Annotated in this window: 110 protein-coding genes, 2 tRNA genes and 1 pseudogene (1 of these 113 running past the window's edge); 17 read left to right on the top strand and 96 right to left on the bottom strand. The window is 46.5% G+C overall.

Annotated elements, in window-relative coordinates; all coding sequences use genetic code 11:
• The 15 genes from HZS85_RS08100 to HZS85_RS08030 form a co-directional block, all read right to left on the bottom strand.
• Positions 1 to 250, bottom strand: partial view of a 5-formyltetrahydrofolate cyclo-ligase gene (locus HZS85_RS08100; protein WP_214854892.1) — the start only. 296 nt of this gene lie to the left of the window's left edge; only the first 250 of its 546 coding nucleotides appear in the window; the start codon lies at positions 248 to 250; its stop codon lies beyond the left edge, outside the window.
• A gap of 57 nt (positions 251 to 307) precedes the next feature.
• Complete coding sequence (gene rpmG, locus HZS85_RS08095; protein WP_012369771.1) at positions 308 to 457, bottom strand: 50S ribosomal protein L33; 150 nt, start codon at positions 455 to 457, stop codon at positions 308 to 310.
• 104 nt (positions 458 to 561) lie between these two features.
• Complete coding sequence (locus HZS85_RS08090; protein WP_214854889.1) at positions 562 to 2,745, bottom strand: 1,4-alpha-glucan branching protein domain-containing protein; 2,184 nt, start codon at positions 2,743 to 2,745, stop codon at positions 562 to 564.
• A gap of 32 nt (positions 2,746 to 2,777) precedes the next feature.
• Entirely contained in the window at positions 2,778 to 3,503 is a 726-nt protein-coding gene (locus tag HZS85_RS08085) for a DUF4912 domain-containing protein (RefSeq protein ID WP_214854886.1), read from the bottom strand.
• 107 nt (positions 3,504 to 3,610) lie between these two features.
• On the bottom strand, positions 3,611 to 4,273 hold the full coding sequence (gene phoU / locus HZS85_RS08080) for a phosphate signaling complex protein PhoU (RefSeq protein WP_035409154.1): 663 nt from the start codon (positions 4,271 to 4,273) through the stop codon (positions 3,611 to 3,613).
• A gap of 18 nt (positions 4,274 to 4,291) precedes the next feature.
• A complete protein-coding gene (pstB, locus tag HZS85_RS08075; RefSeq protein ID WP_052019099.1) occupies positions 4,292 to 5,068 on the bottom strand; it encodes a phosphate ABC transporter ATP-binding protein PstB in 777 nt (258 codons plus the stop codon).
• 95 nt (positions 5,069 to 5,163) lie between these two features.
• Complete coding sequence (gene pstA, locus HZS85_RS08070; RefSeq protein WP_214854884.1) at positions 5,164 to 6,072, bottom strand: phosphate ABC transporter permease PstA; 909 nt, start codon at positions 6,070 to 6,072, stop codon at positions 5,164 to 5,166.
• A 1-nt stretch (position 6,073) separates the two neighbouring features.
• Positions 6,074 to 7,015, bottom strand: coding sequence for a phosphate ABC transporter permease subunit PstC (pstC, locus tag HZS85_RS08065; protein WP_214854883.1), 942 nt, complete (start codon positions 7,013 to 7,015; stop codon positions 6,074 to 6,076).
• A 90-nt stretch (positions 7,016 to 7,105) separates the two neighbouring features.
• The gene (locus tag HZS85_RS08060; protein WP_214854882.1) at positions 7,106 to 8,050 is read right to left on the bottom strand and encodes a PstS family phosphate ABC transporter substrate-binding protein; all 945 of its coding nucleotides are present in this window, start codon (positions 8,048 to 8,050) and stop codon (positions 7,106 to 7,108) included.
• Between the two features lie 226 nt (positions 8,051 to 8,276).
• Positions 8,277 to 10,349 carry a peptidoglycan D,D-transpeptidase FtsI family protein gene (locus HZS85_RS08055; RefSeq protein ID WP_214854881.1) on the bottom strand — a complete coding sequence of 691 codons (2,073 nt, stop codon included), beginning with the start codon at positions 10,347 to 10,349 and terminating at the stop codon, positions 8,277 to 8,279.
• A 133-nt stretch (positions 10,350 to 10,482) separates the two neighbouring features.
• On the bottom strand, positions 10,483 to 11,091 hold the full coding sequence (locus tag HZS85_RS08050; RefSeq protein ID WP_214854880.1) for a superoxide dismutase: 609 nt from the start codon (positions 11,089 to 11,091) through the stop codon (positions 10,483 to 10,485).
• A gap of 93 nt (positions 11,092 to 11,184) precedes the next feature.
• Complete coding sequence (locus HZS85_RS08045; RefSeq protein ID WP_214854879.1) at positions 11,185 to 12,645, bottom strand: alpha-amylase; 1,461 nt, start codon at positions 12,643 to 12,645, stop codon at positions 11,185 to 11,187.
• 116 nt (positions 12,646 to 12,761) lie between these two features.
• Positions 12,762 to 12,835: transfer RNA gene (locus tag HZS85_RS08040), tRNA-Ile, on the bottom strand.
• Between the two features lie 11 nt (positions 12,836 to 12,846).
• A tRNA-Met gene (locus HZS85_RS08035) sits at positions 12,847 to 12,920 on the bottom strand.
• 126 nt (positions 12,921 to 13,046) lie between these two features.
• Positions 13,047 to 14,690, bottom strand: a complete 1,644-nt coding sequence (locus HZS85_RS08030; RefSeq protein ID WP_214854878.1) for a Na/Pi cotransporter family protein — start codon at positions 14,688 to 14,690, stop codon at positions 13,047 to 13,049.
• A gap of 207 nt (positions 14,691 to 14,897) precedes the next feature.
• On the opposite strand from HZS85_RS08030, the gene HZS85_RS08025 reads away from it, so the two are divergent.
• The 5 genes from HZS85_RS08025 (at position 14,898) to HZS85_RS08005 (ending at position 18,500) form a co-directional block, all read left to right on the top strand.
• Positions 14,898 to 15,383, top strand: a complete 486-nt coding sequence (locus HZS85_RS08025; RefSeq protein WP_214854876.1) for a hypothetical protein — start codon at positions 14,898 to 14,900, stop codon at positions 15,381 to 15,383.
• A 167-nt stretch (positions 15,384 to 15,550) separates the two neighbouring features.
• Complete coding sequence (ispG, locus tag HZS85_RS08020; RefSeq protein ID WP_035409173.1) at positions 15,551 to 16,660, top strand: flavodoxin-dependent (E)-4-hydroxy-3-methylbut-2-enyl-diphosphate synthase; 1,110 nt, start codon at positions 15,551 to 15,553, stop codon at positions 16,658 to 16,660.
• A gap of 98 nt (positions 16,661 to 16,758) precedes the next feature.
• The gene (locus HZS85_RS08015; RefSeq protein ID WP_251137900.1) at positions 16,759 to 17,328 is read left to right on the top strand and encodes a 5' nucleotidase, NT5C type; all 570 of its coding nucleotides are present in this window, start codon (positions 16,759 to 16,761) and stop codon (positions 17,326 to 17,328) included.
• Between the two features lie 91 nt (positions 17,329 to 17,419).
• Positions 17,420 to 17,890, top strand: coding sequence for a LytS/YhcK type 5TM receptor domain-containing protein (locus tag HZS85_RS08010; protein WP_214854874.1), 471 nt, complete (start codon positions 17,420 to 17,422; stop codon positions 17,888 to 17,890).
• A 178-nt stretch (positions 17,891 to 18,068) separates the two neighbouring features.
• A complete protein-coding gene (locus HZS85_RS08005) occupies positions 18,069 to 18,500 on the top strand; it encodes a GGDEF domain-containing protein (protein WP_214854872.1) in 432 nt (143 codons plus the stop codon).
• Between the two features lie 60 nt (positions 18,501 to 18,560).
• Here HZS85_RS08005 and HZS85_RS08000 read toward each other — a convergent pair whose 3' ends face one another.
• The 5 genes from HZS85_RS08000 to HZS85_RS07980 form a co-directional block, all read right to left on the bottom strand.
• Entirely contained in the window at positions 18,561 to 20,390 is a 1,830-nt protein-coding gene (locus HZS85_RS08000; protein WP_214854870.1) for a bifunctional diguanylate cyclase/phosphodiesterase, read from the bottom strand.
• A 151-nt stretch (positions 20,391 to 20,541) separates the two neighbouring features.
• A complete protein-coding gene (locus HZS85_RS07995; protein WP_251137898.1) occupies positions 20,542 to 21,975 on the bottom strand; it encodes an NAD(P)H-hydrate dehydratase in 1,434 nt (477 codons plus the stop codon).
• 91 nt (positions 21,976 to 22,066) lie between these two features.
• Entirely contained in the window at positions 22,067 to 22,498 is a 432-nt protein-coding gene (locus HZS85_RS07990) for a Fur family transcriptional regulator (RefSeq protein ID WP_214854868.1), read from the bottom strand.
• Positions 22,470 to 23,339: a metal ABC transporter permease gene (locus tag HZS85_RS07985; RefSeq protein ID WP_035409182.1), complete on the bottom strand. Its 870-nt coding sequence runs from the start codon at positions 23,337 to 23,339 to the stop codon at positions 22,470 to 22,472. Before HZS85_RS07985 ends, HZS85_RS07990 begins: the two co-directional genes overlap by 29 nt.
• Positions 23,336 to 24,103 (bottom strand): metal ABC transporter ATP-binding protein, encoded by a 768-nt coding sequence (locus HZS85_RS07980; RefSeq protein WP_035409184.1) that lies wholly within the window; start codon positions 24,101 to 24,103, stop codon positions 23,336 to 23,338. The genes HZS85_RS07985 and HZS85_RS07980 overlap by 4 nt, the downstream gene beginning before the upstream one ends.
• A gap of 215 nt (positions 24,104 to 24,318) precedes the next feature.
• Here HZS85_RS07980 and HZS85_RS07975 point away from each other — a divergent pair, with 215 nt between their 5' ends.
• Genes HZS85_RS07975 through HZS85_RS07965 form a run of 3 tightly spaced genes read left to right on the top strand, consistent with a single transcriptional unit; the run spans position 24,319 to position 28,233 of the window.
• Positions 24,319 to 25,857: a Ppx/GppA family phosphatase gene (locus HZS85_RS07975; RefSeq protein WP_214854865.1), complete on the top strand. Its 1,539-nt coding sequence runs from the start codon at positions 24,319 to 24,321 to the stop codon at positions 25,855 to 25,857.
• Positions 25,854 to 28,007 (top strand): RNA degradosome polyphosphate kinase, encoded by a 2,154-nt coding sequence (locus tag HZS85_RS07970; protein WP_214854862.1) that lies wholly within the window; start codon positions 25,854 to 25,856, stop codon positions 28,005 to 28,007. The genes HZS85_RS07975 and HZS85_RS07970 overlap by 4 nt, the downstream gene beginning before the upstream one ends.
• A 55-nt stretch (positions 28,008 to 28,062) precedes the next feature.
• Entirely contained in the window at positions 28,063 to 28,233 is a 171-nt protein-coding gene (locus tag HZS85_RS07965) for a XapX domain-containing protein (RefSeq protein ID WP_023467523.1), read from the top strand.
• A 120-nt stretch (positions 28,234 to 28,353) separates the two neighbouring features.
• Here HZS85_RS07965 and HZS85_RS07960 read toward each other — a convergent pair whose 3' ends face one another.
• The 5 genes from HZS85_RS07960 to HZS85_RS07940 form a co-directional block, all read right to left on the bottom strand.
• The gene (locus tag HZS85_RS07960) at positions 28,354 to 28,971 is read right to left on the bottom strand and encodes a hypothetical protein (protein ID WP_214854859.1); all 618 of its coding nucleotides are present in this window, start codon (positions 28,969 to 28,971) and stop codon (positions 28,354 to 28,356) included.
• Positions 28,972 to 28,991: 20 nt separating this feature from the next.
• Positions 28,992 to 29,894 (bottom strand): deoxyribonuclease IV, encoded by a 903-nt coding sequence (locus tag HZS85_RS07955; protein WP_214854857.1) that lies wholly within the window; start codon positions 29,892 to 29,894, stop codon positions 28,992 to 28,994.
• Positions 29,895 to 29,992: 98 nt separating this feature from the next.
• The gene (locus tag HZS85_RS07950) at positions 29,993 to 31,345 is read right to left on the bottom strand and encodes a DEAD/DEAH box helicase (protein WP_023467520.1); all 1,353 of its coding nucleotides are present in this window, start codon (positions 31,343 to 31,345) and stop codon (positions 29,993 to 29,995) included.
• Between the two features lie 47 nt (positions 31,346 to 31,392).
• Positions 31,393 to 32,346 (bottom strand): sugar ABC transporter substrate-binding protein, encoded by a 954-nt coding sequence (locus HZS85_RS07945; protein ID WP_214854856.1) that lies wholly within the window; start codon positions 32,344 to 32,346, stop codon positions 31,393 to 31,395.
• The gene (locus HZS85_RS07940; protein WP_214854855.1) at positions 32,343 to 34,106 is read right to left on the bottom strand and encodes a two-component system sensor histidine kinase NtrB; all 1,764 of its coding nucleotides are present in this window, start codon (positions 34,104 to 34,106) and stop codon (positions 32,343 to 32,345) included. Before HZS85_RS07940 ends, HZS85_RS07945 begins: the two co-directional genes overlap by 4 nt.
• A 145-nt stretch (positions 34,107 to 34,251) precedes the next feature.
• On the opposite strand from HZS85_RS07940, the gene HZS85_RS07935 reads away from it, so the two are divergent.
• The gene (locus tag HZS85_RS07935) at positions 34,252 to 35,199 is read left to right on the top strand and encodes a 4-hydroxy-3-methylbut-2-enyl diphosphate reductase (protein WP_214854854.1); all 948 of its coding nucleotides are present in this window, start codon (positions 34,252 to 34,254) and stop codon (positions 35,197 to 35,199) included.
• A 98-nt stretch (positions 35,200 to 35,297) separates the two neighbouring features.
• On the opposite strand, the gene HZS85_RS07930 is transcribed toward HZS85_RS07935, so the two are convergent.
• From HZS85_RS07930 to rpsU, 21 genes are all read right to left on the bottom strand, one after another.
• Entirely contained in the window at positions 35,298 to 36,410 is a 1,113-nt protein-coding gene (locus HZS85_RS07930; RefSeq protein WP_214854853.1) for a Nif3-like dinuclear metal center hexameric protein, read from the bottom strand.
• Positions 36,410 to 37,126 carry a tRNA (adenine(22)-N(1))-methyltransferase gene (locus tag HZS85_RS07925; protein WP_214854851.1) on the bottom strand — a complete coding sequence of 239 codons (717 nt, stop codon included), beginning with the start codon at positions 37,124 to 37,126 and terminating at the stop codon, positions 36,410 to 36,412. The genes HZS85_RS07930 and HZS85_RS07925 overlap by 1 nt, the downstream gene beginning before the upstream one ends.
• Before the next feature lie 120 nt (positions 37,127 to 37,246).
• Positions 37,247 to 37,588 carry a cytochrome c550 gene (gene cccA, locus HZS85_RS07920; RefSeq protein ID WP_056060134.1) on the bottom strand — a complete coding sequence of 114 codons (342 nt, stop codon included), beginning with the start codon at positions 37,586 to 37,588 and terminating at the stop codon, positions 37,247 to 37,249.
• Positions 37,589 to 37,741: 153 nt separating this feature from the next.
• Positions 37,742 to 38,827 carry an RNA polymerase sigma factor RpoD gene (rpoD, locus tag HZS85_RS07915; protein ID WP_023467512.1) on the bottom strand — a complete coding sequence of 362 codons (1,086 nt, stop codon included), beginning with the start codon at positions 38,825 to 38,827 and terminating at the stop codon, positions 37,742 to 37,744.
• A gap of 34 nt (positions 38,828 to 38,861) precedes the next feature.
• Complete coding sequence (gene dnaG / locus HZS85_RS07910) at positions 38,862 to 40,658, bottom strand: DNA primase (protein WP_214854849.1); 1,797 nt, start codon at positions 40,656 to 40,658, stop codon at positions 38,862 to 38,864.
• Between the two features lie 146 nt (positions 40,659 to 40,804).
• A complete protein-coding gene (locus HZS85_RS07905; RefSeq protein WP_035409206.1) occupies positions 40,805 to 41,614 on the bottom strand; it encodes a pyruvate, water dikinase regulatory protein in 810 nt (269 codons plus the stop codon).
• A gap of 12 nt (positions 41,615 to 41,626) precedes the next feature.
• Entirely contained in the window at positions 41,627 to 42,256 is a 630-nt protein-coding gene (ccpN, locus tag HZS85_RS07900; RefSeq protein ID WP_029341036.1) for a transcriptional regulator CcpN, read from the bottom strand.
• Between the two features lie 21 nt (positions 42,257 to 42,277).
• Entirely contained in the window at positions 42,278 to 44,338 is a 2,061-nt protein-coding gene (gene glyS, locus HZS85_RS07895; RefSeq protein WP_214854846.1) for a glycine--tRNA ligase subunit beta, read from the bottom strand.
• Positions 44,331 to 45,221 carry a glycine--tRNA ligase subunit alpha gene (glyQ, locus tag HZS85_RS07890; RefSeq protein WP_029341034.1) on the bottom strand — a complete coding sequence of 297 codons (891 nt, stop codon included), beginning with the start codon at positions 45,219 to 45,221 and terminating at the stop codon, positions 44,331 to 44,333. Before glyQ ends, glyS begins: the two co-directional genes overlap by 8 nt.
• Before the next feature lie 290 nt (positions 45,222 to 45,511).
• Complete coding sequence (gene recO / locus HZS85_RS07885) at positions 45,512 to 46,261, bottom strand: DNA repair protein RecO (protein ID WP_214854844.1); 750 nt, start codon at positions 46,259 to 46,261, stop codon at positions 45,512 to 45,514.
• A gap of 3 nt (positions 46,262 to 46,264) precedes the next feature.
• Positions 46,265 to 47,173, bottom strand: a complete 909-nt coding sequence (gene era, locus HZS85_RS07880; protein WP_214854842.1) for a GTPase Era — start codon at positions 47,171 to 47,173, stop codon at positions 46,265 to 46,267.
• Positions 47,166 to 47,564 (bottom strand): cytidine deaminase, encoded by a 399-nt coding sequence (locus tag HZS85_RS07875; protein ID WP_023467498.1) that lies wholly within the window; start codon positions 47,562 to 47,564, stop codon positions 47,166 to 47,168. Before HZS85_RS07875 ends, era begins: the two co-directional genes overlap by 8 nt.
• 48 nt (positions 47,565 to 47,612) lie before the next feature.
• Positions 47,613 to 47,963: a diacylglycerol kinase family protein gene (locus tag HZS85_RS07870; RefSeq protein WP_035409213.1), complete on the bottom strand. Its 351-nt coding sequence runs from the start codon at positions 47,961 to 47,963 to the stop codon at positions 47,613 to 47,615.
• Positions 47,960 to 48,436 carry an rRNA maturation RNase YbeY gene (gene ybeY / locus HZS85_RS07865; RefSeq protein ID WP_056060122.1) on the bottom strand — a complete coding sequence of 159 codons (477 nt, stop codon included), beginning with the start codon at positions 48,434 to 48,436 and terminating at the stop codon, positions 47,960 to 47,962. Before ybeY ends, HZS85_RS07870 begins: the two co-directional genes overlap by 4 nt.
• Positions 48,433 to 50,490 carry an HD family phosphohydrolase gene (locus tag HZS85_RS07860; RefSeq protein ID WP_214854841.1) on the bottom strand — a complete coding sequence of 686 codons (2,058 nt, stop codon included), beginning with the start codon at positions 50,488 to 50,490 and terminating at the stop codon, positions 48,433 to 48,435. The genes ybeY and HZS85_RS07860 overlap by 4 nt, the downstream gene beginning before the upstream one ends.
• A 36-nt stretch (positions 50,491 to 50,526) precedes the next feature.
• On the bottom strand, positions 50,527 to 51,489 hold the full coding sequence (locus tag HZS85_RS07855) for a PhoH family protein (protein ID WP_023467492.1): 963 nt from the start codon (positions 51,487 to 51,489) through the stop codon (positions 50,527 to 50,529).
• A 171-nt stretch (positions 51,490 to 51,660) separates the two neighbouring features.
• Entirely contained in the window at positions 51,661 to 52,131 is a 471-nt protein-coding gene (locus HZS85_RS07850; RefSeq protein ID WP_214854840.1) for an MSCRAMM family adhesin SdrC, read from the bottom strand.
• 13 nt (positions 52,132 to 52,144) lie between these two features.
• Positions 52,145 to 53,128 (bottom strand): flotillin-like protein FloA, encoded by a 984-nt coding sequence (gene floA, locus HZS85_RS07845; RefSeq protein WP_023467489.1) that lies wholly within the window; start codon positions 53,126 to 53,128, stop codon positions 52,145 to 52,147.
• A complete protein-coding gene (locus HZS85_RS07840; protein WP_214854839.1) occupies positions 53,125 to 53,634 on the bottom strand; it encodes an NfeD family protein in 510 nt (169 codons plus the stop codon). The genes floA and HZS85_RS07840 overlap by 4 nt, the downstream gene beginning before the upstream one ends.
• 181 nt (positions 53,635 to 53,815) lie before the next feature.
• A complete protein-coding gene (locus tag HZS85_RS07835) occupies positions 53,816 to 54,262 on the bottom strand; it encodes a GatB/YqeY domain-containing protein (protein ID WP_214854838.1) in 447 nt (148 codons plus the stop codon).
• A gap of 21 nt (positions 54,263 to 54,283) precedes the next feature.
• On the bottom strand, positions 54,284 to 54,457 hold the full coding sequence (gene rpsU / locus HZS85_RS07830; RefSeq protein ID WP_012369719.1) for a 30S ribosomal protein S21: 174 nt from the start codon (positions 54,455 to 54,457) through the stop codon (positions 54,284 to 54,286).
• 312 nt (positions 54,458 to 54,769) lie between these two features.
• Between rpsU and HZS85_RS07825 the strand changes: the two genes are divergently transcribed.
• Positions 54,770 to 56,023 (top strand): dicarboxylate/amino acid:cation symporter, encoded by a 1,254-nt coding sequence (locus HZS85_RS07825; RefSeq protein ID WP_214854837.1) that lies wholly within the window; start codon positions 54,770 to 54,772, stop codon positions 56,021 to 56,023.
• Between the two features lie 67 nt (positions 56,024 to 56,090).
• On the opposite strand, the gene pulA is transcribed toward HZS85_RS07825, so the two are convergent.
• The 13 genes and pseudogenes from pulA to HZS85_RS07760 all read right to left on the bottom strand — a co-directional run bounded on the left by pulA (position 56,091) and on the right by HZS85_RS07760 (position 73,640).
• Positions 56,091 to 59,003, bottom strand: a complete 2,913-nt coding sequence (gene pulA / locus HZS85_RS07820) for a type I pullulanase (RefSeq protein ID WP_214854833.1) — start codon at positions 59,001 to 59,003, stop codon at positions 56,091 to 56,093.
• 226 nt (positions 59,004 to 59,229) lie between these two features.
• Positions 59,230 to 60,156 carry an LCP family protein gene (locus HZS85_RS07815; RefSeq protein WP_214854831.1) on the bottom strand — a complete coding sequence of 309 codons (927 nt, stop codon included), beginning with the start codon at positions 60,154 to 60,156 and terminating at the stop codon, positions 59,230 to 59,232.
• A gap of 13 nt (positions 60,157 to 60,169) precedes the next feature.
• On the bottom strand, positions 60,170 to 61,345 hold the full coding sequence (locus HZS85_RS07810; protein WP_214854829.1) for a DHHW family protein: 1,176 nt from the start codon (positions 61,343 to 61,345) through the stop codon (positions 60,170 to 60,172).
• A gap of 15 nt (positions 61,346 to 61,360) precedes the next feature.
• Positions 61,361 to 62,749, bottom strand: a complete 1,389-nt coding sequence (locus tag HZS85_RS07805; protein WP_214854826.1) for an MBOAT family O-acyltransferase — start codon at positions 62,747 to 62,749, stop codon at positions 61,361 to 61,363.
• Positions 62,739 to 63,224: a hypothetical protein gene (locus HZS85_RS07800; protein ID WP_050678364.1), complete on the bottom strand. Its 486-nt coding sequence runs from the start codon at positions 63,222 to 63,224 to the stop codon at positions 62,739 to 62,741. The genes HZS85_RS07805 and HZS85_RS07800 overlap by 11 nt, the downstream gene beginning before the upstream one ends.
• Entirely contained in the window at positions 63,221 to 64,321 is a 1,101-nt protein-coding gene (gene wecB, locus HZS85_RS07795; RefSeq protein ID WP_050678363.1) for a non-hydrolyzing UDP-N-acetylglucosamine 2-epimerase, read from the bottom strand. Before wecB ends, HZS85_RS07800 begins: the two co-directional genes overlap by 4 nt.
• Before the next feature lie 112 nt (positions 64,322 to 64,433).
• Positions 64,434 to 65,174 (bottom strand): annotated as a pseudogene (gene tagH, locus HZS85_RS07790) (teichoic acids export ABC transporter ATP-binding subunit TagH); the annotation flags it as partial.
• Between the two features lie 11 nt (positions 65,175 to 65,185).
• Entirely contained in the window at positions 65,186 to 65,986 is an 801-nt protein-coding gene (locus HZS85_RS07785; RefSeq protein WP_214854822.1) for an ABC transporter permease, read from the bottom strand.
• Positions 65,983 to 67,275 (bottom strand): nucleotide sugar dehydrogenase, encoded by a 1,293-nt coding sequence (locus HZS85_RS07780; protein WP_214804385.1) that lies wholly within the window; start codon positions 67,273 to 67,275, stop codon positions 65,983 to 65,985. The genes HZS85_RS07785 and HZS85_RS07780 overlap by 4 nt, the downstream gene beginning before the upstream one ends.
• 278 nt (positions 67,276 to 67,553) lie before the next feature.
• A complete protein-coding gene (locus HZS85_RS07775; RefSeq protein ID WP_214854820.1) occupies positions 67,554 to 68,807 on the bottom strand; it encodes a glycosyltransferase in 1,254 nt (417 codons plus the stop codon).
• On the bottom strand, positions 68,804 to 70,120 hold the full coding sequence (locus tag HZS85_RS07770) for a glycosyltransferase family 4 protein (RefSeq protein WP_251137897.1): 1,317 nt from the start codon (positions 70,118 to 70,120) through the stop codon (positions 68,804 to 68,806). The genes HZS85_RS07775 and HZS85_RS07770 overlap by 4 nt, the downstream gene beginning before the upstream one ends.
• Positions 70,015 to 71,019: a class I SAM-dependent methyltransferase gene (locus HZS85_RS07765; protein WP_251137896.1), complete on the bottom strand. Its 1,005-nt coding sequence runs from the start codon at positions 71,017 to 71,019 to the stop codon at positions 70,015 to 70,017. The genes HZS85_RS07770 and HZS85_RS07765 overlap by 106 nt, the downstream gene beginning before the upstream one ends.
• On the bottom strand, positions 71,016 to 73,640 hold the full coding sequence (locus HZS85_RS07760) for a glycosyltransferase (protein WP_214854818.1): 2,625 nt from the start codon (positions 73,638 to 73,640) through the stop codon (positions 71,016 to 71,018). The genes HZS85_RS07765 and HZS85_RS07760 overlap by 4 nt, the downstream gene beginning before the upstream one ends.
• 287 nt (positions 73,641 to 73,927) lie before the next feature.
• Between HZS85_RS07760 and HZS85_RS07755 the strand changes: the two genes are divergently transcribed.
• Positions 73,928 to 74,092, top strand: a complete 165-nt coding sequence (locus HZS85_RS07755) for a hypothetical protein (protein ID WP_214854816.1) — start codon at positions 73,928 to 73,930, stop codon at positions 74,090 to 74,092.
• Between the two features lie 58 nt (positions 74,093 to 74,150).
• Here the strand turns inward: HZS85_RS07755 and HZS85_RS07750 are convergent, their stop codons facing one another.
• Positions 74,151 to 75,146, bottom strand: coding sequence for an NADP-dependent oxidoreductase (locus HZS85_RS07750; RefSeq protein ID WP_214854814.1), 996 nt, complete (start codon positions 75,144 to 75,146; stop codon positions 74,151 to 74,153).
• A gap of 187 nt (positions 75,147 to 75,333) precedes the next feature.
• Here HZS85_RS07750 and HZS85_RS07745 point away from each other — a divergent pair, with 187 nt between their 5' ends.
• Complete coding sequence (locus HZS85_RS07745; RefSeq protein WP_056060085.1) at positions 75,334 to 76,392, top strand: PTS sugar transporter subunit IIC; 1,059 nt, start codon at positions 75,334 to 75,336, stop codon at positions 76,390 to 76,392.
• Positions 76,393 to 76,478: 86 nt separating this feature from the next.
• On the opposite strand, the gene HZS85_RS07740 is transcribed toward HZS85_RS07745, so the two are convergent.
• From HZS85_RS07740 to HZS85_RS07730, 3 genes are all read right to left on the bottom strand, one after another.
• A complete protein-coding gene (locus tag HZS85_RS07740; RefSeq protein WP_214854812.1) occupies positions 76,479 to 77,111 on the bottom strand; it encodes an HAD family hydrolase in 633 nt (210 codons plus the stop codon).
• A 13-nt stretch (positions 77,112 to 77,124) separates the two neighbouring features.
• Positions 77,125 to 77,688, bottom strand: coding sequence for a DedA family protein (locus tag HZS85_RS07735; RefSeq protein ID WP_214854810.1), 564 nt, complete (start codon positions 77,686 to 77,688; stop codon positions 77,125 to 77,127).
• Between the two features lie 134 nt (positions 77,689 to 77,822).
• Positions 77,823 to 78,257, bottom strand: a complete 435-nt coding sequence (locus HZS85_RS07730; RefSeq protein ID WP_029341012.1) for a YkvA family protein — start codon at positions 78,255 to 78,257, stop codon at positions 77,823 to 77,825.
• 136 nt (positions 78,258 to 78,393) lie between these two features.
• Between HZS85_RS07730 and HZS85_RS07725 the strand changes: the two genes are divergently transcribed.
• Positions 78,394 to 79,143, top strand: a complete 750-nt coding sequence (locus HZS85_RS07725) for an SDR family NAD(P)-dependent oxidoreductase (protein ID WP_035409264.1) — start codon at positions 78,394 to 78,396, stop codon at positions 79,141 to 79,143.
• Positions 79,144 to 79,478: 335 nt separating this feature from the next.
• Positions 79,479 to 80,717 carry a murein hydrolase activator EnvC family protein gene (locus HZS85_RS07720; protein ID WP_214854807.1) on the top strand — a complete coding sequence of 413 codons (1,239 nt, stop codon included), beginning with the start codon at positions 79,479 to 79,481 and terminating at the stop codon, positions 80,715 to 80,717.
• 270 nt (positions 80,718 to 80,987) lie between these two features.
• Here the strand turns inward: HZS85_RS07720 and HZS85_RS07715 are convergent, their stop codons facing one another.
• From HZS85_RS07715 to lepA, 15 genes are all read right to left on the bottom strand, one after another.
• Positions 80,988 to 82,637 carry a methyl-accepting chemotaxis protein gene (locus tag HZS85_RS07715; protein WP_214854804.1) on the bottom strand — a complete coding sequence of 550 codons (1,650 nt, stop codon included), beginning with the start codon at positions 82,635 to 82,637 and terminating at the stop codon, positions 80,988 to 80,990.
• Positions 82,634 to 83,608, bottom strand: coding sequence for a BMP family lipoprotein (locus tag HZS85_RS07710; RefSeq protein WP_056060078.1), 975 nt, complete (start codon positions 83,606 to 83,608; stop codon positions 82,634 to 82,636). Before HZS85_RS07710 ends, HZS85_RS07715 begins: the two co-directional genes overlap by 4 nt.
• A 136-nt stretch (positions 83,609 to 83,744) precedes the next feature.
• A complete protein-coding gene (gene deoC / locus HZS85_RS07705) occupies positions 83,745 to 84,410 on the bottom strand; it encodes a deoxyribose-phosphate aldolase (protein ID WP_023467449.1) in 666 nt (221 codons plus the stop codon).
• 76 nt (positions 84,411 to 84,486) lie between these two features.
• Positions 84,487 to 85,371: an EamA family transporter RarD gene (gene rarD, locus HZS85_RS07700; RefSeq protein ID WP_214854802.1), complete on the bottom strand. Its 885-nt coding sequence runs from the start codon at positions 85,369 to 85,371 to the stop codon at positions 84,487 to 84,489.
• 16 nt (positions 85,372 to 85,387) lie between these two features.
• Complete coding sequence (gene rarD, locus HZS85_RS07695) at positions 85,388 to 86,269, bottom strand: EamA family transporter RarD (RefSeq protein WP_251137895.1); 882 nt, start codon at positions 86,267 to 86,269, stop codon at positions 85,388 to 85,390.
• A gap of 47 nt (positions 86,270 to 86,316) precedes the next feature.
• Entirely contained in the window at positions 86,317 to 87,012 is a 696-nt protein-coding gene (rluF, locus tag HZS85_RS07690) for a 23S rRNA pseudouridine(2604) synthase RluF (RefSeq protein ID WP_029341005.1), read from the bottom strand.
• Positions 87,013 to 87,119: 107 nt separating this feature from the next.
• Positions 87,120 to 88,454: a tRNA (N(6)-L-threonylcarbamoyladenosine(37)-C(2))-methylthiotransferase MtaB gene (gene mtaB, locus HZS85_RS07685; protein WP_214854796.1), complete on the bottom strand. Its 1,335-nt coding sequence runs from the start codon at positions 88,452 to 88,454 to the stop codon at positions 87,120 to 87,122.
• Positions 88,455 to 88,459: 5 nt separating this feature from the next.
• Entirely contained in the window at positions 88,460 to 89,206 is a 747-nt protein-coding gene (locus HZS85_RS07680; protein WP_214854793.1) for a 16S rRNA (uracil(1498)-N(3))-methyltransferase, read from the bottom strand.
• A gap of 4 nt (positions 89,207 to 89,210) precedes the next feature.
• Positions 89,211 to 90,158 (bottom strand): 50S ribosomal protein L11 methyltransferase, encoded by a 948-nt coding sequence (gene prmA / locus HZS85_RS07675; protein ID WP_029341002.1) that lies wholly within the window; start codon positions 90,156 to 90,158, stop codon positions 89,211 to 89,213.
• A 25-nt stretch (positions 90,159 to 90,183) separates the two neighbouring features.
• Positions 90,184 to 91,290, bottom strand: a complete 1,107-nt coding sequence (gene dnaJ, locus HZS85_RS07670) for a molecular chaperone DnaJ (protein ID WP_214854790.1) — start codon at positions 91,288 to 91,290, stop codon at positions 90,184 to 90,186.
• A gap of 132 nt (positions 91,291 to 91,422) precedes the next feature.
• The gene (gene dnaK / locus HZS85_RS07665; RefSeq protein ID WP_035398411.1) at positions 91,423 to 93,249 is read right to left on the bottom strand and encodes a molecular chaperone DnaK; all 1,827 of its coding nucleotides are present in this window, start codon (positions 93,247 to 93,249) and stop codon (positions 91,423 to 91,425) included.
• Positions 93,250 to 93,297: 48 nt separating this feature from the next.
• Complete coding sequence (gene grpE / locus HZS85_RS07660; protein WP_023467440.1) at positions 93,298 to 93,855, bottom strand: nucleotide exchange factor GrpE; 558 nt, start codon at positions 93,853 to 93,855, stop codon at positions 93,298 to 93,300.
• 24 nt (positions 93,856 to 93,879) lie between these two features.
• The gene (gene hrcA, locus HZS85_RS07655) at positions 93,880 to 94,914 is read right to left on the bottom strand and encodes a heat-inducible transcriptional repressor HrcA (RefSeq protein WP_035409289.1); all 1,035 of its coding nucleotides are present in this window, start codon (positions 94,912 to 94,914) and stop codon (positions 93,880 to 93,882) included.
• Between the two features lie 326 nt (positions 94,915 to 95,240).
• Positions 95,241 to 96,386, bottom strand: a complete 1,146-nt coding sequence (gene hemW, locus HZS85_RS07650; protein WP_214854786.1) for a radical SAM family heme chaperone HemW — start codon at positions 96,384 to 96,386, stop codon at positions 95,241 to 95,243.
• A gap of 58 nt (positions 96,387 to 96,444) precedes the next feature.
• Positions 96,445 to 98,268, bottom strand: a complete 1,824-nt coding sequence (lepA, locus tag HZS85_RS07645; RefSeq protein ID WP_214854783.1) for a translation elongation factor 4 — start codon at positions 98,266 to 98,268, stop codon at positions 96,445 to 96,447.
• A gap of 232 nt (positions 98,269 to 98,500) precedes the next feature.
• On the opposite strand from lepA, the gene rpsT reads away from it, so the two are divergent.
• Positions 98,501 to 98,761, top strand: coding sequence for a 30S ribosomal protein S20 (gene rpsT / locus HZS85_RS07640; protein WP_214854781.1), 261 nt, complete (start codon positions 98,501 to 98,503; stop codon positions 98,759 to 98,761).
• A gap of 127 nt (positions 98,762 to 98,888) precedes the next feature.
• On the opposite strand, the gene HZS85_RS07635 is transcribed toward rpsT, so the two are convergent.
• Together HZS85_RS07635 and holA are read right to left on the bottom strand one after the other, a co-directional pair.
• Positions 98,889 to 99,329 (bottom strand): GNAT family N-acetyltransferase, encoded by a 441-nt coding sequence (locus tag HZS85_RS07635; protein ID WP_214854779.1) that lies wholly within the window; start codon positions 99,327 to 99,329, stop codon positions 98,889 to 98,891.
• 16 nt (positions 99,330 to 99,345) lie between these two features.
• The gene (holA, locus tag HZS85_RS07630; protein WP_214854778.1) at positions 99,346 to 100,347 is read right to left on the bottom strand and encodes a DNA polymerase III subunit delta; all 1,002 of its coding nucleotides are present in this window, start codon (positions 100,345 to 100,347) and stop codon (positions 99,346 to 99,348) included.
• A gap of 100 nt (positions 100,348 to 100,447) precedes the next feature.
• Between holA and HZS85_RS07625 the strand changes: the two genes are divergently transcribed.
• Complete coding sequence (locus HZS85_RS07625; protein ID WP_023467431.1) at positions 100,448 to 100,609, top strand: YqzM family protein; 162 nt, start codon at positions 100,448 to 100,450, stop codon at positions 100,607 to 100,609.
• Between the two features lie 36 nt (positions 100,610 to 100,645).
• On the opposite strand, the gene HZS85_RS07620 is transcribed toward HZS85_RS07625, so the two are convergent.
• From HZS85_RS07620 to HZS85_RS07550, 15 genes are all read right to left on the bottom strand, one after another.
• A complete protein-coding gene (locus tag HZS85_RS07620) occupies positions 100,646 to 102,808 on the bottom strand; it encodes a DNA internalization-related competence protein ComEC/Rec2 (RefSeq protein WP_214854777.1) in 2,163 nt (720 codons plus the stop codon).
• A complete protein-coding gene (locus tag HZS85_RS07615; protein ID WP_214854776.1) occupies positions 102,808 to 103,416 on the bottom strand; it encodes a helix-hairpin-helix domain-containing protein in 609 nt (202 codons plus the stop codon). Before HZS85_RS07615 ends, HZS85_RS07620 begins: the two co-directional genes overlap by 1 nt.
• 227 nt (positions 103,417 to 103,643) lie before the next feature.
• Positions 103,644 to 104,372 (bottom strand): class I SAM-dependent DNA methyltransferase, encoded by a 729-nt coding sequence (locus HZS85_RS07610; RefSeq protein ID WP_214854775.1) that lies wholly within the window; start codon positions 104,370 to 104,372, stop codon positions 103,644 to 103,646.
• Complete coding sequence (gene rsfS, locus HZS85_RS07605) at positions 104,372 to 104,719, bottom strand: ribosome silencing factor (protein WP_023467427.1); 348 nt, start codon at positions 104,717 to 104,719, stop codon at positions 104,372 to 104,374. Before rsfS ends, HZS85_RS07610 begins: the two co-directional genes overlap by 1 nt.
• Positions 104,716 to 105,291 carry a bis(5'-nucleosyl)-tetraphosphatase (symmetrical) YqeK gene (gene yqeK, locus HZS85_RS07600; RefSeq protein ID WP_214854773.1) on the bottom strand — a complete coding sequence of 192 codons (576 nt, stop codon included), beginning with the start codon at positions 105,289 to 105,291 and terminating at the stop codon, positions 104,716 to 104,718. Before yqeK ends, rsfS begins: the two co-directional genes overlap by 4 nt.
• Positions 105,281 to 105,850, bottom strand: a complete 570-nt coding sequence (gene nadD, locus HZS85_RS07595; protein ID WP_214854771.1) for a nicotinate-nucleotide adenylyltransferase — start codon at positions 105,848 to 105,850, stop codon at positions 105,281 to 105,283. Before nadD ends, yqeK begins: the two co-directional genes overlap by 11 nt.
• Positions 105,847 to 106,140 (bottom strand): ribosome assembly RNA-binding protein YhbY, encoded by a 294-nt coding sequence (gene yhbY, locus HZS85_RS07590; protein ID WP_023467424.1) that lies wholly within the window; start codon positions 106,138 to 106,140, stop codon positions 105,847 to 105,849. Before yhbY ends, nadD begins: the two co-directional genes overlap by 4 nt.
• A gap of 2 nt (positions 106,141 to 106,142) precedes the next feature.
• Positions 106,143 to 106,931, bottom strand: coding sequence for a shikimate dehydrogenase (aroE, locus tag HZS85_RS07585; protein ID WP_214854769.1), 789 nt, complete (start codon positions 106,929 to 106,931; stop codon positions 106,143 to 106,145).
• Positions 106,931 to 108,040 carry a ribosome biogenesis GTPase YqeH gene (gene yqeH, locus HZS85_RS07580; RefSeq protein ID WP_023467421.1) on the bottom strand — a complete coding sequence of 370 codons (1,110 nt, stop codon included), beginning with the start codon at positions 108,038 to 108,040 and terminating at the stop codon, positions 106,931 to 106,933. Before yqeH ends, aroE begins: the two co-directional genes overlap by 1 nt.
• 143 nt (positions 108,041 to 108,183) lie before the next feature.
• Positions 108,184 to 108,768, bottom strand: coding sequence for a YqeG family HAD IIIA-type phosphatase (locus tag HZS85_RS07575; RefSeq protein WP_023467420.1), 585 nt, complete (start codon positions 108,766 to 108,768; stop codon positions 108,184 to 108,186).
• Between the two features lie 136 nt (positions 108,769 to 108,904).
• Entirely contained in the window at positions 108,905 to 110,245 is a 1,341-nt protein-coding gene (locus HZS85_RS07570; protein WP_214855936.1) for an ArsB/NhaD family transporter, read from the bottom strand.
• Positions 110,246 to 110,304: 59 nt separating this feature from the next.
• On the bottom strand, positions 110,305 to 111,084 hold the full coding sequence (locus HZS85_RS07565) for a phosphatidylserine decarboxylase (protein ID WP_214855933.1): 780 nt from the start codon (positions 111,082 to 111,084) through the stop codon (positions 110,305 to 110,307).
• Positions 111,077 to 111,565: a thioredoxin family protein gene (locus tag HZS85_RS07560; RefSeq protein WP_214854767.1), complete on the bottom strand. Its 489-nt coding sequence runs from the start codon at positions 111,563 to 111,565 to the stop codon at positions 111,077 to 111,079. Before HZS85_RS07560 ends, HZS85_RS07565 begins: the two co-directional genes overlap by 8 nt.
• 13 nt (positions 111,566 to 111,578) lie before the next feature.
• Complete coding sequence (gene iadA, locus HZS85_RS07555) at positions 111,579 to 112,712, bottom strand: beta-aspartyl-peptidase (protein WP_214854765.1); 1,134 nt, start codon at positions 112,710 to 112,712, stop codon at positions 111,579 to 111,581.
• Positions 112,713 to 112,775: 63 nt separating this feature from the next.
• Positions 112,776 to 112,970: a YjzD family protein gene (locus HZS85_RS07550; protein WP_035409317.1), complete on the bottom strand. Its 195-nt coding sequence runs from the start codon at positions 112,968 to 112,970 to the stop codon at positions 112,776 to 112,778.
• Positions 112,971 to 113,168: 198 nt separating this feature from the next.
• On the opposite strand from HZS85_RS07550, the gene HZS85_RS07545 reads away from it, so the two are divergent.
• Entirely contained in the window at positions 113,169 to 113,978 is an 810-nt protein-coding gene (locus HZS85_RS07545; protein ID WP_214854762.1) for a Cof-type HAD-IIB family hydrolase, read from the top strand.
• A gap of 259 nt (positions 113,979 to 114,237) precedes the next feature.
• Here HZS85_RS07545 and HZS85_RS07540 read toward each other — a convergent pair whose 3' ends face one another.
• Positions 114,238 to 115,089, bottom strand: coding sequence for a YitT family protein (locus HZS85_RS07540; RefSeq protein WP_214854759.1), 852 nt, complete (start codon positions 115,087 to 115,089; stop codon positions 114,238 to 114,240).
• Positions 115,090 to 115,343: the final 254 nt, after the last annotated feature.

Genomic DNA, 115,343 nt, shown 5'->3' with positions numbered 1-115,343 from the left:
GTTCATAAAAGACCATCTCGTCTCCCACTACTTTTGGTATCAAGACCGTCTTGCCCTCTTGCCACGCCTGTTCAATCAGCATTCTTGTATCACATTCATTTCGAAAAGCTAATGTGATCGCGACACATGTCGCTTGTTGCCACTCAGGCAACAACAAAACATGTTCGTAAATCAACCGTTCCTTCTCCGTACGATTCTCCAATACATCTAATCTTTCTTTGATCAGACGGCGTACTTCTTGTTTGTTCATGACTGTCTTCCTTTCCACAAAAAAAGCCATCACACGAAGTGACGGCTTCCATCTCAATTATTTCACTTCACGGTGAAGTGTGTGCTTACGGAGACGTGGGTTGTATTTCTTCAACTCAAGACGCTCTGGGTTGTTACGCTTGTTCTTTTTAGTGATATAAGTACGGTCACCAGTTTCAGTGCAAGCTAATGTGATTTTAACGCGCATGGGATTCCCTCCTATCTAGCTCTCGATGTATCAAGTGATTTTGCTTTACATAAGGTTAAGCATACTCAAGTATCGTACCAAGAAAGGAAAGGAATTGCAACTGTTCATCCGTTCTTTTTCGGATTCGTCACGTGTTGATATGGTTTTTCAAGGTTCTCTTCAAAACGCAGTGGCTTCTTTTCGACGTGATACTCTTGTTCCACCCCGTGACGTGACTCTTCTCGTTCTAGATAAACGACCGCTGATTGGCGCAACGCATCTCCTTCAAGTCGTTTTAAGGCAACGACCAGACCACCTGAACGATCAGGAGAACGCTCACTTTCGACATCGTAGACGTTACTTACGAGTGGCAACTCTTTCATCTTCGCGATAGCTTGGGCAGCTGATGCGGTCTCCATGTTGAAGTTGTGGATGACTGCGAAATCAACGATCTTACTCAAGGCTTGCGCTTGGCGTAAGAATGCTAAATTTAGTGCCGCCAGTTGGTTATAGGTCTGAACGAGCGGTAGACCCGTCACTTGCACTCCGTAAACATGAACACCTTCTTCAAATCGATACGCTTCTGGATGTTCCGTGACGACATAGACATTCTCACCAGCAGCAGCAAGTCGTCGAGCGAGCTCCGAAGCCGGCCGGTCTGACGCATCATATTGTCGGACGAACAACAAGATGGCGTCCGTATTCCAAGATTTCTCACGCTTCACTGCCACGTAGTAATCATGTGCTGTCAAGAAGACATCCGGTTCAATATCTGAATCTTGAAGGAAAGGATATTCGCGATATCGATCATCCAACCATTCCACCGTCAGCTCCTCAGCATCCAGGCGACGCTCCGTTTCTTCAAAACGTAGGATGTGCTCCCGGAAACGATTCGCAGCATATTGAGCTGTCGTCTGTCCATCGAGGATGAACGGCCAGTCGCTCGAGACAGCGAGGAGGTATTCTCGAATGAGTTGACGCTTTGCTTTGACAGTCAACGCATCTTGATGACGATTTCGGGCTACGACACCTGCTAGTCTCTTCTCAAGTTGATGGAGATGACGAATCATCCAGTCATTCCGTTCATTGATCCAGACTTCCGCGTAGCCTTTTCGTCCCCACGTTCCCATCGCGACATGTGCCGTGTCGATGTCTTGGAAGTGACGTTCGAGGAAGATCGCCGGTGAAATCGACTCAATTCCTTGATCTTCTAAACGTTCCATCGCTTTACCGAGGAAGTCGGGACCTTCAAACCACCAGTGACCGAACAATTCGGCATCAAATGGTGCTGTGACAAGGAATGGTGGGAAGTTTTGTCCTTGATGCGCATCTAAATGTTCACCGAGTGCTTGTGCGAAGTCTGCTGCGTGCTCACTTGTCCGTTGCCATGCCCAATCACGGACGTAATAGTCTTTTTGATCCGTTTCTCCTGTTACGCGATGTAATTTCAACCCTGTATCATAACGTAGTCCCTCTGGGTGCATGAACTCAGCGATTTGATCCCACTCTCGATCGTACGCAAGGTCACGATAAAACTCGCGGTAATCCGGATGACCCGGGTATCCGATGACAGAGCTCCAGATTTTTCCGGAAATGATTTGATCACGCGGGAAAAGTGCCACACCGTGCGGCGAATAGACGGGTGCTCCGATTCCGTGTTTCGGTGACGGATCCGCGTTTAAGATTGAATGTTCGTCAACGAATGTATAACGAATGCCCTCTTCGTACAAAATACGGTCAAGTCCTGGCGTATACCCACACTCTGGCATCCAAAGACCAGTTGGACGGAATCCGTAATGACGTTCAAAACAGTTCAATCCTGTCTGAATTTCAGAACGTGCCGCTTGTTCGGACAACATGTGCGGACTGAATCCGTGCGTCGCCGTACAGGTAATCAAATCAAGATAACCTTGCTCCTTGTAATGACGGAATGCGCGGTTCAAATCTTTTTCCCAGTGAAGGAACGTATTCAATAAGTCTTGATAACGGTCTTGATAGAAAAGAAGCGCATCTCGTTCCTTTTGAGCAAGCTCTCGTTTTAGTTCCTGGCGAATCAAACGTAACGTATCCTCGATATGCTCGATATACCGCTCTTGAATCAATGGATCGGCAAGCATCTCGATGACGGGTGGCGAAATGCTGACCGTCCAGCCGAGCGGACGTGACAAGCGATCGACCTCCCACAATAATGGGATGTAGGTTTCTGAAATCGCTTCATACATCCACCGTTCTTCTAGACGATGCGCCTCTTCATGACGGATATATGGTAAATGTGCATGTAAGACGAGTGAAAAATATCCTTTTCGCATAGCTTCTCTTCCTTTCCCTCTCTCTAATTCCATTACCGGACGCGATCGAAATAGGAATACGGGCGTAAGACTTCGACCCATTCCGGCTGTTCGACCTCTCCGTATTGCCAATGATGCACGACTTCAGCGAACCGACCATCCGTGACCGGTTCGTCGCGTGGCGTCTCGACTGGTTTTGAACGCAGTACTGGAACAAAGTCCCCGTCGATCGTTTGAATGCCCCATTCAATGATGTATGTAGTATTCGGGGCGACTGGTCGAACGAACCAAGCATTCGTCATTTCCGGTAGCTCGAATTGATACGTCCGATTTGCCTGTCCTTGTTCGTATTCAACAAGCGTGACATCAATGATGCGTAATTCTTTACGAAACGAATCAAACGTCGTGTGATAGTGCGTCTCTAGCAACTGTTTCGACAGTTCAGATAATTCCCAGTAGACGTATAACGCTGTCGGTGACTGAACGATGACATGGAGGATATCATCCTCGTAATGTGTCGCCATTCCAAACGCGTCGCGTTCGAGCGAAGGTACCACTTGCACAGACGGTACGACGTCTAATACCGGTGCAGTCGACTTTTTCGTCTGCTTGACCGTTTTTGATTTTACTTTCGGCGCTGCTACAGAAGGTTGTTCTGTTAACGATTTACGATATTTGGTCCAAGCATATTTGATTTTTCCTTCAGTCGTATCCAATTGAGCTGCGATTTGTTTTGTTGTCAGCCCTTGTTCTTTCATTTTAATGATTTGCTCAAGCATTCCCAATCACCTCTCTGTCATTATTCACTTCTTTCCTATTCTACAAACGTGTTTCGAATCCCTTTACAAAAAAAGTAGGCAGAGGAAATTCCTCCTGCCTACTTAGTTCACCCATTTAAATCATAATGTTTTCCTTTTTCGAGATAGATCAGATGTTCCCCGACGTTCGTCAAGTGGTCACCCATTCGCTCGATATATCGGCAAATGTTCGTGAATTGCATGACTTCATCGACAACGATTGGTTGCAAGGACATATGACGCATATACTGACGGAGCGCCTTGTATGTCGTCTCATCGATGACATTGTCGAGATCAGACAGTGCTTTTGCTTTTTCGACATCTCCGTCACGATACGCGACGATTGCGGTTTCCGTCATATCGAGTAATGTCTCAAACGCTTCCTTCAACAAGGAGATATCGATGACGTATGGAAATGTTTCGACACGAAGGACTGCTTTTGAAATATTTCCTGCATAATCCGCAATCCGCTCGAGATCCGATGAAATCTTCATCGCCGTGATGATCCGTCGTAAATCCGTCGCAACTGGTTGTTGCTTCGCGATTAAGAGAATCGCATCATCGTTGATTTCGAGTTCAAGATCATCGAGTTCATTGTCGTTCGCAATGACACCACGCGCGATATCTTGATCATATTTTTCGAGCGCCTCTGCTGTCGTTGCGATTTGTTGCATCGTTTTTCGTGCTAGTAAAAAGACTTTTTGATCGAGTATTGCAAGGTTTTCTCCAAAAATTGTACGGTTCGCTGCCATTCGTCTCGTCTCCCCTTCTTATCCGAATCGTCCTGAAATGTAATCTTCCGTCCGTTTGTCGGTCGGATTTCCAAAGATCCGGTCTGTTTGATCGAACTCGACGACTTCACCATTTAAGAAGAATGCTGTTTTGTCAGATACACGTGCAGCTTGCTGCATGTTGTGTGTGACGATGATAATTGAGTAGTCCGATTTCAACTCTTGGACGAGTTCTTCTACTTTTAATGTAGAAATCGGGTCAAGCGCCGATGTCGGCTCATCCATCAAAATGACATCCGGCTCGATCGCGAGGCAACGCGCGATACAGAGACGTTGTTGTTGACCACCCGAAAGACCATAGGCATTTTCATTTAATCGATCTTTGACTTCATCCCAAATCGCTGCTCGGCGTAAACTACGTTCCACGATCTCATCAAGAATTTTTTTGTTTTTAACGCCATGGACACGTGGACCATATGCGATGTTATCGTAAATTGATTTTGGGAATGGGTTCGGTTGCTGAAAGACCATTCCGACAGACGTCCGTAATTCTTCAACACCATACTCTTTTTCAAAGATATTACGTCCGTGATATTCAATGACACCATTCGTCCGTACGATCGGAACGAGTTCGACCATCCGGTTCAATGTTTTGATGAATGTCGATTTACCGCATCCTGACGGTCCAATAATTGCCGTAACTTCATTTTTTTTGATATCAAGATTGACATCTTTAAGCGCGTGATCGTCACCGTACCATAAATTTAAATTTTTAACGTTATAGACGCTCTCACGCGCTACTACTGGTTGGTTCATACGCTCTGCCCCTTCTGTGACGACTGATTTCGTATTCAGCTTCGTATCCATCATCTGTCTTCCTCCTTAAAAGAAATCCCTTCTATCTCGTACGATTAATAGCGTTTAGAAAATCGGTTCCGGATCCAAATCGCAAGCGAGTTCATCGTCAAGAGAATGATCATCAAGATGATGATTCCTGCTGCTGCAAGACCTTGGAAGTCCGCTTGTGGACGACTTGTCCAGTTATAGATTTGAATCGGTAATGCCGTGAACTCTGAGAAGATTCCTTCTGGCGCACGGGCGATGAAAATGGCAGCTCCGACCATGATCAACGGTGCTGTCTCTCCGATCGCTCGGGATACAGCTAAGATGATTCCTGTAATGACTCCCGGAAGTGATGCCGGAAGAACGACTTTGAACGTCGTTTGCCATTTCGATGCACCGAGTGCGAGTGATGCATGGCGCATCGCTTGTGGCACGGCGCGAATTGCTTCTTGAGAAGAAACGATGACGACCGGAAGACTCATCAATGCGAGTGTCAAAGCTCCAGCAATCAACGTCGAACCAAAGCCCATATTACGGACGAAGAACGTTAATCCGAGTAATCCGAAGACGATCGACGGAACACCTGCGAGGTTCGAGATATTGACCTCGATGAACGATGTCATCCGACTCTTTTTTGCATATTCTTCCAAATAAATTGCTGCTCCAACACCAATGATGAAAATCATCGGGATGATCAGGAGCATCAAGAAGATCGATCCCATTAACGCTGGATAGATTCCGGCACGTTCCGCACGACGAGATGGTGCGTTTTGTAGAAATTCAAGTGATAACCACGAAGCACCGTCACGGATGACGCCGAATAGGAGGATACCTAAGACGACGAGACCGAAAAACAGACCGACGAGGAAAATGACTTTCGTTACATTATTGACGACGAGGCGTTGGCTAATGGATTTCTTAACTGCGACCGGGTCGATGAATTTTTTTGTGACAGGTTGCTTTTCTGGTAAGGCCATCTTAATACTCCTCTCTGAAGCGGCGTGTGATCCAGTTCGCGAGTAAGTTCATCAATAACGTAAAGACGAACAAGAGCGTACCAACCGCATAGATACTGTAATATTCAACTGTTCCAAATCCAGCATCGCCTAAAGCGACCTGAACGATATACGCAGTCATCGTCTGGACCGGCTCGAGTGGATCAACAGCAGCTGTCGGATTCGAACCACCAGCGATCGTCACGATCATCGTCTCACCAATTGCCCGAGACATGCCGAGTACGATTGAAGCAATGATTCCTGACAAGGCAGCTGGAACAACGACTTTTAATGCGACTTCAAGACGTGTCGAACCAAGAGCAAGCGCACCGTCACGAATTTTTTTCGGGACAGAGCTCATCGCATCCTCAGAAATCGAGGCGATCATTGGAATGATCATGATCCCGACGACAATCCCCGGACTGAGAGCATTGTAGATTTGAATGCCTGGAATTAATTTAACGAGCAGTGGTGTGACGAACGTCAACGCGAAGAATCCGAAAACGATCGTCGGAACACCAGCTAAGACTTCTAAAATCGGTTTTAAGATACGGCGTGCACGGTCTGACGCATACTCACTTAAATAAATCGCAGACGTGAGGCCGATCGGCACGGCAACTAGCATCGCAATCACGGTAATCTCAAGCGTACCGACGACAAGCGGCCAAATCCCATACTCCGGTTGAGAGTTCAGTGGATACCAGCTCGTACTGCCGAAGAATTCCTTAAACGGAACGACTTCAAAGAAGTGTTCGGTTTCAATGACTAACGTGAGAATGATGCCGATGGTCGTAACGACCGAGACAAACGCACACAGGAACAAAACGATCGGCATGATGCGTTCCATGACGTTTTTCACACTGAATTTTTGCTGTCGGTTCTGTTGAATCAGCTCGCGAACCGATTTATTGGGTGTTGAATTCATCCTTCTTCGCTCCCTACTCCTTCTTGACATGAGAACGGGACCCAACCGGTACAGACTTTCCCCGGTTGGGCCATCCTCATGACTCGATGATTATTTCATTGCGTCTTTGATTGCTTTTGCGTTTTCATCGTAACGATCTTGTGGCATTTTGATATAACCGACTTCTTCAGCTAAATCTCCAGCGTTTTCGTTCGCGAATTTCACGAAGTCTGCCACCTGTTTTTTGTCGTTCAATGATTTGTTGTTGACATACGTGTAGATTTCACGCGACAACGGGTAAGATAGATCCTTGATTGTTTCTGGTGTTGGATCGACAGCATCTTTTCCTTCAGCAGAAAGTGGTACTTCTTTTAACTTATCTTTATTTTCAGCGTAGTAGGCATAACCGAAGTAACCGATCGCACCTTTCGTTCCTTCAACCCCTTTGACGAGTACGTTATCGTCCTCAGACAATTGAACGTCTTTACGCATGTCTTTCTTCTCGAGTACTTTTTCAGAGAAGAAGTCGAACGTTCCTGAATCTTTCCCTGGGCTGAAGAATTTCAGCGGTTCAGCCGGGTAAGAAGAATCAACGTCTTTCCAAGTCTTAACGTTCGGGTCGAGCCAGATTTTCTCGAGTTGATCAAGCGAGAGTTCTTTTACCCATGTGTTGTCTTTGCTGACTGCTACAGTCAAACCATCATATGCGAGTGCGAGTTTTGTATATTCGATGTTGTTCTTTTTCGCTTCAGCTGCTTCTTCTTCTTTAATTTCACGCGATGCGTTCGAAAGATCCGTTTCACCAACGACGAATCGTTTGAATCCGCCACCCGTACCAGAAACACCGACTGTGACATCAACATCAGGTTGCTCAGTTGAATATTCTTCACCGACAGCTTCCATGATCGGGAAGACTGTAGAAGAACCGTCGATTGCGATTTTCCCTTTTAAATCAGATGAACTAGCAGAACCGCCTTTATCGTTACCACATGCTGCCCCCACTACTGCGATTGATGCTACCGTTGTGATGAGTGCTGTTTTTTTCATCCAAGACATGATTAATTTTCCTCCTCGAAAGTATGTCGCTGACGATGCTACGACTTTTTATCCGTTTTCCTTACAAGACTTATACTACGGATGAACTATTAAAACGAAATGAATCCAACGTAAAAGAATTGTAAAGGCGTGTTTTTTAGTGTTTACAATTCGAAATCCATTAGAAAAAAAGGTCAATACAAACAAAAAAAGCGAGAGTGATTGCTCACTCCCGCTTAGTTTCTAGTTAATTTGGCTTAGTCTGCCACGGTACGTCCTTGACGTTGAAGTACGCTTTGATAAGGTCATGACCGATTTTCGAGTTGACAGTCTCTTGTTCCATATAAGGAAGGAACACGGCCCACGCCATCTCTGGATTGTCGTACGGTGCCCAACCGACAAGATTCGAGTTCAATGAACGAACCGGTTGCCCACTACCGTCACGTAAGGCGATTCCGTCATCACCATAGACGCTGACCTGTGCAGTACCTGTTTTTGCTGCAGCATCGATTCCAGTTTGCGCGATGACTTTAGCTGTACCTCGCTCACCTTTTACAACACGGTGCAACCCTTCCCGGACATGATCAATATTATCTTGACTGACTTCAATCCGGTTCAGGTAATTCGTTTTAAAGCTGTAATCGACTTTTTTCGTACCCTTTTCAATCGAGTTTGACGCCAATACTTCTTTTAAGAAATGAGGCTGAACACGATAACCGCCGTTCGCAAGTGTTGAAATGTACTGCGCGACTTGAAGCGGCGTGAAAGCATCGTACTGTCCAATGACTCGGTCCATCAGCAATGTGACACGGTCTGGTGTTCCTTGAACACCTTTTGCTTCGTACGGCAAATCAACACCCGTCGTCACCCCAAGACCGAACTGGCTATAGTAATTCTGCATGATGGCTGCTGCTGCATCCACGCTCGCACCAGCAATCCCATTACTCGGATATTTCGCCATCCGCATCGCAATGTTGAACATATAGACGTTTGACGATCGCTCAAGCGCCGTTAAATCCGTAATCGGTCCCATGTTAACATATGATGCTTTTTTTGTACCCCCGATAGTGATCGGCGCATCATTGATGACTTCGTTTTGACGAATGACACCTTCCTGTAGTCCCATCGCAACTGTCGCACCCTTGATCGTTGAACCGATTTGAAGAGACGTCAAGACATTATTAATCGCTACATCCGTGAACTTCCCAGTAGAAGGATCAAGCTTTTGACCTGACATCGCTAAAATCTCACCAGTTTGTGGATTCATGACGACGGCATATCCTTCTTTTAAATAACGACTACCCATGCCACGACCCATTTTGATCGCTTGTTGCATGATTTGATCTACTTTTTTATTGTATTCCGCATCAACGGTTAGAACGAGGTCCTTCCCGGACTCTCCTTCTTCACGTTTTGGATCACCGACTGGTTCTCCATTAAACGTTTCGTACACATCGTATGCCGGTTTCCCGCGCAGAAGATCTTCGTACTGTTGCTCAAGGAACGAAGTCCCGACACGATCATTCAAACTATATCCTTTTGCCTTAAACTCCGCTTGTTGTTCTGCCGGAATCTTCGAGTACTTTCCGAAGATGTTTCGAAGTGTTCCTTCATACGGATAAGAGCGTTCGTAAAACGGTTCAACCGATACACCTTTCAAATCTTCTAAATTTTCATCGATGATTGCCATCTCTTTTGCAGACGCACCGAGCTTGACGAGTTGTGGATCAAGTGCGTAACCGACTTCCATGTTATGTTTGATCGCAATGACTTCCATTGTCTTGTCATCATAATCAATATCTTTTTTCGTGATCGCATCTAGACGGATTTGATCTTGTTCCGCAATCGAAAGCTTACTTTGTGCTTCCGTTGAAGGATACTTCTTTTTCACTGCTGCTTGGTAACGACGATCCGACTCTTCCGTGTTCGTCGCGACCCAAAAATCCTTGATATCACGTTCCGTGACTTTCCAGTCTTTTTTAGGCAGATCAATGATTGCTGCAAGACGCTGCGCGATTTCAATACGTTCATCTACTTTCGTCGATTGTGCGCGACGATATACAATGGAGTATTTAGAAATTGTGTCGACAAGCAGACGACCATCCCGGTCATAAATCTTACCACGTGGTACTTCATATTTTGATGCAGTCATCTCCGTTTTTTGGACTTCCCGCGAAATTTTTTCACCATTGACGATTTGAACGACTCCTAGACGGAAAATCAAAATCGCGAACAATAAAAAAACGACGAAGAACATTAAATTCAGACGAAGCGGCAGATGATTACGCCGTCTTCCTCGTACGGTGATTCGTTTAGCCATGGCGTACTCCCCTATCGTTCAAAAGTCATCTTGTTTCATTATATAGAAGGAAACTTTCCATAACAACCTATCCCATGATTTTCCGCATTAAAAAAAGCGTATCGTTCACAATTGAACGATACGCTTCTTTCCATTACTTCGCGTCAGCGTAAAGCTTCGCTACGTGGTCCCAATCAACGACGTTGAAGAATGCATTGATGTAATCCGGACGACGGTTTTGATAGTTGAGATAATATGCATGTTCCCAAACATCAAGACCGAGGATTGGCGTTTTGCCTTCCATGACTGGTGTATCTTGGTTTGGAGTCGAAACGACTGCCAATTTTCCACCGTCAACGATCAACCAAGCCCAACCAGAACCAAAACGAGTTGTTGCTGCTTTTGCAAACTCATCTTTGAATGCATCAAATGATCCGAATGCTTCGTCGATTGCTGTTGCAAGTTCCCCTGTTGGAGCAGCGCCATCGTTTTTCTTCAGCAATTTCCAGAAGAATGAGTGGTTCCAGTGACCGCCACCGTTGTTACGGACTGCAGTTTGAATGTTTGCTGGGAGAGCATCCAAGTTTTGAAGAAGTTCTTCAAGTGACTTTCCTTCATGTTCTGTACCCTCAAGCGCCGTATTCACGTTCGTGACATACGTGTTGTGGTGTTTCGTGTGGTGAATCTCCATCGTACGAGCATCGATATGTGGCTCAAGCGCATCATAAGCGTAGCCGAGTTCTGGTAATTCAAATTTTGACATGTTCATGTCCCCCTTTGTGCTATTTTCGAAAACTTCAATACCCTTTAAGACTAGCAAAAGTATCTGTGTTGACGCAAGTCAAGACCCTCGGATTCACTCGACTTCTTGCGGAGCAAAAACAGAGACGCCTCCGCCCGGAACCGGGAAGACACCAAATCCTTCTTCGTCGATCACGACTGGATGATCTTGATGGTTCGTATAGTCGAACCATTCTTGACCCGCACGCTCTTCACCGACGAACATGCGTTTCTCGCACATGTCGGCATTCGAAAGCAACACGGCACAACCTGAGTTCTCGATTTCATCGACACCAAGACGGACCCAGCCTACACAGTGCGGATCATCGAAATAATCCTGTTGTTCTCCGTATGCTTTATGATAGCGCGTATAGAGCAGGGCATTGATCATCTCTTTTTTCCCTTCGACAGGGGTCGGTCCTTGGACGCCATAGTAATCCCCATAAAAGACACATGGATATCCGTCCTTACGTAACAAGATCGCTGCATAGGCATGTTGCTTGAACCAGTCATCCACCCAAGATTCTAGCGACTCGCCAGGCTGTGAATCGTGATTGTCGACGAACGTCACGGCATTCGTCGGATGCGACTCGACGAGCGTATCCGCAAACAATGTCGTTAAATCAAATTTTTCCCCCTGCTTGGAAGCTTCATGGAACTTATAATGAAGCGGAACATCAAACAAATCGATCGTGTAGTCGACACTGTCCAGGAAATGACGGCAATCGTCGAGATCTGACTTCCAAAACTCCCCGACCATGTAAAAATCGCCTTCGCTGCTTTCCATCATCGATTTCGCGAATTCACGGACAAATTCATAGTTGATATGCTTGATCGCATCAAGACGGAAGCCTTGGCAATCGATCGTGTCCTTGAACCAGTGTCCCCAACGGATCATCTCTTCCCGTACCGTCGGATGATTGTAGTCGATGTTTGCAAACATGAGATAGTCATAATTGCCGAACTCATCATCTACTTGGTTGTTCCAATCTTTATTGTTTCCGGAAATCTTAAAGATCCCTGTTTTTTCTTCGCGTGCGTCAAAATCCGTTCCATTGAAGAATTCGTGCGTCCAGACGAAATCCGAATACTTTCCATTACGACCTGGGAAAGTAAACTTCGTCCACGCATCGATTTCAAACTCTTCTGAAATTTCTTTTGATCGATCTTCTGGATTGACTTCCACTACTTTAATCGTCTCGAGTTCGTCTGCTGCAGCTTTATGGTTCATGACAACATCCGCATAAACAGCGATATCGTTCTCATGGGCAACTTCGATTGCTTCGACTAGCTCATCTTTTGTGCCATATTTCGTCCGGACCGTTCCTTTTTGATCGAACTCGCCTAAGTCATAGACATCATAGATGCCGTATCCTGTATCTTCATCCGACTGACCTTTCGATGCTGGAGGAATCCACACGGACGTGATGCCGGCAGCACGCAATTCAGGCGCTCGTTCTTTCAAACGTTGCCAGTGCTTTCCATCATTCTCTACATGCCACTCGAAAAACTGCATCATCGTATGGTTACGTTCCATCTCTCTTCGCTCTCCCTTAGTTACTATAGTATGAATATTATTACAATACCTTTACTATTCCCCGAGCGAACAAAAATAAACGCTTCCCGTTTTTCAACGAGAAGCGCTCTACTGAATGGACCCTGCAGGGCTCGAACCTGCGACCGGACGGTTATGAGCCGTCAGCTCTAACCAGCTGAGCTAAGGGTCCTTAAGTAATAGTAGCGGCGGAGGGAGTCGAACCCACGACCTCACGGGTATGAACCGTACGCTCTAGCCAGCTGAGCTACACCGCCATGATGTATGTTTCTTACTCTTATTAGATTACGAGATGTGACGAAACTTGTCAATATGCTATTTCAAAAAAATAAACAGCTGATTTCATTTTTTTCGAAATCAGCTGTTTTAAAATACGTCTACGCTTAGTTCATTAATGCTGTCCGCTGTTCAAGGACGAGATCCGTGATGTTCACAGCGTGATCGCCGATTCGTTCAAGGTTTGAAAGTAAGTCGACGAAGATCATTCCCGCTTGTCCTGTACATTCACCAGCATTCACGCGAAGTACATGATGTTTACGGAATGAACGTTCGAGTGCATCAAGTTTCCCTTCAAGTTCAAGAACTTTTCGTGCCCGCGTGACATCGTCTTCTTCAACGGCGCGAATCGCACAAGCGACGATTTCTTGTGTCAGGACATACATCTCATCGAGCTCTCGCTTCGCAGATGTGGTGAACTGAATCCGGTTGACGATCTGGAAGTCGATTAATTCAACGATATTCTCGACATGATCACCAATCCGCTCAAAGTCATTGACGGCGTGCATCAATAACGAATGATCGTTTGATTCACGTTCTGATAGATCATGTGCCGCCACTTTTACGAGATAACTCGTCACTTCTGTATTCAGGTAGTTGATCGCATATTCAATCTGCTCGGATTCCGAAACATCTTTTTTATCATGCGATTGCGTGTAACGGTGTGCTTTTGCAAGTGCGTCTTTTGAGAACTCACCCATACGCAAAACTTCAAGTTTCGCTTGGTTTAAGGCAAGCGCAGAAGATTGATTTAAGATGTTTTGATCGAGATGACGCGGTTTTGAATCGATCGTCGTATCCGTACCTGGTACGATTTTTTGAACGAGCCATGCGATTTGTGCGATGAACCAACATTGAATCAATGTGTTGACGACATTGAACGTTCCGTGTGCAAAAGCAATTTGCATTTTCGGTTCTAAACCAAGCGCGTCTGTAATCCATGCGATGAAGCTTGAGAACACTGGTAATGCGATCAAGAACAAAATTGTTCCGATGATATTGAAGATGACGTGTGCGGCGGCTGTCCGTTTGGCTGCGATCGACGCACCAAGTGCTGCAAGTACTGCCGTAATCGTTGTTCCAATGTTGTCACCGAACAAGACCGGTAGTGCCGCTTTGATATCGATCATGCCACCAGCATACAACTCCTGTAAGATACCAATCGTCGCAGATGACGACTGAACAAGAACTGTAAAGATAGTTCCGACGAATACACCAAGCAATGGGTTATCCGACATCGAGACAGTCAACTCTCGGAACCAGGCACTTGATTCGAGCGGAGCCATCCCGTCCCCCATCAATGTGAGACCGTAAAACAATGCACCGAAACCAAAGAAAATCTGTCCGATATACTGAACACGTTCTTTATTGAAGAAGAAGATCAAGAAAGCACCAATGGCGATTGCCGGAAGTGCCGCTTCTTTAACGTTGAAGCCGATGATAAAGGCTGTGATCGTCGTACCGATGTTCGCTCCCATGACGACACCAATTGCTTGTCGTAAATTCATCAGACCTGCACTCACGAGTCCGACGACGATGACAGTCGTACCGGATGACGATTGAATCAATATCGTGACGACGATACCTGCTAAGATACCTAATAGTGGATTCGTCGTATACTTATCGAGGATATAACGTAATCGGTCTCCCGCTGTTTTTTGGAGACCATCTCCCATATACTTAATACCGAAAAGGAAAATCCCAAGTCCACCGATGAAGGTAAAAATCATTTCCTGCAAATCATAGTTCATCTTGCCAGCTCCTTTATTTGATGTGGATTGATGTGTTTGTAAAGTTTATTTTTTCGACTCCCCTATTATGTAAAGGTCTAATGAACTTGTAAACAGTTTTCCCGACATCCAATTGTTAAGGTTTTATTAATCTGTACCACTACAATAACCCCTTTATTTATGAACAAATATTCAATCCAAAAAACCTGTTATAAAACAACGGAAAGAGTGATATTTTTGTCTTTTTTACGTCAACTCATTAATTACTTACAAACTTCATTAATTCCAAACCGCTCGTTTTTACGACTTCGTCTATCAGATGTTTCTTTGTATTTCTGTGGATTGGCTTGGATTTCACTATGGACGACGATCATCGATTCCTTCTTTTTACAAAAAAATATTCCAACCGTGATTTGGTCCGTTCTCCACTTCATCTTCATCGCTATTGCGGTCTTACTGTATTTGCTCTTAATGGCATATCTGACGAAAGGATTCGTTCGTCTGTTACTCCCCCGCCCATGGGCATATCGTCAGACGTTCCCTTACACGGTTGCAACGAATCTATGGACCTTCCCCCTTGGCATGCTTCTTTACCAATTGGGGCATCATCAAATGGGAGTCGCTTTACTCATCCTCGGGCACTTCATTTACACGTTGGTGCCATTATGGATCGCCCGTTCCCCGAAACCCCGCGCGTCACGTAAATCTCGATGAGTATCAAAATCAGGCGTCCGACGGATTGACGGACGCCTTACTTTCATTAAACAATTGTAAATGTTCGATTTTCGTTCTTGTTTCTCGATTTTTAGGGAATAGTTCGATATGATAGAAAAGGTAAACATAAACAATATGGCGGTATGCCACAAAAGGAGATTTTCGATATGCCGAAAATGGTCCATCGCTCTAAGACTCGTCCTGTTCGTGTAGGGGACCTTGTCATTGGTGGAAATAATGAAGTCATCATCCAAAGTATGACGACAACTAAAACACACGACGTCGAAGCGACAGTCGCTGAAATCCTACGTCTTGAAGAAGCTGGTTGCCAAATCGTCCGCGTCGCTTGTCCAGAAGAACGTGATGCGCTCGCACTTGCAGAAATCAAAAGCCGAATCAACATTCCGCTTGTCGTAGACATCCACTTCAACTATAAACTCGCGCTCATGGCAATCGAAGCTGGCGTCGATAAAATCCGGATTAACCCAGGTAATATCGGTCGCCGCGAAAAAGTCGAAGCCGTCGTGACGGCAGCAAAAGCGAAAAACATCCCAATCCGGATTGGGGTAAACGCTGGTTCACTCGAAAAGCACATTCTCGAAAAATACGGTTATCCGACAGCACGTGGTATGGTCGAAAGTGCCTTGCACCACATCAAGATCCTTGAAGATCTCGACTTCCATGACATCATCGTTTCATTGAAAGCATCAGACGTTCAGTTGGCGCTTGAAGCATATCAACTTGCTTCTGAATCGTTTGACTATCCACTTCACGTCGGGATTACGGAATCGGGTCCACTTCGTTCTGGTTCATTAAAATCAGCAGCAGGACTTGGAGCGATCCTCTCACGCGGAATCGGAAACACGGTTCGTGTATCTCTTTCAGCAGACCCTGTCGAAGAAGTAAAAGTCGCAAAAGAAGTCTTGAAATCATTTGGTCTCGCAGCCAACGCGGCGACATTGATCTCATGTCCAACATGTGGTCGGATCGAAATCGATTTGATGTCGATCGCTGCAGAAATCGAAGACTACATCGAAAATATCCAAGCGAACATCAAAGTTGCTGTTCTTGGTTGTGCAGTCAACGGTCCTGGTGAAGCACGTGAAGCCGATATCGGTATCGCCGGCGCTCGCAACGAAGGATTGTTGTTCCGTCACGGAGAAATCATTCGTAAAGTACCAGAAGCAACAATGGTCGAAGAATTGAAAAAAGAGATCGATGCCATCGTCCTCGAAAAACAGGCTGAAAAAGAAGCCGAAAAAGCAAATCACGTATAAGATAGGGCTCCTCTTTGATGAGGAGTCTTTTTTCGTATCTCGATTTCGACTATGTTATACTAAGTGAAGAAAAATTCTTAGAACGTGGGTGACTGTAAATGAAAATTGGAATCGACATCGATGGAACGATCACACATCCATCCTCTTGCTTCACTTACATGAATAAACATCTCGGAACGTCGATTGACTTCAATCAGGCGTCTGAATATGAATTGCATACGTATACGGATATGAATCAAATCGAATTTTGGGACTACATGGTGAACTCCGGTCACGAGACAGGAATTTATCGTGAGTCCATCCCTCAAGAACATGTTCGCCACCACTTATGGAATTTGCGGAAGCAATATGATCTCCATTACGTGACAGCACGATCGGAACTCGTTCGTCCTGTAACTGAAGAGTGGATCAAACAACATGAACTTCCTCTTGATTCCTTAATCATGACGGGATCACACGACAAAGTACAAGTCGTCCGTGATTTATCACTCGATTTGTTTATGGAAGATCGATTAGAGAATGCTGTGCAGATCGCAGAAGATACATTCATCCCTGTGATTTTGTTCGACGCACCTTATAACCGTAAAGCCGTACCGAATAATGTTATTCGTGTCGCTTCATGGAATGAGGCCGTTCAAGAGATTCAAAAATTTGCACCGATTCGTTAAAACAGCCGATTAGGCTGTTTTTTTCATGTTATTGAACTCTGAGATATCTTACAATGCTTTTCGTTTTAAATTTTAAACTAGGAAGTGCTTCATGATGCTTGCTACAGTGAATATCTTTTTTATTAATATTTGTATTATTTTTCTCGTTTCTACGTTCGCCTTTTATCTGCTTCGTGATCGTTTACCGATTCAACCCGACTCGATGATATCTACTCGGCTGTATTTTGGTTTTGCTAATGGGATCACCGGTATTCTTCTTATGCATCATGCGATCGATTTAAACGGCGCACTGATTGATTTGCGTTTGTTACCTCTCGCTTTATCCGCTTTATTCGGTGATAACATCAGTATCACAGTGACGGGATTAATGCTTCTGATTTATCGTTTTTTAATCGATAATGGCGTTTCTATAAATGCCCTACTTAGTTCTGTCATGACGCTACTCGGTTTTTTGATGCTGTCATTTATTTGTCGTCGGTTCATTACACGGCAAGGATATTTTTTTTACCGCCATCGTGACAGTCGGCTCTCTACTTGTTCTTTGGCGACTGATTACGAGTAATTCCCCTGTAGATGCCTGGAGGACGATTTATATTCCTTATTTCGTCTTAACGATTGGCGGAGCCTTTTTGTTTTATCGTTTGTCACTACTCCTGCAACAACATTTTGTTCTTTACTCTTATCAATCCTATCTCGCTTCGACCGATCAATTAACAAGGCTTGCGAATTGACATGTCATTTTGGAAAAGGTCACGACGCTTGAAAAAAACAGAGCTTCTTGGGGCGTCATCTTGTTTGACTTAGATCACTTCAAGAGTGTGAATGACACGCATGGTCACGCCGGCGGCGACGCCGTCTTGCGCCATTTTTCGATTGTATTGAATGAACATTGTCCCGCACCTATCACGGTTGGTCGATATGGCGGTGAAGAGTTCATCGTCATCATTCCAGATTGTGACCTTTACGAACCTATTCATTTAGCAGAAACAATCGTGGCAGCCGTTCAACAAACGCCATTTGTCATGCAGGATCATGCTGTATCGATCACGGTATCTGCTGGAATTGCTTACGCTCATCATCATCCCGCTGAAACGGTCTTCAAGCAAGCAGATATTGCTTTGTATGAAGCAAAAACACAAGGTCGAAATCAATATCGACTGTACCAATCATAAATACTGTATGAAAAAGCCACTTCTCTCCGAAAGGTTCGGACTGAAGTGGCTTTTTAGGGATTAATGAATCGTTCCTTCATTCGTTTTTTGTAGTAGACAGATGATTTCTTCGAGTGGTACCGGTTTAGCGAAGAAGTAGCCTTGGAACAAATGAATCCCGATTTCTTTGGCAATGCGTACTTCTTCTCCCGTCTCTACCCCCTCGACGATACATTCGACATGCATCGACTGACTCAATTGAAAAATCGACTCAAGAATTGATTGTCGTTTCTCTGATGCTCCGATTTGTTCAATGAATTGCTTTGGAATCTTTAATTGACGTAACGGTAATAAACGTTCGAGGACGTGATACGAGGCATGACCAGTCCCGAAATCATCAAGAGAAACTGGAAAATCGAGTGTTTTGATGCGTTTGAGCGCTCGATGAATCGATTGACTCTCAAAATCAAGCGACTGACTTTCCGTGATCTCGATCTTAATCTGTTGCGGCTTTAGTGCATACTTGAGTAGCGTTCGTTCAATGAATGGCATGAATGACTCACTCGTCAATTGTCGTGGCGATACATTAACCGATAAGGTAAATTCATCCGGAACGAGACCGATCAATGCTTTACGCGTCTTACACCCTTCCTCAAAAATCCATTCTCCTAGACGAATCATCAAGTCACTTTTTTCAGCAATCGGGATGAAGACGGATGGTCGATCAGCTCCTTGCAACGAGGTCTTCCAGCGAACCAATGCTTCAAGACCAATGAATTGCTCTGATCGAACATCGTACTGCAATTGATAGACGAGGTGAAAGTCCGTTTCAATATTAGCCTGTGCTAATGATTGTGCTGCTTTGACTCGCAATTCTTGATCCTTTCGCCAGGCTTGGTCAATGCACATCACACGTTCATTTTGTTGAGCGGCTTCCTGTAGCGCAGTCAATAACTGCTGTACTCGACGCTTCCGATTGTCCGTCGCCCCTTCTCCATTATCGATGACGATGGATATGTTGACGTAGACATGATGCCCTTCGATTTCGTAAGGTATGGAAATTTCTTGACTTAATTTTTCCATCACTTCCTTACATGCCACCTTGTCCGGCTTTTCCATGACGATCAATAACGTTCCTGCTTCGATTCGAGCAAACGCTTGATATGGAGGTAGTTTTCGCTTGAGCCGTTCGATACATGCCCGTAACACTTGTGACTGAATGTCTTCTCCAAAATACCGTGCCAACTCATAATAATTTTCTAAATGAATCCCGACAAAAATGAGCTGTTTTTCAGGTCTTGGGAAATCGACTTCGTTCAATCCTTGACGATTCAAAATACCTGTTTCTTCGTCACAGCGTGCCGTATCGTGTAGTTGTATCGCCAAATCATTCAAACGATTTAAATTACGGATATGCAAGTGATTGATGACAAGGGCGATGGAAACACCAATTATAATCATGCCAATTCGTCCATAATGATCAGTCGGATCAATTTTCACCGTCACGGTATCGGCATTCCACATGACGTAAAAACTAGTTGCGATGGCAATGATGATGGCGTACCACATCATGATTCGTTGATACGAAATCAAAGCGATCATTAAAAACAAAAAACTGCTAACCCAAACGGTGACCGCCGCATAAGGTAAAAAACCAATCGAAGTGATTGGAACAACGAGCAACATCAAGGACAATAAGTGGGTTTGCAACACCACGTCCATCTTACGACGACTGATATAAAAAATAAAAATCCCCATGAGGACTAAAAATGAAATAATGACAGAACGACTTAAATATGCATTCTTTATCGTCTCTTCCGTCGTCGTATAAATGATTAAAGCGCCAACAAGCATCATGAAAAGGGCAAAATTTCCGATCCACCATTGTTGTTTCCGAACAATGTCCTCCATGTATTTCCCTCCTTTCCATTAGTTTTTTCGTATATAGGTTTCGACATCGCTTGATGATACTCCTAACGTATTGAACGTGTCAATTCTTTCCTAAAAAGAAAAGTCTTCCCTCATACGTGTCGCGGAAGACTTTTCTCTAACAATTATTGTCCTATAACCCAAATTGTCCTAACTCTTCGATGACATCCGTTGCTAACAAACTACTTGGATGTAATCGTCGTTCAACTTGTTTTGAAGCACGCGCATACCACTCTGCTCCTAGCGCTAGCGTTCTTTCGACATCTCCTGATGGATGTTGCGCAAGGAGACTCGTTAAAATTCCAAACAAGGTATCCCCGCTCCCTCCCTTTGCGAGACCACTCGATGCACCAGAGATGACAAACCCACCTCCATCTGGTTTAGCGATTAAAATGACATGGGATTTCAAAACGACAGTTACTTGATGCAAGACGGCATACTCAGTTGCTTGACCGAATAGATCATCTTGAATACTTGCAACAGTCTGATTCGTCATCCGAGCGAATTCGCCAATATGCGGTGTGACGATGATCGGCGCGGTTCGTTCTGGGTAACTTTCTTTTATTAGTGCTCCGGCATCTAACACTACCGGTAGATCACTTTCAAGTAGATGATCCACCCATGTTTCGGCTACTTCTTGCGATAAACCAGGACCGATTCCAACTGCTGATATGGAAGATAGCACGTTCTGAATCGCCGGTAACGTCTGGTCCATGACCATCGCTTCCGGTGCTTGAACGATGATCCCCTGTTTCGCAAGTGACGTCGTCGCGACTTGTAGTTTACCGACTCCCGTTCTTAAGGCTGCCCGCGTCGCGAGTTGGATGGATCCCGGCATCGTGTCACTTCCTCCAATCAATAATGCCGTTCCGTATGTCCCCTTGTGACCGTATGGTCCCCGCTTAAACAAGGAAGCCAGATCCTTCGGTGAGACGCGCCATTCACCAAAAGCCGGTAATCCGATATCTAGCGTTTCTGATTCTCCATAAAACGGTGCCGTCCGTATCAAAAAGGTAGATCGTTTCATCGCATGCAATTGAAATGTCGCATCTGCTCGAATCGCTATCTCTTTGAATCCTATAGTATGGTCCGTCGGCACACCGCTCGGAACATCTATTGCATAGATGCGTGCTCCTTGCTGCTTTTGTTCCGATACGAATGCACACTGCGCCTCGAATTCCGGATTAATCCGACCTGGATCAAATCCAGTACCGTATAAGGCATCCAAAATGACATCATATCGACCACATGGTTTTTCGGCTACAAGTCCGAACGCTTCTGCATAATGAGTATGAATCGCCGCACTATCCGAACGACTCTTTCCAAACGGAGTGAATAGCGTGACATCGAATCCGTCACGTATCAGTTCGCGACCAATGACATAACCATCCCCACCATTATTACCGGTTCCACACAAAATCAGTATTCGTTCTGCCTTCGAATGGCGCGTTTTAATCTGTGTTGCGATCTGACTTCCGGCTCGCTCCATTAACACCTCGAGCGGTAGCCCAGATGTCCGTGCCCACTCATCAATTTGTCGTGCTTCCTGTGTATCATAAATCATCATCTCATCACCTCTGTTCGACTATTCCCGTTTTAATCAGGACTAGTCGTATAAAAACAAAAAAGAAACGTCCCGAATGGACGTTCCCTTCTATTTAAGACGTCAAGCGTTGACAATTCGCACAACGTCCATAGATTTCGAATTTATGATCTTCGACTTCAAAACCAGTCTCTTGAGCGGGTGAAATCCACTCCATCGGGCAGACATTCAACGTCTCCGTCTTGCCACAGATTCGGCATATCAAATGATGATGGTGATGACCGGAAGCACAGGCAGCCCGATATTTCATCTCACCGTCTAATTCCGTCACTTCTAATAAGTCGATTTCCGAAAAATCATTCAAGTTTCGATAAATCGTATCATAACTTAACGAAGGATGAGACATCCGGAGAGCTTCTGCCACTTCCCGCGCACTGACATACCGATTCACTTCAAACAGATACGATAGCAAATCCAGACGTTTCGGCGTCATTTTAAACCCAGAAGCCTTCATTCGTTCACGCGCTTGTTCGATGTTCGTCTTCATGTGTTTTACCTCCTATCCAAAAACGTTCTAACAGCATGACGATGATCAGTTCGAGCACGGCAAGTAGGACAATCATTCCGCCGGGTGCTAAATCAAACTGATAAGCCAGGATGAGTCCAAGTACTGTTGCAATCTCACCGAAGATGATAGCTAAAAAAATCGTCGTCTTAAAACTTTTAGCAATTCGAAGTGCTGCCGCAACCGGCAACGTGATTAAGCTTGAGACAAGTAAAATTCCGACGATTCGCATACTAATCGCGATCACAAGCGCAACGACAATCATAAAGAGAATGTGAACTAAACGAAGTCGAATTCCCGAGACACGTGCCTGTTCCTCGTCAAATGAGAGGAACAACAATTCCTTATAAAAGGCAAAGACGAAGATGACGACCACGACCGTCACGATAAGAATCGTGTACACATCCGTTAAGGCAACAGCCGAAACCGTTCCAAATAAGAAGGAGACGAGATCCATTGAAAAGCCGTTCGCAAGACTAATGAATGTCGCACCGAGCCCCATCCCTGTTGCCATGATGATCGGAATCGCGAGTTCTTGAAAATGCTTATATTTAGCGCGCAACCAATCAATCGTCAATGCCGCGATGACCGACGTCACGATTCCTAAGTACAGTGGATTTAAGTCCGCTAATTGCGCGACCATACCAGAAATCAAGAGACTGAGTGCAATCCCAGCTAACGTGACGTGCGAAAGTGCATCTGCGATCAGGCTCATCCGCCGGACGACGACGAACGAGCCAATCAATGGGGCCGTGAATCCAATTAAAATGGCAGCTACTAAAGCATACTGTAAAAATTTCAACGTCATGAATGCTTCGATCATTGGACACTCTTCCCTTCGTGAACGAGGACACGTCCCGGAACTGGATAGAGGGAGCGGATCGTCTGTTCATCTAGTTCCCAATACTCTTTAATGCCACAGTTACAACCTAAGCGTCCATCGACCAAATGAATGACATCCGTGACGAGTTTGCTGACGAAATGGATATCATGTGTCACAAGGACGAACGTTCGCCGTTTATCTCGACGCAGTTCTTCAAGAATTTCATAAAATTCTTTCACGTATCGCTGATCGACACCAACAGTTGGTTCATCTAAAATCATTAAGTCTGGATCGTTGACGAGCGCACGCGCGATGAAGACGCGTTGTTGTTGACCGCCGGACAAGTCGCCGACTTTTGAATCACGGCGTTCCCACATCCCGACTGTTTCAAGGGCAGTCCGTACTTTGTCTCGATCATCGCGTGACAAACGACGAAAAAGTCCTTTTTTAGCATACAACCCCATCTCGACGACTTCTGCGACAGTTACCGGGAAACCCGAGTTAAACGAAGCTGCTTTTTGCGAGACATAGCTGATTCGCCACCATTCATTGAATTGCGATTGGGGTTGTCCGAATAAGCGAATCGTTCCTTTCGGTTGCAATAAACCTAAGATACATTTGATCAGCGTCGATTTCCCAGATCCATTTTCCCCGACGATTGCTAAGAATTGTCCTTGTTGAACCTGAAACGAAACTTGATTCAATACCCGGCGATCCGGATAATCATAGCTGACTTGATCAATCTCGATGATTGGTGTTTCCATTTATTTTCACTCCTTCCGTTTTCATAAAACGGAATAATTACGTCTTAACCAACTGTCTTATTATAGCGTTCGCTAATTATTGGTGCAACTCTAGCAACTTCCTATCCTCCTTTGAAAAAAATCAAGGTACAATAAAGACAGAAACTAGCTGTTTCCGGCTTGTTCAGGAAGGGAAATCTTTTAATGCACGCATCGCAGAGAGGAGTCGAGGTCACTTGAAACAAGAACTTGCAGTCATCGATATCGGTTCCAACTCAATTCGTTATGTCATCTTCCATCCGATCGCTTCTGGTCGTTACATCGAGAAGATTAACATTAAAGTCGTCGCGCGTTTATCTGCTCATATCAATAAAGACGGAGCACTTGACGACGCAGGCATCTCGTTACTCGAAGAAACGTTACATCGATTTTACGAAGTCGGTGTCACCCATGAGGTCGAGGAGACGATTTGTGTCGCGACCGCTGCTATTCGTAATGCGACGAATCGAGAAGCAATTGTTAAATCCGTTACTGAAAACACACCTTTTTCCATTCAGGTTCTAACAGACGAACAAGAAGCATACTATGGTTATTTTGCTATCATCAATTCGACCTTTCTGACAGATGGGTTTTCTGTCGACATCGGCGGTGGTTCCATGGAAGTCACCTTGATCGAAAATCGCGAGATGGTAGCGTATCATAGCTTTCCATTTGGCGCCGTCACATTGACACGGCAATTCGTTTCCGACGAGACACTTAGTGCAAGTGATAAGAAGAAGTTGATGAAATTCTTACGGGAACAATTCGAATCGATACCATGGCTAAGTGATAAAAAGCTTCCTTTAATCGGTGTCGGTGGTTCTGCCCGAAACTTCGTTCGTATCCATCAATCCAATCAGGATTATCCGCTTCGGAGCGTTCATCAATATCAAATCAAGGCGAAGGAACTCGCGAAGATGGTCGATGATCTGGAAGGGAAATCAGCGAAACAGCTATCGAAAATCGAAGGGTTATCAAAGGATCGAATCGATATTTTCCTGCCGGCATTGATTGCGATCCAAGGGTTAGCTCAACACATCGAAGCGGAAGAATTCATCATGAGCAATCTCGGTCTTCGTGAAGGTCTTGTTTACGAGTTCGACGTGCAGGACGAAGCATACCGCCGGATTGAAAACGTACGTGAGCAGAGCCTCTATCAGCTTGAAAGTGATTATAAGGTCAATCGTGATCGTGCGTCGTATATCGGAACACTTGCTAAATCGATGTACCGTCAACTCGTCACGTTAGACCTGGTATCAGAACGAGCGTCCGATTTACGCCTCCTCGATTCCGCAAGTCGTTTGTTTTATTGCGGTCAATACATTAATCCGGATACGCGATCAGACCAGACGTTTTATTTGTTGACGAACACCGAAATGAATGGCATGACGCACAAGGATCGCGTTGCGCTCTCACTTGTCAGCTCCTATTCTTCAGCGAAACGGATGCAACAACTCGCAAAGCCATTCAAAGAATGGTTCACGGAAGAATCACTGGACCGTTTCGACTTACTCGGTTCTTTACTCAAGTTAAGCCATGCCCTCGACGTGACGGAACGAAAAGCTGTCGATCATTTGGAACTGTTCCTTAAAAAGGACCAACTCCAATTCGTCCTCGATACAGGCGATCATGATTATGGATTTGAAGTCGAAAAAGCCGAAAAACAAAAGAAACACCTGGAACGAATCATTGATTGTACGATTACCTTCGAAACGAAAGGAGATCTTCCTTCATGAAGCTCGACATACCGGAACATTTCAATAATCGTGAGCTCAGCTGGCTCCAGTTCAACGAACGTGTACTGGGTGAAGCTTTTGACACACGCAATCCATTAATGGAACGTTTTAAGTTTCTCGGTATCTTTAGTTCAAATTTAGACGAGTTCTATATGGTAAGGGTCGGTGGCTTAAAGGATGAAGTGCTCGCCGGGTTCAATAAACCGGAAAATAAACAACAGATGACACCTAAACAACAGTTACGTGCGATCGCGTTGAAAACAAAAGAGTTAGTCGATCGGCAATACGAAGCATTTCAAGCAATCAATCAGACGTTATCAGATGAAGGCATTACATTCTTAAAATACGACGCCCTGACTTCAGAACAAACGACCTATGTAAAATCCTTTTTCCGTGAACAAGTCTTTCCGGTACTCACGCCTGTTGCTGTCGATGCCTATCGTCCGTTCCCGATGTTGTCTTCAAAATCGCTTAACATCGCAACGGTTCTTGAAGCAGAAGACGGGACGAAACGAAATTTGGCACTCGTACAAGTACCTGCTGTTTTACCGCGATTCGTCGATTTACCGGTAGAAGATGACGAGACGACGGCTGTCATTTTACTCGAAGACGTCATCATCGCCTTCATTGACAGTTTATTTAAAGGCTATCGCGTGTTGTCTGCCATGCCATTTCGGATCACCCGGAATGCCGACCTTCCGTTTCATGAAGAAGGCACACACGATTTATTGAAGTTAATTGAAAAGGAATTAAAAAAACGGCGTTGGGGGGTAGCAATTCGACTTGAAGTCCAAAAAGCTGCCATCAATACTGAACTAGTCAACATGCTACGCGATGTACTTGATTTGCAGGAACGCGATATCTTTGCTGTGAATGGTCCGATTGATTTGACGTTCTCCTTCGCCTTCTACAGTCAAATCGGTGTTGAATATGATCATTTGATCTATCAGACGATCATGCCGGTCGATCCACCCGCACTCGATAGTTCAAAAAATCTGTTCAAGCAATTACTGGAACGCGACTATCTCTTGCATCATCCGTATCATACGTTTGATCCTATCGTCCGATTCATCGTCCAAGCGGCTAATGATCCGAACGTCCTTGCCATCAAACAAACCCTTTACCGCGTATCTGGTGACTCACCAATCATTAAAGCCTTAAAAACAGCAGCCGAGAACGGGAAACAGGTCACCGTCCTCGTCGAACTCAAAGCTCGATTCGACGAGGCGAAGAACATCGAGTGGGCAAAGCAGCTGGAAAAAGCCGGCGCTCATGTCATCTACGGATATAGTGATTTAAAGACACACTCGAAGATCACGCTCGTCGTCCGACTCCACGAAGGAAAGATTCAGCGTTTCGTCCATCTTGGCACCGGCAACTATAATGATTCGACGGCGAAACTATACACGGACGTCGGATTATTGACGGCTCGAGAAGAAATCGCCGAAGATGCTACGAACTTCTTCAACTGGTTATCCGGTTATGGAGAACAACCGGAATGGAATGTCATTCAAACTTCACCGAACGCGATGCTTGAGAAGTTCCTGTCATTGATTGACGAAGAAATTCATCATCATAAAAAACACGGAAACGGCCGAATCGTCGCCAAGATGAATAGTTTAACGGAGAAAGACATCATTTTACGGCTCTACAAGGCATCGCGCGCCGGTGTACAAGTCGAACTTATCGTTCGTGGTGTCTGTTGTCTGCGTCCTGGCATTCCAGATGTTTCGGAGAACATTCGCGTCATTTCGATCGTCGATCGTTACTTGGAGCATTCACGCATCTTCTACTTCCATCACAACGGGCAGGATTTGATGTATGGATCAAGCGCGGACTGGATGACACGCAACATGCGAAAACGGATTGAAATCTTGTTCCCGATTATGGACGAAGAACATAAAGAGTATTTAAAGGATTGTCTTGCCCTCGCTCTTGCTGATAATGTGAAGTCACGCGAGCAGGCAGCAGACGGATCCTATCATTATGTCAAAGACGGAAAACAGAGTTGTGAATCACAATTGCTGATTCAAGACTATACGAGCGGCAAACTAAAACAAAAACCTAGTTTTACAGCTCCATTGACACAAAAGTGGATCACTATCGAAAAGAAGGAGGACAAAGTCATTCTTGATCAAAATGCCACATGACGTTTAAGATATACTTTACTTTAAATACTGATTTACAGCAGAAAGGACGAAATGTATGCTTCAGCAAATCTTGTTATCCCTTCTAGCCGGCGTCATCTGCGGAGTCGTGTTCACCGCACTGAAACTGCCGATTCCTGCCCCCCCCGTTTTTCCAGCAGTCGTCGGAATCTTTGGTGTCTTCCTTGGGATGAAAATCTATCTATTTTTAGTAGAACGCTTTTTCTAATCTAAATGAAAACAGTTCTCTTTACTGCCAGCGCAGATAGAGAACTGTTTTTTTTGATTCTTTTAAGGTTTTAATGATTGGATGATCAGTCGTGCGAGCTCTGCTTGAATAGAAAAAGCTTTACTCACTCTCTTCCGTCGCCGCCGCCGTATCCATAGCATGCAACATCCGTTGATGTAACCACCGGTGACATGTCGGACACACCGTCTGGTATCCTTCTGATGTCAAATGCCATTCGAGTAACGACTGCCTAGATTCCTCACAATGAACACATTGACGCGCAATTTGTTCTAGATGATTTCGCTCCTTGAAGCGCTCGATTCGACGTTGTTTAGATTGTTCGAGTGTCTGCACATCGGTTTCGAAATACCCATACTGCCATGAATCAAGTAGACGTGTGCGAAACGCGCCTTCGACTGGTCCGGTTTTAATCCCGAGTTGATCGAGCGGTCGTCCAAGTAACGGATGACGTAAATCCACACTGATGAGATCAAGACATACATAAGATCCTTCTAAATCGTCAGCAGCGGTCAACCAAAACGGATCTTCTGGACGTGTCGTATACTCCGTGAACAAGGCTTCTGCATACGCCATGATTCCATCAGTCGTCGCAAGAAACACTTCTTCTCCCTCCGCCAGTTCTGCCGGCAAATAAAACGGTTCTTTTGTTTCGTAATAGTGGACAACAGCTTGTCGTATCGCAAAACAAGTCTCATCAACGACGAGTATATGACACATCACAGACACCCCTTTATGAGTTATTCGACCGGTGCTCCTAGAATCGGTAGACGCCATTCCGCATCAAACGCACCTGAACGTAACATCTCGATTTCTTGTTTATACGGTGCCACTTTTTTCTTCGGATCAAGCCCGATGTATGGCGTCTCTAAGATTTTTGGTAAATGAGCCAGTGCAGGATGATGCACCACACGATGTAACGCATCAAATCCAATCTCACCAAAACCAATATTTTCATGACGGTCCTTCCGCGCACCGCGGATATTTTTCGAGTCATTCACATGGATGACACCAAGACGATCCAGTCCGACGATTCGGTCGAATTGTTCGAGAACACCATCTAGGTCGTGCACGATATCGTATCCCGCATCATGCACGTGACATGTATCAAGACAGACGGACAGACGATCATGATGTGTGACGCCTTCGATGATCTGAGCAAGTTCCTCAAAGGTTTTTCCGATTTCTGATCCTTTTCCAGCCATCGTCTCAAGTGCGATCTTGACCTGTTCGTCACCTGTCAGCACTTCATTGAGTCCCTCGACGATCCGTTTGATTCCGACTTCTTCCCCAGCACCGACATGCGCACCAGGATGTAATACGATGTGTCGTGCTTTCTCTAGAGCTTCTGCTCGTTTGATCTCGGCTCCTAAAAACGAAACCGCGAGTTCGAATGTCTCGGGTTTCGTCGTATTCCCCAAGTTGATGATATACGGCGCGTGCACGACGATTTCCTCTATTCCATTAGCACTCATATGTTGTAATGCTTCTGGAATCCGTAACTCTTCCATCGGCTTACGGCGTGTGTTTTGAGGTGCCCCTGTATAAACCATCATTGTCGTTGCACCATAAGATGCCGCTTCTTCACTTGCACCTAACAGCATTTTTTTCCCCGAAACGGAGACGTGTGAACCTATTTTCATGTTCTTTTCCACCTTTCTCTTTTTACAGTGTACCAAATCTTGAAAACGACAAGACACCCGAAAAATGTTTTTTCATTTTACGGGTGTCTTCGATGGTGTTATTTGGATTTGCGTGCGTTTTCTTTACGTTGCGCGCGACCGACACCACGTTGTTCTTTGATGCGTTCACGTTTTGCTGTTTCTTTCAGCTTATATTGATGCTTCTTCTTATAACCTGGTTTAACGCGTTTTTTCGCTTTTGCTGCTTCACCCGAAAGGCGGCTATGCGCTGTCTTCGAGACAGCAGTTTTCATATGTGGCTTCGCACGACGACGTTCTTTGACCTCAACGATTTGAGTGCCTTTGACATCGACGTTCGTGAATTGAATGCCACGATCCTCTAAGCGATTGATCATACCATTTTCGTGGTCTTCAAACAGTGTGTAGGCCAATCCATCTTGATCGACTCGACCTGTCCGACCGACACGGTGGACGTAGAAGTCTAAATCTTTTGGGATACCATGGTTGATGACGTGTGAGACGCCTGAAATATCAATTCCGCGTGCAGCAAGATCCGTCACGATAACATATTGATACTTCGCATCGTTGATTTCCTTGATCGCTTGTTTCCGGCGACGAGCCGGGAGATCACCGTGAAGGGAACCAACATTCAATCCTGCTTCTAGGAACAAAGCTTCGACTTCGATTGCTTCTGCTTTTGTGTTCGTAAAGATTAGACAGATATACGGATTCAGTGCTTTCGCGACTTTCAACGTCAATTGTGAGCGCTCACGATGCTTGACCGGAATCGTATGGTGAACGATTTTCTTCGCTGTCTGTTGTTTCGGATCCACATGGGCGTAACGTGGGTTGTTCATGTATTTTTTCAAGAACGGTTGTAATTTCTCAGGAATCGTTGCTGAGAAGACCATCATCTGCAGCTGTTCAGGAAGAGCTTGAGCGATCCGGTCAACTTCTGGCAAGAACCCCATATCGAGCATTTGATCCGCTTCATCGATGACGTAGTGCTTCACGAAATGCGGTTTTAAAGCCTGTTCTTTGAATAGGTCTAAAATACGTCCCGGTGTTCCGATGACGATTTGTGGTGAGACTTTCACACGACCGATTTGACGTTCGCGATCCATTCCACCTGTGATAAGACTCGTTTTGATGAAGTCTGGTTCCTTCACGAGTAATGATTTCAGTTCTTCATGAATTTGCCATGCAAGTTCACGCGTCGGAGCAACGATGATCGCCTGTAATTCTTGGAGCTTCGGATCGACGTTTTGAACGATTGGAAGAAGGAACGATAACGTTTTTCCTGTTCCTGTTTGTGATTGACCGATGATATCGCGCCCCTTTACTGCAGCTGGGATGATCCGCGACTGAATGTCGGTCGGTTTTGTGATGCGGGCGTCATCGAGTGCTTCGATGACGAACGGGTGTAATTGATAATGGCTGAATCCATTCATGAATTGACACCGTCCTTTCCTTATTTGCTGAGGCATCTGCCTCTCGATTAGTTCAACATGGTTATGGGTCTACTACCGTCATACAGATAGGAGTACGTATAAAAACGATTTGGAATCTTTTTGTTTTTCGTATGAAGCTTCAATGCACTGAAGGCGACTTTCATCATCTCATCAGCACTCTGGACGACCGTCGCATCCATCGATTTCATGTCAACAGCTTCTAATATAGCACGATTCCCGTCTATGCCGACAATTATTTTTCCTTTGATGCCTGCTTTTTTCAATGCTTCGAGGACACCGAGCGCGATATCGTCATTATGACAATAGACGGCATCAAACGGAATTCCTGACTCAATCACCTGCGTCATAACCTTTTCTGAAGTGATGGGGTCGTAATCCCCATTCACGGATTCGACAATCTGAAGTTCCGGCTCACGCTCAAGACCGGTCAAAAATCCTCGGTGTCGTTCATTGGTTGTATTGACGTTTGCTGTCCCTGCGACTTCAATGATATTGGCGGTAGCTCGTCCCGTCTGCTTGATACGTTCGTGTTTAATGAATGATGCAAGCTGCTCCCCGATCAATTGATTATTTGAAGTGATTGAACTGACCACTGCATCGGAGCGGATCAATCGATCGATGGCAAAAACCGGAATCCCGGCACGAGCCGCTTCTTCTAATGCATTAGCGATATAGACGTCATCTAGTGTCGTCACGAAGATCGCATCGACTTTCATCCGAATGAACTCTTGAATCTGCTCCCGTTCATTGATGCGTGAGTTATGGGAAGTCGTGACGACCGCTTCGTATTTATTCAGTTTGGCTTGTGTCTTGAACGCATCTACGAGCCGTTGTGCGAACTCATGCTTATCATTCACGATCGTAAATCCAACGAGATGACGTTGTGGACTAGGATCTGGATTGACGAACAAGTTGGAAATGAACAGAACGGATGAAATCCAGACAATCAGGACGAATAACCAGGCCTTATTGAATTTCATTCCATTTGCTCCTTTCGTGGCAAGTGAACTTGAATCGTCGTACCGACGCCCGGCTTACTATCAAAGATCATTTTCCCTTTATGATCACGGACGATTTGTTTCGACATGAAGATCCCAAGTCCATTTCCGTCGACTTTCGATGTTTTGAACGCTTGACCGACATGTTCGATTTGATCTCCGTCCATACCGATTCCGTTATCCTGAACAATGAAGACGACCTCTTCTGGATAGACATGGACATGCAGATGACATATGCCGTCCGGTCCTTTAAACGCAACAGCTTGTAGGGCATTTCGGACACAGTTTGCTAAAATCTGCAAGATCCCCTCTTCTGACGCATAAATCTTCGGCATAAAGGATGGTGTATAAATCTTGCAGTCCGCCTCGTAATGATGCGCTTCAGCTTCGAGGATATATGTCAATTTCTTCATTAAATCATTCATATCAATCGTCGTTTTTCGAAGCGCATTGTTCTCACCTTTTGACAGATCGAGCATCGTTTGAATCATACCATTCGCCCGATCGAGTTCTGATAAAGCAAGAACGAGCATTTCTGCATTACGATCTTTTTCCGTCGCTAACAACTGTAAGGTCATCTTAACAGGCGTCAATGGATTACGGATTTCGTGTGCGATTCCTGCTGCTAATTGACCGAGTGATGCTAATTTTTCTTGATGTAACATCGTTTGTTGCTGACTCAATTGCTCAAGACGCGCATTTTCCATCCGTTGTGCATACTCGTTATAGGCGGCAACGAGTGTCTTGACCTCATTAGATCCCGCTCGCTCAAGAACGATCGGTTTGGGCGAGGTGCTTTTCTCGATCTTATTTACAAGTTCAAGCATCGGCGCGGTCAACTGCTTCGACATCAAATAGCCGACAATTAGACTGAGGACAAGCGTTAAAGCCGCGATGATCAAATATTGTTGTCGTGTCGTATAGACCGGTTCATAAAAAACATTTCGCGGCGTTCGAACGAGTATTTTCCAATCCGTCACTTTTAAATCTTTCGCAAAGTAATACATATCTTGATTCGTACTAAAAATCTCGGAAGGTTCTAGCGATTTAAAAGCACGGTCAACCACACTTCTCGATAATACGCGCTCTTCATCTGTCACGAGATTACTGGATGTGGCTAACAATTGTTTTTTACTATTGAAAAGGTAAGCAATGGTCTGATCGTCGAACGATTCAAGTGAATTTCGAAAAACAATCGAATTCATGATGCTTAATCCACCACCAAAGACTCCGACACGCTCATTGCCGTCTCGAATCGGGATGAACATGTACGTGACAGCATCTGACTCCATTGTATATAGCTTGCTCATATGAAAATCCGTACTCGTCAACGTTTGCACAAAATCATCGTCTTTTAGGATGGTACTATTCTCCACTCGACGATCATCGCTTGAGAACCAGGTGATTTGTTTCGTCTTTCGGTCAAAATAAAAGAGACTTTTAAACCCTGTATCAATGTCTAACAATTTAGACTCCTCAATTTTCCGACTCAACTTTTTAGGGTTTTTGACATTCAACTGCAAGCTCATGATTTCTTCATGCAGATTCCCGACATTGTCGCGAATCGCATTTCCTGAGACCTCGACACTCTTCTCGCTCTGTTTCTCTGTTTGTTGCTCAACGCGGGAAATCGTGACCCGGTCCGCAGTGAAGGCAAGCGCTGAAATGACAAGACAAATCAGGATGAATAAGACAGCGGTGATTTGAAAAAAATACGACCGCATCATTTTCTTAGACTCCATCCCTTCGCCTCCCTTTTGAATAATTGACAACTTCATTAGTATAGCATGTTCTGTGGATGAAACAGACTCCTCTATTTTCATTCAGCTTCAATCAATGGTACACTCTAACTAATCATTCTTTTTCACAAAGGGAGAATCCATAACTATGCTAGTAAAAAAAATCAGCCCCCGCGGCTATTGTTACGGTGTCGTCGATGCAATGAAACTTGCACAACAAGCGGCATTGAATAAAGATTTGCCACGCCCGATCCATATTTTAGGGATGATCGTCCACAATGCTCACGTTACACGTGAGTTCGAAAACATGGGCGTCATCACTGTTGATGGTCCTGATCGCCTCGAAGCCTTAGAGACGATTCAAAAGGGAACGGTCATCTTTACAGCACACGGTATTTCACCTGCTGTTTATGCTCGTGCTGCAGAGAAGAACTTACACGTCGTCGATGCGACGTGTCCTGACGTGACGCGTACGCACGATTTGATTCGTCAAGTCGTCGCGGATGATTATGAAGTCATCTACGTCGGCAAACATGGTCATCCGGAGCCTGAAGGTGCCGTCGGCGTAGCGCCGGAACATGTTCACCTCATCGAAAAAGTCGAAGATATCGATGAACTTCCTCCTCAGCTTGCTCATAAAAAAATCATCGTCACGAACCAGACAACGATGAGTCAATGGGATGTCCAAGCTTTGATGGAACACGTTCGGAAAAAATATCCGCATGTGGAAGTACACAATGAAATCTGTAACGCAACACAAGTCCGACAAGAAGCGGTAGCAGATCAAGCAGGAGACTGTGATCTCGTCATCGTCGTCGGTGACCCACGTTCGAACAACTCGAACCGTTTGGCACAGGTATCCTTTGATATCGCAGGAACTCCTGCACATCGAATCGGCGATTTAACGGAGCTTGATTTATCATGGCTTGAAGGTGTACAGCAAGTCGGCGTCACATCAGGTGCATCGACGCCAACACCGATCACGAAAAAAGTCATCGACTTCTTACAACAATATGATCCTACTGATATTAGTACGCATGACAAGACACCATTCCTTGAACTAAGACGGATTTTGCCTAAAGTCAAAGTACTTTAATCCTAACAATCGATACAGCAAAACCGAGTCGCGATTATCATTCGCGACTCGGTTTTTTACTGCTCAAAAGATACCCTTAGCGTACTCGATTCGTTGCCTCACAAAAACTGAAACGGATTCGTATTCGCTGTTGAAATCAGCAGTTCGACGTCGATTTTTTTCTGTTCGAATCGACGCTTCAATTCGTTGACGACGCCTTCCTTCATGACCGACTCTACATGATGTCCGGGATCAACGACCGCTAGTCCAAGTGCCATCGCATCATGGGCGACATGAAAATAGAGATCACCCGTGACAAGTACATCGGCTCCGGCAAAAGCTGCTGTCGAGACATATTTATTCCCATCGCCACCGAGAACAGCGACTTTATTGATCTCCCGTGATTCGTCTCCAACGAAACGCAAGTTTTGAACACCAAACACCGTCCGAACATGCTCTGCAAATGCTCGCAACGTCATGGGTTTCGGCAATCGACCTATCCGTCCGAGACCAAGTGGCGCTGCCGGACGTTCCTGCTTTATGAGATCATAGGCTACCTCTTCGTAAGGATGTGCCTGCTTCATCGCTCGAATGACTTGTTTCTGATCCAATTCCGTCACGATCGTCTCAATTCGGACTTCAGAAACCCGCTCGAGTTGATTCGCTTCACCGATATATGGCGTAGCCTCAGGCGACGGTCGGAATTGCCCAGTTCCATTGACATGAAACTGGCAGTCACTATAATCCCCTTCTTGCCCGGCTCCTGCTTTTGCAAGTGCTGTCGAGACACGCTCTGCAGCTTCTGTTGGTACAAAAACGCTCAACTTGTAGCGCGTATTTTCAAATGTGGGGGCGAGAACTTCACATGACTCAAGACCGATTGCCTCTGCCATCCAATCATTGACCCCTCCTGGTGTCACATCAAGGTTCGTATGCGCAGCGTACACCGCAATATCGTGCTTGATACATTTTGTGACGATGCGTCCTGTTGCGGAACGATCCGTCACATTCGCTAACTTGCTAAAAATCGGTGGATGATGCGCGATGATGAGATCAACCTTTTTTTCAATCGCTTCATCAACGACAGACTCCAAGACATCAAGTGTCACGAGCACACGTTTTACGTCCTTGTTCAACGTTCCAATATGCAAACCGATCGGATCACCCTCGAGCGCGAATTTTTTCGGAGCGAATGCTTCAAACTGCTCAATGACATAATTCCCATTCGCCATCAGCTTGTCACCTCTTCCATCTTTTGAATCAATCGTTCGATCGCTATGATTTTTTCAGATAAGATTTCCGTAGTTTGTCCTTGTTTCATCTGCTTCAAAATATACTGACGTTTTTGTTTTTCCATTTGCCACTTTGCAATGAATTCTGGCGCTCGCTCTCGCATCAACTGAGGACCAAAGAAGAGTTCCCATTGTCGTGTTGTTTCGTCCTCTGAGTACAGTGTTTCATCTCCACGTTCTGCAACAAGAATTTCATAGATCTTCCCGTTCTCCTCGACGATGGCTTCTGACAATAAGGCATACGAATGTGCGAGTAACCAGTTTCGGACATCGACTGCATCGACATTCGGTTGTAGAATCAAACGCTCTTCTCCCGACAATCGATCTTTCCCTTCTTCAAGGATTGAGGCAATCAATGTTCCACCCATTCCCGCGATCGTGATTGCTGTCGCTTCTCCCGGTTTCAATACCGATAGACCACTCCCGAGACGGACATCAATTTGGGACTCGAGTCCTACAAGTGCCACTTGTCCTTTTGCGGCTTCCATCGGTCCTTCATTCACTTCCCCCGCGATGGCGCGTTCGATTTTATTTTGTTGGATACAAAAACACGGTACGAATGCATGATCCGAACCAATATCTGCAAGGATGGCTCCTTGTGGAATATACGACACGACTTTTTGGAGTCGTTGATCCAATACGACGTTCATTTGCATCTTCTTCATCCTTCCTATTTTCCGAAAAACTCTCTTTTAAAATAGCGGATTTACAGTAAAAAAGAAACCATCCGCCCATAAAAAAACATCCATCTCGTAACGAGATAGATGCTCTTGTTCTTATTTCTTAGCAGCTAACCATTTAGCTAGAACAGCTGCTTCTTCGTCATTCGCAAGACCGCCAGGCATTTGCCCTTTACCGTTCATTGCGATGTCCTTGATTTCATCTTCTTTCAGCTTCGCGCCGATCTTTGTTAAGTTCGGACCAACGCCGCCTTCTAAGTTTCCACCGTGACATCCTGTACATCCTTTAGATGCAAACAAGTCTTCTGGCTTCATTTCTGCAGTTGACGGCCCTTTGCGAGCTTCCTTCACCTGATCGACCCCAAAGTAAGACAATGAAATCATAGCGATGATGGCGATGACTGCGATCGCCGCGAACGGTACTAATGGATTACGCATTTGGATTCCCCCCATATTCTATACCCAACCAAGTTGGTGACTGAATGGTATTCCCCGTTACTATTCTACTGTAAAAAAAACAGGGAAGGAAGAAAAAAACGAAACTTTTTTCTTCCTTCCCACTAAAATTTCATATATTCTTCACACTTTGAATTAATCGAGGAAATCTTTCAAGCGTTTTGAACGACTCGGATGACGTAACTTCCGAAGTGCTTTTGCTTCGATTTGACGAATCCGCTCACGTGTAACGCCAAATACCTTTCCGACTTCTTCAAGTGTCCGTGTCCGACCATCGTCAAGACCAAAACGAAGACGAAGGACGTTTTCTTCACGATCCGTGAGTGTATCTAACACATCTTCGAGTTGCTCTTTTAAGAGTTCATATGCAGCAGCATCCTGTGGTGCTGTCGCATCTTGATCCTCGATGAAATCACCGAGGTGTGAATCGTCTTCTTCCCCGATCGGTGTCTCAAGAGAAACCGGCTCTTGCGCAATTTTCAGGATTTCACGGACTTTTTCCGGCGTGATTTCCATCTCTTTCGAAATTTCTTCCGGTGATGGTTCACGTCCAAGATCTTGCAAGAGTTGACGCTGGACACGAATCAATTTATTGATCGTTTCAACCATGTGAACCGGAATTCGGATCGTCCGCGCTTGGTCAGCAATCGCACGTGTGATCGCCTGACGAATCCACCACGTTGCATACGTCGAGAATTTATATCCCTTCGTATAGTCGAATTTCTCGACCGCCTTGATCAGACCCATGTTACCTTCTTGAATCAAATCAAGGAACAACATACCGCGTCCGACATACCGTTTAGCGATCGAAACGACGAGACGTAAATTTGCTTCCGCTAATCGTTTTTTCGCTTCTTCATCGTTTTGTTCGATTCGTTTCGCGAGTTCGACTTCGTCTTCTGCATTCAACAGATCAACGCGACCGATTTCTTTTAGATACATCCGGACAGGGTCATTGATCTTAACGCCGGGTGGAACAGACAAATCGTTCAAATCTGCCTCTTCTTTTTCGTCCCCTGTACCGTCATTGTTAACCTTGATACCTTCTGTTTCAAGCAATTGAAGGAATTCCTCGAATTGCTGAGCATCCATTGATTCGAAGGAACTCAGTTTGTCTTCGATTTTCTGGTGCGACAATTCACCATTCTTATGTCCGAGCGCGATGAGTTCCTCTTTCGCGAGACGGAGTAATTCAGCTTCTGATCTTGCTTTTTCTGCCATCGAACCATACACTCCTTCCACATCATGCAGCAGGTCATCGATCTTTTAAACGACGCTTTCGTTCAATGATCGCCTGCATCAGTTCCGCTTGGGCACGGATATCTGTTTGTTGATTCAATCGTGATTTTTCTTCTTCGAGCAATCGACGTTGCTGTTCGTTCTGGACGGCACGAATGTAATGACTGAGTAAGTCAGGATCATATTCAGGCATCAGCATGAACTCTAGATCCACTACGATTCGTTGCAGGGAAGCATCATGGAGCATCGTCAAAAAACGATCTGGACTTCCTTGCGTACCTGTCCCATAAAATTCATATAACTTGCCGGCAATCAATTGATGTGCCGGATCATTGAATTGGACACCCAGCTGCTCACGCACTTCTAGACATACTTCTTCGGAACGGATCATGTAGGCAAGCAAGAAGCGTTCAGCCTTTTTCCAGTTCGCGAACGTTCGATCAGGAGGTGCTGTCGGTACAGCAGTCGGGCGATCGGAAACGATTTGTTCTCTTTTCGGTTGTTGGACGGTTGGACGCACTTGTGAGATCAAAGAATCTTTCGAGAGTTTAAATTCCTCAGAAAGTTTTCCTAAATAGATGTCCCGTAACAACGGATTGGATGTTCGACCAATCTCTTCAAGCATAGTTTCAATATATCGAACGCGTTCTCCTTCTAATCGCAAGTTTTTTCCTTGTCGAAAATAAAAAGATTTAAATTCAAGACTTGAAACCCGTTTTTGTTCGATCCAGTGTAAAAACGTCTCTTCTCCCTGATTCCCAATAAAGGAGTCAGGGTCTTCGCCATCCGGTAAGCGGATGACGGAACAGTCGACGGCAACGGCTTCAAGCAACTGTAAGGCTTTTAGCGTCGCAGCGCGTCCTGCTTTGTCTCCGTCATAACAAACAATGACTTCATCGACGATGCGTGCCAGGTTTTGGGCATGAACAGACGTTAACGCTGTTCCTAAAGAAGCTACCGTATAAGGTATACCCGCTTGAGCAACACGCACAACATCAAGATTTCCCTCAACAAGGACGACTTGTTTGATTTTACGCATCGCCCCTCGTGCTTGAGCAAATCCAAATAACAGTTCACTTTTATTGAACAAAGGGGTTTCCGCTGTATTAACATACTTTGGGTCACGACCGTCAATCGAACGGCCACTAAATCCGACGATCGTGCCATCACGATCGGAAATAGGGAACACGACCCGACCGTTGAATCGATCTCGATAATCACCATCACGTCCGATTGAAATCAATCCCGCTTCGACCATCTCATCTAAATCAAACCCACGTCGTGCCAAGGAATCCACTGTAAAACGATCTTGATCCGGTGCATACCCGAGTCGAAACTCACGCATCGCCCCCTCGCGTATACCGCGATTTTCTAAATAGATTCTTCCGGCGTCGCCTGCTTCCGTTTGAATCAGCACCTCGTGATAGAGCTCGGTGACGATTCGATGCGCTTCGCGCATGCGGAACTTCTTTTCCTGTTCAGGCGTCGATTCCGACTGCTCGAATCGGTCCGGTTCTAGCTCTGGAAGTGTGACGTCGCTTCGGTCGGCTAATTTCGAAACGGCTTCCTTGAAACTCATTCCTTCTGTTTCCATGACGAAAGTAATTGCATTTCCTCCTGCACCACATCCAAAACAGTAGTACATTCCTTTATCAGGAGAAACAGAAAAGGAAGGTGATTTCTCAGAATGAAACGGGCAAAGCCCTGAATATCGATTCCCTTGTTTTTTTAATTCTACACGTTCTGAAATCAATTCGACGATGTCCGTTGCTTGGCGGACCTGATCGACGATTTCATCAGGAATTCGCTTCATTCCGTCCTCTCCCCTTTCCTCGAGAACTTATCCTTACATGACCATACCCGCAATGAAACGGAACGATGACTCGTTCCGTTTCATTAGAAAAAGGGCATTATCTCATTTATCAGCTAAACAAGTATACTATGTTCCTGACTGCTTGACTAGTCATGCGCTTTCCCGGAAATTCCGGTCAAAATCAAATTCGCCGTCTCTTCGACTGCTTTATTCGTCACATCAATAATTTGGCATCCGATTCGTTCATATAAATTCCGTGCGTATTCAAGTTCCCGATTGATTCGGTCCATCTGCGCATAGGCTGCTTCAGGTTTGAGTCCTAATGAACGCAATCGTTCCATTCGGATATCGATCAACTTTTCCGGTGAGATGAGTAGTCCAAAACATTTTTCTTTTGGAATATCGAATAGCTCTGCCGGTGGAATCGATTCGGGTACGAGTGGTACATTTGCTACTTTATATCGCTTTAAGGCTAAATACTGCGAGAGCGGCGTTTTAGATGTACGCGACACACCAATCAAGACGATATCAGCGCGTTTAATTCCTTTTGGATCACGTCCATCGTCATACTTAACAGCAAATTCGACCGCTTCGATTTTCCGGAAGTACTCCTCATCTAAGCGATAGATTAATCCAGGTTCTTCCTTCGGTTGCATCTGCAAACGATCTTCCATCGTGTCAAGCAATGGACCAAGTAGATCAATCGCCTTTACACCGTGGGCACGCGCTGTGTCTGCAAGCAGACGACGATGCGTCGCATGAACGATCGTAAAAGCGATCGTCGCTTGTTCTTCTTTCGCATGAAGAACCAAGTCATAAATGACTTGATCATCATCGACGAACGGAATGCGGACCGTTTCGATGGCTTGTTCCGGGAACTGAATAGCAGCTGCGCGGACGACGAGTTCACACGTCTCTCCGACAGAATCACTCACGACATAAATCCGTTGACGCATCAGGAGCCCCCCTTAAATTTCTTCATCACGTGCTAAAGCGACCAACACTTTCGTCATGTTCGTTTTCGTCATTCGACCGACGACTTTCAAGACCCCGTTCTCTTCTTCGACGACTGGCATCGAATCAATCTGTTTTTCGATCAGTTTCATGCCGGCACCAATTAACGTTTCCGATTTTTCACAGACTGTCAAATTTGGCATTCGTGTCATGATTATGTTGACCGGTAACGAGTCTAATTCTTGATTACCGATTGCCGCACGTAGAAAATCCTTACGTGATAGCACACCGACCAACGCATGGTCCTTGCTGACGACAAACAGCGAACCGACATCTTCTAGGAATAAGTGAACGATCGCATCGTATACGGTCATCCCTTCATGAATGACCTTTGCTGATGACATGAATTCGCCGACGGTCAAGGTGTCCAGTTTCTCATGAAGCATGGAAGCATTTTTCTTTCCGACATACATATAGCCGACACGTGGGCGCGCTTCTAGCATGCCGGTCATCGTTAAAATCGACAAATCGGGTCGTAATGTCGCCCGTGTCAGGGAGAGCGCTGCAGCAATCTGCTCTCCCGTGATTGGACCATTCTCTTTGACGATTTGGAGTATCTTTTTTTGCCGTTCATTTAACTTCATCGGCTCATCCGTCCTTTTTCTTTACGCTAAAGTGAGTGCATTGAACCGAGCGACTGATTCGATAGCTTCTGCAAATCGTTTCATTTCGCTAAGACGGTTCGTACGGACCGTTTCGTCATCCGTCATGATCATCGTACCGTCAAAGTAGGCTGTGATCGACGGAACGGTTGCCTCAAGTGCCTCAAGTGCACGTGCATAATCAAGTGACGCGATAGCTTGATCGACCTCTGGTAAGGCTTTCTCAATCGCCTCATGCAATTCGCGTTCCGCATCATTTTCAAAGAGCGCTGGATTAACAGTTGTGACACTTTCTGCTTTTTTCGAGATGTTCAAGACACGGCTTAATTGTTCGACCGTTTTCTTGAACGATTCTTTTTTCGTCGCCTCTTCGAGCATGGCAGCACGCTTTTCATTCGCTTCGACTGTCAACATATGGTCAAGAGCGGCTTCGACGACATCATGACGGAAGTCCATTTCCGATAGACGGTACTTCAAACGTTGCGCAAAGAAATCTTGTAATGCGGCTTGTACTTCTTCGGCATCCTTCGTATAAAGACCTGCTGCCACCTGTTCTGAAACGACGAAGGCAATCAATTCAGTCAATGTCAGATTCAACTTTCGATCTGATAAAATCTGAACAATCCCTTGTGCTTGACGACGCAATGCATACGGATCCGCTGATCCACTCGGAATCATACCGACACCAAAGAATCCAGCGACGCTGTCCATCTTATCAAGGATCGCGTAGAGTGTCCCTGTCGGTGTCTCCGGACTTGCATCACCCGCGAAGCGTGGCATGTAATGTTCGCGAATCGCAGCAGCGACTTCCGGATCCTCGTTTTTCATGTTCGCATAACGTTCACCCATCAGACCTTGTAATTCCGTGAATTCATAGACCATTTGACTGACGAGGTCGAATTTATAGATCTGTCCTGCACGTTCGACACGTGTTTTGTCTGCACCGACACGATCTGCAAGTGCGAGTGCCATCTGACGGACGCGACGGACTTTTTCGCCTGTCGTTCCTAATTTTTCATGGAAGACGATTTTATCAAGACGTTTCGCCTGTTCATCGATATCTGCTTTTTTATCTTCTTCATAGAAGAACTGCGCATCTGCTAAACGGGCACGGATGACTTTTTCGTTTCCGCGTGCGACGTTTTCAAGATGTGTTGCGTTTCCGTTTCGTACCGTCACGAAATAATGGAGCAACGCCCCGTCACGTTTGACCGGGAAGTAACGTTGGTGTTCCTTCATCGTCGTGATCAAGACTTCTTCCGGTAACTCAAGATACGCTTCATCAAATGCACCGAACAAGGCTGTTGGATACTCGACGAGGTTCGTGACTTCTTCAAGTAAAGACGCATCGATCGGCACTTCGAATTGTTCGCGTGCCGCAAGCGCCGCGATTTGTTCTTCGATCAATTGACGACGTGCTTCGTAACTGACGATGACATTTTCTCCTGCGAGCGCTTCGACATAGGCATTCGGACGTAGGATCGTGATGTCCTGCCCGAGGAAACGATGTCCACGCGATGTCCGACCTGTTTCGACGGATGCGACTTCAAACGGGATGACTTGATCGTCAAGCAGGGCAATCAACCAACGAATTGGACGCATATAACGTAACGATTGTGTGCTCCAACGCATGTTTTTCGGGAATGTCATCGCTTCGACGACTTGTTTTAGTCCAGGAAGTAAATCAGCTGTCGCTTGTCCGACTTCCTTACGTGTCGCATAAAGGTATTCGACTCCTTTTTCTTCTCCAAGGAAGAGATCGTCCGTCGTTAACCCTTTACCACGCGCGAATCCTTCGGCTGCTTTCGTCCAGTTACCGTCTTCATCCATTGCGATTCGTTTTGCGGGTCCTTTTAATGTCTCTTCGAGGTCGCTTTGACGTGCTGCGAGACCCTTGACATATACTGCGAGACGGCGTGGTGTCGAGAAGGATTCGACGCTTGTGAACTCAATCCGTGCTTCTTCAAGGAAACGCGTCACGCGTTCCTTGAGTTGTGTTTCGGATTGAAGGACGAATCGAGCCGGCATTTCTTCTAAACCGATTTCAAGTAATAATTCATGCATGTGACTCACCTGCTTTCGACTTGATCAATGGGAAGCCAAGACGTTCCCGTTCTTCGATGAAACTTTGCGCACAACGACGCGACATGTTCCGTACACGATGGATGAACCCTGTGCGTTCCGTGACGGAAATCGCGCCCTTCGCGTCGAGAAGGTTAAAGGTATGCGAACATTTCAAGATGTAATCATACGCTGGGAAAACGAGGTTCTCATCCAAGGCACGATTCGCTTCTTTTTCATATTGATCGAATAACGTAAAGAGTAAAGCGACATCTGATGTTTCAAATGTATACTTCGAATGTTCGAATTCCGGTTGATAGAAGATATCACCGTATTTGAAACCATCTGTCCAAACGAGATCAAAGACGCTCTCGACATCTTGGATGTAAGAAGCGAGACGCTCGATTCCGTAAGTAATCTCTACTGCAATCGGATTACACTCGATTCCACCGACTTGTTGGAAGTACGTGAATTGTGTAATTTCCATTCCATTTAGCCATACTTCCCAGCCGAGACCAGCAGCACCGAACGTTGGGTTCTCCCAGTTATCCTCTACGAAACGGATGTCATGTTCGAGTGGATTGATCCCGAGCAACTCGAGACTTTGTAAGTACAGTTCCTGAATGTTGTCAGGTGATGGTTTCATGATGACTTGGAATTGATGGTGTTGATACAGACGGTTCGGGTTTTCTCCATAACGACCGTCAGCCGGACGGCGTGATGGTTCTGTATAACAAACGTTCCACGGTTCCGGTCCGAGACTCCGTAAAAACGTCATCGGATTCATCGTACCGGCTCCTTTTTCTACGTCGTATGCTTGCATCGTCAAGCAGCCTTGTTCTGCCCAAAATTTTTGTAATGTCAAGATCATGTCTTGTACTGTCATCTTCACGACTTTCACCTCCGAAATGATTAAGGAACGCAAAAAACGCCCCTATGTACAACAATCGTTGCACATAGGGACGAGACGAGCCCGCGGTTCCACCCTACTTGCATGCATCGCATGCCACTCTTTTTGACAAAAAAACACTCCGAAACGCCGTTCGCGCCCCTCTCACTCCCAGCTCACACCACCCTGGAATCGCTTGATTGAGAAAAAAGACGGTACTCCTTTTCGTCATCGTGTTCATTTAGTTACTTCTTCCGCATTCATTCTACCGAACCCGCTTGTTGCTGTCAATCATTGCCGAAATCAATCAACTGGTCGAGGACACGTTTTGAACGCAGACGTAATCCGCTGTAGCGTTCCATATAAGCATCCATGATTTGACGCAATAGACGCTTCGTTTCTGGCTTTACCGTCACGGTACCAATCCGTGAGAAATCATATACGGAAAACACATAGAGCATCTTCGCAACTGCCTCTGACATATAGACAGCATGTTCATCCTCATGGCGATGCCGGCGACAGAGTAGACCGCCATGATGTAACGAAAAAGCGAATGGTGCTTCAGCACTCCCGCAAATCGTACAGCCATTCAAATGTGGAGCAATGCCTAGATGACGCAACAGACGCAATTCGATGATGAAAGAGACGACGTCAGGATCTAGTCCTTCATCCATCGCCTCTAGTCCTTCGACGAATAAATCGTAAAGCGCCGGTTGCGGCACCCGTTCATCAAGCGCTTTATCCGCAAGCTCCAATAGATACATCGCATAAGCCATCAACACGACATCTTGCCGAATATGCGCATGACTTGTAATGACGTCTGCTGATTTTAACTGACCGAGACCCCGTGAACGTGGATAGATATAGACAGCTCGGACGAAAGGCTGACTAGCCGCGTTAAAACGGCTACCCGGCTTCTTCGCTCCTCGCGCCATGACGGCGAGCTTGCCGTATTCACGTGTCAGTAGCGTGACAATCTTATTCGATTCACCATATACGACCGTTCGTAATACAAGCCCTTCCGCCTTATCGATCATCGCTTAATACTCATCATCGCGGAAGCCGAGTTCACGCAATTGACCGGCCTTGTTGCGCCAATCCTTTTGGACTTTGACCCACAAGTTCAGGTAAACTTTCGTCCCGAGTAACATCTCAATGTCCGTTCGTGCTTCAGAGCCGATTTCTTTTAGAAGTGCTCCGCGTTTACCGATGATGATTCCTTTTTGGGAATCGCGCTCGATCAAGATCGTCGCATGGACATCCACCATGTTTCCATTCTCACGTGTCTTGATTTGATCAATCGCGACGGCAATCGAGTGTGGTACTTCATCGCGTGTCTTTTGCAAGACTTTTTCACGAATCATCTCTGAGATGATGAAGCGCTCTGGGTGGTCAGTGACTTGATCCGCTGGATAATACATCGGTCCTTCTGGTAGAATTTTTGCGATTTCTTCAAGTAACGGTCCGACATTATTCCCTTGTAGCGCCGAAATCGGAACGACTGCCGCGAACTCGAGTTCATTTTTGTACGACTCGATGATCGGTGGAATATCATTCGGATGAATCAAATCGACTTTATTCATGACGAGAATGATTGGTGTATCGAGTTCCTTCAATTTTTCAATAATGAAGTCGTCACCTTTTCCTTTTTGTTCCGTCACGTTGACCATGAACAAGATCGCATCGACTTCACGCAATGCGTTCGTCGCGACCTTCATCATGAAATCGCCGAGTTTATGTTTTGGTTTATGGATCCCAGGTGTATCGATGAAAATCGTCTGAACATCTTCTGTCGTATAGACACCTTGAATCTTATTACGCGTCGTTTGTGGTTTATCAGACATGATGGCAATTTTTTGTCCGATGACACGGTTGAGGAATGTCGATTTTCCGACGTTCGGGCGTCCGATGATCGAGACAAAGCCCGATTTGAATCCTTCTTTAAACATGTAAATCTCCTTTCGTGAATGCTCCCGGTAAGAGGGCGCCCACTGTTGTTTCTGTGACATCCCCTTTAAGGTTCGTCAAATAGATTGGCATATCCGCATCACACATCTCTGATAACACTTGGCGGCATTGTCCGCATGGTGCGACCGGTCCTTCTGTGTCCGCAACGACAGCCATCGCTGCATACTCGCGCGCATCTTGTGCCCACGCAGAGAAGATAGCTGTCCGTTCTGCACAGTTACAAAGACCATACGCTGCGTTTTCAATATTGCAGCCATGGAAGACTTGTCCGTCTTTCGTTAAGAGAGCAGCACCGACTTGGAACTTTGAATATGGAACATACGCTTTTTCGCGTGCACGTTTAGCTTGTTCGAGTAATTGTTCTGTTTTCATGTGAGTATCCCCTTTTTAGGAACGGTATTGGCCAAAAAGGCCGGATTCTTATTGTACCAAATATGGGATGAAGATGCATAGCGCAATCGCAACAGATGTAAGCGCCAACACTAAAACAGCACCACTCGCGATATCTTTAACTGCTTTTGCCAGTGGATGCCACTCCTGCGTCACGAGATCCACGACGCGCTCAAACGCTGTATTGAACATCTCGGCACTTATGACGATCCCGACCGTCAGAAAAAGAATCGCTCGCTCGACAGATGTCAACGGTAATAAAAAGGCGACAAGTAATACGATGCCGCCAATGATGACATGAACTTTCATATGCCGTTCTTCTCGAATCGATTGGCGCAACCCATGCATCGCATGTCGAAATGGTTGCCACCAGCTTTTCACAACGTGCCCCGGAATAACTCGAAGTGATGCAGGATTTCCTCCTGTCGCTTCGTCATGATTTCCTCATCTGCCTTTTCAATGTGATCATATCCGAGTAAGTGGAGGAAACCATGGACGGCGAGAAAACCGAGTTCACGCTCGAAATGATTGCCATATTCAGCCGCCTGTTCGCGACATCGTTCCACGGAAATGATCAAATCACCGAGGACGACTGGTTCATCTTCCAATAATCCAAAATCGATTTCATCTTCTCCGAGTTCTTCCATCGCGAAGGAAATGACGTCTGTCGCCTGATCTTTCCCACGCCATTCACGATTGATCTCTTGAATCTCATCGTTTGAGACGAAAGTCACGGACAACTCACTGTTCGGATCGACTTCTTCTTGTTCCGCCGTGTAAATCAAAATCGATTCGACAAGCTGTCGTTGTTCTTCCGTTAGACGATTATTTTCGTCTGTCATATAAATGTTCATTTCGTTGCCTCTTTCTTTAATTCTGGATACTCGATTCGTTCATGGAACAAACCGGATAAGGTATGACACGCACTTTCACCGACGCGATAAATCTCACGTGTCGTGATGTCACATTCCGCAAATTGGTCGTCCATCATCTTTTCACGAATGATTTTCGCGACTAGGTCCCGAATTCCTTCTTCCGAAGGAGCTTTCATTGAACGAACAGCCGCTTCAATCGAGTCGACGATCATGATGACTGCCGCTTCACGCGTTTGTGGTTTAGGTCCTGTATAACGGAACGTATCCTCATCGACTTCACCTTGTTCTGCTGCCTTGACATAAAAATATCGGAGCAACGATGTTCCATGATGCTGGCGACAAATATCGATGATCGCTGCCGGGAGTTTTGCTTTTTCGAGCAATTCAACACCATCCTCTGTATGTGCCAAGATGACACGTGCCGACTCTTCCGGCGTCAATCGATCATGCGGATTGCGTCCATGCTGGTTTTCAATGAAATAAAGTGGTCGTCGTGTTTTTCCTAAATCGTGATAGTAGGCACCGACTCGCGCAAGCAACCCATCTGCACCGATTGCTTCACAGGCTGTTTCTGCTAGGTTCGCGACCATCATGCTATGATGATACGTTCCTGGCGCTTCGACCAAGAGTTTCTTCAACAAGGGATGCGTCGGGTTCAACAGTTCGAGCAGACGCGTCGGTGCTAAGATACCAAATGTCATTTCGAGGAACGGCAATAACCCAATCGCAAGAATGGCACTCAAGATCCCACTAGCAATCGCAAAACCGACTAAAGTCAATGTTTCACGTAATTCGAATGTGCCACTACGTAATAGAACGAATGCAAAGAAAATCGCGATGTTTGCTCCGGCAATCGAAATACTGCTCATGAAAATACGACGACGTGACAAACTAGACTGTAGGAAAAACGTTGCGACTAAACTACCGACTAACAAATAGATCGCGATATTGAAGCTGAAGTTTTGATTCGTACTATAGAAGAACGTTCCAGCAAGCGCCGTAAAAAGAGAACTCGATAATGCAATCCGTTCGTTCAATAAATTGCGCAGGACAAGCGCAGCAAAAGCGGTCGGTGTGAGTAAGTAAAGTGCAGGATTGATGTCGTCTGCTAAAAAGGCCATGCCATACATGACAAGCAATTGTAAGCTGACGACGAGGTAGACAAGCCCAAACAACCGGATCCGCCCCATCTGTGCATACCGTAGTTTCGAGCGATGAATGAAGCCGAATAGGAAAGCAGTCATCAATGCACTGACAAGCATCGCTCCAAGTAACGGTTTCAACGACTGACGGTCAGAAATCAAGCCGACGAGTTGTAGCTGGCGGTAAGCATCTTGCGAAATCACTTCGCCTCGTTTGACGATCACTTCACCTTCTGAAATGATGACCGGTTCGACTTTATCACTCGTCTGCTTACGAAGCTGTTCCGTCTTTTCCGGATCATAGACGTAATTCGTCACGATCAGTTGATCGGTCAGCGCTTTAGCGACTGCTTTTAATGAGAAGGAGAGCGGCGAACGTTCGATATCAGTCCGCGCATTCTCACGTGCTTCTGCTACTTCACCACCATCGGACGAGATACGTTGACGCATCGCTTCTTCAATCGCTGTAATGACGACGTCACGTGTCGTATTCCGAAGTGCTGTCGTCGACGTCACAAGCAAGCGTAACTCATCATCCTTCAACAGTGTCGCCGCCTCCGTTCCACGCAGACGCTGTTTGATTTTACCGATCTCATTTGCTTTTTTAATACCGGATAAACTAGCAAAAAGTTGTTCTACTTTATCAATTTGCTGTGCTGCATACTCTTGTTTGATCGTATACTGACTCTCGATTGCAGCAACCGAATTTTCCTTGATTTGATTTGTTGCGACCCGGTCCTCCATCGTCAAGGGTGACCGGATATCTTCTTCTGCAATTGAGAATGGTTCTGCGGACAAGGCTTCTGGTCGAACGCTGACATACATCATCGTCGATACGATGAGATAGAATATTACTGTCAAAAGACCGACCCAGACCCCAACCTTGCGCATATCATCTCCCCCTTTTTCCTCTATTTCCGTAACGGCTTAGGTCAAATCCTGACTATAAGCATCAACGATTTTTCGGACAAGTGGGTGACGTACGACATCAGCTGAGCCAAAGTGCTCAAAATGAATCCCTTTGACATTGCCGAGCAAATGTAACGCTTCTTGTAGACCAGACGTTTTTCCACGCGGAAGATCGACTTGCGTTAAATCGCCCGTAACGATCATCTTCGAATGGAATCCGAGACGCGTCAGGAACATCTTCATTTGTTCCCGTGTCGTATTTTGCGCTTCATCGAGAATGACAAAAGCATGTTCAAGCGTCCGTCCTCGCATGTAAGCAAGCGGTGCGATTTCGATGACACCACGTTCAAGCAGACGAGCCGTATGCTCGACACCAAGGACGTCATGTAGCGCATCGTACAGAGGACGTAGATAGGGATCGACCTTTTCTTTAAGATCCCCTGGAAGAAATCCTAGATTTTCTCCTGCTTCTACTGCCGGACGCGTCAGGACGAGTCGTTTGACGTGACCTTCCTTCAGTGCTTTTGCTGCCATCACGACTGCGAGATATGTTTTTCCGGTCCCTGCTGGTCCAATACCGAATGTCAAATCACAGCGATCAATTCCGCGAACGTAACGTGCTTGACCGAGTGTCTTTGCACGAAGTGGTTTTCCTTTATGATTCGTATGAATGACCGTATCGTAAAGTTCCAGTAGTTCATCCACACGATCTTGACGTGCGAGTTGAATGGCGCTCGTCGCGTCACGTTCCGTTAAAACAGCTCCGCGATTCACAAGTTGTTTCAAGACGCCTACGACCTGTCCTGCTAAGATCACAGACTGCTCCTGTTCGGATTGTGCCAACAGCTCATCTCCTCGATGGGTCAGCTGAACGTCAAGTTCTGCTTCCATCGTACGTAAGACTGCATCATTCGGACCGACGAATGCTTGAATCTGTTCTGAATTCGAAAATGCAAATGGGATTCTTTCGTTGAATATCACGTTGTGAATGGCCTCCTAGTCATGGATAACAAGTTGTCATCGCTTCATATCTAATCTCTTCCACTTTAGCACTTCCGCCGAAAAGATGGAAAGAAAAACCCGTTCCCACCTTTTAGGAAATAAAAAGAGTCGATCCTACGCGTCTCGTAGGATCGACTCACTAGACAAATATTAGCGTTTGCGCTTGGAAACAGGCGCACCAAGAACTTCACTCCAAACGATGGCACGTCGCATTTCATCTTGTGAAATCGTCGTTGCTGATGCTGAACGACTAGACGATCCAATGGCACTATCTGCTACGCTATCTTTGATTTCGCCAATCGTCGATGAGGACATCCCTTTTTTCGAATGTTGCTTTTGACGTTGATCCAAACGTTGTTGCAATTCCGTTCGTTCATGAACTGGTCGCGCTTTCGTTTGCGTTACCCCCGGTTGTTTCTTCGCGGGTGCTTTTTTACGAACGACAGGTGGAGGTAGCGTCTCTTGTCGCATCGTATCGACCTGTTCGGTCATTTGCTTCACATATTCACCGAACTCCTTTGAAGGAGTTCGGTTCGTCTGCTTCGGTTTTTTATCTGCTGCTTTTGAGATGACGGAGATGACACCGAATGCGATCATCAATCCGACCCATATGATATCCATACCGTCTCACCCTTTATTGTGAGTCATTTGGTGATGATTGCCCACCGATTGCTTGGCGCATTTTCGTATCTGCTGTCACGTTCAAGTAGTTCGCATAATCCATGACACCAAAGTTACCGTCACGCATCGCTTCAGCGATAGCAAGCGGCACTTCCGCTTCAGCAGCGACAACCTTCGCACGCATCTCTTCAACACGTGATTTCATCTCTTGTTCACTTGCGATCGCCATTGCGCGACGTTCTTCGGCTTTCGCTTGCGCAATGTTCTTATCTGCTTCCGCTTGATCCGTTTGAAGGACCGCACCGATATTCTTACCGATATCAATATCTGCAATATCAATCGAGAGAATCTCGAACGCCGTACCCGAATCGAGTCCTTTTGCAAGAACCGTCCGTGAGATCATCTCTGGATTCTCAAGTACTTCTTTTTGGTCATTACACGAACCAATTGTTGAGATGACACCCTCACCAACACGTGCGATGACCGTTTCTTCCCCAGCACCACCGACGAGACGATCGATGTTCGCACGTACCGTGATCCGGGCTTTCGCTTTCACTTCAATCCCGTTCATCGCCACACCGGCAATGAATGGTGTTTCGATGACTTTCGGGTTAACCGACATCTGAACAGCTTCTAAAACATTACGACCAGCAAGATCAATCGCCGCTGCGCGTTCGAAGCTCAACTCGATATTCGCACGGTGTGCTGCAATCAAGGCATTGACGACGCGGTCAACGTTACCACCAGCAAGGAAGTGACTTTCCAGTTGGTTCGTATTCAAGTTCAATCCCGCTTTAACTGCCTTGATCAACGGATTGACAATCTTAGACGGTGTTACTCGACGAAGACGCATCCCAACTAATGTAAAGATCGATACGCGCACTCCCGCTGCGAGCGAGCTAATCCAAAGTGGAATCGGAACGAGCGTGAAGAAGATGGCGAGGAAAATTAAGATTCCTCCGGATATGAGTAATACAGTCAATAATTCAGGTGTCATGTGTGGGACTCCTCCTTCGTATGTTGGACTCTAACAATGACGCGTCCGTGCGTCACTTCTTTTACGACGATCGTTTCCCCCGCTTGAATGAAGGTCCCTTCCGTAACGGCATCGATTCGATTTCCGTCGATTTCAATTGTTCCTGACGGACGGAGAGGTGTCAGACTGACTCCTTCTTGTCCTAACAGTTGCACTTTGTCTTGATGAGAAAGATAGCCTTTTTCAGACGATGTGGAATCTGTCAAAATCAAACCTCTCCATAATAAGGATTGATTCGATTTAATTCTGCGATATGCCCAGTATCCGGCCGCAAGTGATAGAAATACAGCAAGTCCAACCGCTATGCCTACTTGACCAACTGTAGCACCTGCCATGATCAGACTAGCAAGGACAGCACCGATCCCAAGGACGCCAAAGATTCCGAACCCTGTGACGAATATTTCGACCAGTAACATGAGGACCCCGATCATGAAGACCGTCAAAATCATCCCTAAGCTAAACGTCATGCGTACGTTCACCCCTTTTCATTCGTGTCAGAAGCTGCTTCTTTTGCACTTTGATTCGTTACTATAATTATATACGCTTTCAAAACAAAAAGGTTTCATGACTATTCTGAATTCATTAAGAAACTTTTAATTGTGACAGGAACGACAAAAAAGGTGCCCCGAAGGACACCTTTTTCATGTATTAAGCGAGCCGTTGTTTGACGAGTCGATTAATTAACGCACCGTCTGCCTTGCCTTTAAGCTGCGGCATGACGATACCCATTACTTTCCCCATATCCGAAGGAGCAGAGGCACCCGTCTGCGCAATAGCTGCGTCGACGATTTCCTGTACTTCTTCCTCGGAAAGCTGTTTTGGCATATAAGCTTCGAGCACGACAATCTCTGCTTGAATTTTCGCGACGAGATCGTGACGACCAGCGCTTTCGAATTCTCGGAGGGAGTCGTTGCGCTGCTTCATTTCACGTGAAAGAATCGTTAATTCTTCCTCGTCTGTCAATTCTTGCTTACCGAGTTTGATCGTTTCATTTTGCAGCGATGATTTCACCATGCGAATCGTCGTAAGACGATCTTTTTCACGAAGACGCATGGCATCTTTCATATCCGCTGTCAAACGCTCCTGAAGACTCATGAGGATACACCCTCTCTAACGTTAGAACTTCTTACGCTTACGCGCAGCCTCCGATTTAAGCTTACGTTTTACACTTGGCTTTTCGTAGTGTTTACGTTTACGAACTTCTGCAAGCGTACCATCTTTTGAAACACCACGTTTGAAGCGACGAAGTGCGTCTTCAAGTGATTCATTTTTACGTACACGAGTTTCCACTAGTTTTCCCTCCCTCCGATATTACCGACTAAAGGAAACGTGTCAGACACGTCATACAACATTATAGTAGGAATATACAATTTGGTCAACAGTTGATTCAAGCGACTTTTCTGTACCCTACGCTGTTCCTTTTTGTTCTTTTCTATCCTCTCATGCTTGCATCCGTTTGACAACAAAATCTGATCATTCCTGCATCAAAATCCAGAAACTTTTTCGTAAGCGTTATCATCATTTTTTAAAATGTTTTGTCAAAAAGGGTGATGATGTGTCAAAATATAGGCAATTATCAAACAAAGGAGTGTGACATCACGTATGAAAGAAGCAAAACGCATCATCTGGGGCTTGATTCTCGGCGTAGTTCTCGGAATCATTCTGGCTAGCATACCGGATAAGTCGATCTATGAAGGATTGAATAAATATGCTTTACAACCAATCGGAACAATCTTCCTGAACTTGATTAAGATGCTCGTCGTACCGATTGTCTTCTTCTCAATCGCCCTTGGTGTCATGGGACTCGGTAATCCAAAAGAACTGGGTCGTGTCGGTGGAAAAGCGATCATTTACTTCATGACGACGACAGCTGTCGCGATCGTCATCGCTCTCGGTTTATCATTATTGATTAAACCGGGTACATTCGGTAACTTCGAGACGCAAGGTCTTGAATATGATAACGGAAATCTACCAGATACGAGCATAATCAACACAATCGTCGGTATGTTCCCGACGAACCCGATCACGTCGATGGCAGAAGGCAACATGTTACAAATCATCGTCTTCAGTGTCTTTATCGGTTTCGGGATCACATTTCTCGGTAAAAAGGTCTCGACGTTACGGACTTTCATTGAACAGGGTAACGATTTAATGACATATTTGATCACACTCGTCATGAAGATGGCGCCGCTCGGAGCGTTCGCCTTGATTGCATCGGCAGTCGGTTCACAAGGCTTTGATTCCTTAAAAGCGATGGGACTTTATATGGGTGTCGTCATTTTATCTTTGATCGTTCATTCTGTATTGACATATGGTTCGACTGTCTCACTTCTTGGGAAGATGAATCCGTTCTTCTTCTTTAGAAAATTCGCACCTGTCATGTTGTTTGCTTTCTCGACGTCTTCGTCGAACGCAACACTTCCTGTCGCTATGCAAACGGCTCAAAAAGAGCTGAAGGTTCCACGCTCCGTCTCTAGTTTCGTTCAGCCACTCGGTGCGACGATCAATATGGATGGGACGGCAATCATGCAAGGAGTTGCGACTGTTTTCATCGCGCAAGTCTATGCGGTTGATTTAACACCTGGGCAACTTGCGACGGTCGTTCTGACAGCTGTTCTCGCATCGGTCGGAACAGCTGGTGTTCCGGGTGTCGGTCTCGTCATGCTAACGATGGTTCTTCAGTCGGTCAATTTACCCGTCGAAGGGATCGCTTTGATCATCGGTGTCGATCGTCTTCTGGATATGATGCGTACAGCCGTCAATATCACGGGTGACGCAGCATGTGCCGTCATCGTCTCGAAATCAGAAGAAGATAACCTCAAAGAAGGTAAGGAAACTGATGAACGCTATGCGTAATCGTATGTCTCTTACTCCGACAAAGGACGTTCCGCAAACTGCGGAACGTCCTTTGTCGTTTGTTTGATTATTTTGCTAAGACGAACGAGCTGAGTCCCTCAACACGAACCGTACCTGAAACAGTGCGGATCGTTTTTGTTCCTGCTTGTTTACCATCTACGAGAAGCTTCCATTTCCCTTTCGGTAGCTTCATGTCAACTACCGTTCGATTTGCATTGTGAATGACATATAAATCGTTCTTCTGTTGTGGCGCGTCGTCATCTAGTCGATACGCAATGACTTGTGCCGGTGCTGCTTCAAACGTCAAGTAACGACGGATATCTTTCGCTGTTGCTAAGTGAAGTGCAGGGTTCTTCTTGCGCAATGCAATTAATCCGGTCATATAATCGACGTCTTGTTGACGATCCATCTTCCGTTTCCAATCGAGCTGGTTGACAGAATCCGGTGATTTATATGAGTTATGGTTGCCGCCCTTCGTCCGCATGAAGTCCTGTCCTGCATGGATGAACGTCGTTCCTTGTGACGTCAACAAGATGCTTGAAGCCAAACGATGCATCTTTGTCTTCGTTGCGTCATTGTCTTGCGGATTCGTCAGGTTCAACTTATCCCAGAGCGTATGGTTGTCATGTGCTTCAACGTACGTGATGGCTTGATCTGGTTCTTGCGTAAATCCTTGAATCTCTTTGTCATAAGCAATTTCTCCGACGATTCCGCGTTTGATGCGCGTTTCAAGACCCGTTGTTCCGTTAATGAAACCAGCATCTGAATCGATGAAGACGCTACCTTTAAGCGCATCGCGCAGGTTGTCGTTGAAATGTCCGATTCCTGGCATTTGTTTTGTATTCGTTTGGTTTGCCTTATCCATCTCCGGAAGCGGTGTTCCAAGGCTCCACCCTTCTCCGAATACAAGAATCGACGGATCAATTCGTTTTGTCGCCTGTTTGACAGCATTCATCGTCTTGACGTCGTGAATGCCCATCAAGTCAAAGCGGAATCCGTCCCAGTGGTATTCTTTCGCCCAATATGAGACAGAGTCAACGATCAATTTGTGCATCATTTGACGCTCAGATGCTGTATCGTTTCCGACACCAGTTCCATTCGCTAAATCGCCGCCTTCTGTATAACGGTAGTAATAACCAGGGACGATTTTATCAAGGTTTGATGCCTTTGCGTCAAACATGTGGTTGTAAACGACGTCCATGACAGCACGAAGTCCATTGTCATGTAGTCCTTGAATCATCTGCTTCATTTCTGTGATTCGGACTTTTGGATCATAGGGGTTTGTCGCATACGATCCTTCTGGTGCATTGTAGTTCTTCGGATCATAACCCCAGTTGTATGATTTAAGCGGATTCGTCTCATCGACGGACGCTGTGTTGAAATCATAAACAGGAATGAACTGGACATGCGTGATACCAAGTTCCTTCAGATGATCTAGTCCTGTCTTCGTTTTTGTTTTCTTACCATTCTTCGTCAAGCGAGTACCTGGTTCGATGACACCAAGATATTTTCCTTTTTGTTTGATACCTGAATCGTAACCCGAGTTCGTCACATCAAACATCGATAGATCACGGACATGTGATTCATAAATGATCGCGTCTGTTGCGTGACGAAGTGGCATTTTCCCATTCGTCCAACGTTTTGGATCCGTCTCGCGTAAGTCGACGACGACACCTTGGTCTCCATTGACAGCGACTGCTGTCGCATATGGATCCACCGCACGCGTCGATTCTTTTGCGTGCTTGACTTCATACGTGTAACCGACACCGTCAAGGTCACCCTTGACCGTCACTTGATAGACACCACGTTCCGTTCGTTTCATCTTGATTTCACGCGTGATATCCTCTGTCGTAGCAGCTTGTTGTTTCGGTAAGCGATATAGTTCAAGTTCAACGGCTTGCGCTGTCGGTGCCCAGACTTTAAACGTCGTCTTCGATTTTTGATAGTCGACACCGAGTTTTCCATCGTAGGCATACTTTTGGTCGAATGCTTTCGAACGGAGCACTTTACCTGCTTCAAGAATTGCTTCTCCAAAAACAGGATGAGATGCTCGGACGACTTTTGCTAAATCGATATCTGAAGTGACTTCGACTTTCGCCGTCTTGGCATCGATTGCTGACACGACTGGATTCGTCACGCCTTCAAACGTAAATGCCTTTAAGTCTTCTGCCGTCATCGGTGTATTCGTTTTAAGCGTCATCGTCCGGAAGTCATCAGCCAAAAAGCTCGTGATTTTTGGCGTGCGATCAATTTCCGGTTTACTGTAGTACACTGTCTGGTCCCCTTCGATCAACCAGATGTCCTTCGCCCCTGCATAAAAGAAACGATCGGCTCCGTCTTTTTCCGACCAGCCCTCAAGATGAGGAATGACGCCTGCAAGACGTGCTTTCGTTGGGTTATCAAGCGTTACTTTGGCAATGGCACCAAACTCATCTTGCTGATCGAACTCGAAACGCTTGCCATCTTGCGCTTCCGGCCAAGACCAGACGCCGTATTTATCATAATCATTGTCATACCGATAATAGTGGATGTTCGTGTCGATTTTTTCGACGTCTGCTCCATTAGTCGGATTGACCGTCGAGATGTCCTTGCTTCCCGATTCGATCCAGATTTCAGCAACTCCGTTTTTAATCATGTCTTTCGTGATGAAGCGGTCGTTCTCAGATCCTCCATCCTTGTTCCAGTTATCATCTCGGACGATAAAGCCGACTTTTTCCGGCTGATCGACTGGAAATTCATAAGTTGCCACTTTGCCGTAAGTATCCTCACCGTTAAAAGCGTGGGCTTTATTCGGAAAATAATCCGGACCGTTCGCCCATAACCACAAGTTCCAATCCTTCGTGGCGTTCGGGTCTTCTTTGTAATGAATGATGACCAATGTAGACTTTCCTTTTTCCAATGCTTGACCGGATAAAGACAGTCCACTAAATATTAGTGCAAACGTTAGCGCAACGATACAAACGGATCTTATGCGTTTCATGCGATAGCCATCTCCTTTTGGTATGTAATCGTTTTCATTTTGCATCCGTTTACAAGTCCTGTCAAAGCCTATTTCATCGATTTGATCGAAAATAAGACTTTTGAACCAAGCACTTTTTTCAAAAAGAATGATGCGTTACTTAAGAGAAAGATAGGAAAAAGCGCCTCCACAATCATTTGCTAGAGACGCTCAACCTTGTTTATTTGATGGTAATACTAATTATGACTTATGATCGTGCGAGAAGTTTAGCGATCGTCTGCTTCGTCTGTTCCATTGATTCGTCCGATGCAAAGAAATACCAGACACCATCACTTGCGATATATCCTTCTCCCTCGATTTTCAGCGGCTTCAATTGTTCGAACCCCCGCTGATTTTCCTGCGCTAGTTGCGCTGCGACATCGAGTCCAATATTCGTCGTAAAGTTGTTTTTCATGACGTCCGTAATCTTTTCGAGTTGCGTCAATAACTGCGGTCCAGCAAGCTTCATTCCGACGGCTTCTAGCACTTGACGCTGACGAATTTGTCGTCCCATATCGCCGAGTGGATCTTGCTTTCGCATACGTGCGTAACCACTCGCTTCAAGACCCGTCAGATGAATTTTCCCTTTCTCATACTCCTTTTGAAGACGACGGTCGTTCCAACTGAAGGCAGATGGATTGTCGACCGTGACACCCCCAACAGCATCGACCAACTCAATCAATCCATCCATGTTGATTTTCGCATAATAAGGAATATCGGTCTCAAACGTCTGCTCCACCGTCTCGACTGTCTCTTTCACCCCCCCATAGGCATAGGTATGATTGATTTTAGTCTTTTCGCCAGACGGCACGGTTACCTGCATATCTCTTGGAATGGACAGGGAAGTCGCTTGTCTTGTTTTTGGATTGAATGAAAGAAGCATGATGGCATCGGCACGTCCCTTATCGTTTTTCCGTTCATCCACGCCCAGTAACAAGACATTGACCGGCTTCATCGATTCGAGTGGCTTCGGCCGCTCTCCATCTAACGGTGTTAAAAACGCGTCTGCCGTTTGCTTCACTTTAAAAAAAGCTAAACCAGCTGATGTACTAGCAATCAGAACGAACCCTAGTAGGAGCGCACTCAATACGCGCCAAACAAGGCGTGGTTTTCTTTTCGCCATTCGGGATCTCATGTCATGAACTCCTTCATAGTGTGTTTTCATACGTCTTCATCAATCCAGCAATGTTCGAGTTATGCAGGAACAGCACGGAGTCGACTTGTTTTTGTTTAGCGAACTGCGACACATCGAATGATTTTGGGACGTAACGAACGTCGACGACTTCGAGATTGGCACTTTTAGCAAGGAACGGTAAGACTGGATTCGCGAATGAATCCTTTAAGACGAGAATCGTTGGTCGATCATTCTTCGTCTGCTCCTTCATCGACATGATGCCATGATTCCCGCGCAAGAATACTTCATATCGATCGACGTAATCTCCCTCTTGCTGAACGAAGGATTCATCAATGACTGGGCGATCGCATGCACCGTCGTAACAGACATTGATTCCTTTGAAAAATGCTGGTTCATAATAGGCTAACTGATCACCAGACGTCGCATACGCAAGCGTCGTCTTTCGCGCTAATGAACCATAATAGGCATGCTCACCTTCTTTACGATTTGATTTTGATGGCATGACTGGTCGTAACTCCATCCCCTTCGTAATCGTCTGATATGCCGATGCTGCCCCGTCGATATTCCAGTGATGGTCCGTCTTGAAGTAGTCCGTTAGTTTTAATTGATCAAGTGACAAATTCGTCATCCCGGCAGCCTTGAAGTCCCGAATCATTCCTGCGTATCGTGTCCGCGCATTCGAAGCAACATACGATGGGATCAACTGATCGCGTTCAGCAATGACCGTCTTCGATGGAGCTAGTGCCATATAGACGGGTCGATCGACTTCTTGCACGAATTGCTGAAACGCGTTTGGAATCTGGACTTGAGTCGAGGCACTCGGTTCGATCATATAGCCATTTTTAGCTGTATAGATTCCATTACGAAAAGGCTGTCTGAAGACATCCTTCGATAGTAGCGCCTGCATCTCAACGAACGTCCCTCGCAAAAGCAGTTGGTCCGTGAAATACGTCTCCATCTTCAGCATGTCTTTTCCAGTCGCGATTCCTTCGATCGTCGGATCGACCGATTGTGCGAGTGTACGATTTTCTAACTGGGAACGCACACGATCCTCTCGAACGAGCGTTCCGACACCAATCGTTAACAAAATGAGTAAAAAACTAATCGTCGTCACCCACATCATGATCCGTTCAAAAGAAGTCGTCCGTTGTTGTCCCTGCTTATTTTCTGTTTCAAGTGGCTGTGCCATCAGTAGACCTCCTTTTTAGAAGCGGAAATAGATGAATGGGTTAAACGTACTTGCAACAAGTGCTGATGTCGCCAAAAATAGTAGCAACATCGCATATCCATACTGCATCGTCGTACCAATTCTTCCGAGTGACACAACTAATCGCTCTCCGATGATTTTCGGAATCGGTGTCGCTGCGATACACGCGACAAGCAGTAGAACACCATTTTGGACAAGCTGGTAGCTCGCGCGTTCATCCCAGATCACATCTGGTACGAACATCGCTTGAATGTACGTAATGGCTTCCGGGAACGTCTCGGAACGGAAGAATACCCAACCGACCAACACAAGTACGAGTGTCCAAACGGTCGAGAAGACTGGCATTTTCTCCAACCATTTCCCGAGAAATGCTTTCTCAAGCATGATCCAGATTCCGTAATACGCTCCCCACGCGACGAACGTCCAACTAGCACCATGCCAAAGACCTGTCAGCATCCAGACAATTGCTAAGTTGCGATACTGTAACCACGGTGAGACACGATTTCCACCAAGCGGGATGTAGACATAATCCCGGAACCACGATCCAAGTGAAATATGCCAACGACGCCAAAATTCAGAAACGGACTTTGAAATGTAGGGATAGTTGAAATTCTCAAGAAAGTGAAATCCGAACATCAAAGCAAGTCCAATCGCCATGTCGCTGTATCCAGAAAAATCAAAATAGATTTGTAAGGCGTAGGCAATGATGCCGATCCAAGCAAGCCCCATCGAGAGATCTTTCATATTGAAGATGGCATCCGCGACTTGACCACATCCATTGGCAAGAATCAGTTTTTTAGCTAAACCAATCGTAAAACGCCGAACTCCTCGGGCAAAATCGGAAACTGTCTCTTCTCGTGACTCGATTTGGCTCGCAATCGTGTTGTAGCGAACGATCGGACCCGCGACGAGTTGAGGGAAGAACGCGATATAAAGGGCGAGGTCAAGCGGATTCTTTTGCACCGCTTCCTTCCCTTTGTAGATGTCGATGACATAACTCATCGCATGAAACGTATAGAACGAGATACCGAGTGGCAAGACGACTTCTGGTACGAACCATCCTAATCCGAATGTCTCGTTGACTGAACGAACAAAAAATCCGCTGTACTTGAACCAGCCGAGTAACCCCAGATTGACTGCAATCATACTGAACATGATCCACTTGACGCCGATTCGGTATCGATACAGATCGACAAACAAGGCGAAGAAGTAGTTGATCGTGACGCTCAGTAGCATCAGCAATGCAAAACGCGGTTCTCCGAATGCATAAAAGAATAGACTCGTCACTAATAACCAGCCATTTCGGAAGCTGCGTGGGAGTAGGTAATAGACGATCAATACAGTCGGTAAGAACAGAAATAAGAATATCGTCGAACTAAATAACATACGTCGCTTCCTCCCCTGCCGTGACATGTTGCACAATCTGAATGTCCCGGAGATGGACTCGGAAGCTCCCCTCTTGCAAGAACTTCCATGCCACCTTGAAATACTTCGCTCCTGGTACTCGTTTCATCTGTACATGAACGACTGTCTCATTCGTCAATGTGACGGTCTCCGTTTCCGATCCCATTCGTTTTTTCTGTCCATATTGCATCTTGAATAACTGAACGACACATGGTGCATCGACTTCGAAATGACAGGTCACCTCGATGATGTCTCCTGTAATCGTGGCGTCTGACCGGTATAACTTTGAAGGCGGATGTTGAAATCCTTGATCAAACAACTGAATGTACAATTTGTCATCTGCCGTCGCTTCTTGAAAATCAAAATAGATACCATCTGTAGCATCCTCAAGCAAGATTTTTTCCTGCGTTCCGAATGGAAAGAACTGATAAATCGCTGGAGGAATACGTTGACTCATACAGGTACCTCACTCATGATGGCATCGACGATTCGCTCTGCTGCCTGTCCATCGCCATAAGGATTCGCGGCTTGCGCCATCGATTGATAGAACACCTGATCCGTCAACAATTGATGACTCATCGTATAAATCATCTCTGGGTTCGTCCCGACGAGCTTCAACGTTCCAGCTTCGACCCCCTCTGGACGTTCTGTCGTCTCCCGTAAGACAAGAACAGGCACGCCGAGCGAAGGTGCTTCCTCTTGAATCCCACCTGAGTCAGTCAGAATGAAGGATGCCCGAGCCGCAAGATTATGGAAGTCAAATACATCAAGTGGTTCGATCAATTGAATCCGCGGATGATGCTCCAAGCGAGCTGCCGCCTCTAGTACGACCGGATTCGGATGAACCGGATAGACGATTTCGATTTCTGGATGTTCATTCGCTAGTCGCTCGATTGCATCAAAAATCGTTGCCAGTTGTAAATGATTCTCACGGCGATGAACCGTCAAAAGAACGAGTTTTCGTCCCGACTTCTCTAGGCGCGATAGGACAGGATGTGTATATGTCGGTGATACAGTCGTCTTCAACGCATCGATGACCGTATTACCGGTTACGATGATTGGCGTCTGCTTGTTCTCAGCACGTAAGTTCATTGCTGCCTGTTCAGTCGGTGCAAAATGATAATCCGCCAACACACCTGTCAATTGACGATTCATCTCTTCTGGGAACGGCGCATACTTTTCATATGTCCTTAATCCTGCTTCCACATGACCGACTGGAATCTGTTGATAGAACGCCGCTAAAGAAGCAGCGAACGTCGTCGTCGTATCCCCATGGACAAGGACGAGATCCGGCTGTTCCTTTTCGAGGACGCGACGCATCGCGTTTAAAATACGCGCCGTCATTTCCTCTAACGTCTGACGCGGACGCATCAAATCCAAGTCATGGTCCGGAGTGATCTCGAACAGTTCAAGGACCTGATCGAGCATCTCTCGGTGCTGTGCTGTAACAACGACGATTGGTTCGACGTCCTGACGATTTTCAAGTGCTTTAACGACCGGCGCCATTTTGATCGCCTCTGGTCGTGTTCCGAATACAAGCATGACACGTTTCATTTACTTCATCCCCTATCTCATTTCATGACGATTGTTCAATCGTCTCGCCCATCATTTGCTGATCCACGGAACCGATCCGTTCCGTTCGTTTCTTAGCTACGTAATGGGAGGCTTGCTTTTTTGATAACTGTTTGTACCAATATAGATATTTATTGTATTCAGCCAACGTTTCGTTCGTCGGACCAAATAGACGTACTTCCCCGTATTCCAACCAAAGGATTTTTGTACAGAAACTCTTTACCTGGCTGAGCGAATGACTGACGAAAAAAATCGTTTTCCCTTGATCGCGGAATTCACGCATCTTATCGAGGCACTTTTCAGTAAACGTTTGGTCTCCGACTGAGAGTGCTTCGTCGATGATCAAGATATCTGGATTAATATGAATCGAGATTGCAAAACCAATCCGAGCGCGCATGCCGCTCGAGTAAGTCTTGACTGGCTGATCGATGAACTCCCCGATGTCAGCGAACTCTAAAATTTCTGGAGTAATCGTCTCGATTTGTCGTTTCGTCAAGCCCATCATCAGCCCTTTTAATTCAATGTTATCTCGCCCCGTCAGTTGACTATTCAATCCACTAGAGATGGCAATCAATGCTGACTTTCCACCCAATGTGACCCGACCGTACGTCGGTGGTGTCACGTTAGCAAGCAGATGCGATAGTGTCGATTTCCCACTTCCGTTGATGCCAACGATACCGACGATTTCTCCCTCTTCCACAGAAAAGGAGACGTTCTTCAGAGCATAGAACGATTTTCCATTCACCTTACCGAACAACACTTCTTTTAGCTTGTCGATCGGTCGGGCATAGAGCATGTACCGTTTCGATACATTCTCAAACACGACATGACCCATCGTTCTCCCTCCTATACGTAATCGATGAAATAGCGTCGGAATCGAATGTGAATCGATGCTCCAACAAGTAAGATTGCAAGCGTCATACACCAGAAGTACAAGCCATACCACATATGATCGAGCAGATAGCCCGTTCCGATGAGTGCTGAACGATACCCCTCAATCAAATAAACGAGTGGGTTTAGCATCAACAACATCTTAAATAACGAGTGATCTGGCGGAATCCACATGATTGGCGTTAAATACATCAGCATGCGGATCGCAGATGTCACCATGTTTTGCACATCTCGAATCATCGTCGCAAGTGCGGATAACAATAAGGAAACCGCATAGAGGAATACGACGCCCGCCGGTACGATATATAGGAGTTCAAACGTATGCCATCCCGGGAAGTAACCGAAGGCACACCCTAAAATGATCGTCAAAGCAATCATCGCGAGATGACGGTAGAATTGTGCCAAAATGACATACGCTGGAATCGTACTTAGTGGAAAATGCATCTTCGAGACGAGAGCGACCCGACCATAAATCGACCGGGAACCACTTGGAATCGTACTACCGATGAAGAACCAAGCAATCAATCCGCTGACGAGCCAAAAGACGAACGGAATTCCATCGACTGGATGACCACCACGAATCCCGAAGCCGAATACGACCCAGTAGACACCGATTTGGAGAAGTGGCGTCATGATCTCCCAAAACCAACCAAGGTATTGCATGCTATATTGACTCTTTGTTTCATAAAGCGAGAGCCGAAAGATCAGATATAGATGATCCTTCAACTCTCCCCCAATCGTTCGTATCGCGTTCATATCGCTTTCGCATCCACTTCCGTCACGCGGTGCGTATGCAAATTACCGAAGTTCAGGACTTTGACAGCGTCGAGCGCTTTGACGATCCCTTTCGTATCAAAGAGTAACGGTGTCCGCATGTAGTTTGCGAGACGACGTGAATCGAATTGTTTGAATTCATCGTGGTCGACTAAGACAAGCGCTAGGTCGGCGCCTTGAATCGCCTCCAACTCATCGACGAGTTCGAAACGTGTCGAAATCGAGCGTTCGACGTGCGGATCACAGACAGCGACGTCAAGTCCACGGTCGAGTAATTGTTCAATGACTTCGACAGCTGGACTCTCGCGCATGTCGTCGACGTTTCCTTTATACGTGACACCAAAGACGGCGATTTTTGGACGGACACGCGAACCGACGAGACGAGCTGCTTGTTCGGCAACGAATTGTGGCATCTGAACGTTCGTTTGTCGTGCCGTATGAATGATGCGAGCAAGCGATGGGGCTTTTGCGACGATGAAGTACGGATCCACTGCGAGACAGTGACCACCCACTCCCGGTCCCGGATGATGCAAGTTTACCCGTGGATGCATGTTCGCCATCTCGATCACATCTAAGACGTTGATCTCTAGTTGATGACATACTTGCGTTAATTCATTTGCGAGCGCAATGTTGACATCGCGGAATGTATTCTCCATCAACTTCGACATTTCGGCTGTTTTTGCATCGGTCCGGACGATTTCACCTTGAACGAATGTTTCATAGACGGCAGCCCCTGCCTCCGCACACGCTGGCGTCAATCCACCGACGATTCGGTTATTATGGATAAGTTCATGTAAAATTTGTCCTGGCAACACACGCTCTGGGCAATGGACGACATAAATGTCCTCACCAATCGTAAATCCAGCTGCTTCGATTAAGGGACGGACATGATCATCCATCGTACGTGGCGCAATCGTCGATTCGACGATGACGACATTTCCTTTTTCAAGGAATGGCAGCATGTTGTTGACCGCTGAAATGACATATTTCAAATCACATGATTTATACGTATCGTTCAAGTTCGGCGTTGGAACGGCGATTAAGAAAACATCGGCCCGTTCTGGCGTAAGTGTCGCTCGGAATTTTCCGTTCGCGACGACCCGTTTGATGACATCCTCGAGTCCTGGTTCCTCAATATGAATCGTTCCCGTATTCAGAAGATTGACGATCTGTGGATCGATGTCGACACCTACGACTTCCGTGCCATGATCCGCGAACATCGCAGAAGAAGGTAATCCAATATATCCTAGTCCGATTGTGCAAAGTTTCATTTTGTCATTCCTCCATCGAGTTAGTCATACTAGCCAACGAACGGTCTGTGGCTTGGCTGTAACTAGACCATAACGACATTTCCTTTGCTTTCCAATGCTTCTAACCATCTCTTAAACCATTCTTCACAGACCTTACATTTCCAGCGTTTTCTATTGTTTTTGTAAATCTTATGAAGCTTTCACGAATACTTCGTTGCCATTCATATCAAACGAAACGACCCGTCAAGAATCCACCTTCATTCCACGTGGATTTCCCTTCGAGTCGTTGACTATTTTTTTTATTTTGTCCCAGATTCCATGAAAATCGAGTCATAGACAGCAAGCAGTCGACCTTTTTCTTGCTCCCAGTTGTATTGTCTCCTTGCTACGCTTGCCCGCTCCTGCATCGCCCGTCGCAAGCTCTCATCCTTCACTAGACGATTGACCGCCTCGGCGATACTCTGCGGGGATTCGACATCGACGATTAATCCAACTCCTTCTGTATCGACGACACGACGAATTTCTGGTAAGTCGGCCGCGATGACAGGAATCAACGCCGCCATGTATTCGAATAGTTTATTTGAAGAAGCGGAATAATGATTGAAGCAAACGTTCTGGAGGACCTGAAAGCCGACCGTTGCCGCTGCCGTGTAACTGGGTAGTTCAGCAAGCGGAACCTTATCAATGAAGCGGATACGAGACTTTTCCGATGATTGCGTGGCCAGTTGCATCAGTTTCCCTTTTAACTTTCCATCTCCAACGAAAATAAGTGTTCCTCGATCGATGAACGGCATCGCTTCGATGAGTCGCTCTAGTCCACGTCCTTCTTGGATGCCACCTTGATACAATAAAATCGGCTCATCTGGTGCAAGTGCTAATTCTTCGCGTAACGGTCGCGGTTGCGGAATAATCGGTTCGTAAAACGGATAATTGTGCAGGACGGATGGTCGCGTTCCATATAACTTCTGATGGTAATCTGCACGCGTGTCATTTTCAACGATCGTCTGATTGACGAAGTGAAGCAACCAGCGCTCTAATTTCCCTTGCATGCTCCCGTATCCTGTCCGATCGGTCTGGACTTCATGCGAGTCATAGACGATTTGGGCACCACGCGCTGCCCCAATCGCTTGTGGTAACGTATTGACATCGTTCGCATGCATGACGTCATAATCATGCTTTCGGGCAGCACGTGTCATACGAAGAATGCCGAAACTGTTATAGAGGGCGTAACGGATGAATCGACTTCGCATGAGCAAAAAGAGCACGAGCATCACGGGAATAAGCCATGGCGCAAGAAGCGCACCCATCACGCCGATGACAAGTGTCCGTTTTTTCCGTTTACGAAAGAACGGGAGCCACCTCGCAAAAGGTGGCGTCCGATCGATTCGAATGACGCGAAACCCTGACATCGGGCATTCGACTTCTGGAAGTGTGCCGTCATTTAGACAGTATAGGTCCACGCGGTGTCCTGCTTCGACGAGTGCTGTACATTCACGCAAGACACGAGCGTCATTCGTAAACGGATTCCAAACAAACATTCCAATTCGCTTCATTCTGCGACCGCCTTTCGTGACTGCGTTTGTTCGATAGCTTCAAACAAGCGCTGTTCATTTTGTTCCCAATCAAAATGATGTTGGACGTATGCCACACCTGCACGCCCCATCGCTGCACGTTTCTCTGGATTTCGTGATAACTCGAGAATATGATCGACGATCTCCTCTTTTTTTCGCTGGACAGACACGTAACCCGCTCCTGCCTCTTCGATGACATGCGCCGCGTGTCCGGATACCGCTCCGACGATGGCACACCCCATCGCCATGTAGTCGATGATTTTTCCAGGTGTCACCGTATCGAACGCTGTACTTTCGACGAGTGTCGCAAAGGCAATATCACTCTTCGCAAGTTGTTTCAACGCATCCCAGCGTGGCATCGCGTCAAGAAATTCGATGTTCGTCAACCCACGTTCCTTAACGAGTCGTTCGAACGTTTGCTTGTGATAACCGTAACCGACGACTTGAAAACAGATATCTTCCTCTTGTTGAAGTTCCTGTGCGACGTCAAGCAACAAGAACACATCTTGTGCGAGACCGATATTTCCTGTATACACGACGCGGACTTGTGCCGATACTTTTCGGCGTTTGATCAACCACTCATTTTCCTCGATAGAGTTCGGGATATAATGAATTTTTTCCGGTGCAATGCCCCGCCCTTCAATATATGATCGAAACCCCTCACTGTTGATGACCAATTGATCTGCCTGACGATACATCCACTTTTCAAGCCAGTAGAGCGGCGTCAATAAGAGACGCGAATTCGTGATGCCGACGCCAATCAATGATTCCGGCCATAAATCACGTACATCGAGAATCAAAGGAGCCTTTTTGACGTGTTTCGCGACGACCCCGACGAGTCCCATGAAGATGGATGGCGTCGTCGCATAGATGTAGGCATAGGATTTCGGGTCATGTCGCACTTCTTTCACCGCGAGCACGAATTGTTCCACGAACAAGCGAAGACGCCGCCATAAATTATTCGTCGCCCGGACGTCACGCGGTTGGATACGGGTTACATGTGCCGTATCGAGGCTCGGTTCATCCCAGAACATCGAGTCCGTATAGAGTTCTGCCGTCGGATAGAGCGGTTCTGACGTCAACACATGGACGTCACTTCCTGCTTGTTCCATCCGCTTGAAGATATTCTTCATTCGGTTTGCCGCACTCCCGATTTCCGGATAGAAATTTTGACAAATCATCAAGACGTTCATCGACGACTCCGGCGCTGCTTGAGTTGACGTCGGAACTTCCAGTAGCGGACGACGATTTTTCCGAGCTTTGATCGTGCGAGTGAGCGGTATTTTGATTTCCATGATGCATTCGCCTCCAGCAATTCCAGATTTGACACCAATGACGCTTCGAATCGATCAAGCAGTACGGCATATTGTTCTTCGAGCATCTTATATTGTTCACGCTGTTCCTGTAGTTGCTGTTCATGACGTAGTGATTCCGCTTGTGCCTGCTCGAATAAATCTGTTTGTTCCCCTAACCGCTGAACTTTTCGTTCTAGAGTCTGTTGCTTGCGCTTTAAGTCAATGATCGTTGCGAGATGCAATCGTTCCACCTCTTCAAAGGCGTCCTCGAGCCATTCGACTTCCGCCGGTAGAATAGATCGACCGGATCGAGGTTCCGGATAGACTTGAATCGTGATCCCAAGCCACTTGTCAATCCGCTCGATCGTCTCGATCTTACCGAAGGGTGTCAACTGTTCAAGCAGTCGGTTTAAATAATACGTCCTTTTGTGATCCGCATAATCGTTCACTCCAAATGGGACTGTGATGACGAGTCGTCCTTCTGGTGCGATGAACGAGACGGCACGGGCGATAAAGCGCTCTGGCTCCCCGATATGTTCCAGTACTTCCGTCATCAAGACTGTATCGAATTGAATGTCAGGTGTGTACGTCATGACATTTGCTTCATGTAATTCCACTTTTTCTTTTACGGATGCCGGTTCTTCAAGTAACGCTTGTTTGGCCTCGATGATCGCTTCTGGTAACACATCGATCCCGATGACATGTTTCCCTTCGCGTCCGAGCAAAATCGGGACGACTCCACCCGAACAACCAATATCTAAAATGTGCTCTCCTTTTGCTTGTCGAACGATCCAGTGAACACGCGCGCGGACTTTTTTACCGAATCCACCGCCTAACTGATCGTAGTAGGCAGCTCGGATTTGATCCTTGGGGCGTACTGTTTTCATCGATGCCGTCATTTTTGCACCTCCTCGAGTAGTAAGTGTTGAAGTCGATCCGTCTCCTGTCGATCTGCAAGCTCCATGAATCGACGAATCAACGGGTTCGTCAACGTGATTGGTTCATAGAATCCGATAATCGTGCGTAGTAATGCGACACTCGGTGCAAAGTCCTTATCACTGCAGTAGCGTAACTTGACAAGATACCAATGCTCAAAGAAATGCTCGAATCGAGTTTCCTTGTATTCCTCTAGCACTCCATAACGAGCGAATTTCTCAGCTCGTGCCCGCTCTCGGACGACACTTCGTTCAAAGAACTTCACCGTCAATGCATTCACGGTTGACCCTGCAACGGCTGCGTAATAATAATGGATGACTCGATTGACGAGTAAGACACGGTTCGCGCGAAGCATCAATTCTTGGAAGAACAAGGAGTCCTGACCGACCGCACCGACGACTTGTTCCAATTGATGTTCAAGCAGGAAGGTACGACGGACGACGAGTGCTTGAATGCTTTGTACCGCAAACCGATGTTTCAATAGAAAAGCTTTCGGATCCTCACAAACCGTTCGTCCTTGTTTACGAATCGTTGGCAAGGCGATGATGCTCGTCTTCTCGGCAAGCTTTTTCATATGCCCTGCCACAAAATCAAGTGATGGATCTTTTTCTAGTTCTTGAAGCAAAAAGGCATATCGATCACTGAGTACCTCGTTATCCGGATCAAGGAACGTCACATAGTTAGCTCGTGCCATCTCGACTCCTTTGTTACGCGGACGTGAAGCACTACCGCTTCCGCCTGTCTCGAAGAAATAAGTTCTGACATTTCCATAGCGTCGCGCGAGACGCTCTACGGCTTGACGTGTCGCTATGTCCGTCGATCCATCATCTACGAGTAAAATCTCCGACTCCATGAATCGATCCATCCGCGTTAGACTGGCGAAACATTTATACGTGAGGTGTTTCCCATTGTTATAGATCGGAACGACGACCGACAGTTGCGGGGGCTGATTTGTCGGAACTACCGTCTGCTCGTTCCACTCAAATTGATCGAGCAACAGTGTTTTTCCGTTCAGTTCATCTGCCTGGAACATGTCATATCCGATAGCTGATCGCCAAACAATCGCACCGTTTCGGCTACCGCTCATCTCTTGTACATGATACGGATGCTCGCTTCCCTTTCGGACAATGCTGGCATCGCTATATTTAAAGCCATTCACGAGGTCCTCTAAATAATATTCGCCGTAAGATTCCTGTCCATCCATCCAAGCAACGAAATCCGCTTGATCATAGGTTTGCTCCGTCAACGTATCCGCTGAGACGATTTCATCTGGTGTGAGACTTTGGCGATCGATTGCGTTACGGATGGCTTCCCCGTCTTGAGCGACAACGACTAATAAGCGATGTTCCCGTGTCTCAGGTACTCGTCCAATGAACGCTAGAATCTGATCCATCCGTTCGAAGACTGTATGTTCCGTCATGACGGCACGAAGTCCTTCTGCTCGCAATCGTTCGATTTCTTCTTGCGACGTACGTTCTAAGATCGCCGTCGCCTCCTGTGCGTCATGCACGGTGAAGATGTTCGGAAATTCGTTGTTGACGGCGATACTGTAATTCGACAGGATCAAATTCCCGAGTGCTTGCGACTCATAGACGCGACGAGCACACATCGTTTTACTGTACTTGATGCTATTCAGGTTCAAGACCCAGTCGTAACATTTACTAACTTGTTGTAAAGCATCATAAGGAATCGCTGGTGCGACCCGTGATTGATAGCGCTCCGGAAACTGATAGGCTGGTAAGTCGAGATGATAATTCCGATCCACGATATCGAGTTCGTGCGAGGATTGCATCACCCCATCAAACAACATCTCCGTATCTTTCACGCGCTCCGGATATTTCGCCATCCAGCTACCGGCAAATAAAACGCCTTTCTTACGGCTACGTGTCGCTCCGATTGGATTGTGAATCAATGGATTGATACCAAACGGCATCGCCATAATCCGATCATGACCACATAAGACGCGATATTCAGGAATCATCGCCTCATCTGAAGTCAGGACATAATCGGCAGCTTGCGCCACGTCTTGAAACCGTTCATGATTGCTCGGATCTTCCGTTGATTGAAAAACGACTGGAATTCCTTTGGCTTTGACTTCCTGCATCATCGAAAGCAGTCGTTGGCGTTTCTTTGAATTCGGTGTGGCGACACCTTTCCAATCATCCCCTCGTAACCCCTTCCATGAAGAGACGACTAAAAAGAGATCAATCTCGCGCTCGAAAACTTCTTCGAATGTATGCGCATTGACGTAGTGGAGATGAACGGCATCTTCATAATAGGCGTACATGAATTCCGAGCAGACGATCGCCATCTCGATTGGTCGCTTTTCATAGTAACGCGTCGTCGTCCGGACCGGAATCTCCGAGACATCCAATTGATCTAGTAGTGAAGCTTGGCTATTTTGTCGGTAACGTGTCGTCGTGTTATTAGAAGTTCGAACCGTCGGTAGTCGCAAGACGTCTAGCTGACGGAGTTTTTCGAGTGCATCTTTACTTGCGGTCGTCTCGCTTGTCAGCCGTTTTTTCTCTTCGCGGACCCAGTTCAGTTGTTGCATGATTTGTCGTTTCCATTTTTGATCACTCACACGTAAACACCCTTCCTCTTTTCAACTCTTTCTTAGTCTACGGAAGCAGTTCAAAGGCTACTTGAAGGACTTGCAAGGTTTTTGTAAAGACTTCATGAAGCTTTTTTGGATTTTCCTTACATTCCATTTCAGTCAACCTGTATTTCCTAGGAAATCGACCGGTTTCGCTTTCTTGTCCGTGGAAGTCATTCACATGTTTTCAAAAACGAATCCTATGCACCCTCATTGTTTTGGATTTAAAAAACGGGGAAACATTACTATGTACTGATAAAAGGAGATGACTGGACATGTTAAACGAAAAAAATCATGATTTACCAGATGAAAAGGCAGACGTTGGTCTTCACCCGGACCCTGATCCAGCTGAGACATCAAATCCCGGCATCAAGCCTGCGGAAACACAACATCCGGATCCTGATCCTGAAGAGCTCAAGCGCGATCGAAAAGATTCATGAATCTCACGCCATAGAAAAAGAGGTTGCGGAAATGATTCCGCAACCTCTTTTGGCATGTTTACTTCACTTTTACTAGTAGTTTCCCTGTGTTCGAGCCATCGAACAAGCCAAGGAACGCATCTGGTACACGATCGAACCCTTCAAAGATCGTCTCTTCATATCGTAATTTCCCTTCACTGACCCATTGACCGAGTTGCTCAGCCGCTTCCTTGAATCGTTTGCCATAATCCCCCACTAAGAAACCTTGCATACGCGCACGCGCAATGATTAATTTCGATTGAACACGTGGACCGATGTCCTGTTGTGCGTTATACCCAGAAATAGCGCCGCAGACTGGTACCCGCGCGAATGGATTGAGTCGATCCAGGACCGCATCGCCGATCTCTCCACCGACATTTTCAAAATAAACATCGATGCCGTCTGGACACGTCCGGTCTAAAGCTTCCCGGATGTCTTCCGTTTTGTAGTTGATGACTTCGTCAAAACCAAGATCTACTTTTAAGTGCTGTAACTTTTCGTCACTTCCTGCAATCCCAACTACTCGTGCACCTTTGATTTTAGCGATCTGACCAACGATCGATCCAACAGCCCCTGCTGCTGCCGATACGACAACAGTTTCTCCTGGCTGTGGATTCCCGATATCAAGCAACCCGAAATACGCCGTCATCCCTGTCATTCCGAGAACACCGAGCGCTGTTGAGATTGGAGCGATCTGCTCATCGATTTTACGGACATTTTTCGCATCGACGACTGCTTTCGTTGCCCAATCGAGCATCCCCACGACGACATCACCTGACTTGAACGCCTCACTTTTAGACTCGATGACACGCGCTACGACACCCCCGTGAATCGGTTCATCAATCTCAAACGGTTGCGAATAAGAACGCGTATCGTTCATACGTCCCCGCATATATGGATCGACTGAGATATAGAGTGACTCCAGTGCGACTTGCCCTTCTCGTAAATCTGCTAACTCAAATGATTCATAACGGAATGTTTCCCCTGTTGGTTTTCCGTTTGGTCGTTCCGCTAATACGATACGTTGTTCTGACATGATTCATGACCTCCTCATTCAATGTACTTCTTCACTGTAACAATTCCGTTTCTGAAAGACGAATCCTTTGATCGTTTGGAATTTTCTAACTTTTTCTTGACGTCCTTCTGTTCTTACCGTAAGATAAAACACAATTCATAACTTTTATACTGTTATGCACAAAAGCGTTACATAAGGAGAGGATTTTATGGATTCATCTATTTTGCGTCAGCCACGTCAATTTGCAGTGCATGTTTTAAACGGTCTCAGTATTGGAATTCTCGTTGCCCTTATTCCAGGAGCCTTACTCGGTGAACTCGCTAAGGCATTATTACCATACGTTTCTGGTGCCCAACACGTTTTGGACGCAACGACACTCGCGATGCGACTTTTACCAATGGTGATTGGTGTCGCCGTAGCGATGCAATTTAAAGTGACACCGATTGCCACCACGTCGATTGGACTCGCGACGGTCGTCGGCTCAGGTGTTGCGACCCGTGCGGATGCGACATTCGTTTTCGTCGGTACAGGTGATGTCATCAATGCTGGTTTGACGGCAGCTATTGCAACAGCAATCGTCTTATTGATTGGTGAACGCTTCAAAACATATACGGTGCTTGTCATGCCAACGATTTTGATTGTCGGTGCCGGTGGAATTGGTGTTCTGACGTATCCGTTCGTCACACGGATTACGACAGCAATTGGACATGTCATCTCAGACTTCACGGCACTTCAACCCGTCTTGATGGGCATTTTAATTGCGGTCGCCTTTTCCGTTCTCATCGTCTCTCCGCTTTCGACGGTCGGCATTGCAACCGCGATCAGTTTATCGGGTGTTGCTGCCGGAGCTGCCAATCTAGGTGTCTGTGCTGCTGGTTTTGGTCTTGCGATTGCCGGTTGGCAAGCGAATTCACGCGGAACGTCGATTGCTCATTTTCTCGGTTCTCCTAAAATTCAGATGGCGAACTTCATTCGTAATCCATTGATGATTCTACCTGTCATGTGTAGTGCCGCTATCCTTGGTGCATTAGCTGGAATGCTCGGTGTTCAAGGTACACCGTTTAGTGCCGGATTTGGAATGTCTGGTTTAATCGGTCCAATCAATGCGCTACACCTGATGTCAGGAGGATGGACGCTCTTCAATATGACATTCGTGCTTGGTCTTTTTATCGTCTTACCCATTATTCTCTGTTTATTGTTCCATCTACTCTTCCGGAAGTTCCGTCCATGGATGAGCGCAGAACCATACCGACTCGATTTCGAGTAAGTGCATCTTGCTTGATATTTTAACCACAAAAAAGCCAAGCCGACCGTCTGAAAAAATCGACGTGTCTAGCTTGGCTTTTTACTTCTTTATTTTTCAATCACTGTTAACAAATCAAGCGGTGTCTCGATGACATGATCTGCCGAATTCCACTCGGATGGCGTACCAAAACCATATTGACATAAGACGACCGGCATATGTTCCTTACGAGCCGCTTCGACATCAGAAGACCGATCTCCAATCATCCAGTAAGATCCTTCTCCAAACTCATCGCGGTGAGCGCGTAAGATATCCGATTTTTCTTTTCCATTGACGGATTCCAAGCATTTCGGACTTGTGAAGAACGAGCGGATTTCCTGACTATCAAGCACAAGGTTTAGATAGTGGTTGCCGCAATTACTCGCAGTTGAAATGGTATGTCCCGCAGACACTAGCGCTTCTAATAAAGATCGAATTCCGTCGAACAAGACGTTCTGTTCTGCCATCGTCGCTTCTAAATGACCATGTCTCTTTTTACGAATCAACCGAATATCCTCTTCTGAAGCTTCCGGAATCGCTTTTCGCCAAAAGGCGCTTCCTGCAAGACCGTAGCTTGCCTGAACGCTTTCTTGCGAAGGTTTTGGAAGATGCGGCATGTCCTCCATCGCTCGATGGATTGCTTCTGTCATCTGTTCCGTTGAATCGATCAATGTACCGTCAATATCGAATAAGATAATTGCCATGTTCCCACTCCTTTTAGATCTCTTTTTTTGCTTTTCTCTTTTTTTGAATCAAGTAGCCAACCGTAATCAACACGCCTAAACCAATCCAAACTATCGGATGATTGAGATGGTGCAATTTTCGCCATTCATGACCAACGGCTTTCCCGCCCCAAATGAAGATCGCTGACCAGAGGAAAAAGGAAATCGTCGTCACGACGGTAAACGTCCAGCGTGAAACACCAGTTAGACCGGCACCAATCGCAAATCCGATACGCCACATTGGAGAAAGAAGAAGAATATAGCGTCCCTTCGTCTCCATTTGCGTCTGAAACTGGAGCATTTTTGTTTCCGAAATCCGAAACCATTTGAACAAACGATTCAATAACCGTTCACTCCCGAACTGACCAATCGTAAAGAAGAGGTTCTGACTAATGACGAAGCTCACTACAGCGAGGAACAACATGAATATAAGATTCGCCTGTGCCGTATGCACGAGATATCCGGCATACGCGAGCGGTACTTCGCTCGGTATGAATGGAAACATGAGCGTCATCATGATCCCGATATAACCGTATGATTCCATCCAGTGGTGTCCCATCTTCGCCCTCCCTCTCTCTTTACCAGCTATTTCTAGTGTATCGAACTTTCAAGAGGGCGTACAGGAAACGGCTCTTTTTACATCAGAAAGAGCGACTTCTCATAGTGAAGTCGCTCGGATCATTATCTATTTGATTAATACGCATCCTCACTTTGTACTGGTTGCGTACGGCGCTTTTGTTGTTCATCTTGCCAGTCACTGAAACGTGTCAATTCTTCAAAGACTGTTTTCGTGACGAAAAGGATGACCGCGATATCGTCTGCGAAACCAAATCCGAGTACGAAATCAGGTACGAGGTCAATCGGTGACACGAGGTAAATCAACGCTCCGATTACTTTTAAGATCGTCGTACGACGAATGTTGCGATATTCACCTGACTGGTACGCGCGAATCATATCGACGAACAACGTCAACGGTGAGAAGACGACGGACAAACGAGAGTTCCCGTTTACCTTTGCAGTTGCTCGTTGTAACAGCGAATTCGTCTTTTTCGGGCGATCAATATAATCTTTTGCATCTTCGGCATATTGATTTTGTTGTTTTTCTAATTGTTGATTCGAGAATTTCATTCCTATTTTCCCCCATTCTAAAGTAACTTCGACGCTTTTCTATTTCCCTGTTCCTACGGATGATAATCCTGTCAGGTTTCAGGATATGATGGAACGGTAAAAAAAGGAGAGAAGCGTTACAGAAAGGATGATTTTTATGAATCATGTTAATCAAACCGTCATCATTACGGGAGCCGCGAATGGCATTGGTGCAGAACTCGCCCGCACCTACGCTGCGCATGGCGCAAATGTCGTTCTTGCTGACATCGATCAGATGACAGGAGACGAATTAGTTCAACAAATTGAAGAAGATGGTGGGACGGCTTACTTCTATCACCTCGATATCCAACACGAAAAAGACGTTCAACTGTTGATTGAGAAAGCGATTGAACATACTGGTCGTATCGACATCGTCATCAATAACGCCGGTATCATGATTCGAAAACCCTTACTCGAATTGTCACTTGAGGAATGGGATCGGGTTCATCATACGAACCTGCGTAGTATCTTTTTAACGACTAAGGCCGCTACACCTTATTTGAAACAAAGTAAAAGTGGTGGTCGGATCGTCAACCTGGCTTCGACCCGCGCCTTCATGTCGGAACCGCATACAGAATCTTATGCATCGACGAAAGGTGGCATTTTTGCTCTGACCCATGCACTTGCTGTCTCACTCGGAGAAGACGGAATTCTCGTCAACGCGATTGCTCCTGGTTGGATTGAAACCGGTGACTATCAAGAATTATCACCTGAAGATCATAGTCAACATCCAGCTGGTCGCGTCGGAAAACCAAGTGATGTCGCTCGTGCGGCTCTCTATCTAACACACCCGGATAACGATTTCTTGACGGGCGAAACACTGGTCCTAGACGGTGGGATGACACGAAAGATGATTTATGAAGAATGATTCGGACAGAGTGCCTTTCGGGGCACTTTTTCATTTCACAAAAAACTATATTTATACCTTTTTCAAACATTAATAAACCTTCTATTTATACGATGTTACAAAAATATATCTTCTGACATCATTCGGAAATCAATCACTTACATAATGATTATTCCTTTCATATCAACATATTCTATTTATTCTTCTGTTCACGCATCATTATTTTCATAAATTCTTCATACTTTCTGCTAGCTTCTCTTGTATTTTTTTAAAAGAATTGTAAAGTGGATTTTCTGATTTTCTTGTTAGAGTGGGATAGGTAACACTTCACAAGGGAAAGGAATGACGCTTAGTTTATGAAACGACCTTTCGGAAAGTCACTCGGGTTATCGCTCATGACACTTACCTTACTCGCAAGTCCGCTCATGACGACGACTCCCGTCGATGCGGCAAGTTCATATAAAGAGAAACAACAACAAAATCAGCAACAACAATCGAAGCAACGCGAGGCGTTGTCTCAAAAAAAGAATCAATTATCTAAAGCACAGCAACAAGTCTATGCACTCGATCAACAGATCAATGGACTAACGTTACAAGTCGTCGAGAATCAAAAGAAAATCGACGAAAACACGAAACAGATTGCTCGATTAGAAGATAAGATCGAGAAGTTGCAAAAGAAAATCAAGAAACAAGAAAAAATGCTCGGTGATCGTCTGGCGGTCCGTCAGTCGAAAGCCGATAATGCCCCGCTCCTCGAAGCCATCTTCGGTGCAAAAGATGTCGGTGATATGATCAGTCGTTTCAATGCCTTCAATACGATTGCGGAAAGCGATGCTTCTTTATTAAAAGATTACGAATCAAACAAAAAAGAACTGGCAGCTGCGAAAGAAGAATTGAAGCAGACACGCCAAGACTTGATTGAAGATCGTAATGTTTTAAAAAAGAAACAACGTGAACTCAAAAAAGAAAAACAAAAACGAACAGCACTCTTGAAACGTCTGACGTCACAAAAGAAAAAAATCGAATCCAACATCCTCAGCCTGAAAGAGGCATCGGCCCAACTGAAGGCACAGGAAGCAGCTGAAAAAGCAGCAGCACGAGCAGCAAAGGCAGCTGCTGCAAAACAATCGGCGGCGCCAGTATCTGTTAGCAAGGCTAGTACGAAAGTCATCTCAAAAGCAAAAGGTAAATTCATCAAACCTGCTCAAGGTTCTATCTCGCAAGGAATGGGGGCAGCAAGCGGAAGTAATGGTTATGCGTACCACAATGGAACCGACTTCGCTGGTCCACTCAACTCGCCAATCGTTGCATCTGCAAGCGGGACAGTCATTTTAGCAAGTTCAGGTGGCCCTTACGGCAACCACGTCTATATCTCTCATAATATCGACGGAAAAACGTATACGACCGTGTATGCCCATATGAATGCCTTGAACGTTAAACAGGGACAACAAGTCAAACAAGGACAGCAAATCGGTGTTCTCGGAAGCACCGGTAACTCGACTGGTCCACACTTACATTTTGAAATCCACGATGGTGGATACCAGTATGATGCGAATGGACGGACGAATGAGCTCGATCCAGAAAGCTTCTTCTAAGTCGATTCAAGAAAAAGGGGCTGACTCAAAAAAGAATGACGCGTCTCTTCACGCCCTTTCCTCAGGCGAGACACAAGCCAGTTTTCCTGCTTCATTTAAGCGGGAAAGCGGGTCTTGTTCGTCTCTGACAACGCACAAATGCGTTTTTCCTGTAGGAGTGGCGTGTGACGCGTCATTCTTTTTATTATGAGATAAGGGGGACAGATTGATGATCTGTCCCCCCTTATCTTTGTAGAGACTGACTTTTGAGTCAGCCTCTTGCTGTGTTCATTAAATTTTGAATTGATGTGTCTGACTGTCAAGCGACGTCGTCGTCGACTCGAGTTCTTGCATCAATTGATGAATCTGTTCGAACGATGCCTGTTGATCACGCATCGAAGCAGCGATCTCTTCATTTCCGGCTGCAAGTTCTTCCATGACACCACTAACTGTACTGACTTGACCAACGACATGGCGGGCTTGTTGTTTCGAATGTACGAGTTGTTTCGTCACATAATCGAGTGTTTCGGTCACACTCGCTACTTTTTGACGCGTCTCACCGAATGCTTGTTGGACGTGTGTAAAATTCTCGACCTGGTTCGTCTGTTCCCGCTCCGCTTGCACGAGTGCTTCTTGTAAAACAGCACCGTCTTGGCGAATCGAACGGACGAGTGAGAAGATCGAACGTGTCGCCTCATTTGTCTCGTCCGCTAACTTTTTGACTTCACTTGCCACGACGGCAAATCCACGACCGGCTTCCCCAGCCCGTGCAGCCTCGATAGCCGCATTGAGTGACAATAAATTCGTCTGCGCAGAGACTCCCGCGACGAGTTGTGCCATCTGCTCGATTTGTTGCGTCTGTTCTAAGAAACCTTCCAGTTTCTGACCGAGTTCACGATTTTGTTCTGTTGACGCGCGAAGTGACCGTGCTTGCTGTTCCATGACGGAACTACTTTGAACCATCACGTGATCGGCCGCTTGTCCTTCTGCATAAGCGGTTTGTGCACGTTGTTCACTCTCCTCGAAGAGCTGTTGCATATCGGACATCGTACTGACTGTCGTCTGGATATCATCCGACACCGTTTGTGTACCACTCGCCATCTCATTAATCGCATGGGTCATGTTACCAGAAACTTCGACGATGTTCGCGTTCTCCGTCGTCGCTTCCGTACTCATCTGACGAATCGTGTTCGACGAGCGACTGATCGTTCCGATGACCTCATGTAAAGTTCCTTGCATCTGCGCAACAGCCGTCTCGAGTCGACCAATCTCATCTTTTCGACCGGATACGACCAGTTCCTGTGACAAGTCTCCATCCGAAATTTGCTCTGCTGTCCGGACGACACGGCTGATCGGTCGCGTGATACTACGTGCGAAGTACCAATTGTATAAGGCTAGACCAATCAGGAGGAGGAATGTCGCGATTAGGACGGTCCGCGTCAAATTCAATGTCTCCTCTTTTGCCTCACGTTGTAAGACATCATAAAATTCCCCATTTTTCGTATGTAACGTATAGAGATCACTAAGGACACCTTCGATTCGTGCAGCATGGGAGCGAATGTCAATCGGATTCACCGCGTCCGTCAGTTCCGTCCGTTTTGCAGCGAGCGTCTTATACTTCATATCCGCCCGGTTCAACTCTTCTTGAAACGCTGGAATCAAATATGTCTTCTGTAGCTGATTCAAAGCTTGCTCGTTCTTCCTACTAAGAGCCTGAACCTGCTCCGCCTGACTCTCAGACGGTTGGCTTGCCAGTCGGTTCCATGCTGCCTGTTCATATAAGAGCTTCGTTTCGAGTTCTGAAATTTCAACGAGTTGTTTCCCGTAGTCTTCGTTATAGGATTGAATTTGACGGAGTTGGAACAAGGTCCATCCCATCAAGATGACGACACTCAAAATCGTCACTAATGTTGAGAGTAAAAATCGTTTCCGTAACGTCATTGGATCGTCACCTTACCTTCGAGCACGTCTTGTTGCAGCTGCTCTAATTTTTTTCGTTCCCCGTCCGTAAAGTTCGTATTACGGATTGGAGCCAACTGGATTGCCCCTTCTTTGACACCTAGGACGACTTGTCCAGATTGGAGTCCTTTTGCATCCACATCTTGTCCGATTTTCGTAATCGCAAGATCAACTTGTTTTAGCATCGACGTCATGACGGCGTCAGGCGCGATCGGGGTCTGATCGCTATCAACACCGATAGCTTTTTTCCCCTTCGTTTGCGCTGCCTCAAGGACGCCGCTCCCTGTTAATCCAGCAGCTGCATATAAGACGTCTGCCTTTTTCTGCATCATTTCGTTTGCAAGCGTCCGTCCCTTTTCGGGCGCCGCAAAGTCCTCCGCATATTCGACGAGTACCTTTGTTTTCGGATTGACGGCTTTAGCGCCAGCTATGTATCCTTTTTCGAACTTCTCAATCAAAGGCGACTTCATCCCACCGACGAAACCAATCGTATTCGTCTTGGTTTGGATTCCTGCAGCGGCACCGGCTAAATAGCTTCCTTCGTCCTCTTTGAACGTAACCGAGAGTACGTTCGGTAACGTCGAGACGGCATCAATCAAGGCGAATTGTTGTTTCGGATATTTTTTAGCAACGGTCTCAAGATCTGTCTGCCCCATGTAGCCGAGTCCGACGATAACGGTCGGCTTCTTTTTCGCTAACGCTTCAAATGCTGTTTTATAGGTCTTCGTTTCGTTTAATTCCCGGTAATCGATCGACCAGCCTTCCTTCTCCCGTAACAACGCCATACCGCTCATCGCTGCATCGCTGAATGATTGATCGCCAAGACCAACGTCCGATAAGACGACCGCCATTTCCTTTCGCTCCTTGACTGCCCGTTCTGGATCATCGATGACACTACCGCATCCTGCAAGGCTTAGTGTCGATGCCAGTATGATTCCGCTCCACCGTTTCATTCATTCCACATCCTTCCGACATTCTACATCTGATTATCGGAAGCGATGTCTGACTTCTTAATACAAAATTTAAATTCAGAATAGTCCCATAACAAAAAAACGCCCCTCTAAAAAAAGAGGGACATGTCAGATATTCTTAGTAATCGCTATCAGACGTACCACCTGTAACGATTGCGATTCCTGCTGATGCACCAATGCGTGATGCACCTGCATCGATCATTGCTTTTGCACCTTCGAAGTCACGAACGCCACCAGATGCTTTAACACCGATGTCAGGACCAACTGTCTCACGCATGAGACGGATGTCTTCGACTGTTGCACCACCTGTTGAGAAACCAGTCGATGTCTTCACGAAGTTAGCACCTGCTTTAACTGAAAGTTCAGCAGCTGTTTTGATTTCTTCTTTTGTAAGAAGGCAGTTTTCGAAGATGACTTTAACGAGTGTACCGTTTGCCGCTTCGACAACCGCACGAATGTCACGTTCAACTAACTCAAGATCGCCATCTTTTAATGCACCGATGTTTAGAACCATATCGATTTCTGTCGCACCGTTTTGAATGGCATCTTTTGTTTCGAATGCTTTCACTTCTGGCGTGTTTGCTCCAAGTGGGAAGCCGATGACTGTACAGACTTTGACGTCATCATCTGATTTTAAGAGTTCTGCTGCTAACGCGACGTATGTCGGATTAACACAGACGCTTGCGAATTTGTATTCTAATGCTTCTTTACAGAGTGTCTCGATTTGAGCACGTGATGTTTCTGGCTTCAGTGCCGTATGGTCGATCATTCCTGCTAAATTCATGATTGTTGTCCTCCTTAAGGGTATCCCTTAGACTCTGATTTTATTCTATCACGCAAGAGGTCTGACTTCTATCTTTTTACGCGACTTTTCGAAGCTGTTTTTTTCGAATCCAGACTCCATTGAGCGTAAAGACAATCGCTGCTGTCCAAATACATGTAAACGCCACCATGTGTGTTTTAGTAAACGGTTCATGATAGAGCAAAACACCGAGTCCGAGCGACAAGGTCGGTGCGACGAATTGAAGGAATCCGACCCATGTGAACGGAATTCGTTGTGCCCCGAATCCAAATAACAAAAGTGGCACGGCGGTAACGATCCCGGTCAAGATAAGTCCGGTCATCGTACCGATCGATTCAGTCATCGAAGACGTTCCCTGTACTTGCCAATAGCCGAGGAAAATCAAAGCAAGCGGAAGTGGCGCCATCGTCTCAAGCGTCAGACTGACCGTTGATTCCAGCGGTCGCCGCTTTTTGACGACGCCGTAAAAACCGAAGCTTAAGGCAAGCGCAATCGAGATCCATGGAAATTCGCCGTAGCCAATCGTTAAAATCAGAACACCGATCGTCGCAAGGACAATCGAGATCCATTCAATCCGTGAGAGCTTTTCTTGAAAGAAGAAGACACCAAAGACGATGCTGACGAGCGGATTGATGTAATAGCCGAGCGACGCCTCAACAATGAATTGATGATTGACAGCCCATATGTAGATGAACCAATTCAAGCTGATGATCAGTCCATTTAAGAAAAAGAGTCGGCGCGTGAACGGATCACGCAATGCCGTCTTCCATTTTCCAAGTGCTTTTTGAAACGACAGTAAGATGAGTAGAAATAGAAACGACCAGATGATCCGGTGCGCTAGTATCTCTTCACTCGGTACATTAGCGAGCATCTTCCAGTAAAGCGGTAAGAGCCCCCAAATGATATATGCGACAAGCGTCGCAAAAAATCCCGATAGATTCACATAATCCCTTCTTTCGTTATGATACCTTCTTCATCCGTATCTTTCCTGCTGATAAACCGCTGATCGTAAACAAAGCAACGGCAATCCAAATGAACAGAAAAGCGATGAAGTGAATCGTCGTAAAGACGTCATTAAATAGATAAATTCCAAGTAGTAGCGTCAACGTTGGTGCAATGTACTGCAGAATTCCGACATAGACAAACGGGATTTTCGGCATCCCGTATCCAAATAACATCAATTGGACTGCTGTTGCGATTCCGAGCATGATGATTGCAAGCAGTGCACTCGTCGGCATCGCAAGCGGTTGACTATCTGTCACACCAAGCGTCAAGAGAGCGAACGGGAGCGTGACCAGTGTCTCTAAAAATAATCCGGATAATGGTTCAGCTGCTGCCTTTTTCTTTAGTACACCGTAAAATGCGAACGAGACGGCAAGTGAAAAGGCAATGATCGGAAATTGACCATAACCGAGCGTTAAAATCATCACACCAGTGATCGCTGATACAATCGCGATGATTTGTGGACGCGTTAATCGCTCCTTAAAAAAGATTAAACCGAACAAGACGCTGACGAGCGGATTGATATAATACCCGAGTGACGACTCAACGATATAGCCTTCCCCGATGGCATACAGATAGAGTGACCAGTTCCCACCTAATACGAGACCTGCCGCAAGCACCGTATAGCGCTGGCGTTTGTTTTGCCACAGGTGACGAACGAATTGAAACTTCTTCGTCAGGCGTAACAACAGTGTCACGAAGATGAACGCACTTAAAATCCGGATCGAAACGACCGTCCATGCTGGAATACCAGTTGCAAATACTTTATAGATCGGCAATAGTCCACCAATCACGTAAGCGACGAATGTCGCACTCATACCCCTTTTGTCCACGGTCATCCCCCTTATGTAAGAAGAAAGCCGCCAGTGGCGACTTTCATTGAACCTTATTGCCCGTCAAGCGTCGTAAACAATTCGCGTAATTCCGCTTCCGTCAAATCACGCCAAGAACCGATCGGTAAATCGCCAAGCTCAATGTTCATGATTCGGACGCGTTGCAGCCGTTTGACCCGGTAGCCGAATTCTTTACACATACGGCGAATCTGACGATTTAACCCTTGCGTCAAAATGATGCGAAATGTCCGTGTCTCGAGCGGCTCAACGATACATTCCTTCGTCGTCGTACCGAGAATGTCAACACCACTCGCCATCCCTTGAATGAACGTATCCGTAATCGGTGCGTCGACGGTCACGATATATTCCTTGTCGTGATTATTTTCCGCTCGTAAGATCCGGTTGACGACATCACCGTCATTCGTCAACAGAATCAAACCGTCTGAATCCTTATCGAGACGACCAATCGGGAAAATCCGCTTCGGATGGTTGACGAAATCGATGATGTTTCCTTCGATATCAAGCTCTGTCGTACATGTGATGCCGACCGGTTTATTTAAGACGATGTAGACAGGTTTTGGTTTCGTTTGGAGTGGTTGACCGTCGATTTCGACGACGTCCGTCTCTTCAGCTTGCGAGCCGAGTTCTGCCGTCAGACCGTTGATCGTCACACGACCTGCGTCGACTAATTTATCGGCAGCACGCCTTGAGCAAAAGCCCGTTTCACTAATGAATTTGTTGATTCGCATGAATGATATCCTCTTTCCTTAATTGAACTGTATTCAGTGTAGCGCATTCCTGAAATGAAAACAAAAAAAGTGGCAAAGAAAACCAGAGGTTTCCTTTGCCCTTTCGATTAGACTGCAGCGTCTTTTAATGTCTGCATGATGCGGACGAATTGACCGTCATTCATCGGATAGCCCGCTTTCGTGATTTTGACACGAACGAGTTGTCCAATCATTGACTCATCGCCTTCGATTGCGACACGCAGATAGTTATCCGTGTAACCGACGAGACGACCGCCTGCCTCTTCCGAAAATTCTTCCGGAATGATCTCAAGCAGTTCTCCCTCATATTTCGAAGCATATTCCTTCGCGAGTTGATCCGATAAGGAAATCAAACGTGCGACGCGTTCTTCCTTGATTGATTCCTCGACTTGATCGTCCATCATCGCAGCCGGTGTTCCGGTCCGTTTCGAGTACGGGAAGACATGCAACTCACTGAACTTATGATCGTTGATGAAGTTGAACGTTTCCATGAACTCTTCTTCCGTCTCACCTGGGAAACCGACGATGACATCCGACGTGATTGCACAGTCAGGCAGGACTTCCTTCAGACGCGTAATCCGTTCTCCGAATTCCGCCATCGTATACTTCCGGCGCATCCGGCGAAGGACCGTATCGGATGCCGACTGGATCGGAACGTGCAAGTGACGAACGACGATTGGTGAGTCCTTCAGGACATCAAGTACCTCGTCCGTGATTTGACTCGCTTCGATCGACGAAATCCGCAAACGTTCGAGTCCATTGACGGATTCGAGTGCTTTAAGTAATTTCGCTAAGTTGTAGTCTTTTAAGTCTTCTCCGTATCCGCCTGTATGGATTCCCGTCAAGACGATTTCTTTATAACCCGCATCAACGAGCTGTTGTGCTTGCTTCAAGACATCTTCTGGTTGACGAGACCGCATGAGACCACGCGCCCATGGAATGATACAGAACGTACAGAAATTGTTACAGCCTTCCTGAATTTTCAGAGAAGCCCGTGTCCGGTCCGTAAAGGCCGGTACATCCAGTTCTTCATAGACTTTGGCTTTCATGATGTTTCCGACCGCATTGATTGGCATGCGTTCTTCACGGAATTGTTCAATGTATCCAATCATTTTATGCCGATCTTGTGTTCCGACGACGACATCGACGCCAGGAATCGCCATGATTTCAGCAGGAGACGTTTGAGCATAACAGCCCGTTACGCAGATGACACTATCCGGATTTTGGCGAATCGCCCGTCGGATGACTTGGCGACTTTTCTTATCTCCGGTATTCGTAACCGTACATGTATTGACGACATACACGTCCGCATGATCAGCAAAATCAACGCGTGCGTAGCCAGCGTCCTTGAACAGTTGCCAGACAGCTTCTGTTTCGTAATGGTTGACTTTACAGCCAAGCGTTTGAAAGGCAACAGTTGCCATTTCGTTCACCCTTTCAATTCAAAATGATACGAGACGGCGGAAAGGACATAAAATGGTGCCGTTTCCGTCCGTAAGATGCGGCGCCCTAGAGCGGCTTTTTTAAAACCGGCATCCGTCAAACGTGCGATTTCTGCTTCAGCGAACCCACCTTCAGGTCCGATGACGACAAGAAGGGAATCTCCCTCTTGTAATCCAGCAAGCGTCGTAGCGAGGACGGAGGCCTCCCCTTGTTTCGCTGATTCTTCATAGGCAACCAGACAAGCCGTATAGTTCGATGCATCCTGTAAGACTTCATCATACGCCACGAAGTCGACTGTCGGCAAGTGGGCACGGTACGATTGTTCCGCTGCTTCCTTGACGATTTTTTCGAGTCGTTCAATCTTCTTCGGAACCTTCTTTTGATCCCATTTCGAGACGGAACGGTCGGCTTCGAAAATTCGTAGATGATGGATCCCGAGTTCCGTTGCTTTTTGGGCAACGAGTTCGATTTTATCGCCTTTTGGCAATCCATGGGCGATCGTCACACGAATCGGTAATTCCGTTTCGATCGGTAGAGTCTCTTCGATCCGGGCAGAAGCCGCTTGTTTATCGAGCGCTTCCAGACGGCACCGGTAAAGACCTGTCCCGTCGAGTACGAGAATCTCTCCGCCGACTTCCATCCGCATGACGTTTTTCATATGGTGTGCGTCGTCTTTCGGGAGATGAAACACATCTCCCTGACGCATCGAGGGCTCGACGAAATACCGTTGCATGTGTTTACGCCTCCCGTTTCGCGATGATCGCGACCCAGTCCTCAAGCTTCGTCGTCTCGACGATCGTAAATCCTGCTTCTTGCATCGCTTGGACGACCATATCCTTCTTCTGACTAATGATACCGGAAGCGATGAAATGACCACCTGGTAACGTCAACGTATAGGCATCCTTGACGAAGAGGAGGATGACTTCCGCTAAGATGTTCGCGACGATTAACTCGACCGGCTCACTCAATTCCTTCATCAAGTCGCCTTGGCGAACCGTGATCTGCTCACTGACTTCGTTCAAAGCGACGTTTTCCGTCGCTGATTTGACAGCGACTTCGTCTAAATCGAGTGCAAAGACATCCTTTGCCCCAAGCTTCGCAGCTGCAATCGCTAAGACACCGGATCCCGTTCCGACATCGACGACACGGTCTTGCTCTTGCAAGTAGTTCTCAATCGCTTGAATACAGAGGACCGTCGTCGGGTGTGTTCCCGTTCCGAATGCCATACCTGGATCGAGCTCGATGATTTTTTCATCCGGCTGTGGCGTGTAGTCTTCCCACATCGGGACGACCGTCAGATGGCGACTGATCTTGACCGGCTTATAGAATTGTTTCCATGAATGAGCCCAATCTTCTTCATCTACTTGAGTCAGCGTGACAGCACCCGTGCCAATCGACAGACCGAAGTTCGTCAACTGTTGGATGTCATGTTCGATGCCTTTGATCGTGTCCGTCAAATCGCTGCTTTCTGCAAGATACGCCTTCACGAGTACACCTTGTGTCGGATACTCGTCTCGTTTCGTCTCATCCCAAATTTCACCGAAGTTATCTTCGCGGTGGGACATCATCTCGAAATCTTCGACGTCCTCGATAACGACTCCGCTTGCTCCCGCTTCATGTAAGATGTTTGAAACTGCTTCGATGGCTTCTTGTGTCGTATGGACACAGATCTCTGACCATTTCATTTCTTGTCACGCTCCTCTGTAGTGATCACCCTGTAAAGAATGTCTTGATCCGGCTGAAGACACCTTCGTGTTGCTCTTCGACACCTTTTTCATCGCTGATTTCATTGAATTCCCGTAAGAGTTCTTTTTGACGTTCCGTCAGATTCTTCGGTGTAATGACGACGACATTGACGTACTGGTCGCCATGGTGACCGGATCGAACGTTCGGCATCCCTTTTCCGCGGAGACGGAATCGTGATCCTGTCTGTGTTCCGGCTGGAATCTTCAGACTGACCTTACCGTGAACAGTCGGCACTTCGATCTCATCGCCAAGTGTTGCTTGCGCGAATGTAAGTGGCATATCCATGACGATATGATCGTCGACACGTTCGAACAGTTCATGTGCTGCGACACGAACGACGACATACAAGTCACCTGCTGGTCCACCGTTGACACCGGCTTCCCCTTTACCTGCTAAGCGGATTTGTTGCCCATTGTCGATCCCTGCTGGAATTTTGACACGGACATCTTTGTTTTTGCGAACGCGACCGGCTCCACGACATGTTTCACATGGCTCCTTGACGATTTGTCCACGGCCATGACATGTCGAACATGTCGTTTGGTTGACGACACGACCGAACATCGTGTTTTGTTCGACGTTGATGTGACCCGAACCACCGCATCGTTTACATGTTTCCGGATGTGTTCCTGGTTTAGCACCCGAACCATGACATGTACCGCAATCTTCTTCGGCTGGAATCGTGATCGTCTTCTCGACGCCTGTGACCGATTCCATGAAGTCGATTTCCTCGACGTATTGTAAATCCTGTCCTTTACGTGGTGCGTTTGGATCTTGACGACGTCCGCCACCGAAGAACATGTCGAAGATGTCGCCAAATCCTTCAGCTCCACTGAATCCACCGCCACCTTGTGATGGATCTTGGTGACCGAATTGGTCGTAACGTGCTCGTTTATTGTCATCGGATAACACTTCATACGCTTCCGATAATTCCTTGAATTTCGCATCCGCATCTGCTTCCTTGTTGACGTCCGGGTGGTACGTCCGGGCAAGCTTACGGTACGCGCGTTTGATTTCCGCTGATGAGGCATCGCGCGCGACGCCTAGTACTTCATAATAATCGCGTTTTTCCACGTGCAGTCTTCCTCTCTCGATTCCGATTCATTTCATACTGTTTGATTTTACCGAACTTCGTGCGACATGGAAAGAGCCAAAGCGCGGATACGCTTTGGCTCTCTCTAGCGCCCGAAAAATCGGTCGGATGAATTACTTGTTGTCTTTCTCGTCGACTTCTTCGAACTCAGCGTCCATGACGTTGTCGTCTTGACCACCAGCTTGTGCGCCTTCAGCGCCAGCTTGTTGCTGTGCCATGTTCTCGTAGACTTTTTGTGTCAACTCTTGAACGACTGTCGACAATTCGTCTTTTGCAGAACGGATTGCTTCGATGTCTGTTCCTTCGAGAGCTTTTGTTACTTTTTCTTTTGCAGCTTCTGCTTTTTCTTTATCAGCGTCAGCGACTTGCTCACCGAGGTCTTTGATTGCTTTATCTGTTGCGAAGACGAGTTGGTCTGCTTCATTGCGTAATTCGACTTCTTCTTTACGCTTGTTGTCTGCGTCCGCGTTTGCTTCTGCATCTTTGACCATTTGCTCAATGTCCGCTTCAGTCAAACCGCTTGATGATTGGATCGTGATTGACTGTTCTTTGTTCGTTCCGAGATCTTTCGCAGAAACGTTAACGATACCGTTCGCATCGATGTCGAATTTAACTTCGATTTGTGGCACGCCACGTGGTGCTGGCGGAATATCCGTCAATTGGAAGCGACCAAGTGTTTTGTTATCTGCTGCCATTGGACGTTCCCCTTGGAGGACGTGGATGTCAACAGCTGGTTGGCTGTCTGCTGCAGTCGAGAAGACTTGTGATTTCGAAGTCGGGATCGTTGTGTTACGATCGATCAATTTCGTCATCACGCCACCCATTGTCTCGATACCGAGTGAGAGTGGAGTTACGTCGAGAAGAACGACGTCTTTGACGTCTCCTGTCAATACGCCACCTTGAACCGCTGCACCGAGGGCAACGACTTCATCCGGGTTAACCCCTTTGAACGATTCTTTACCAGTGAAGTCTTGGATTGCTTTTTGAACTGCAGGAATACGAGTCGAACCACCAACGAGGATGATTTTGTCGATTTTGTCTGGTGTCAGACCTGCATCGTTCATAGCACGGCGTGTTGGTTCCATCGTACGTTCAACGAGATCTGCTGTGAGATCGTCGAATTTCGCGCGTGAAAGTGTCATTTCCAAGTGAAGTGGACCTGATGCGCCAGCTGTGATGAACGGAAGGCTGATTTGTGTTGAAGAAACACCTGAAAGGTCTTTTTTCGCTTTTTCAGCTGCATCTTTCAAACGTTGAAGCGCCATCTTATCTTGAGCAAGATCGATGCCGTTTTCTTTTTTGAATTCTGCTACGAGATGGTCGATGATTTTTTGGTCGAAATCATCTCCACCAAGACGGCTGTCACCAGCAGTTGAAACAACTTCAAAGACGCCATCACCGAGTTCAAGGATCGACACGTCGAACGTACCGCCACCAAGGTCATAGATGAGGATCGTGTGATCTTCGCCTTTTTCGAGACCGTATGCGAGTGCTGCCGCTGTAGGCTCGTTGATGATCCGTTTTACATCAAGACCAGCAATTGTACCAGCGTCTTTTGTCGCTTGGCGTTCTGCATCGTTGAAGTAAGCCGGTACTGTGATGACAGCTTCTGTGACTTTTTCACCGAGGTAGTCTTCTGCTTGTGCTTTTAATTTTTGAAGGATGATCGCAGAGACTTCTTGTGGTGTGTAGTCTTTGCCTTCAACTTCTACTTTATAGTCTGTACCCATATGACGCTTGATCGACATGATCGTGTTCGGGTTCGTGATCGCTTGACGTTTTGCAACTTCTCCTACTTGACGCTCGCCGTTTTTGAATGCGACGACAGATGGTGTCGTACGGTTTCCTTCTGCATTAGCGATGACGACGGGTTCGCCACCTTCCATTACTGCAACACATGAGTTCGTTGTACCTAAGTCAATACCGATGATTTTTGCCATGATCTATTTCCTCGCTTTCAATGATTGGAATAATGAAGTACAGGCTGATTACTCAGCTACTTTAACCATACTCGGACGAATCACACGATCGTGCAATTTGTACCCTTTTTGGAATTCAGCGATGACGACACCTGATTCGTGTTCTTCGCTCGCTTCTTGAACGACCGCTTGGTGTAAGTTCGGATCGAACGCTTCACCGACAGCTGGAATCTCGACGACGCCTTCATTTTGAAGCGTTTCGACGAGTTGACGTTTTACCATCTCGACACCCGTCAAGACAGATTTCGTCTCCTCGTTTTCCGTCTCGATTTGGAGCGCCCGGTCCAAGTTATCGACGAGTGGCAACAGCTTTTCGACGATCGCTTGTGAAGAATACTTCGCGCGGTTCTCTGCTTCGACACGGTTACGACGCTTGAAGTTCTCAAAATCCGCACGGAGGCGTAATTCTGAAGCTTTTGCTTCTGCGAGTTGTGCTTCGAAGTCTGGCTTCTCGTCTTCGACAAGATCCGCTTGGATGACTTCTTCTTCTGTGACTTCGACGGTTTCAGTCGGCTCTGTCACGTTTTCTTCTTGTTGGAGGTTTTGATTCTGTTCTTTTTCTTCCACTCTGAATCGAGCCCCTTTCTATATTCAATCCAAATTGTTCTTATGCAATTCGGTTTGGAATGCTTGAAGTAGATGGATGATCGAGTTGATTCCCCGGTTGTAATCCATCCGTTTCGGTCCGATCAATGCCAGTGTCCCAATTGAGACACCGTCGACCGAATAATGGGCCCGGATGACGCTACAATCTTTTAATGCATCCATATTGTTCTCACTCCCGATCGTAATCAAGATTTGATTATCGAGATTCGGTCGTAGGAAATCGAGAACAGCTTCTTGCTGTTCGATCAGTTCGAGAACAGGTCTTAATTTTGCGACGTCCTGAAATTCAGGCTGATCGAACATGTTGGCTTTCCCGCCCAAATAAATGAACGGTCGCTCCTCTTGATCCGTCAAGACGAGATCAAGTGCTTTCGAGAGCAATACCGTCTGCTCAGAATGCTCTGAACGGAAGCGACGGATTTCCTCAAGCAGACGACTGCGTAAGGCTGAGAGCGGCGTACCGCGCAACGTCTGGTTCAGACGTTCCATCAGTCGGCTCGCTGCTTCCTGGGACAACGCTTGATTCAATTGCAATGTCTTGTGTTCAACATGTCCCGTCTCCGTGACGAGAACGATGACGACACGACCTTCGGCAAGAGGAATCAATTCTAGATGATGCAGGCGTTGTCCGTCTTCTTTTGGTCCAAGTACAAGTGTCGTGTAATGGGTTAAATCACTCAACAGGTCTGCTGTGTGCCGAATCAACCGATCATTCTCATTCACAGAATGGGCAAAGAGTGACTTCAATGCCTGTGCTTCTTTTGGTGTGATGTTTTCCGGACGAATCAGATGGTCGACATAAAAACGATATCCGAGTTCAGAAGGAATCCGTCCTGCGGAAGTGTGTGGCTTTTCAATCAGACCCATCTCTTCGAGGTCCGCCATCTCGTTACGAATGGTCGCGGAACTGAACGTCACGTCGTCTCGTTTTGAGAGCGTCCGTGAGCCGACGGGTTGAGCAGTCTTGATATAATCATCGACGATTGCACGTAAAATCAACAATTGACGATCCGTCAGCACCTTCTTCACCACCTTATTTTGTTAGCACTCACTTTTAACGAGTGCTAATTACATCTTTTACTATAAGGAATTGTCCGCCCGATGTCAACTGAATTACGTGTCCCTTTGAACAGTTTCCCATTCTGCGATACAGTGAAACAAAGAATGGAAAGGATGAATCGGATGATTGAATTATTGGCAATGGCGGGAGTCTTTGTCTGGCTGTTCATCGCGGTCATCGGAACGACTGCGTATTTTTTAAGGAAGTCGAAAAAATGAGAGAAGCGGTGTTTCACATTTGGGAAACACCGCTTCTCTCATTTTCATTGATTTCATTTACTCTTATGTCATTGTACTTGCGCTTCGCCGATGAACTCTGCAAAGACTTCGTTCGCTAGCGGAATTCCGGCTGGCGTCAAACGGATATGTGTCTCCGTCTGCTCGACGAGACCGTTTGGCAACAACCGTTTCATGACGTCACCAAATACATCTTCAAACGCTACTCCATACTTCGTCCGGAAACGCTCGAGCGATACGCCATCCTTCATTCGAAGGCCGAGGAACATCTCTTCTTCCATCCGCTCAACGTTCGTCAACGGCGTCTCTTTTCGAACCGGTAACCCTTCTGCCTTGATATAGTGCGGAATCGGTGCAATGTTCGCACGACGCGTCTGATTGATGTAGCTATGTGAGCCTGCACCAAATCCGTAGTACTCATCGTTTTCCCAGTAGACGCGATTATGACGACTCTCTTTTCCTGCTTGCGCGAAGTTCGAGATCTCATACTGTGCATAACCACCTGCTTCGATCGTATCGATCATCACTTGATACATCTCTGCCTCGAGATCTTGCGTCGGTAGCGGTAGCTTTCCTTTTCGCTCTTGAATCGCAAAGACCGTATGCGGTTCTAAAATCAATGAATAAGAAGAGATATGGGTGATCGGCAATTGAAGTGCCCGCGTGACATCGTAGCGGACCTGATCGAGCGTCTGATTCGGTAATCCGAACATCAAATCAACGGAGATATTATTAAATCGTTTCGCTGCTGCGTCGAGCGTCTGGGCGACTTTCGCTTCCCGGTGCGTTCGACCGATGCGTTCGAGCAAACCATCGTCAAACGATTGGACACCGAAACTGACACGATTGACACCACCTGTCTTCATAATATCAAGTTTCTCTTCCGATACACCGTCCGGATTCGACTCGACCGTGTACTCTAAATCATCGCCTGTCAGTGGCAACAAGTGTCTCTGGATGATTTCCATCAAACGTTGCATCTGTGGTTCATTTAAAGCAGTTGGTGTTCCGCCACCGATGAAGATCGTCTCGAGATGGTCCGTCGGGTATTGTTTCAACGTCAATTCGATTTCGCGTTCGAGGGCATCGAGGTATTCATCGACGGGCTGATTCTTTAAAAAGACTTTATTGAAATCACAGTAGTAACAAATATGTTCACAAAAAGGGATGTGGACATATGCGGCGCGTATTCCCATTTCGCCTCATCCTTTCTCTATAAAAACCAAAAAGGGGACGCAAGCGCCCCCCACCTGTTTAATCTTCGTCCATGGATAGAACGGACATGAAGGCTTCTTGCGGTACCTCTACTGAGCCTACCATCTTCATGCGTTTCTTACCTTCTTTTTGCTTCTCGAGCAACTTCCGTTTCCGAGAGATGTCTCCCCCGTAACATTTTGCGAGAACGTTCTTACGTAATGCTTTGATCGTCGAACGCGCGACGATCTTCGTTCCGACTGCTGCCTGAATCGGCACTTCGAACTGCATCCGCGGAATCAATTCCTTCAGCTTATCAACGATGACCTTTCCACGTTCGTACGCGAAGTCACGGTGAACGATGAAGCTAAGCGCATCGACGTTTTCGTTATTAAGAAGGATATCCATCTTAACGAGACGCGACTGTTGGTAGCCAATCAATTCATAATCAAGTGACGCATATCCTTTTGTACTCGATTTCAACTGATCAAAGAAATCGTAGACGATCTCAGACAACGGCAATTCATACGTGATTTTGACGCGTGTCGTATCGATATATTGCATATCGACGAATGTTCCACGCTTCTTCTGACACAACTCCATGATCGCACCGACGTAATCATTCGGTGTCATGACGGCAGCCTTGACGAATGGTTCTTCAATGAATTCGACTTTTTGCTGATCCGGCATCTTCGATGGGTTATCGACATGCAAGACTTCACCTGCTGTCGTCGTCACGTGGTAGATAACGGACGGTGCCGTCGTGATCATATCGATGTTGAACTCACGTTCGATCCGCTCCTGAATGATTTCCATGTGGAGCATCCCGAGGAATCCACAACGGAATCCGAATCCGAGCGCTTGTGATGTCTCTGGTTCGAATTCGAGCGCTGCGTCACTGAGTTGTAGTTTTTCAAGGGCTTCTCGTAAATCATTGTATTTCGCAGCATCGATTGGATAGAGTCCACAGTATACCATTGGATTCATCTTCCGGTATCCTGGCAGTGCTTCAGTAGCTGGCTGTTTCGCGAGCGTAATCGTATCCCCGACACGTACGTCGCCGACCGTTTTGATCGAAGCAGACAACGTCCCAACATCACCGACTGTCAATTCTTGCTGACGTAATGGTTTTGGTGTCGCAACGGCAAGCTCCAGAACCTCAAAGTCCTTACCTGTCGACATCATCCGAATCTTGTCGCCGACCTTAACTGTTCCGTTGACGATTCGAATCGATGCTACGACACCACGGTAAGCGTCATAATAGGAGTCAAAGATCAATGCTTCGAGTGGTGCAGACGGATCACCCGTCGGCGCTGGTACTTTCTCGACGATTTGTTCGAGAATTTCTTCAATGCCGATCCCTGCCTTCGCAGAAGTCGGAACGGCTTCAGACGCATCAAGCCCGATGACATCTTCGATTTCTTGACGGACGCGTTCGACATCCGCAGAAGGTAAATCGATTTTGTTGATGATCGGAAGGATTTCGAGATCGTTGTCGAGTGCTAAGTAAACATTCGCAAGCGTCTGCGCTTCGATGCCTTGCGCCGCATCGACGACGAGGACAGCTCCTTCACAAGCTGCAAGTGAACGTGAGACTTCATATGTGAAGTCGACGTGTCCCGGTGTATCGATGAGGTGAAGAATGTAATCTTCCCCGTCTTTTGCTGTATACTTCAATTGAACAGCATTCAGTTTAATCGTGATGCCACGCTCACGTTCGAGCTCCATGGCATCAAGTGTCTGATCTTTCATTTCACGCGATGTCAGCGCGCCAGTTTTTTCTAAAATCCGGTCAGCGAGTGTCGACTTCCCGTGATCGATATGGGCAATGATCGAGAAGTTACGAATACTCTTCTGCCGCTTTAAACGGTCTTCATTCGTCATGTTTAGAGTCACCTTACCTTATTTTCAAACGTACATACGGTTCATTATACCAAAAAGCGCTTCACTGTACTATCTCGTTTTGCTTTACCCGAAAAACAAAATGTGAAGATTCCCTAGACGTCGTATTGCTTTTAAGAAAAACGTTTGCTACAATTGTGTTTGTTCTGTTGAACGATAACTGCAGATATGCGAATATAAATCTCGAATGAGTTTTATTGGAGGTGAATCATCCATGGCTAACATTAAATCAGCAATCAAACGCGTTAAAACAGCTGAAAAACGCCGCGTCGCTAACGTACAACGTAAATCGGCAATGCGTTCAGCGATTAAAGCAGTCGAAACTTTCGCAGCTGAAGGTAACAAAGACCAAGCGGTCTTTGCTTTCGCTACAGCTTCTAAAAAAATCGACAAAGCTGCTGCTAAAGGTCTCATCCACAGCAACAAAGCTGGTCGTGACAAATCACGTCTCGCTAAACTCGTAAACGCACTTTAATTCTTTCCGAAGAATACGGTGATGGGTCGCCACTAGGAGGTATCTCCAGTGGCGATTTTTTTATATGATGTGAAATGGCGGACGAAGGACTCGTGTGAAACGATTCCTTCGTCCGCCATTTGTTGTCCTATTTGTCGTTTAGACGGTCGATCATGACATAGTGAAGACCGATTCCTTCAATCATGAAAGGCTCTCCGACGCGCTCTAGTCCAAGACGCTCATAAAAAGGAAGTGCCGTAATGCGGGCGTTACACCACCAAGCTGTCACTTGTCGTTCTTCCAAGAGACGACGGGCTTCTTCAATCAGCGCCCGACCATACCCTTCACCACGCACTTGTTCACTCGACGCCATTCCACGCAGCTGGTATGTCGCTCCTGGCGCTTGTGCATGTGATTGTTCCGAGAAACTACCGATCGCGACGATTTGTTGTGCTTTTATCCCGCCGAGATGAAACGTCGAGGCACGCGCATCGTCTGGATAAACACACGCTTCACGTGGTTGATGCGGACGCAACACTTCATGCCGTAATGGGATGACTTCTTCTGCTGTAATGAGCTGAACTTTCATGTTTGATTTCCTCCTCTTATAACGTCGCTAAGCGAACGATCAACGCATCAAATAAAATTTTCTTATCACCGCGCCCCGTCTTCATGCCTTCATCCGTCGTCGTGATGGCGATGAGTGCTTGCTCGAGCTGCGCAAACGTAAACCGCTTCGCAGACTGTAATGCCAATTTGATCGCATATGGATGAGCTCCGACTTTTGATGCGATTTGTCGTTCTCCGTACCCTTGTTCTGCTAATCGTTTCGATAACAGCATCATCCGGTATTGGCGTGCCATCAGTCCAAGAAGTGCCAACACTTCCTGTCCTTGTTTTTCTAGGTCGCGAATCAAGCGGATTGCCGGTTCGAGTTGACGCTTCATCAAGTAGTCCGTTAATTGAAAGACGTTGTCCTCTAATGTCCGCGGAACCAACAAATCGACATCCTCGATTTCGATCGTCGGGCGATCTCCTGCGAACAACATCAACTTCTCCAGTTCGTGCGCTAATGTCCCCCACATCTCAGCAGTCAAGAAAATGAGTCGCTCGATTGCCGGACGTTCCATCCGATATCCTTTGTCGTTAACAGCATCCAAAACGAAGCGGAACAACTCTTCGGTCGTCGGTTTTTTTGCCTCTAGTACCGTCGCGCGCTCCTTCAATCGTTTGACGACGGTTTTTCGTTCATCGAGCTTTTCCGCTTCGACGATCAAGACAACGACCGCGTAGTCTGCCGGTTGTAGGATATAATCTGCTAACCGTTCGAGGTTATGTTGTTTTTTATCTTTCGCTCCTGTCAGAAACGTTGCCGGTTTTGCAACGACGACACGGTAGTCGCTTAAAAAGGGTACCGTTTCCGCTTCATCGAGTACTGCATCAAGCGGTTGGTCGTTCAAATCGATTTTCATATAATCAAAGCGTTCTCCGTCTGGCAGAGCCGCTTTCACGATTTCACGTTCCCATTCTTCTAACAAGTGTCGTTCTGTTCCATATAATAAGTATAAATTCGTTAATTTTCCGTTGACGAGCCAAGGAGTTTTCATCATTCCCACCACATTTCACAGTTTGTTCTTAACTTCATCATAGATAATCCTCTTTTATTCCGCTATACTAGAAGCGGAATCTATTAAGGGGGAATGCAGCATGGCACATTCAGTACGCCCACCAAGTGAAAACGCGTTCGAGAACGATATTCAATCAAAACGCAACGATGCGCTCGACTCTGCCGTTGGTTTTGGTGCATCATTCGGCTTCTTCGCAGTCTTGTTCATCATCGGTGTCGCAATTAAGTTCTTAAGTCTATAATCAGTAAAACAGCAACCTTGGGGGGTTGCTGTTTTTTTATTTTATCATAGGTTCACAGCCCGCTGAAGAACAAGTTACACTCCCATCCTCATCCGTTCGAAAGACGATCCGATTTGTTCCGATTCGTTCGAGGACGTCCGGATGCGGATGCCCGTATCGATTTTTTCGCCCGACTGACAAGATGACAATCTTCGGATTCGTCTTTTGCAAGAGTTCTTCACCGGTCGATGTGTTCGAACCATGATGTCCTGCTTTTAGAATATCGATCGGACCAATCGTTAACTCGTCCTCGATTGCTAGTCCAGCGTCACCCGTCAGTAAAACACGTTGCTTGGCGATCTGCGCAAGTAATATGATAGACCGATCGTTCTCTTCTTCTTTTCGTTCAGTCGGTGCAAGCACTTGCAACCAAGGACGAATCATTTGCCCCTTTTGTACGAACTCGACACGTGTCCCAGTTGCTTCGATCGAACGAATCAAAGCGTTTCGCTTCTCATCCGTGTTGTCATACGCCCCTAAATAAATGGTTTTCACGCGAACTTGACGCAGTAATCCTAGCAGTCCACCGACGTGATCATGATCAGCATGCGTCACGATGAGACCGTCGATTTCTGCTTCTCCTCGTGTGAATAAAAAGGGCGCGACGATATGACTACCCGGATCAAACGGACGGAGCAGTGGATGCGTCGTTTGCTGATAAACACCACCTGTGTCTACGACGAACGTCTCTCCTGCTTTCTCAAGTACGATACTATCCCCTTGTCCAACATCTAAAAACGTGATTTGTTCAGGTACGCGCCACTCCGTGTAGCCCCATGCCGTAAGTAAAAGAATCAGCGGGAGAGCATGCCCCCACCATCTCCGCTCAGCAATGAACCATGCGATTCCTGTTCCGACAACGACGATTGTCAAGACGATCGGAGAAAATGCTGGAACGGCAACCATTGCTAGCGGCAGATCCTCCGCCAGTCGTAACGCTTGATCCATCCATTGAATCGCGTACTGATGCGCGATCTGAAACGTTGAACGAATCGGTAAGAACGGGAGGGTCGCAAGAATGAACGATCCCGGCAGAATCACCCATTCAATCCAGCTACCAATCAATAGGTTTAACAATGGTGACCAAATTGAAACCGTCGTCTGTTCAATCCCCTGTAAAAAGAGGAGGGTTCCAAACTGTGCCCAAGCACTGATCAGCAGCCAGTTCCAAGGACGACGAACCGAACCCATGAGTCGTCTCGACAGCACAAGAAACAGCGTCAGCCCGACCGTCAATTGAAATCCGATATCGTAAATGACAGTTGGTTGAATCGCTAATTGAAAAGCCGCGACCCCCGCAATGACCTCGACCGGATCTAACGGTTTTTGGAAACGACGACCGAGCAACAGAATGATCGCGACAAGCACAGCCCGAGTGACTGGAGGACTCCACTCCGTCAACCATCCGTAAATCGGCAGTAAGATCAGAACGATATCAAGTCGTTTTTCTTTTGTCATTCTGATTTTTCGTAAGACATACAGCAGACTAAATACTAAAAAAGCGATATGTGATCCTGAGATGACGATTGCATGTAATAAGCCGAATTTCTTAAACCGTTCGAGCGTCACTTGATCCATTAGTCGATCCTCACCAAACACAAGCGCTTCGACGTAGAATGCTTGCTTTTGTGGTAACAATTCTTCGATCCGTTTTAGCCATACTTCACGTACCCGTCTTCCTTCTGCCGCATACCCAGGTGTCCGATGACAGGAATCAAATGAACGGACTTCCCACTTTCCAGCGTAACGATGTGTATGCATGAATTGCTGTTCATCAAACCCTCCCGCATTCGATTGTTGGCGGACATCGAGCGGTTCCGTATTTATGCGACAGGAGTGCCCGATTCGTTCGTATCCCGTCTCTTCTTCTGCAATCGTTGCCGTCAATAGAATCGATTGACCGTTACTCTCTGCCTCATAACGAATTCGATCTCCATTACGCTTCCCTGACAAGATGTCAACAGACGAGACGTCGTGCAGTTCAGGTGACAGATGACCCATTCCGATGAATAGACAACTCAGAATGAACAAGAAGAAAAGACGACCGATTGAAAAAGACCATGACTTCATGATCGCAAAGAGCATCAGGAACACTAACCACCAGATCGATTCTTTGATGGCGACAATGAATAAAAGGACGAACAGCGCATGAAGTGGCATCAGTAGACGATCAGGTAGGATTTAAGCGATTCTAACGTCTTTTCCCCAAAGCCCTTCACATCGCCGAGTGATTCATACGTCGCAAATCCTCCCTTCTCCTCACGGTAGGCCAAGATCGCTTCTGCTTTGGCAGGACCGATTCCCGGAACCTCCATCAATTGTTCCGCCGTTGCCGCATTGAGGTCAATCAATCCTTTCGGTATCTCTGGTTTTGAGCGTTTCGTTGGTTTTGGCTGATCTTTCGTCTTTTTTACCGGCACGATGACTTCCTGTCCATCAATGAGGCGTGCCGCGAGATTCATTTGTCGAATGTCAGATTTCGCAGTCGTCTTTGCTTTTTCGATTGCATCCTTCACTCGATCACCGAGGTGGAATTGATAGGGTCCAGGTGCTTCTACCGCCCCTTTCACATCGACCATGATGAGTTTGTCACGAATCGAGGTATCCTTTTCTGCTGGCTCTGCTTTTGCCTCTTGTTGTTTATCCGTTAAGGACGGTTGATCGACCATCGCTTCATTCGAACAAGAGGGTAATGGTACGAACAATAAAATGATGAGTAGTAGGACGACGACGAGACCTGCGATCTGTTGTAAACGTGGAACGGTCAAGACGAATCCCTCCTTTTCCTACGACTCTAACAGGCGCTACGGACTTCAGGAAACGAAGGAATACGTACTAACCACTCTTTTACAACACGATACGGTATGTTATGTCGGATGAAGGTCATATCATCCATACCGTTACTTTGAATTAGCCTCTGTTTGACGAACAAAAAATCCGTATCCTTCAAGCAACACGAACGTGTATCGCTTAAAGAAGACGGATGAGATCACTTTTACATTTTTTCAGCAACGAAGAAAATCCGCTCGGCTGTCTCAGAAGGAGCATCCGGTCCAAAATCGCCAGTGACCGCGAGAACCCGGAATCCTGCGTCGCGTAACCATGTTACGTATTGTGCTGGAGGATATGTCCGCTGATGATGCGTTTCATCGACACGCTCATAACGACCGTCCTCCTCCTCGATGAAGAAAGTCAGCTCATGGACGACAGAAAGCGGTGCTTCACCAGGATCCGCGAACCAGATATATGAACTTTGCTCCGCATGTGTCGCGTACGTCTTTCCATTGAACAACGTCTCCATCTTGTAAGGAGAGTGTGTATCAAACAAAAGACGTCCACCCTCTTTGAGGATTCCTGAAACATGTGTAAACGTCTGTCTGACATCCTCTTCCGTCCGGAGATAATTCAAGGAGTCGCATAGGATCGTCACGGCATCGACAGGTGTCGGCAATTCGATTTCGCGCATGTCTTGCGCCCAGAATTGAATAGTCAATCCCTCTTCCATCGCTTTTTCCTGTGCGACTTCGAGCATCTCTTCCGATAAATCGATCCCGAGCATCTCATAGTGTGCCGCTAATGCAAGCGTCGCCGTACCCGTTCCACATCCGATATCAGCAATCGTACTTCCAATCGGAACGTATGCTTTGACCCAGTCAACCCATTGATCGTAAGGGACGTCTTGCATCAATTCATCATAGATGTAGGCGAACTGTTCGTATGCCATTAGTTGACCTCGACTTCAACCTTTGGAGCATCTGCCCATAGTTTTTCGAGGTTATAGTAATCACGATCGTCACGGTGGAAGACATGAACAACGACGTTTTCAAGATCCGCCAACACCCAACGTGCCGCATCGAATCCTTCGAGGCGTTTGATCGGCAGGTTATGTTCGTGCGCGACTTCTTTGAGTTCACGCGCGATCGCCTGTACTTGTTTTTCTGAATTTCCTTCACAGATGACGAAATAGTCGGCAACTGGTGAGATGCTCGACATATTCAGGACGACGATATCTTCAGCACGTTTATCGTCGATGGCATTTACGATTAATTGTAATTCTTGTTCGACTGTCATAGGACGGTCCCCTTTCGTTTGGCCGCGACGAAGGCATTATAGGTCTCAATCGTTCGCGGAAAGATGATAGCTTGTTTCGTACATAAAAAATGAATCGTCTGACTGAGTGTTGCGATGACGGCGTCCGTCAAATCCTGCTCGGCTACTTCACGAAGCGCTTCGACACCCGAATAACTACGATTCGGCTCAATCGCATCCGCCACGAAGATGATTTGATCAAGTAACGGCATACCAGGTGCCCCTGTTGTATGATTCGCGATGGCTTGATAAATCAAGTCTGAATCAAGACCAAGTTCTCGACGCACAAGCTCCGCACCCACTGGCGCATGAAGTAGTTCGTCATCATAGTCGAGTAAGATCCGTTGATTCAATTCAACGGCAATCGAACGCATCTCATTCGTATCGCGGTATTTTGCATAATCATGGAGCATGGCAGCAAGTGTTGCTTCTTCTTCGTCAACACCATATTTAAGAGCCAAGTGTCGTGCCGTCTCGACGACACCTAAAGTATGCACATAGCGTCGCTCAGGCAATGTGTTTTCAATGATTTGACGTGCTTCTTCAAGGCGCATATAGATTCCACTCCTCAATCCGTTGTCGAACGGCTTCCGGTACAAGATAGCGAATGCTCCGTCCGCGCGCGACCCGTTGCCGGATATCCGTCGAAGAAATTTCTAACAATGGCATATCGACCGCTTTCACACGGGCACCACGCGGAATCAGATACCGACTGCCCGGTCGAGCGACAGCACCAAAGACGACTTCCTCGTATAACCGTTCGGCTTGATACCACGTATCGAGACTCACGAGTGAATCTGCGCCGATTAGAAACAGAAACTCATGCTCCGGGTATCGGTGCTTGAGTGCACGAATCGTATCATACGTATAGGAAGGTTCTTTTCGCTCAAATTCAATCGCAGAGACAGAGAAGGCAGGGTTCAATGCAATTGCTTCTTCTACAAGATGGAGACGCTTAGTTGCGTCTGTGACAGTACGTTGTTTATGCGGTGGTACATTCGCTGGTAAAAACCAGACCGCATCAAGTTCGAGTTGTTCCTGCGCTTGTTCGGCAATCAGGAGATGACCGATATGCGGAGGGTCGAACGTTCCGCCCATCAGTCCGATTTTCATCGTGGCAATTCGAGCGTCTTGTTCTCTTTTGATTCTTTATAGAGAACGATGACTTTTCCGATGACTTGAACGAGTTCAGCATTCGTTCCTGCGACGAGTTCTTGTGCGACATCCTTTGGTGCGTCCGCACAATTTTGTAGTACTTGTACTTTCAAGAGTTCCCGTTTTTCAAGGGCATCCATCAAATCAGCACACATCGCTTCGCCGACTCCATTTTTACCGACTTGGAAAATCGGGTTTAGATCGTGAGCTGTCGCGCGTAAAAAACGTTTTTGTTTACCTGTTAACATGATTAAAACTCCTCCAATTGCTTTCGTATCACCTGCTCGCCAAGTGCGAGATCAGGTGCTTGTCCGGTGAAGCGTTCAAATGCTTCAGCCGCTTGTAAGACGAACATCGGGACGCCGTCGAGTGTGTCGAGACCTTTTTCAGTCGCTTCACGCAATAGACGGGTCGGCGTCGGTCGATAAATAATATCACAAATCAAAGCGTTCGTCTCTGTCAATTCGATCGGACGTGCTTCGACATGTGGCGCCATCCCGACAGAAGTCGTATTGATGATGACGTCGTAACTCGTTAAATCAAATGTTTCGTGCCATGGCAAGACGTGTGTTCCGAATTCATCGGCAACCACCCTAGAGCGTTCTTCTGTGCGGTTCGTGAGCGTCACATCTCCCGGTAGCGCAGCAATGATTCCTCGCGCTGCACCGCCCGCACCAAGGACAAGTGTCTTTTGAAATGACGGACGACGTTCTGTCAACGCACGGACGAATCCGATTCCATCTGTATTCGCACCAATCAACTGCCCATTCTTCCAGTATACCGTGTTGACGGCGCCCGCTTTTTGAGCTGCCGGCTCCAGCCGATCCAGGAACGGAATGATTGCTGTCTTATGGGGAATCGTCACATTGATTCCATCTAGCTGATGTGTACGTAATTTTGTAATGATTCGTGGCAATTCATGCTCCGTTACATCGATAAGGTCATAACAGCCGAAAAGCCCAGCCGCTTCCAGCCAAGCTGTATGCAGCTCAGGTGAAAGTGAATGGGCAATCGGATGACCGATGACGGCAAAGCGCATCAGACGAGCGCCTCACGTAAGGATACAGCGACACCTTTCGGGGCGTAAGCAGCGACACGTCCACCTTTTCCGTGAACCGCAACCCACCCGAGTCCACTGAAGACGATATCCGTCTTCATGTTATCGCGGAGGCTGAATTCATGACGGACGAGCGGCGGTAGCATCTCACGCGTCTTTTCGTTTGGCGGAGACAACAGCTCACCGTTGTGGTTCGCGTATAAATCGTCTGCCTTTTCAAGCTTCGTCCGGTGAACTTTCAATTCGTTCGACATGTAGATGACGAATGAACGCTTGTTCCCTTCCATATAGTCCAATCGTGCAAGACCTCCGAAGAAGAGTGTCTGTTGCGGATGGATTTGGAAGACTTGTGGCTTGATCTCTTTTTTCGGTGTAATCAGCTTCAAGTCCTTTGCATCAACATAGTGAGCCATCTGGTGATGATTGATGATCCCCGGTGTATCATACAGGTTACAGTTATCGTCGAGTGGAATGTCGATCAAGTCGAGTGTCGTTCCTGGGAAGTGACTGACCGTGATGACGGCTTCATCTTCTTCACCGAAGCGTTTGATGACTTGGTTGATCAGTGTCGATTTCCCGACGTTCGTACAACCAACGACATAGACGTCGCGGCCTTTTCGATAATAATCGATTTTTTCAGCGAGTTCATCGACTCCGTGCCCCTTTTTCGCACTGATCAGATGAACGTCGACTGGACGTAATCCAAGTTCTTTCGATGCTTGACGCATCCAGTTCATGAGACGGTTCGGGTTGAGTGACTTCGGTAATAAATCGGCTTTGTTCCCGACGAGTAAGACATCGTTTTTACCGACGAACCGATGTAATCCCGGTAACCAGCTTCCATTAAAATCGAAGATATCAACGATTTTAACGACAAGTGCATCTTTTTGACCGATTCCGTCTAAGATTTTAACGAAATCATCGTCCGATAACGATACATCTTGAATTTGATTGTAGTGCTTTAATTTAAAGCAACGTTGGCAAATGACCATTTCACGATCAAGTGCGGATTTAGGTGCGTATCCTGGTGCTTTCGTGTCTTCCGTTTGAATGGCGACACCACAACCAGCGCAGTGGATTTCTTCGATCATATTATGTTGAGCCGCATGCGGGAACGATATCCCTTCTCTTTTCACCGTAGCGCCCTGCTCGCTACTCCAAGAGCGTAACTTCCGACCTCTCGCCGTACATGTTGCGACTGCTGCCTTCCCTTTCATCTACCGATCTGACAGGGTTATTGTTGCTTATCCTGACGAAGTGTTTCGATCGGATGCTCCAGTGCAGAAGGATCTTCCTTGACGCGTTGTGTCAATTTATAGATTCCTTTGCGTTTCATCCGGCGGAAAATGACACGTTCCATCAGGCGATTGAATTTCGTGACGACACCGTCCGTCTTAACGACGGGTTGAACGTGGATGACTTCGATTCCAACGGAGTTTGCACCGAGTACATCCGTGAAGAGTTGGTCTCCTAAGAAGACGACTTCTTTCGCGTGATAGCCGAATTCCGTCAATGCCCGTTTAAACCCGATAGGAAGCGGTTTTCGAGCAGGCGCAATATAATGCAGTCCGAGTGGATCCGCGAACTTCTTAACGCGGTCTCCGTTATTGTTCGATACGATGATGACGTCAAAACCATATTGATTATTCACCATATCCAGCCAAGCAACCAATTCGTCTGGAGCATCTGCGATATTCCATGCGACGAGCGTATTATCAAGATCGGTCAAAATCGCTTTGACACCGTTTCGTTTGAGCATTTCAAGGTCGATATCGTAGATCGAAGCCACGAAATGTTTCGGATAAAGTCGTTTGAACAAGAATAAAACCTCCAGATAATGGTCTAGCTCTATAGTTAAGTTTAAGAAACAGTTATGCTCTTATCGTTCGATTATAGCACAATCAGGTAGCAAGAGCGACGCACAAAAGAAAACGGAAGGCGAACCTCCCGTTTTCTTAATAATACCGAATCCACAAATAGAGTTGGGATAGGATCAACGTTACGATCGTGATCGGTGCTCCGTAAATCAAAAAGCGCATATAGGTGAATTTTTCACCTTGTCGTGTCGCAAGACCCGCGACAATGACGTTTGCCGATGCACCGATCAATGTCCCGTTACCACCGAGACATGCACCGAGTGCGAGGGACCACCATAAAACATCCACTTTCGCATCTGCTGGTGTAAGTCCGATCCCAGCAGCGACATCATTGATGAGCGGGATCATTGTCGCAACGAACGGAATGTTATCGATCGTCGCACTCGCGATACCGGACAACCAAAGAACAGCAGTTGCTGTCGTCTGAATGTCACCGCCTGTCAGATCAATCGTCTTCTCCGCAAGATATCGAATGATACCTGCTTCCTGAATTCCACCAACAAGTACAAATAGTCCGGCGAAGAAAAAAATCGTAGTCCATTCAACACGCGCAAAGATCCCTTCCAGCTGATGATCGTTTTCAATCGTTAGCAACATCAGGACGGTCGCTCCAAGAATTGCGATCGCTGGTGCTTCGAGATGGAGTCCGATTCGATCAAGCATCGGATGCAACACGAAGAGTGCAATCGTACTAACGAGTACGACACTACTCCGCGTGACGAGTTTTCGACTGACAATATAACTCTTTTCATCGATTTCCATCAATTTTTGTCGATCTTCTGCCTCGACGTGCAGTTGCTTCCGGAAGACGAAGTACAGAATGCCGATCGTCACGACCGTAATGATCAGGATGATCGGTGCAAGATTCAGCAAAAAGGCATTGAACGTTAAGTGTGGATTCGCGGCACCGATCATGATGTTCGGTGGGTCGCCAATCAAGGTCGCCGTCCCACCGATGTTCGCAAATAATACTTCGGCGAGCAAGAACGGAAACGGCGCGATTTTAAGTATCTTTGTAATCGAGAAAGTGATCGGAACGATCAATAAGACTGTCGTGACGTTATCCAAAAAGGCAGATCCAAGTGCCGTCAATGCGGATAATAGAATCAACACTTTGATTGGGTCTCCTTTTGTTGTCTTCGCCGCACGAATCGCAATATATTCAAACAATCCAGATTGATTGGCAATCGTAACGAGAATCATCATCCCAATTAATAAGACGATTGTTCCCCACTCGATGTATTCAAATAATGCAGTCTCGAGATCCACAATGCCGACGATGACCATCGCGAGCGCTCCAAGCAAGGCGACGATCGCCCGGCTTACTTTTTCACTGATGATGAAGCCATAGGTCACTAAAAAAATGATAAGTGCGATATATGTCTGGACCTGTGTACTTCCGACTTCTGCTAATGCCATTGCCGGCATGATTCATTCCTCCTAAACGTAAGGAGACGCCCCGAACGGGCGCCTCGCTCTCATGAATGCCATTGTCCGAGGCGTTGCCCCATTAAAACTGGTCCAATCGCTTGACTGTCTAACGTCAATGCCTCTTTCCGACAAATCAGGACGACCGTCGAACCGAATGAGAAGTATCCAAACTCATCCCCGCGACGAAGGTCCTTCGACTCGTTCGTCCGAACGATCGAGTTGACGTTCAGTGCGCCGACCATGACATGTTCAAGTGCATGTTTTCCTTGGACGATACGTGTCACGCGACGATAATTCCGTGTCAATGGACGAAGCGCATGTGTGAGACCGATCTCATTCACTGGTGCTGAATCGCGACCGAGCGTATAGCTCGTCCGGACTGTTCCATCCATCGGCACATGAACACGATGGTAGTTTTGCGGACTTAAGTAAAAGATCATCACACGTCCCCCGACATATTGCTGTGCTTCATGATGGGAACCGAGTAACTCGGATACCGTATACGATTGTCCTTTGACGGTAAAGCGGCTATCAGCCGTCAAGTCGTCAACGACAGACAATATACCGTCACACGGACTGACGAATGCGCCTTCTGATTGATCAATTGGTCGCATTTCCGGTTTGACATGACGAATGAAAACGTCATGTAAACTCGAATACGCTTCTAAATTCCGAGTCGCTTCTGCCATATTCAAATCATATGCCCGAACGAACGGACCGATAAACGGACGACTGATACGGCTCATCGCAAAACGTTTCAGTTGTTTGGCAACAAGCGGGTGTCCATTTAACTCGAACACGCGAGAGTAGAACCATTTTTTAATCATTGAGATCACCGGATGATTCTTCTTTTGAATCCTTTACTTCTTTTCCAGCAAAGAACTCTTTGTAGCTGTCTTCTGTTTGTTCACCAGCTACCCGTCCGACTTCCTTACCGTCTTTAAAGTGAACGACAGTCGGTGTACCCTCGATGCCAAACGTATCCCAAGCCGACTGTTCGACAGCAAGATCGATCTGTTCGAACGGAATGTCTTGTTTTTCACCAAGCGGAACAAGATATGGTTTTACTTTTTCGCAGTGCACGCATCCCGTTTGATAGAAATACGTATAGAATTCGTCACCGGATTTTACTTTATCTGCGACTTGTGTAGCTGTTAGATTGCCATTCTTCGATGCGGAATCATCACGATCCGTGAAGACGAGCAGTAATCCTCCAACCAATACGATCAAGGCGATGACTCCCGCTGTAATCCAGTTCGCCTTGGATTGCGGTTTTTTCGTGTTTTTTCGTTTCGACTTCTTTGACACGTCTATCCCTCCGTCATTCTGGTATAAGCCATTTTTTCTGAATCATTATAGCATGACCATTCGCAAGAATCGTATCGATTTGCAAAGCGTCATCAATCAGTAACAGATCAGCACGTTCTCCGGTCGCTATCCGCCCACCCGAAACGCCATATGCATCCGCGACATGTCGCGTGATCGTCGAGATTGCCTGATCAAAAGCAACACCACGCTCTACTGCATCGCGCACGGCTTGCATCAAGGAAGATGGTTTTCCTGTATCGATTCGCACTAATCGACCTACATCATCAAACGCCGGAAGACTTGCGCCAGCGTCGCTCGACATCGTGATCTGCTCGAGTGGGATTCCCGCTGCTACAGCCCGGGCGACAGCCTGTCCTGCTGGAATCTCGCCTTCCGCAATGAAGCTTTCCGTCGTACACGTCGTGAAATCGATTCGTCCGCCCTGTTTCGCCCAAGCGAGTCCCGCCTCAAAAATCCGTTCACTCCGGTTGATATGCGTCGGGAGAAATTGCCCTATTGGAATATCAGTCGTTTCAATCACTTCATGTAATAAATCAAGCCCTTGTTTCCCGTCTCCGATGTGGACGTTCATCGTTCCCGACACGCCTTTGACCATGCCGGCGATTCGAGCCTCTGATGCTAACCGCGCGAGTTCATGGGCAGTCGGCTGTGTCGATCGGTGATCATTGATGGCAATCTCTCCGATGCCAATCACTTCATTGATGAGGACGATATCATGCCCTGTCGAATGTGTCAGGAAGACGGGTGGCACCATGTAACTTCCGCTCAAGAGAAAGGGACGAATACCGAATGCGGCATATCCTCGTATGTGTGCCAGTAGATCAATTCCGGTTCGCGTCCAGCCATCTGTTCCGAGCAATCCGACGACTGTCGTGACACCGCCTTCGAATATGTCACGAACAGTCAACGGAGCCGTTCGTGTCGCAAATCCGCCTTCCCCTCCTCCACCAATTGGATGTAAGTGTCCGTCGATGAAACCAGGAACTAGCCGTTTGCCGCGACCATCAATTCGGTATGTAATCAGTGCTTCATCTATGGTGTAGGAACCGATTCCGATGATCTGATTTCCTGCTATGTAGACATTTTGCGGCATCTGTTGCCACATGACCTGTTCGATGACGATCATCGCTCATTCCTCCTTAAGACAAAAAGCGAGCCTATCGTCCAAGTGACGATATCTCGCTTTTCCTTATTCTGCCTTAGTCCCTTGACCAAGACCTAAATCTTCATTGACGGCATCGAGTGCGAAGACGACAAGTGAAGTGACGACAGACATCGCTGTCGCGAATCCAAAGCTATACGATACTGCATCAACCGCTGATACGATGAACACGGCTGTGTTCACGAGTAAGAATGACCAAAAGAATGTAACGAGAAAACGCATGATTTCCCCTCCGTTTCCATAACGTACTATAGAGTTATCCTACGATTTGTAGTATACCATTTTTTAATCTAAGCAACAGCTTTTCTCTAATTTTTTCAAGCGCTTTCTTTTCCTTGAAAAACTTACTCGTTTCATACGAAGGACAATCGCTTCATATGATACAGTAGAATTAACGAAAAGAAAGCGGAGGATTTCATCATGACCCGTCACTTAATTGCTGTCGATCTCGACGGCACCCTTTTAAAGGATGATAAAACGATCAGTGTGGCGAACATCGCTGCGCTTCAACGTGCACGTGCAAACGGTCACGAAGTCGTCATTGCGACAGGACGACCGTTCCGTCACGCTCGAAAATATTACGAACAGCTTGGATTAACGACACCGATCGTTAATTTTAACGGTGGTCTCGTCCATCACCCGCAGAATGTTCATTTTGAAGTCCAGCACCATCCGATTCCACTCAAGACCGTCCAACATATTTTGGAATCCGTCGCTGAAACAAAGACACAAAATATCGTTTGTGAAGTCACGGATCATGTCTATTTTCAATATGATCCAGTCGGTATCTACGAATTTTATACCGATCATGCCTTGTCTGTCACAACAGGAGATTTACGAAAAGTACTTCTTCACGAACCAACGTCACTTTTGATTCATGCTAAAGGAGAACATGTCGATGAGATTCGTTCCGAACTATCTGGTGTCCATGCTGAGACAGTACTTAATCGTCAATGGGTGAAACCTGAATTCATGGTCGAAGTGATGCGAAAAGGTACAAGTAAGGCGGTCGGTCTTGCTCACATCGCGCATCATCTCGGGATTGATTCCCGACAGATCGTCGCGTTTGGTGATGAGGAAAATGATTTAGAGATGATCGAATATGCTGGACATGGTGTCGCGATGGGTAATGCCATCCCTGCGCTGAAACATCTGGCAAACGGCACGACGAAGCGAAACGAGGATGACGGGATCGCGTATTACTTGAGACACGTACTTGGACTCACATGAAAACAGATAAAGAGGCTGACTCAAAAAAGAATGACGCGTCTTTTCACGCCCTTTCCTCAGGCGAGACACAAGCCAGTTTTCCTGCTTCGTTGGAGCAGAAAAGCGGGTCTTGTTCGTCTCTGACAGCGCATAAATGCGCTTGTCCCTGTAGGAGTGGCGTGTGACGCGTCATTCTTTTTGTTACGAGATAAGGATGGCAGATCATCATTCTGCCACCCTTATCTTTGTAGAGACTGACTTTTGAGTCAGCCTCTTTTCATTATCCTTTTCGGAAGTATCCGACGACCGAGTCCGTCGCGACGACGTTGATGAATACTGTCTCGTCCGCTTCCCGACAAATCCGTTCGATATCCCGCAATTCGTGACGCTCAATGACCATCATCAACGTCGCTTTCTCAGCTCGTGAATACGTACCGATCGAAGGAATCTGCGTGATTCCACGAATGATGTGCTGATGCAGAGCCGTCGTGATGTCATCCGCATGATTCGTGACGATAAAAATCGTCAAGCGTTGGTTACTTGTATGAATCTCATCGACGACCTTAGAAGTCACGTAGATGAAGACGATCGTATATAAGGCAGTCGACCAGCCGAACAAGGCACCTGCCAATAGTGCGATCAAAAAGTTCAAGACGAACAGATATAAGCCGACACTGCGATCGGAAAAACGGGCAAAGATGAGGGCAACGATATCAAACCCACCCGTCGAAGCACCGAATTTAATCGTGATACCGGTACCAATCGCAAGCAAGACCCCTCCAAACACTGCATTCAGTGTCTGATCACCTGGTATGACAGCATATTGAGGAATAAGGCCAATAAAAATCGTCGTTGCCAGAACCGAAATCAACGTGACGATTGTAAAACTCCGACCTAACATGATCCATGCAAGCACGATCAAAGGGATGTTCAGCGCTAAGAACCAAACGTTTTCACCAAACGCAAACGCTGTATTTTGAAGGACTTGCGTCAAGATTTGGGCAAGTCCTGTAAATCCAGTCGAATAAACACCACTTGGAATCAAAAACCAGTTCATGGCAACGGCAATGACGAATCCTCCAATCGTAGCCACGATCACTTTTAACATACTTTCCTTTACTACTGCTGTCACACGCCGTTCTCCTCTCATTCATAACTATCTTGAAACACTTTAGCACATTCAAATGTCCCCGGATAGTCAAGATTTCCAAAGATTGATGTTCTTTTTCATGATGGCGTTTTCATTTGTGACAAAGGTGTCCTCTAATTCGTGTTACACAAAAAAAGAACCGACTTGGTGAACTGAACCAAAAAAGTTAGACAATAAATAATTTGTCAGGCGACCTTGAGGACCTGAGTCCGGTATTCCACCGGGCTCAGGTTTTT

It is taken from the genome of Exiguobacterium sp. s130, assembly GCF_018619055.1.
Classification (GTDB): domain Bacteria; phylum Bacillota; class Bacilli; order Exiguobacteriales; family Exiguobacteriaceae; genus Exiguobacterium_A.
The sequence above is the reverse complement of the archived record's forward strand: the minus strand, read 5'-3'. Positions and strand labels throughout refer to the sequence as shown.

Bases quoted from the DNA above. Each gene is read 5' to 3' on its own strand.
- rpmG (WP_012369771.1), bottom strand. From the start codon at position 457: ATGCGCGTTAAAATCACATTAGCTTGCACTGAAACTGGTGACCGTACT.
- HZS85_RS08090 (WP_214854889.1), bottom strand. From the start codon at position 2,745: ATGCGAAAAGGATATTTTTCACTCGTCTTACATGCACATTTACCATAT.
- HZS85_RS08085 (WP_214854886.1), bottom strand. From the start codon at position 3,503: ATGCTTGAGCAAATCATTAAAATGAAAGAACAAGGGCTGACAACAAAA.
- phoU (WP_035409154.1), bottom strand. From the start codon at position 4,273: ATGGCAGCGAACCGTACAATTTTTGGAGAAAACCTTGCAATACTCGAT.
- pstB (WP_052019099.1), bottom strand. From the start codon at position 5,068: ATGAACCAACCAGTAGTAGCGCGTGAGAGCGTCTATAACGTTAAAAAT.
- pstA (WP_214854884.1), bottom strand. From the start codon at position 6,072: ATGGCCTTACCAGAAAAGCAACCTGTCACAAAAAAATTCATCGACCCG.
- pstC (WP_214854883.1), bottom strand. From the start codon at position 7,015: ATGAATTCAACACCCAATAAATCGGTTCGCGAGCTGATTCAACAGAAC.
- HZS85_RS08060 (WP_214854882.1), bottom strand. From the start codon at position 8,050: ATGTCTTGGATGAAAAAAACAGCACTCATCACAACGGTAGCATCAATC.
- HZS85_RS08055 (WP_214854881.1), bottom strand. From the start codon at position 10,349: ATGGCTAAACGAATCACCGTACGAGGAAGACGGCGTAATCATCTGCCG.
- HZS85_RS08050 (WP_214854880.1), bottom strand. From the start codon at position 11,091: ATGTCAAAATTTGAATTACCAGAACTCGGCTACGCTTATGATGCGCTT.
- HZS85_RS08045 (WP_214854879.1), bottom strand. From the start codon at position 12,645: ATGGAACGTAACCATACGATGATGCAGTTTTTCGAGTGGCATGTAGAG.
- HZS85_RS08030 (WP_214854878.1), bottom strand. From the start codon at position 14,690: ATGAACTATGATTTGCAGGAAATGATTTTTACCTTCATCGGTGGACTT.
- ispG (WP_035409173.1), top strand. From the start codon at position 15,551: ATGCCGAAAATGGTCCATCGCTCTAAGACTCGTCCTGTTCGTGTAGGG.
- HZS85_RS08015 (WP_251137900.1), top strand. From the start codon at position 16,759: ATGAAAATTGGAATCGACATCGATGGAACGATCACACATCCATCCTCT.
- HZS85_RS08010 (WP_214854874.1), top strand. From the start codon at position 17,420: ATGATGCTTGCTACAGTGAATATCTTTTTTATTAATATTTGTATTATT.
- HZS85_RS08000 (WP_214854870.1), bottom strand. From the start codon at position 20,390: ATGGAGGACATTGTTCGGAAACAACAATGGTGGATCGGAAATTTTGCC.
- HZS85_RS07995 (WP_251137898.1), bottom strand. From the start codon at position 21,975: ATGATGATTTATGATACACAGGAAGCACGACAAATTGATGAGTGGGCA.
- HZS85_RS07990 (WP_214854868.1), bottom strand. From the start codon at position 22,498: ATGAAGACGAACATCGAACAAGCGCGTGAACGAATGAAGGCTTCTGGG.
- HZS85_RS07985 (WP_035409182.1), bottom strand. From the start codon at position 23,339: ATGATCGAAGCATTCATGACGTTGAAATTTTTACAGTATGCTTTAGTA.
- HZS85_RS07980 (WP_035409184.1), bottom strand. From the start codon at position 24,103: ATGGAAACACCAATCATCGAGATTGATCAAGTCAGCTATGATTATCCG.
- HZS85_RS07970 (WP_214854862.1), top strand. From the start codon at position 25,854: ATGAAGCTCGACATACCGGAACATTTCAATAATCGTGAGCTCAGCTGG.
- HZS85_RS07965 (WP_023467523.1), top strand. From the start codon at position 28,063: ATGCTTCAGCAAATCTTGTTATCCCTTCTAGCCGGCGTCATCTGCGGA.
- HZS85_RS07960 (WP_214854859.1), bottom strand. From the start codon at position 28,971: ATGTGTCATATACTCGTCGTTGATGAGACTTGTTTTGCGATACGACAA.
- HZS85_RS07955 (WP_214854857.1), bottom strand. From the start codon at position 29,894: ATGAAAATAGGTTCACACGTCTCCGTTTCGGGGAAAAAAATGCTGTTA.
- HZS85_RS07950 (WP_023467520.1), bottom strand. From the start codon at position 31,345: ATGAATGGATTCAGCCATTATCAATTACACCCGTTCGTCATCGAAGCA.
- HZS85_RS07945 (WP_214854856.1), bottom strand. From the start codon at position 32,346: ATGAAATTCAATAAGGCCTGGTTATTCGTCCTGATTGTCTGGATTTCA.
- HZS85_RS07940 (WP_214854855.1), bottom strand. From the start codon at position 34,106: ATGGAGTCTAAGAAAATGATGCGGTCGTATTTTTTTCAAATCACCGCT.
- HZS85_RS07935 (WP_214854854.1), top strand. From the start codon at position 34,252: ATGCTAGTAAAAAAAATCAGCCCCCGCGGCTATTGTTACGGTGTCGTC.
- HZS85_RS07930 (WP_214854853.1), bottom strand. From the start codon at position 36,410: ATGGCGAATGGGAATTATGTCATTGAGCAGTTTGAAGCATTCGCTCCG.
- HZS85_RS07925 (WP_214854851.1), bottom strand. From the start codon at position 37,126: ATGCAAATGAACGTCGTATTGGATCAACGACTCCAAAAAGTCGTGTCG.
- cccA (WP_056060134.1), bottom strand. From the start codon at position 37,588: ATGCGTAATCCATTAGTACCGTTCGCGGCGATCGCAGTCATCGCCATC.
- rpoD (WP_023467512.1), bottom strand. From the start codon at position 38,827: ATGGCAGAAAAAGCAAGATCAGAAGCTGAATTACTCCGTCTCGCGAAA.
- dnaG (WP_214854849.1), bottom strand. From the start codon at position 40,658: ATGAAGCGAATTCCTGATGAAATCGTCGATCAGGTCCGCCAAGCAACG.
- HZS85_RS07905 (WP_035409206.1), bottom strand. From the start codon at position 41,614: ATGCGTCAACGGATTTATGTCGTGAGTGATTCTGTCGGAGAGACGTGT.
- ccpN (WP_029341036.1), bottom strand. From the start codon at position 42,256: ATGAAGTTAAATGAACGGCAAAAAAAGATACTCCAAATCGTCAAAGAG.
- glyS (WP_214854846.1), bottom strand. From the start codon at position 44,338: ATGCATGAATTATTACTTGAAATCGGTTTAGAAGAAATGCCGGCTCGA.
- glyQ (WP_029341034.1), bottom strand. From the start codon at position 45,221: ATGACAGTACAAGACATGATCTTGACATTACAAAAATTTTGGGCAGAA.
- recO (WP_214854844.1), bottom strand. From the start codon at position 46,261: ATGATCGATAAGGCGGAAGGGCTTGTATTACGAACGGTCGTATATGGT.
- era (WP_214854842.1), bottom strand. From the start codon at position 47,173: ATGTTTAAAGAAGGATTCAAATCGGGCTTTGTCTCGATCATCGGACGC.
- HZS85_RS07875 (WP_023467498.1), bottom strand. From the start codon at position 47,564: ATGAAAACAGAACAATTACTCGAACAAGCTAAACGTGCACGCGAAAAA.
- ybeY (WP_056060122.1), bottom strand. From the start codon at position 48,436: ATGAACATTTATATGACAGACGAAAATAATCGTCTAACGGAAGAACAA.
- HZS85_RS07860 (WP_214854841.1), bottom strand. From the start codon at position 50,490: ATGCGCAAGGTTGGGGTCTGGGTCGGTCTTTTGACAGTAATATTCTAT.
- HZS85_RS07850 (WP_214854840.1), bottom strand. From the start codon at position 52,131: ATGGATATCATATGGGTCGGATTGATGATCGCATTCGGTGTCATCTCC.
- floA (WP_023467489.1), bottom strand. From the start codon at position 53,128: ATGACACCTGAATTATTGACTGTATTACTCATATCCGGAGGAATCTTA.
- HZS85_RS07840 (WP_214854839.1), bottom strand. From the start codon at position 53,634: ATGACGTTTAGCTTAGGGATGATTTTGACGGTCTTCATGATCGGGGTC.
- HZS85_RS07835 (WP_214854838.1), bottom strand. From the start codon at position 54,262: ATGAGTCTTCAGGAGCGTTTGACAGCGGATATGAAAGATGCCATGCGT.
- HZS85_RS07825 (WP_214854837.1), top strand. From the start codon at position 54,770: ATGAAAGAAGCAAAACGCATCATCTGGGGCTTGATTCTCGGCGTAGTT.
- pulA (WP_214854833.1), bottom strand. From the start codon at position 59,003: ATGAAACGCATAAGATCCGTTTGTATCGTTGCGCTAACGTTTGCACTA.
- HZS85_RS07815 (WP_214854831.1), bottom strand. From the start codon at position 60,156: ATGAGATCCCGAATGGCGAAAAGAAAACCACGCCTTGTTTGGCGCGTA.
- HZS85_RS07810 (WP_214854829.1), bottom strand. From the start codon at position 61,345: ATGGCACAGCCACTTGAAACAGAAAATAAGCAGGGACAACAACGGACG.
- HZS85_RS07805 (WP_214854826.1), bottom strand. From the start codon at position 62,749: ATGTTATTTAGTTCGACGATATTCTTATTTCTGTTCTTACCGACTGTA.
- HZS85_RS07800 (WP_050678364.1), bottom strand. From the start codon at position 63,224: ATGAGTCAACGTATTCCTCCAGCGATTTATCAGTTCTTTCCATTCGGA.
- wecB (WP_050678363.1), bottom strand. From the start codon at position 64,321: ATGAAACGTGTCATGCTTGTATTCGGAACACGACCAGAGGCGATCAAA.
- HZS85_RS07785 (WP_214854822.1), bottom strand. From the start codon at position 65,986: ATGAACGCGATACGAACGATTGGGGGAGAGTTGAAGGATCATCTATAT.
- HZS85_RS07780 (WP_214804385.1), bottom strand. From the start codon at position 67,275: ATGAAACTTTGCACAATCGGACTAGGATATATTGGATTACCTTCTTCT.
- HZS85_RS07775 (WP_214854820.1), bottom strand. From the start codon at position 68,807: ATGAAGCGAATTGGAATGTTTGTTTGGAATCCGTTTACGAATGACGCT.
- HZS85_RS07770 (WP_251137897.1), bottom strand. From the start codon at position 70,120: ATGGAAATCAAAATACCGCTCACTCGCACGATCAAAGCTCGGAAAAAT.
- HZS85_RS07765 (WP_251137896.1), bottom strand. From the start codon at position 71,019: ATGACGGCATCGATGAAAACAGTACGCCCCAAGGATCAAATCCGAGCT.
- HZS85_RS07755 (WP_214854816.1), top strand. From the start codon at position 73,928: ATGTTAAACGAAAAAAATCATGATTTACCAGATGAAAAGGCAGACGTT.
- HZS85_RS07750 (WP_214854814.1), bottom strand. From the start codon at position 75,146: ATGTCAGAACAACGTATCGTATTAGCGGAACGACCAAACGGAAAACCA.
- HZS85_RS07745 (WP_056060085.1), top strand. From the start codon at position 75,334: ATGGATTCATCTATTTTGCGTCAGCCACGTCAATTTGCAGTGCATGTT.
- HZS85_RS07740 (WP_214854812.1), bottom strand. From the start codon at position 77,111: ATGGCAATTATCTTATTCGATATTGACGGTACATTGATCGATTCAACG.
- HZS85_RS07735 (WP_214854810.1), bottom strand. From the start codon at position 77,688: ATGGGACACCACTGGATGGAATCATACGGTTATATCGGGATCATGATG.
- HZS85_RS07730 (WP_029341012.1), bottom strand. From the start codon at position 78,257: ATGAAATTCTCGAATCAACAATTAGAAAAACAACAAAATCAATATGCC.
- HZS85_RS07725 (WP_035409264.1), top strand. From the start codon at position 78,394: ATGAATCATGTTAATCAAACCGTCATCATTACGGGAGCCGCGAATGGC.
- HZS85_RS07720 (WP_214854807.1), top strand. From the start codon at position 79,479: ATGAAACGACCTTTCGGAAAGTCACTCGGGTTATCGCTCATGACACTT.
- HZS85_RS07715 (WP_214854804.1), bottom strand. From the start codon at position 82,637: ATGACGTTACGGAAACGATTTTTACTCTCAACATTAGTGACGATTTTG.
- HZS85_RS07710 (WP_056060078.1), bottom strand. From the start codon at position 83,608: ATGAAACGGTGGAGCGGAATCATACTGGCATCGACACTAAGCCTTGCA.
- deoC (WP_023467449.1), bottom strand. From the start codon at position 84,410: ATGAATTTAGCAGGAATGATCGACCATACGGCACTGAAGCCAGAAACA.
- rarD (WP_251137895.1), bottom strand. From the start codon at position 86,269: ATGACCGTGGACAAAAGGGGTATGAGTGCGACATTCGTCGCTTACGTG.
- rluF (WP_029341005.1), bottom strand. From the start codon at position 87,012: ATGCGAATCAACAAATTCATTAGTGAAACGGGCTTTTGCTCAAGGCGT.
- mtaB (WP_214854796.1), bottom strand. From the start codon at position 88,454: ATGGCAACTGTTGCCTTTCAAACGCTTGGCTGTAAAGTCAACCATTAC.
- HZS85_RS07680 (WP_214854793.1), bottom strand. From the start codon at position 89,206: ATGCAACGGTATTTCGTCGAGCCCTCGATGCGTCAGGGAGATGTGTTT.
- prmA (WP_029341002.1), bottom strand. From the start codon at position 90,158: ATGAAATGGTCAGAGATCTGTGTCCATACGACACAAGAAGCCATCGAA.
- dnaK (WP_035398411.1), bottom strand. From the start codon at position 93,249: ATGGCAAAAATCATCGGTATTGACTTAGGTACAACGAACTCATGTGTT.
- hemW (WP_214854786.1), bottom strand. From the start codon at position 96,386: ATGGGAATACGCGCCGCATATGTCCACATCCCTTTTTGTGAACATATT.
- lepA (WP_214854783.1), bottom strand. From the start codon at position 98,268: ATGACGAATGAAGACCGTTTAAAGCGGCAGAAGAGTATTCGTAACTTC.
- rpsT (WP_214854781.1), top strand. From the start codon at position 98,501: ATGGCTAACATTAAATCAGCAATCAAACGCGTTAAAACAGCTGAAAAA.
- HZS85_RS07635 (WP_214854779.1), bottom strand. From the start codon at position 99,329: ATGAAAGTTCAGCTCATTACAGCAGAAGAAGTCATCCCATTACGGCAT.
- holA (WP_214854778.1), bottom strand. From the start codon at position 100,347: ATGAAAACTCCTTGGCTCGTCAACGGAAAATTAACGAATTTATACTTA.
- HZS85_RS07625 (WP_023467431.1), top strand. From the start codon at position 100,448: ATGGCACATTCAGTACGCCCACCAAGTGAAAACGCGTTCGAGAACGAT.
- HZS85_RS07620 (WP_214854777.1), bottom strand. From the start codon at position 102,808: ATGCCACTTCATGCGCTGTTCGTCCTTTTATTCATTGTCGCCATCAAA.
- HZS85_RS07610 (WP_214854775.1), bottom strand. From the start codon at position 104,372: ATGGCATACGAACAGTTCGCCTACATCTATGATGAATTGATGCAAGAC.
- rsfS (WP_023467427.1), bottom strand. From the start codon at position 104,719: ATGACAGTCGAACAAGAATTACAATTAATCGTAAATGCCATCGACGAT.
- yqeK (WP_214854773.1), bottom strand. From the start codon at position 105,291: ATGCGCCTTGAAGAAGCACGTCAAATCATTGAAAACACATTGCCTGAG.
- nadD (WP_214854771.1), bottom strand. From the start codon at position 105,850: ATGAAAATCGGACTGATGGGCGGAACGTTCGACCCTCCGCATATCGGT.
- yhbY (WP_023467424.1), bottom strand. From the start codon at position 106,140: ATGTTAACAGGTAAACAAAAACGTTTTTTACGCGCGACAGCTCACGAT.
- aroE (WP_214854769.1), bottom strand. From the start codon at position 106,931: ATGCGCTTTGCCGTCATCGGTCATCCGATTGCCCATTCACTTTCACCT.
- yqeH (WP_023467421.1), bottom strand. From the start codon at position 108,040: ATGATCGAAGAAATCCACTGCGCTGGTTGTGGTGTCGCCATTCAAACG.
- HZS85_RS07570 (WP_214855936.1), bottom strand. From the start codon at position 110,245: ATGGCATTAGCAGAAGTCGGAAGTACACAGGTCCAGACATATATCGCA.
- HZS85_RS07565 (WP_214855933.1), bottom strand. From the start codon at position 111,084: ATGATTAAAAAATGGTTCTACTCTCGCGTGTTCGAGTTAAATGGACAC.
- iadA (WP_214854765.1), bottom strand. From the start codon at position 112,712: ATGATCGTCATCGAACAGGTCATGTGGCAACAGATGCCGCAAAATGTC.
- HZS85_RS07550 (WP_035409317.1), bottom strand. From the start codon at position 112,970: ATGCGTTTTCTCGTTACATTCTTTTGGTCATTCTTACTCGTGAACACA.
- HZS85_RS07545 (WP_214854762.1), top strand. From the start codon at position 113,169: ATGACCCGTCACTTAATTGCTGTCGATCTCGACGGCACCCTTTTAAAG.